This window comes from Pseudomonas viridiflava (genome assembly GCF_001642795.1).
Taxonomy (GTDB): domain Bacteria; phylum Pseudomonadota; class Gammaproteobacteria; order Pseudomonadales; family Pseudomonadaceae; genus Aquipseudomonas; species Aquipseudomonas viridiflava.
On sequence record NZ_LKEH01000027.1, the window covers coordinates 358076 to 473418 of the forward strand.

The 115343-nt window shown below is 59.4% G+C and carries 103 protein-coding genes and 1 pseudogene (2 of these 104 running past the window's edge); 40 read left to right on the forward strand and 64 right to left on the reverse strand.

Annotation, left to right across the window (positions count from 1 at the left end):
* The 3 genes from AO065_RS16925 to AO065_RS16935 all read right to left on the reverse strand — a co-directional run.
* Positions 1-592: the 5' portion of a PDR/VanB family oxidoreductase gene (locus AO065_RS16925; RefSeq protein ID WP_004882348.1), read on the reverse strand. It extends 359 nt beyond the left edge of the window; 592 of the gene's 951 nt are visible here — the first part of the coding sequence; the start codon lies at positions 590-592; its stop codon lies beyond the left edge, outside the window.
* Between the two features lie 14 nt (positions 593-606).
* Positions 607-1671, reverse strand: coding sequence for an aromatic ring-hydroxylating oxygenase subunit alpha (locus AO065_RS16930; protein ID WP_004882347.1), 1065 nt, complete (start codon positions 1669-1671; stop codon positions 607-609).
* Positions 1672-2193: 522 nt separating this feature from the next.
* Positions 2194-3033: a LysR family transcriptional regulator gene (locus AO065_RS16935; protein ID WP_004882346.1), complete on the reverse strand. Its 840-nt coding sequence runs from the start codon at positions 3031-3033 to the stop codon at positions 2194-2196.
* A gap of 170 nt (positions 3034-3203) precedes the next feature.
* On the opposite strand from AO065_RS16935, the gene AO065_RS16940 reads away from it, so the two are divergent.
* On the forward strand, positions 3204-3965 hold the full coding sequence (locus AO065_RS16940; RefSeq protein WP_004882345.1) for a gamma-glutamyl-gamma-aminobutyrate hydrolase family protein: 762 nt from the start codon (positions 3204-3206) through the stop codon (positions 3963-3965).
* Positions 3966-4068: 103 nt separating this feature from the next.
* The gene (locus AO065_RS16945) at positions 4069-4617 is read left to right on the forward strand and encodes a cupin domain-containing protein (protein WP_004882344.1); all 549 of its coding nucleotides are present in this window, start codon (positions 4069-4071) and stop codon (positions 4615-4617) included.
* A gap of 20 nt (positions 4618-4637) precedes the next feature.
* On the opposite strand, the gene AO065_RS16950 is transcribed toward AO065_RS16945, so the two are convergent.
* Complete coding sequence (locus tag AO065_RS16950; protein ID WP_004882343.1) at positions 4638-6788, reverse strand: TonB-dependent receptor family protein; 2151 nt, start codon at positions 6786-6788, stop codon at positions 4638-4640.
* Positions 6789-7031: 243 nt separating this feature from the next.
* On the opposite strand from AO065_RS16950, the gene AO065_RS16955 reads away from it, so the two are divergent.
* From AO065_RS16955 to AO065_RS16965, 3 genes are read left to right on the forward strand one after another with little or no spacing between them, the layout of a single operon-like run.
* A complete protein-coding gene (locus tag AO065_RS16955; RefSeq protein ID WP_025996152.1) occupies positions 7032-7256 on the forward strand; it encodes a metallothionein in 225 nt (74 codons plus the stop codon).
* Positions 7257-7295: 39 nt separating this feature from the next.
* Complete coding sequence (locus AO065_RS16960; RefSeq protein WP_004882341.1) at positions 7296-8138, forward strand: OBAP family protein; 843 nt, start codon at positions 7296-7298, stop codon at positions 8136-8138.
* A 45-nt stretch (positions 8139-8183) separates the two neighbouring features.
* A complete protein-coding gene (locus AO065_RS16965) occupies positions 8184-8750 on the forward strand; it encodes a cupin domain-containing protein (RefSeq protein ID WP_004882340.1) in 567 nt (188 codons plus the stop codon).
* Positions 8751-8777: 27 nt separating this feature from the next.
* Here the strand turns inward: AO065_RS16965 and AO065_RS16970 are convergent, their stop codons facing one another.
* From AO065_RS16970 to galE, 4 genes are all read right to left on the reverse strand, one after another.
* On the reverse strand, positions 8778-9947 hold the full coding sequence (locus AO065_RS16970; protein ID WP_004882339.1) for a zinc-dependent alcohol dehydrogenase: 1170 nt from the start codon (positions 9945-9947) through the stop codon (positions 8778-8780).
* Positions 9947-10801 (reverse strand): SRPBCC family protein, encoded by an 855-nt coding sequence (locus AO065_RS16975; RefSeq protein ID WP_004882338.1) that lies wholly within the window; start codon positions 10799-10801, stop codon positions 9947-9949. The genes AO065_RS16970 and AO065_RS16975 overlap by 1 nt, the downstream gene beginning before the upstream one ends.
* Positions 10802-10896: 95 nt before the next feature.
* Positions 10897-11412, reverse strand: coding sequence for a ferritin-like domain-containing protein (locus AO065_RS16980; RefSeq protein WP_004882337.1), 516 nt, complete (start codon positions 11410-11412; stop codon positions 10897-10899).
* A 103-nt stretch (positions 11413-11515) separates the two neighbouring features.
* Positions 11516-12544 (reverse strand): UDP-glucose 4-epimerase GalE, encoded by a 1029-nt coding sequence (gene galE, locus AO065_RS16985; protein WP_004882336.1) that lies wholly within the window; start codon positions 12542-12544, stop codon positions 11516-11518.
* A gap of 411 nt (positions 12545-12955) precedes the next feature.
* On the opposite strand from galE, the gene AO065_RS16990 reads away from it, so the two are divergent.
* From AO065_RS16990 to AO065_RS17010, 5 genes are all read left to right on the forward strand, one after another.
* Positions 12956-14113 carry a glycosyltransferase family 1 protein gene (locus AO065_RS16990; RefSeq protein WP_004882335.1) on the forward strand — a complete coding sequence of 386 codons (1158 nt, stop codon included), beginning with the start codon at positions 12956-12958 and terminating at the stop codon, positions 14111-14113.
* On the forward strand, positions 14101-15297 hold the full coding sequence (glf, locus tag AO065_RS16995; protein WP_004882334.1) for a UDP-galactopyranose mutase: 1197 nt from the start codon (positions 14101-14103) through the stop codon (positions 15295-15297). Before AO065_RS16990 ends, glf begins: the two co-directional genes overlap by 13 nt.
* Positions 15298-15299: 2 nt before the next feature.
* Complete coding sequence (locus AO065_RS17000) at positions 15300-16445, forward strand: family 1 glycosylhydrolase (RefSeq protein WP_004882333.1); 1146 nt, start codon at positions 15300-15302, stop codon at positions 16443-16445.
* A 3-nt stretch (positions 16446-16448) separates the two neighbouring features.
* Complete coding sequence (locus tag AO065_RS17005; RefSeq protein ID WP_004882332.1) at positions 16449-18203, forward strand: ABC transporter ATP-binding protein; 1755 nt, start codon at positions 16449-16451, stop codon at positions 18201-18203.
* A gap of 133 nt (positions 18204-18336) precedes the next feature.
* On the forward strand, positions 18337-19944 hold the full coding sequence (locus AO065_RS17010) for a hybrid sensor histidine kinase/response regulator (protein WP_032650977.1): 1608 nt from the start codon (positions 18337-18339) through the stop codon (positions 19942-19944).
* 97 nt (positions 19945-20041) lie between these two features.
* Here the strand turns inward: AO065_RS17010 and AO065_RS17015 are convergent, their stop codons facing one another.
* A complete protein-coding gene (locus AO065_RS17015; protein ID WP_004882330.1) occupies positions 20042-20647 on the reverse strand; it encodes a TetR/AcrR family transcriptional regulator in 606 nt (201 codons plus the stop codon).
* A gap of 119 nt (positions 20648-20766) precedes the next feature.
* On the opposite strand from AO065_RS17015, the gene AO065_RS17020 reads away from it, so the two are divergent.
* The 3 genes from AO065_RS17020 to AO065_RS17030 all read left to right on the forward strand — a co-directional run bounded on the left by AO065_RS17020 (position 20767) and on the right by AO065_RS17030 (position 26510).
* Positions 20767-21951, forward strand: coding sequence for an efflux RND transporter periplasmic adaptor subunit (locus tag AO065_RS17020; RefSeq protein ID WP_004882329.1), 1185 nt, complete (start codon positions 20767-20769; stop codon positions 21949-21951).
* Positions 21952-21967: 16 nt separating this feature from the next.
* Positions 21968-25063, forward strand: coding sequence for an efflux RND transporter permease subunit (locus AO065_RS17025; protein ID WP_004882328.1), 3096 nt, complete (start codon positions 21968-21970; stop codon positions 25061-25063).
* A gap of 427 nt (positions 25064-25490) precedes the next feature.
* Positions 25491-26510 (forward strand): hypothetical protein, encoded by a 1020-nt coding sequence (locus AO065_RS17030; protein WP_004882327.1) that lies wholly within the window; start codon positions 25491-25493, stop codon positions 26508-26510.
* 127 nt (positions 26511-26637) lie between these two features.
* Here AO065_RS17030 and AO065_RS17035 read toward each other — a convergent pair whose 3' ends face one another.
* Genes AO065_RS17035 through AO065_RS17045 form a run of 3 tightly spaced genes read right to left on the reverse strand, consistent with a single transcriptional unit; the run spans position 26638 to position 29719 of the window.
* Positions 26638-27555: a sugar phosphate isomerase/epimerase family protein gene (locus tag AO065_RS17035; RefSeq protein ID WP_004882326.1), complete on the reverse strand. Its 918-nt coding sequence runs from the start codon at positions 27553-27555 to the stop codon at positions 26638-26640.
* Positions 27556-27615: 60 nt separating this feature from the next.
* A complete protein-coding gene (locus AO065_RS17040; RefSeq protein WP_004882325.1) occupies positions 27616-28785 on the reverse strand; it encodes a Gfo/Idh/MocA family protein in 1170 nt (389 codons plus the stop codon).
* Between the two features lie 13 nt (positions 28786-28798).
* Positions 28799-29719, reverse strand: coding sequence for a TIM barrel protein (locus AO065_RS17045; protein ID WP_004882324.1), 921 nt, complete (start codon positions 29717-29719; stop codon positions 28799-28801).
* Between the two features lie 146 nt (positions 29720-29865).
* Between AO065_RS17045 and AO065_RS17050 the strand changes: the two genes are divergently transcribed.
* Positions 29866-30915: a LacI family DNA-binding transcriptional regulator gene (locus AO065_RS17050; RefSeq protein WP_004882323.1), complete on the forward strand. Its 1050-nt coding sequence runs from the start codon at positions 29866-29868 to the stop codon at positions 30913-30915.
* Between the two features lie 49 nt (positions 30916-30964).
* Here the strand turns inward: AO065_RS17050 and AO065_RS17055 are convergent, their stop codons facing one another.
* Positions 30965-31834 carry an NmrA/HSCARG family protein gene (locus AO065_RS17055; protein WP_004882322.1) on the reverse strand — a complete coding sequence of 290 codons (870 nt, stop codon included), beginning with the start codon at positions 31832-31834 and terminating at the stop codon, positions 30965-30967.
* A gap of 131 nt (positions 31835-31965) precedes the next feature.
* Between AO065_RS17055 and AO065_RS17060 the strand changes: the two genes are divergently transcribed.
* Positions 31966-32841: a LysR family transcriptional regulator gene (locus AO065_RS17060; RefSeq protein WP_004882321.1), complete on the forward strand. Its 876-nt coding sequence runs from the start codon at positions 31966-31968 to the stop codon at positions 32839-32841.
* Between the two features lie 224 nt (positions 32842-33065).
* A complete protein-coding gene (locus AO065_RS17065) occupies positions 33066-33470 on the forward strand; it encodes a DUF2251 domain-containing protein (RefSeq protein ID WP_004882320.1) in 405 nt (134 codons plus the stop codon).
* A 7-nt stretch (positions 33471-33477) separates the two neighbouring features.
* Here the strand turns inward: AO065_RS17065 and AO065_RS17070 are convergent, their stop codons facing one another.
* The 4 genes from AO065_RS17070 to AO065_RS17085 all read right to left on the reverse strand — a co-directional run bounded on the left by AO065_RS17070 (position 33478) and on the right by AO065_RS17085 (position 36483).
* Positions 33478-33783, reverse strand: a complete 306-nt coding sequence (locus AO065_RS17070; protein ID WP_004882319.1) for a hypothetical protein — start codon at positions 33781-33783, stop codon at positions 33478-33480.
* Positions 33784-34072: 289 nt separating this feature from the next.
* Complete coding sequence (locus AO065_RS17075) at positions 34073-34657, reverse strand: GNAT family N-acetyltransferase (protein ID WP_004882318.1); 585 nt, start codon at positions 34655-34657, stop codon at positions 34073-34075.
* A 53-nt stretch (positions 34658-34710) separates the two neighbouring features.
* Positions 34711-35412: an HAD family hydrolase gene (locus tag AO065_RS17080; protein WP_004882317.1), complete on the reverse strand. Its 702-nt coding sequence runs from the start codon at positions 35410-35412 to the stop codon at positions 34711-34713.
* A 111-nt stretch (positions 35413-35523) separates the two neighbouring features.
* Complete coding sequence (locus tag AO065_RS17085; RefSeq protein WP_004882316.1) at positions 35524-36483, reverse strand: aromatic alcohol reductase; 960 nt, start codon at positions 36481-36483, stop codon at positions 35524-35526.
* Between the two features lie 46 nt (positions 36484-36529).
* On the opposite strand from AO065_RS17085, the gene AO065_RS17090 reads away from it, so the two are divergent.
* The gene (locus AO065_RS17090; RefSeq protein ID WP_004882315.1) at positions 36530-36973 is read left to right on the forward strand and encodes a winged helix-turn-helix transcriptional regulator; all 444 of its coding nucleotides are present in this window, start codon (positions 36530-36532) and stop codon (positions 36971-36973) included.
* Positions 36974-37023: 50 nt separating this feature from the next.
* Here the strand turns inward: AO065_RS17090 and AO065_RS17095 are convergent, their stop codons facing one another.
* A complete protein-coding gene (locus AO065_RS17095; protein ID WP_004882314.1) occupies positions 37024-37944 on the reverse strand; it encodes a LysR family transcriptional regulator in 921 nt (306 codons plus the stop codon).
* Positions 37945-38028: 84 nt separating this feature from the next.
* On the opposite strand from AO065_RS17095, the gene AO065_RS17100 reads away from it, so the two are divergent.
* Both AO065_RS17100 and AO065_RS17105 read left to right on the forward strand, forming a co-directional pair.
* Positions 38029-38826, forward strand: a complete 798-nt coding sequence (locus AO065_RS17100) for an NAD(P)H-dependent oxidoreductase (RefSeq protein ID WP_004882313.1) — start codon at positions 38029-38031, stop codon at positions 38824-38826.
* A 79-nt stretch (positions 38827-38905) separates the two neighbouring features.
* The gene (locus AO065_RS17105; RefSeq protein ID WP_004882312.1) at positions 38906-40201 is read left to right on the forward strand and encodes an OprD family porin; all 1296 of its coding nucleotides are present in this window, start codon (positions 38906-38908) and stop codon (positions 40199-40201) included.
* A 71-nt stretch (positions 40202-40272) separates the two neighbouring features.
* Here the strand turns inward: AO065_RS17105 and AO065_RS17110 are convergent, their stop codons facing one another.
* Positions 40273-41598, reverse strand: coding sequence for an NAD(P)/FAD-dependent oxidoreductase (locus AO065_RS17110; protein WP_004882311.1), 1326 nt, complete (start codon positions 41596-41598; stop codon positions 40273-40275).
* A 310-nt stretch (positions 41599-41908) separates the two neighbouring features.
* On the opposite strand from AO065_RS17110, the gene AO065_RS17115 reads away from it, so the two are divergent.
* Positions 41909-42646: a PA3715 family protein gene (locus AO065_RS17115; protein WP_004882310.1), complete on the forward strand. Its 738-nt coding sequence runs from the start codon at positions 41909-41911 to the stop codon at positions 42644-42646.
* Between the two features lie 79 nt (positions 42647-42725).
* On the opposite strand, the gene AO065_RS17120 is transcribed toward AO065_RS17115, so the two are convergent.
* From AO065_RS17120 to AO065_RS17150, 7 genes are all read right to left on the reverse strand, one after another.
* Positions 42726-43457, reverse strand: coding sequence for a type II secretion system protein GspK (locus AO065_RS17120; protein ID WP_004882309.1), 732 nt, complete (start codon positions 43455-43457; stop codon positions 42726-42728).
* On the reverse strand, positions 43454-43843 hold the full coding sequence (locus AO065_RS17125; RefSeq protein ID WP_032650974.1) for a type II secretion system protein: 390 nt from the start codon (positions 43841-43843) through the stop codon (positions 43454-43456). Before AO065_RS17125 ends, AO065_RS17120 begins: the two co-directional genes overlap by 4 nt.
* Positions 43844-43868: 25 nt before the next feature.
* Positions 43869-46169 (reverse strand): TonB-dependent receptor, encoded by a 2301-nt coding sequence (locus AO065_RS17130; RefSeq protein WP_004882307.1) that lies wholly within the window; start codon positions 46167-46169, stop codon positions 43869-43871.
* 70 nt (positions 46170-46239) lie between these two features.
* The gene (locus AO065_RS17135; RefSeq protein WP_004882306.1) at positions 46240-46644 is read right to left on the reverse strand and encodes an ExbD/TolR family protein; all 405 of its coding nucleotides are present in this window, start codon (positions 46642-46644) and stop codon (positions 46240-46242) included.
* A 1-nt stretch (position 46645) separates the two neighbouring features.
* Positions 46646-47332 (reverse strand): MotA/TolQ/ExbB proton channel family protein, encoded by a 687-nt coding sequence (locus AO065_RS17140; protein ID WP_004882305.1) that lies wholly within the window; start codon positions 47330-47332, stop codon positions 46646-46648.
* A 9-nt stretch (positions 47333-47341) separates the two neighbouring features.
* Entirely contained in the window at positions 47342-48157 is an 816-nt protein-coding gene (locus tag AO065_RS17145; protein WP_032650972.1) for an energy transducer TonB, read from the reverse strand.
* Between the two features lie 551 nt (positions 48158-48708).
* Complete coding sequence (locus AO065_RS17150; protein WP_032650995.1) at positions 48709-49848, reverse strand: hypothetical protein; 1140 nt, start codon at positions 49846-49848, stop codon at positions 48709-48711.
* Positions 49849-50418: 570 nt separating this feature from the next.
* On the opposite strand from AO065_RS17150, the gene AO065_RS17155 reads away from it, so the two are divergent.
* Positions 50419-51060, forward strand: a complete 642-nt coding sequence (locus tag AO065_RS17155) for a DUF2238 domain-containing protein (RefSeq protein WP_004882302.1) — start codon at positions 50419-50421, stop codon at positions 51058-51060.
* Between the two features lie 13 nt (positions 51061-51073).
* On the opposite strand, the gene AO065_RS17160 is transcribed toward AO065_RS17155, so the two are convergent.
* Complete coding sequence (locus tag AO065_RS17160) at positions 51074-52030, reverse strand: LysR family transcriptional regulator (RefSeq protein ID WP_032650970.1); 957 nt, start codon at positions 52028-52030, stop codon at positions 51074-51076.
* A 113-nt stretch (positions 52031-52143) separates the two neighbouring features.
* On the opposite strand from AO065_RS17160, the gene AO065_RS17165 reads away from it, so the two are divergent.
* Entirely contained in the window at positions 52144-52899 is a 756-nt protein-coding gene (locus AO065_RS17165) for a class II aldolase/adducin family protein (RefSeq protein WP_004882300.1), read from the forward strand.
* 33 nt (positions 52900-52932) lie between these two features.
* Here the strand turns inward: AO065_RS17165 and AO065_RS17170 are convergent, their stop codons facing one another.
* From AO065_RS17170 to speB, 8 genes are all read right to left on the reverse strand, one after another.
* Positions 52933-54360, reverse strand: coding sequence for an aldehyde dehydrogenase family protein (locus AO065_RS17170; protein ID WP_004882299.1), 1428 nt, complete (start codon positions 54358-54360; stop codon positions 52933-52935).
* Between the two features lie 48 nt (positions 54361-54408).
* Positions 54409-56010: a 5-guanidino-2-oxopentanoate decarboxylase gene (locus AO065_RS17175; RefSeq protein WP_004882298.1), complete on the reverse strand. Its 1602-nt coding sequence runs from the start codon at positions 56008-56010 to the stop codon at positions 54409-54411.
* Positions 56007-57524, reverse strand: coding sequence for an amino acid ABC transporter permease/ATP-binding protein (locus AO065_RS27595; protein ID WP_004882297.1), 1518 nt, complete (start codon positions 57522-57524; stop codon positions 56007-56009). Before AO065_RS27595 ends, AO065_RS17175 begins: the two co-directional genes overlap by 4 nt.
* A 267-nt stretch (positions 57525-57791) precedes the next feature.
* Positions 57792-58586: an ABC transporter substrate-binding protein gene (locus AO065_RS17185; RefSeq protein ID WP_004882296.1), complete on the reverse strand. Its 795-nt coding sequence runs from the start codon at positions 58584-58586 to the stop codon at positions 57792-57794.
* Between the two features lie 32 nt (positions 58587-58618).
* A complete protein-coding gene (locus tag AO065_RS17190) occupies positions 58619-59656 on the reverse strand; it encodes an isopenicillin N synthase family dioxygenase (protein WP_004882295.1) in 1038 nt (345 codons plus the stop codon).
* The gene (locus tag AO065_RS17195; protein WP_004882294.1) at positions 59653-60513 is read right to left on the reverse strand and encodes a sugar phosphate isomerase/epimerase family protein; all 861 of its coding nucleotides are present in this window, start codon (positions 60511-60513) and stop codon (positions 59653-59655) included. Before AO065_RS17195 ends, AO065_RS17190 begins: the two co-directional genes overlap by 4 nt.
* A gap of 43 nt (positions 60514-60556) precedes the next feature.
* Positions 60557-62083: a purine-cytosine permease family protein gene (locus AO065_RS17200; protein WP_004882293.1), complete on the reverse strand. Its 1527-nt coding sequence runs from the start codon at positions 62081-62083 to the stop codon at positions 60557-60559.
* Positions 62084-62222: 139 nt separating this feature from the next.
* On the reverse strand, positions 62223-63182 hold the full coding sequence (gene speB / locus AO065_RS17205) for an agmatinase (protein ID WP_004882292.1): 960 nt from the start codon (positions 63180-63182) through the stop codon (positions 62223-62225).
* A gap of 214 nt (positions 63183-63396) precedes the next feature.
* Between speB and AO065_RS17210 the strand changes: the two genes are divergently transcribed.
* On the forward strand, positions 63397-64287 hold the full coding sequence (locus AO065_RS17210) for a LysR family transcriptional regulator (protein WP_004882291.1): 891 nt from the start codon (positions 63397-63399) through the stop codon (positions 64285-64287).
* A 6-nt stretch (positions 64288-64293) separates the two neighbouring features.
* On the opposite strand, the gene AO065_RS17215 is transcribed toward AO065_RS17210, so the two are convergent.
* Positions 64294-65589 (reverse strand): NTP/NDP exchange transporter, encoded by a 1296-nt coding sequence (locus AO065_RS17215; protein WP_004882290.1) that lies wholly within the window; start codon positions 65587-65589, stop codon positions 64294-64296.
* Between the two features lie 321 nt (positions 65590-65910).
* Here AO065_RS17215 and AO065_RS17220 point away from each other — a divergent pair, with 321 nt between their 5' ends.
* Complete coding sequence (locus tag AO065_RS17220; protein WP_029242643.1) at positions 65911-66135, forward strand: hypothetical protein; 225 nt, start codon at positions 65911-65913, stop codon at positions 66133-66135.
* A gap of 63 nt (positions 66136-66198) precedes the next feature.
* On the opposite strand, the gene AO065_RS17225 is transcribed toward AO065_RS17220, so the two are convergent.
* From AO065_RS17225 to AO065_RS17255, 7 genes are all read right to left on the reverse strand, one after another.
* Positions 66199-67110 carry an AraC family transcriptional regulator gene (locus AO065_RS17225; protein ID WP_004882288.1) on the reverse strand — a complete coding sequence of 304 codons (912 nt, stop codon included), beginning with the start codon at positions 67108-67110 and terminating at the stop codon, positions 66199-66201.
* Between the two features lie 25 nt (positions 67111-67135).
* Positions 67136-68104 (reverse strand): XdhC family protein, encoded by a 969-nt coding sequence (locus AO065_RS17230; protein WP_004882287.1) that lies wholly within the window; start codon positions 68102-68104, stop codon positions 67136-67138.
* A gap of 42 nt (positions 68105-68146) precedes the next feature.
* Positions 68147-70537 (reverse strand): xanthine dehydrogenase family protein molybdopterin-binding subunit, encoded by a 2391-nt coding sequence (locus AO065_RS17235; protein WP_004882286.1) that lies wholly within the window; start codon positions 70535-70537, stop codon positions 68147-68149.
* Positions 70534-71526 (reverse strand): FAD binding domain-containing protein, encoded by a 993-nt coding sequence (locus AO065_RS17240; RefSeq protein WP_004882285.1) that lies wholly within the window; start codon positions 71524-71526, stop codon positions 70534-70536. The genes AO065_RS17235 and AO065_RS17240 overlap by 4 nt, the downstream gene beginning before the upstream one ends.
* Positions 71523-72011, reverse strand: a complete 489-nt coding sequence (locus tag AO065_RS26725) for a (2Fe-2S)-binding protein (protein ID WP_004882284.1) — start codon at positions 72009-72011, stop codon at positions 71523-71525. Before AO065_RS26725 ends, AO065_RS17240 begins: the two co-directional genes overlap by 4 nt.
* 107 nt (positions 72012-72118) lie before the next feature.
* Positions 72119-72454: a hypothetical protein gene (locus AO065_RS17250; protein ID WP_004882283.1), complete on the reverse strand. Its 336-nt coding sequence runs from the start codon at positions 72452-72454 to the stop codon at positions 72119-72121.
* Between the two features lie 79 nt (positions 72455-72533).
* Positions 72534-73628: an NADH:flavin oxidoreductase/NADH oxidase gene (locus AO065_RS17255; protein WP_032650964.1), complete on the reverse strand. Its 1095-nt coding sequence runs from the start codon at positions 73626-73628 to the stop codon at positions 72534-72536.
* 331 nt (positions 73629-73959) lie between these two features.
* Here AO065_RS17255 and AO065_RS17260 point away from each other — a divergent pair, with 331 nt between their 5' ends.
* The 3 genes from AO065_RS17260 (at position 73960) to AO065_RS17270 (ending at position 77743) form a co-directional block, all read left to right on the forward strand.
* Positions 73960-75159 carry an MFS transporter gene (locus AO065_RS17260; RefSeq protein WP_004882281.1) on the forward strand — a complete coding sequence of 400 codons (1200 nt, stop codon included), beginning with the start codon at positions 73960-73962 and terminating at the stop codon, positions 75157-75159.
* A gap of 281 nt (positions 75160-75440) precedes the next feature.
* Positions 75441-76787: an LLM class flavin-dependent oxidoreductase gene (locus AO065_RS17265; RefSeq protein WP_004882280.1), complete on the forward strand. Its 1347-nt coding sequence runs from the start codon at positions 75441-75443 to the stop codon at positions 76785-76787.
* Positions 76784-77743, forward strand: a complete 960-nt coding sequence (locus tag AO065_RS17270; RefSeq protein ID WP_004882279.1) for a D-isomer specific 2-hydroxyacid dehydrogenase family protein — start codon at positions 76784-76786, stop codon at positions 77741-77743. Before AO065_RS17265 ends, AO065_RS17270 begins: the two co-directional genes overlap by 4 nt.
* A gap of 60 nt (positions 77744-77803) precedes the next feature.
* Here AO065_RS17270 and AO065_RS17275 read toward each other — a convergent pair whose 3' ends face one another.
* The 6 genes from AO065_RS17275 to AO065_RS17300 all read right to left on the reverse strand — a co-directional run bounded on the left by AO065_RS17275 (position 77804) and on the right by AO065_RS17300 (position 85105).
* Positions 77804-78238: a RidA family protein gene (locus tag AO065_RS17275; RefSeq protein ID WP_004882278.1), complete on the reverse strand. Its 435-nt coding sequence runs from the start codon at positions 78236-78238 to the stop codon at positions 77804-77806.
* A gap of 45 nt (positions 78239-78283) precedes the next feature.
* Positions 78284-79864, reverse strand: a complete 1581-nt coding sequence (locus AO065_RS17280; protein ID WP_032650962.1) for a flavin monoamine oxidase family protein — start codon at positions 79862-79864, stop codon at positions 78284-78286.
* 22 nt (positions 79865-79886) lie between these two features.
* The gene (locus tag AO065_RS17285; protein ID WP_004882276.1) at positions 79887-80831 is read right to left on the reverse strand and encodes an ABC transporter substrate-binding protein; all 945 of its coding nucleotides are present in this window, start codon (positions 80829-80831) and stop codon (positions 79887-79889) included.
* A gap of 32 nt (positions 80832-80863) precedes the next feature.
* Positions 80864-81658, reverse strand: a complete 795-nt coding sequence (locus AO065_RS17290) for an amino acid ABC transporter ATP-binding protein (RefSeq protein ID WP_004882275.1) — start codon at positions 81656-81658, stop codon at positions 80864-80866.
* Positions 81651-82637 carry an amino acid ABC transporter permease gene (locus tag AO065_RS17295; protein WP_032650960.1) on the reverse strand — a complete coding sequence of 329 codons (987 nt, stop codon included), beginning with the start codon at positions 82635-82637 and terminating at the stop codon, positions 81651-81653. Before AO065_RS17295 ends, AO065_RS17290 begins: the two co-directional genes overlap by 8 nt.
* A gap of 62 nt (positions 82638-82699) precedes the next feature.
* Complete coding sequence (locus AO065_RS17300) at positions 82700-85105, reverse strand: TonB-dependent receptor plug domain-containing protein (RefSeq protein WP_004882273.1); 2406 nt, start codon at positions 85103-85105, stop codon at positions 82700-82702.
* A 763-nt stretch (positions 85106-85868) separates the two neighbouring features.
* Here AO065_RS17300 and AO065_RS27880 point away from each other — a divergent pair.
* The 5 genes and pseudogenes from AO065_RS27880 to AO065_RS17320 form a co-directional block, all read left to right on the forward strand.
* Positions 85869-86903 (forward strand): annotated as a pseudogene (locus tag AO065_RS27880) (HAMP domain-containing protein); the annotation flags it as partial.
* A 90-nt stretch (positions 86904-86993) separates the two neighbouring features.
* Positions 86994-87758, forward strand: coding sequence for a methyl-accepting chemotaxis protein (locus AO065_RS27885; RefSeq protein ID WP_407072047.1), 765 nt, complete (start codon positions 86994-86996; stop codon positions 87756-87758).
* A 136-nt stretch (positions 87759-87894) separates the two neighbouring features.
* On the forward strand, positions 87895-89082 hold the full coding sequence (locus AO065_RS17310; RefSeq protein WP_004882270.1) for an MFS transporter: 1188 nt from the start codon (positions 87895-87897) through the stop codon (positions 89080-89082).
* A gap of 136 nt (positions 89083-89218) precedes the next feature.
* Complete coding sequence (locus tag AO065_RS17315; RefSeq protein WP_032650988.1) at positions 89219-90424, forward strand: pectate lyase family protein; 1206 nt, start codon at positions 89219-89221, stop codon at positions 90422-90424.
* Positions 90425-90454: 30 nt separating this feature from the next.
* Entirely contained in the window at positions 90455-92056 is a 1602-nt protein-coding gene (locus AO065_RS17320) for a rhamnogalacturonan lyase B N-terminal domain-containing protein (protein ID WP_004882267.1), read from the forward strand.
* Between the two features lie 32 nt (positions 92057-92088).
* On the opposite strand, the gene AO065_RS17325 is transcribed toward AO065_RS17320, so the two are convergent.
* The 6 genes from AO065_RS17325 to AO065_RS17350 all read right to left on the reverse strand — a co-directional run bounded on the left by AO065_RS17325 (position 92089) and on the right by AO065_RS17350 (position 97480).
* A complete protein-coding gene (locus AO065_RS17325; RefSeq protein WP_004882265.1) occupies positions 92089-92367 on the reverse strand; it encodes a hypothetical protein in 279 nt (92 codons plus the stop codon).
* A gap of 82 nt (positions 92368-92449) precedes the next feature.
* A complete protein-coding gene (locus AO065_RS17330) occupies positions 92450-93625 on the reverse strand; it encodes a baeRF3 domain-containing protein (protein WP_004882263.1) in 1176 nt (391 codons plus the stop codon).
* 9 nt (positions 93626-93634) lie between these two features.
* Positions 93635-94060: an HPF/RaiA family ribosome-associated protein gene (locus AO065_RS17335; protein ID WP_004882259.1), complete on the reverse strand. Its 426-nt coding sequence runs from the start codon at positions 94058-94060 to the stop codon at positions 93635-93637.
* Positions 94061-94162: 102 nt separating this feature from the next.
* Positions 94163-95638 carry an FGGY family carbohydrate kinase gene (locus AO065_RS17340; RefSeq protein ID WP_004882257.1) on the reverse strand — a complete coding sequence of 492 codons (1476 nt, stop codon included), beginning with the start codon at positions 95636-95638 and terminating at the stop codon, positions 94163-94165.
* A gap of 59 nt (positions 95639-95697) precedes the next feature.
* Positions 95698-96654: a transketolase family protein gene (locus tag AO065_RS17345; RefSeq protein ID WP_004882254.1), complete on the reverse strand. Its 957-nt coding sequence runs from the start codon at positions 96652-96654 to the stop codon at positions 95698-95700.
* Positions 96644-97480 (reverse strand): transketolase, encoded by an 837-nt coding sequence (locus AO065_RS17350; protein WP_004882252.1) that lies wholly within the window; start codon positions 97478-97480, stop codon positions 96644-96646. Before AO065_RS17350 ends, AO065_RS17345 begins: the two co-directional genes overlap by 11 nt.
* A 275-nt stretch (positions 97481-97755) precedes the next feature.
* On the opposite strand from AO065_RS17350, the gene AO065_RS17355 reads away from it, so the two are divergent.
* The 8 genes from AO065_RS17355 to AO065_RS17390 all read left to right on the forward strand — a co-directional run bounded on the left by AO065_RS17355 (position 97756) and on the right by AO065_RS17390 (position 106084).
* On the forward strand, positions 97756-98751 hold the full coding sequence (locus tag AO065_RS17355) for an ABC transporter permease (RefSeq protein ID WP_004882249.1): 996 nt from the start codon (positions 97756-97758) through the stop codon (positions 98749-98751).
* A 64-nt stretch (positions 98752-98815) separates the two neighbouring features.
* A complete protein-coding gene (locus AO065_RS17360) occupies positions 98816-99748 on the forward strand; it encodes a sugar ABC transporter substrate-binding protein (protein WP_004882246.1) in 933 nt (310 codons plus the stop codon).
* A 54-nt stretch (positions 99749-99802) separates the two neighbouring features.
* Entirely contained in the window at positions 99803-101314 is a 1512-nt protein-coding gene (locus AO065_RS17365; protein ID WP_004882245.1) for a sugar ABC transporter ATP-binding protein, read from the forward strand.
* A 10-nt stretch (positions 101315-101324) separates the two neighbouring features.
* Positions 101325-102089 (forward strand): SDR family oxidoreductase, encoded by a 765-nt coding sequence (locus tag AO065_RS17370; protein WP_004882243.1) that lies wholly within the window; start codon positions 101325-101327, stop codon positions 102087-102089.
* A gap of 57 nt (positions 102090-102146) precedes the next feature.
* Positions 102147-102950, forward strand: coding sequence for an SDR family oxidoreductase (locus tag AO065_RS17375; protein ID WP_004882242.1), 804 nt, complete (start codon positions 102147-102149; stop codon positions 102948-102950).
* A 74-nt stretch (positions 102951-103024) separates the two neighbouring features.
* On the forward strand, positions 103025-103972 hold the full coding sequence (locus AO065_RS17380; RefSeq protein ID WP_032650955.1) for a sugar-binding transcriptional regulator: 948 nt from the start codon (positions 103025-103027) through the stop codon (positions 103970-103972).
* Positions 103973-104272: 300 nt separating this feature from the next.
* Positions 104273-105520 (forward strand): pectate lyase family protein, encoded by a 1248-nt coding sequence (locus tag AO065_RS17385; protein WP_004882238.1) that lies wholly within the window; start codon positions 104273-104275, stop codon positions 105518-105520.
* 126 nt (positions 105521-105646) lie between these two features.
* The gene (locus AO065_RS17390; RefSeq protein ID WP_004882237.1) at positions 105647-106084 is read left to right on the forward strand and encodes a response regulator; all 438 of its coding nucleotides are present in this window, start codon (positions 105647-105649) and stop codon (positions 106082-106084) included.
* 74 nt (positions 106085-106158) lie between these two features.
* Here the strand turns inward: AO065_RS17390 and AO065_RS17395 are convergent, their stop codons facing one another.
* The 9 genes in view from AO065_RS17395 to AO065_RS17435 are tightly spaced (at most 10 nt apart) and all read right to left on the reverse strand, a layout consistent with a single transcriptional unit that may run on beyond the window.
* A complete protein-coding gene (locus AO065_RS17395) occupies positions 106159-106815 on the reverse strand; it encodes an RraA family protein (RefSeq protein WP_032650953.1) in 657 nt (218 codons plus the stop codon).
* Positions 106806-107582 carry an IucA/IucC family C-terminal-domain containing protein gene (locus tag AO065_RS17400; RefSeq protein ID WP_004882233.1) on the reverse strand — a complete coding sequence of 259 codons (777 nt, stop codon included), beginning with the start codon at positions 107580-107582 and terminating at the stop codon, positions 106806-106808. Before AO065_RS17400 ends, AO065_RS17395 begins: the two co-directional genes overlap by 10 nt.
* Complete coding sequence (locus AO065_RS17405) at positions 107579-108370, reverse strand: ABC transporter ATP-binding protein (protein WP_004882230.1); 792 nt, start codon at positions 108368-108370, stop codon at positions 107579-107581. Before AO065_RS17405 ends, AO065_RS17400 begins: the two co-directional genes overlap by 4 nt.
* A gap of 10 nt (positions 108371-108380) precedes the next feature.
* Positions 108381-109412 (reverse strand): FecCD family ABC transporter permease, encoded by a 1032-nt coding sequence (locus AO065_RS17410; protein WP_004882228.1) that lies wholly within the window; start codon positions 109410-109412, stop codon positions 108381-108383.
* A complete protein-coding gene (locus AO065_RS17415; RefSeq protein ID WP_004882226.1) occupies positions 109405-110394 on the reverse strand; it encodes a FecCD family ABC transporter permease in 990 nt (329 codons plus the stop codon). The genes AO065_RS17410 and AO065_RS17415 overlap by 8 nt, the downstream gene beginning before the upstream one ends.
* Entirely contained in the window at positions 110391-111311 is a 921-nt protein-coding gene (locus tag AO065_RS17420; RefSeq protein ID WP_004882224.1) for an ABC transporter substrate-binding protein, read from the reverse strand. The genes AO065_RS17415 and AO065_RS17420 overlap by 4 nt, the downstream gene beginning before the upstream one ends.
* Positions 111301-113169: an IucA/IucC family protein gene (locus AO065_RS17425; protein WP_004882223.1), complete on the reverse strand. Its 1869-nt coding sequence runs from the start codon at positions 113167-113169 to the stop codon at positions 111301-111303. Before AO065_RS17425 ends, AO065_RS17420 begins: the two co-directional genes overlap by 11 nt.
* 4 nt (positions 113170-113173) lie before the next feature.
* Positions 113174-113947 carry an HpcH/HpaI aldolase family protein gene (locus AO065_RS17430; RefSeq protein ID WP_004882221.1) on the reverse strand — a complete coding sequence of 258 codons (774 nt, stop codon included), beginning with the start codon at positions 113945-113947 and terminating at the stop codon, positions 113174-113176.
* Positions 113947-115343 carry the 3' portion of an IucA/IucC family protein gene (locus tag AO065_RS17435; RefSeq protein ID WP_004882220.1) on the reverse strand. It continues 481 nt past the right edge of the window, so only the last 1397 of its 1878 coding nucleotides appear in the window; its start codon lies off the right edge, out of view — the gene reads right to left on this strand; its stop codon occupies positions 113947-113949. Before AO065_RS17435 ends, AO065_RS17430 begins: the two co-directional genes overlap by 1 nt.

A 115343-nucleotide genomic window follows, 5' to 3' on the forward strand; every position in this document is an offset into this window, starting at 1 on the left:
GCTGCATGAATCCGCTGGGGCCGCAGACGTACACCTGCGCATCGGCATCGGGGTCGGCCAGCACTGTCAGCGCGTCCAGCCGGGTTTCCGGGCGATCATCGAAGTGCAGGCTGATCTGATCGGCGAATGCGGACTGTTTCAGGCGTTCCACGAATGCTGCGCGGTCTACCGAGCGGGCGCAGTAGTGCAATTCAAAGGGTTGGTCGTTTTGCGCCAGATGCTCGGCCATGCACAGGATTGGCGTGATCCCAATACCACCCCCAAACAGCAGGGTACGGCTCGCGCGCTCGGCGAGCGGAAACAGGTTTCGCGGTTCGCTGATGGTCAGGTGAGTGCCCGGATGAATCTGTTGGTGCAGGGCGCGCGAGCCGCCCCGTGAAGCCGGATCGTTGAGCACGCCGATCAGGTAGCGATGGCGCTCTGTGGGCGGGTTGCATAAAGAGTACTGGCGAATCAGGCCGTCTGGCAGGTGCACGTCGATGTGCGAACCGGCAGTGAAGGGCGGCAGCAGTCCGCCGTCGGTTCGCACCAGTTCATAGCTGCAGATGTCCAGCGCTTCGTCCGTGCGCGATAACACAGTCACGTCGATCATGTCGCACCTCGGGTTCAATTCAGGTTGGCCGCAGAAATCTGGTCGCCGCTGGCGGCCTGTTCGCTGGCGATCAGTCGCTCGATAATCTTGCGGGACTGCACGCCACCCGCGTCGATGTTGAGCTTGAGCAGCTTGCGGTGCGGATGCTGGAGCAGGTTCTGTTGCTGGCGTTCGAGCATTTCCAGGTCCTCGGTGAAGATCTTGCCCTGGCCTTCGCGAATGCTCGCCGTCAGGGCTTCGTCCTGCGGATTGAAGTTGCGCGCCATGCCCCAGAAGTACCAGATTGACGTGTCGGTTTCCGGGGTGATGAAGTCGACGACGATGCTTGATGCCTTGAATTCTCGAGGGGCGTTGTAGCCACCTTTTCCGGCATGGGCGACACCCACTTCGATATGGACGTGGCTGGGCGGTGTGAAACGGCAGATCTGCCAGCGGTCCACCGGCACGTCGTCGGCCAGGTTGTTGCCACGCAGCGCCATCTGCCAGAACGGCGGCGGCATGATGTTTTCCATGTGCCGGGCAGTGACCACTTCTTCGCCTTCGACGGTGGTCACCGGCGGCGCCTCGTCGATTTCCTTCTGGCCGATGCTGGAGGCATGGACGTAGGTTTCGTGAGTGAGGTCCATCAGGTTGTCGATCATCAGGCGGTAATCGCACTGAATGTGAAACAGCCCTCCGCCATACGCCCATTGATCACTCACAGCCCACTCCAGATGAGGAATCAGGGCGGCATCGGCCCTGTCCCGCTCCCCCGGCCAGACCCAGATGAATCCGTAACGCTCGATGGCGGCAAAGGTCTTGTTGCAGGGAAAGCCTCTGACGCGCTGACCAGGCATGGCAACCGTCTGGCCATCGCCACCCATCACCAGGCCGTGGTACCCGCAGACCAGTTGCCCGTTCTCGACAAAACCCAAAGAGAGCGGGGCACCGCGATGCGGACAGAAGTCCTCAAGGGCGACGATCTGCTGATCCTGATCGCGGTAGAACACCATCTTCTCATTGCAGATTTGCCTGCCGAGCGGCTTGTCAGTGACTTCATCCGCTGCACAGGCCACGTACCACGTATTTTTCGGATGCATGAGGATTCTCCACGGTTCGGTTTTGTTGTTATGGATCCATCAGGTTCGGCCAGAGGTGTGGCTTGAGCTATTAATGCCACAAGGAGAGGGAAAATAAAATGATTAAATTGTTTAACTATTATTTAGTGGATCCATTAGGGTTTTTGCGCGCAACGCGGAAAAGATTCGTCGATAGCGTCATGTGATCTGGCGCAGGCACAAAGTTTGTGTGATCAGACCCAATGGGACGCGGAGCGTCCCGGGAGGCATGCCCACGCGGAGCGATGGGCACGATCAGTGTTTGACAGACTTGTCTATAACGATGAGCGCGGAGCGTGGGCACGATCATCACGAGCAGACTTATGGTGATCGTTCACCCAGGCGCTTTACGTCAGCTCTCGAATGCAACGCGGTGCGTGGGTGTGATCAGTGCGCTTGAGATCCCTGATCGTTCCCATGCTCCAGCGTGGTAACGCCTCTCAGGACGCTCCGCGTCCGCTCTCGAATGCGACGCAGAGCGTGGATAAGATCATTGGATCTGAATCAGGGCTGCAAGGCATCGCGCAGCAGGGGCGCGAGTTCGTCCAGCAGGGTCTGGACGGAACGCAAGGCCCGGCAGTCGGGGCGGGTCAGGAGCCAGAGGTCGGTGCTGCAGCCTTCCAGTGGCGCGCTCAGTTTCTCGACGCCTGAAAGCCGGCGTGCGGTGAAGTCTGTCAGGGCCGCGACGCCGAGTCCGGCCGCGACCAGTTGCGACACGGCGGACATGCTGCTGCAGCGGTAACGCGGCACGACGTCCGGAAATGCCTGGTTGCGCCAGATCACTGAGGTGTGGTCCGGCATAGAGTCATCAGGGCTTATCCACGGCACAGACGATGGCGCTGTTGCCAGTGCATCACGAAAGCCGGGCACTCCGCAGATCACATATTCGGCCGTACCGATGCGTCGACCCACCAAGTGTTCCGGTGGGGTATTGGTCAGGCGCAACGCGATATCAGCGTCCCGACGGCTGAGGTTGGCGAAGGAATTGGAGGTTGCCAGTTCCAGTGTGAGCGCCGGATAGTTGGGCATGAAGCGGGCGAGGGCGGGCAGCAGCAGGTTGTGCAGCACAGCGTCGGTGCAGGTCAGGCGCACGGTGCCGCTCACCACGTTCTCGCCTTGCTGCAAGGCGATACGCGCTGCGTTCAACGCAAGCTCCGCGCGTTCTGCCTGCTCGGCCATGGCACTGGCGGTATCGGTGGGGATGTAACCGCGTCGGTTCTTTTCGAACAGGGCGATGCCCAGCGCAGCCTCAAGGCGTTTGATTGAACGGAATGCCGTGGAAATATCGACGTTCAACAGCTCTGCAGCACGGGCGAGGGTGCGGCCTCTGACCAGCGCAAGCACCAGAGAAAGATCCGAATGGCTGACTTCATATTACATCGCTGCACAGTTTCCTTGCCTGATTGCCCATGTAGATTGCGTAGCTGACTATCCTAGACTGGTTTCAATTGCACTGGATAGCGGCTTATTCATCTCAAACCCAGTGCGCAACCTTTCAAATCAGGACCTGAATCATGTCTCGACTCCGCTTGATCGGCGTCACCGCTTGTCGTCAGCAACTGGGCAAATACTCTTCGCACACAGCCGGCGACAAATATGTCGAAGCGGCGGGTTTTGCAGGTATCCCAGTGATCCTGCCAGCACTCAACGTACCGACCGAGCCAGCGCAGATACTCGAGCACCTGGACGGCCTGCTGTTCACCGGATCACCTTCCAATGTGGAGCCTCATCATTACAACGGCACGCCAAGTATCGAAGGCACCGCGCATGATGTGTTCCGTGATCGCAACACGCTGCCGCTGCTCAGGGCCGCCATAGCCCAGGGCGTTCCAGTGCTGTGCATCTGCCGTGGGTTTCAGGAACTGAACGTCGCGTTGGGCGGCAGCCTGCACCAGCGGGTTCAGGATTTACCCGGCTATCTGGATCATCGCGAGCCGCAGAGCGACGTGGTGGCCGAGCAATACGTGCCGCAACATGATGTCTCGGTGCAGCCGGGTGGCATCCTTGAGTCTCTGGGGCTGGCACCCGGCTTTGCAGTGAACAGCCTGCACAGTCAGGGTATTGATCGCCTTGCGTCCGACTTGCGCGCTGAAGCGCTTGCGCCCGACGGGTTGGTGGAAGCCGTTTCGCTGCCCGGCGCACCGGGTTTTGTGCTGGGCGTACAGTGGCATCCCGAATGGGCGCTGATGGAGAATCCGGTGTCACTGAAAATGTTCGAAGCGTTTCGCGATGCATGTCAGGTTTATGCCCGCGCACGGTCAGCGATCAACTACTGAGCCTTGCCGACAAACATGATTTAATATCCGGCCTCATGGCTCCAGGCGCACCGCCGCGTCGGAGCCGAGTTTCTTCACCGGATATTTTTCGCATAAGGCCATTATGGATACGGGAGCACGACTCAAGCTGGTGCGTGAAAGCTACAAGCTGTCGCAACGCGAACTCGCCAGACGCAGCGGTGTGACCAATGCCACGATTTCCCTGATCGAACAGAACCGCGTGAGCCCCTCCATCAGTTCGCTCAAGAAGCTGCTGGAAGGCATTCCGATGTCGCTGGCCGATTTCTTTACGTTCGACCAGCCGCCGGGGCAGGATCAATACGTGTTTCGAGGCGGCGATCAACCCGATCTGGGCCGCAACGGCGTGCGCCTGTTGCTGGTAGGCGCGACACTGCCGACCCGTCAGATGCGCTTTCTGCGCGAGCAGTACGCGCCGGGTGCCGATTCGGGTGAAGAGTCTATCGTGCACAGCGAAGGCGAGGAGTGCGGTATGGTCACCCGTGGCACGGTCGAGCTGACCATCAATGGCCAGATCAATATTCTTGGTCCCGGCGATGGCTACTACTTTCCGACAACCTTGCCGCATCGTTTCCGCAACATTGGCCAGGATGAGGCCGAAATCATCAGCGCCAACACCCCCGCCAACTTTTGATCATCCCCGCTGACTGCGTCTTAACGCAGACTCCAGGACACGCCCGCATAGACGCCCATACCGTCGCCGGGCGTCGAGCGCGCCACGTCACGCCCGCCATCGTCGTAGCCCGGCGTCACGGTATTGGCATAGCGTCGATTGGTCAGATTGCGCAGGTCCAGCCAGGTTTGCCAGTCGTCCTTGGGCGAGGCGTAGCCGAAGGTCGCGCCCAGCAAGGTGTACTGATCGGCGTAGAAGGAATTCGCGTAATCGACGGCGATCCTCGAGGCATGTTCGGTGTTCAATCCTGCGTAAAACCCGGTCGGATGGCTGTAACGCAATTCAGCCTGGTAATAATGCCGTGGAATGCCGGGAAGGGCGTTGTCGCCAAACCGGTCATCGTCCCGATAGTGAAAGTCGCTGAATGTGTATGCCTGACGCAGATCCAGCTTGCCAGCGGCACCGCCTTGCCACAGCGGGCTGTCGAGGCTCAGCTCGACGCCGGTGTGAACCGTCGGGCTGGCGTTGGATTCGGCAATCACCTGCGAAGAGGTCGCGCTGGCGGCCTGGGTTTCGACGCTCAATAGCTCGTGCCTGACCTGCGAGTAATACCACCCCGCTTGCCAGTCACCCATCCATCCCCGGCCGCGCCCTCCGAGTTCCAGAGTAGTCGCGGTCTGGTTTTCAAGTTTCACGCCAACGCGTTGCAGACCTGTCGCCGGGCCGCTTCCAGCAGGGAAGAACTGGTTCGAGCCCCAGATCATCGACCACGCGTGAGGCGGCTCGACCGAGCGGCTCAGGTTGCCGTAGACCTGCAATTGCGGGGTGAAGTCGTAGCGCAGGCCAAGGCGAGAAGCGTAGTCCCAGTCATGGGTACTGACCGCTTGCTGGGTAGCGGGGTAGGTGACCCCGGTTTCGCGGCGGGTGTAAATCGCAGCAACGCCTGTGGTCAGCCACAGGTCGGGGACCAATTCCAGATCATTGCTCAGTTGCAGAACGCTGTCCGAGCCCAGATAGCTGTAGTCACGGGTTCTGGTGCCTGGCGTGTAGCTCGCGGTGTTGCCAGCAGGGATGCGCACGAATTCTGAAGCGCCGTTGTTCGGCAAGCCCTTGGTGGTGCGCAGGCCCAGGGTCGTGTTGCTCTGGTGACCGAACACGGTGTCCTGTCGAATGTAATTCAGCGTACCGCTGATGTCGGTGTAAGCGACCTTCAGGCGATTGGTGCCTTCGCGCAGGTCCATTGGATAATCGTGATAGACCAGACCGGTCTCGATTCTGGAACTGTCATCCAGGTAGAGCGTGGTCTTGTTGCCCAGCCAGGTGCTGCCCGGCTGCAGGCGCTTGGAATCACGCGCTGCGTTGAGCGTATTGGCGACACGCGGATCGTGACGAATCTGATCGCGCGTCAGGCGACCCGGCGAGTCGTTGTCGGTCTCCCGGTAACGAAAGAAGAAGCGGGTTTCCAGATCAGGGCTGAAACGGTAGCCGACGTTTGCGGCGATGCCCTTGCTGCCGCCAGCGCTGTGATCCTGAAAACCGTCGTAGTTGGAATCGGTCAGGGCGACGTAGTAATCCAGATCGCCGAGCACATCACCGGAACTGATTTGCCGTTTGGTGTAACCGTGACTTCCGGCTTCATAGCGCACTTGCAGGCGTGGCGCATCGTAGCCGGTATGGGTGACGTAGTTGACTGCGCCGCCGAGTGCCAGCGATCCCAGTTCAAAACCGTTCGCGCCACGACGTACGTCGACATGGCTCAGCCACAAAGGCTCCTTGAGCTCATACGGTGTGCCGCCGGGGCCGGTGAGTGGCAACCCGTCGAGCATTTCAAACAGCCCCGAGGCGTGCGCGCCGGGTGCCCGATTCAGCCCTGAACCACGGATAGAAATCTTCGCACCTTCGTTGTTGGAGGCTTTTGCGTAGATGCCGGCCTGATAGCGGAACACGTCTTCGTTGGTGGCCACGCGCCCCTGATCAACTCGATTCAGGTCCACAACGTTGGTGCCGCCGGGCACGCTGCGCAAGGCGTCACGAGCTGCTTCTGCTGGGCTTTGCACGGCGTTGCCATCCACTTCGATGCTGGACAGGTTCACGGTCTGTTCCGCGCTAACCTGAGTGGCGCAGGCAAGCGCCGTGGTCACGGCAAGCAGTTTCAGCACCGCAGCGAGCGGGAAGGGTGGAGTCTGTTGCACGTAAAAAGGCCTGTTGGCTGGGGCCGCTACGCACTGCAGAAGGTGACGGCCATCGCAGAGCCGGTGGCCATGCGTGTTCTGGGGACAGAGGGTTCGATGCCGGATATCCCTGGCGCGTCACGTCTCAGGACGCATCAGCCACCGCTGGTCGGTGTCCGGGCAGATTCCGACAACTATCCAGGCTGGCCTGTTTCGAAAATGACAGGCGCTGAATCAGGCGCTTCTTTGAATCAGGAGAGCTTTATGACTGATAACACCTGTGCTTGTCCGCAATGTGAATGTGCAATCAACGCAGACACTGCAGTGGAACGCGACGGTCAGCAATTCTGCTGCGAGGCCTGCGCTAACCACCATGTGAATCACGAGAAATGCCAGTCACCGGGCTGTCATTGCGAAGAGGCGGCGGAAGACAAACTGGATGAGGCAATCGAGGAAACCTTCCCTGCCAGTGACCCGATTTCGCCCTGATACCGCTTTGTGCCAACACCATTTTCAAGGGACAGAATCGTGACTTTCTCAACTACCTACTGCCGCCTGCGTCATCTGAAGCACTCGCAGGTGAGCAAACGCATTGCGCTGTTGGCGACGCTGACAGCGCTCTCGGCCTGCAACGGGACGGATACACGCCCGCCGGTGTCGTCTCCAGGGGCTGACAAGCAGGCCTCGACTGCGGTGCTTGAGACCGGCGCCGCCATGCTTCAATCACACCCGCCGCTCGATGCGTTGAATACGTATCTGGATGGCTTTCATTTCTACAACGGCACGATCGAATCGCAGATGGAAGCGCACCATTACTGCTCGATTCTCAACGAAGAGGTCATTCAGTGCGTGATCTACGACGGCAATGTCAAGGATGCGCACTTGATGGGCGTCGAGTACATCATCAGCGCCAGGTTGTTCGAAGGCCTGCCAACTGAAGAAAAAGCCTATTGGCACAGTCATTCCCATGAAGTGACGTCGGGCCAGCTGGTTGCTCCCGGTATTCCAGAGCCTGCCGAACACGCGCTCATGGAAAAGCTGGTCAATACCTACGGCAAGACCTGGCATACGTGGCACACCGACAAGGACAAATCATTGCCCTTGGGTGTGCCTCAGTTGATGATGGGCTTTACCCGGGACGGACAGGCCGACCCGCAGATGGTCAAGGCGCGTGACGAACGCATGGGGCTGGACAGCGTCGCCGAACGCGAGGCGCGCAAGGACATCAAGCCTCAGCCCGTGTTGCCGGGTGCAAACGCCTGGATGGATGGCAAGGTCATCCAGTTGCCCGATCCGAGCGGTACGGCGTCCCATCACCCAGCCCCGAGGGCACAGGATAAAGGCACCAACAGCCGGTCTCCTGCACCTTGAGTGTGGGATACCCGCACAAGTGCGGTTCGACAAAGGAGTGATTGCATGAACAGCTTGAATGAGGCGTTTGCGCACCAGGAGCTTTCACTGCTGGTGCCGCATGTCCTGTTCTTCGAAGACGACGGCACCACGCCCAACAGCCGGTTTCCGGTGCTCGTTTATGAACTGGCGATTAACCCGGACATGGATATGGCGGCGGCTTTCGAGCGCTTGTTCGAAAGCAACGAATGGTCGCCACTCTGGCGGGACGGGGTATTCGACTACCACCATTACCACTCCACGGCCCATGAGGTGCTGGGCGTTGCCAGCGGGCACGCCACACTGCGGCTGGGTGGTGAACATGGCAGCGATCACAGGGTCAAGGCCGGCGATGTGCTGGTTCTTCCAGCCGGAACCGGTCATTGTCGCCTTGAACAGAGTGAAGACTTTCTGGTGGTCGGTGCCTATCCGCAAGGCCAGGAAGACTATGACATTCAGCGCGTCGATCCTGCGGTGCATGATCAGGCGGTGGCTCGCATCGCCAAGGTGCCGACGCCGCTTACCGATCCGGTCACAGGGCAGGGCGGAACGCTGATCGATACGTGGATCGATGACGAGCACGACGGGGGCTGACCCCGTCGTGGTTGATGCAGCTGGCGGTCAGGGTTCGAAGACTGCCCGCAGGCAGTGGTCGGTCTTTTCCTTGAACATCGCGTAGCCCTTCGGCGAATCCTCCAGACTCATGCGATGAGTCAACAGGAACGAAGGATCCAGCTCGCCATTGCGGATATGGTTGAACAGGGTCGGGGCATAGCGCTGGCCCGGCTGTTGGCCGGAACGCAAGGTCAGTGCCTTGTTGACTATGGCACCCATTGGAAACTTGTCCAGCAGCCCACCATAAACGCCGACCACCGACACCGTGCCGCCCTTGCGACAGGCGCGTATGGCCTGGCGCAGCACGGTGCCGCGTTCCGTGTGCAGGCGCAGCATCTGCTTGGCCTTGTCGTAGGCATAATCGATTTCCGTGCCATGGGCTTCCATGCCAACGCAGTCGATACAGCGATCAGGGCCACGTCCCCCGGTCAACTCCAGCAGTGCTTCGTGCACATTGGTGGTTTCGTAGTTGATCACGGTTGCGCCGACCTTTTGTTGCGCCAGACGTAATCGGTCTGGATACCGGTCAATGGCGATCACCTGTTCGGCGCCCAGCAGAAACGCGCTGCGTATCGCCATCAGACCGACACCACCGCAGCCCCAGACCGCGACGATATCGCCGGGCTCGATGTCGGCGTTATCCGCTGCGAAGTAGCCCGTGGGTGCAGCATCGGAAACGAACAGCGCCTGATCGTCGTTCACCCCGTCCGGCACCGTGAAGAGGTTCACGTCGGCAAAAGGTACGCGAATGTAAGTGGCGTGGCTGCCTGCGTATCCACCGAAGGCATGGCTGTAGCCGATGATGCCGCAGCAGGGCTGGCCGTAAGCAATGTCAGTGGTCGAGGGGTTGGGGTTCGAGTTGTCGCAGCACGAGAAGTCACTGCGTTTGCAGGGCTCACACTGCCCGCAACCGATAATTGAAATGGTGATGACCCTGTCGCCTTTCTTGACGGTTTTCACCGCCGAGCCGGTCTCGACCACTTCACCGAGAAACTCGTGGCCGATGATATCGCCCGGTTTCATTGCCGGAACGTAACCGCCCAGCAGGTGCAGGTCCGAACCGCAGACCGAGGACAGCGTTACACGAATGATCGCGTCACGCGGGTTGAGGATCGCAGGATCGGGAACCGTATCGACTTGCAGTTTGTTGGGGGCTTGCCAGGTCAGCGCGCGCATCAGGCATTCCCCCTTTCCAGCAGCGGTTGCGGACGCGGCAGGGCCGCCACCTCGGGCTGTTCATGCGCAGGCTCGGGCGTGTCGATTGCCTGGCCGTGCAGGAACAGGAAGTCACACACTTCGCTGGCCCGCATCTGATTGGTGCTCACTTCGCCGGTCTCCAGATGCTGCTTGATATTGCTCAACAGATTGAGCAGCGCTTTGTCGCTGAACGTACTGATGGCCTTGGCCAGTGCATGACCCAGGCTTCCTGCGCCGGGCTCGCAGACGGCAACGACCTTCAGCTCGGTGCCGCGGTTGCCTGGTGCGGGTTTGAGGTACGCCGAGATGTCGTGCTGCCATTTGCCTTCGGGCCGGGTACGCCAGTGAAGGCTGTCTTCGATGTTCGAAGGCTGTCGTTGTACGGTCCAGCTCAGCGTGCGACCCAGCGGGCCGCGCACGGTCCATCGACTGGTATCTGCGTCAACGCCTTCGATACTGTCGACCCATGGAATCAGCGGACCAATGTTCTGCGGTTGCTCCAGAAAATCGCGTACTTCGCTGAGGGGCTTGCCGATGGTGACACTGCGGGAAACGGCTTCACTGGCTTTCCAGCCGTGAGCGTTCTGGAATTGATGTTCGAACGGGGTTGGGGCCAGACTGCGCTTTATCGCGCAACGCCCGGTGGCGCCGCGAAACACGCAGTAAGCGCCAGCGGCCGCTCCCAGCAAGCCGACGACACCGCCGCGGCGCAGGGCAGTGAACAGCAGCAGGCTGCCGGCAGTGATGGACAGGGCACGTTCGGTTGTTTTCAGCTCGGGGTGGTTGACGCGCCAGATGGTGGACCTGGCTGCAACCAGTGGTAGTTGATTCATGAGTCACTCCTCGTCGAATCAATTACAGCGGGATCGTCGAGCGGCAACTGCAGTGATACGCGCCCGACCACTGTCTGGTCTTTAGGGTATCGTTATCAGCGCTTTGCCTCGACGTTCGGCGATTCCGAGCGATTCAGGAACGCTCTGGTGATTTCAGGCAAGTGCTCGCGCAGCCAGTCCGCCATGGCGACTTCCTGCTTCAGGATCTGCTCGCAATCCTTGCGGATCTGAGGTTCGCCCGCCGCCTCTGCGGCCTCGATAAGTACGGTGTACGTAGCGATTTCAATGTTCTCGAACACATAACCGCTCATCGCGCCTTTAACGACTTCGTCAGACATCAACATGCCGCCCAGTCCCTGACCGACTGCCATCAGCTTTCCGCCAATGTCCTTTATTGTCGAAGGGCTGCTGTCCAGACGCGTGAGGCATGCCTCGACTTTCTCCTGCTGGCCCCGCGTTTCCTCGATGTGCTGTTCAATCCTTTTTTTGAGTACCGGGTAGTGCTCCAGTCTTTCCGCCTGGGCCGTCAGCATTTTTTCCGCCTGTTGCTCCATGGCGTGTGCATCGCGCAGCCAATCGATAAGGTTGTCCTGTTTTGTCGTCGTGCTCATGGTGCGTACCTCTTCTGAGTGAGTGGTAAAAAGTAGAAAAATGCTGCGTTGAACCGGTTCCGAGGTTTGTCCGGCAGGGTGACGAATGGCCCTGAAACAGGCATTAGCCCACCAATACCTCGAGTTCCAGGCCCTGCGGGTTCATGCATTGCCAGCGCCAGGCGTCGGTCAGCATGGCTTCAAGGTCATGTCGGGCCTGCCAGTTCAGCTCAAGCAGCGCCTTGCCCGGATCCGACCAGCACTCCGCCACGTCGCCTGAGCGGCGAGGCTCGAAGACGAGGGGCACCTTGACGCCTGAGATTCGCTCAAAGGTCTTCACCACTTCGAGCACCGAATACCCTCGACCGGTGCCCAGATTCCAGATGGACACGCCGCGCTGGGTGCCTATGCGGGCCAATGCTTGCAAATGGCCCTCGGCCAGATCCATCACATGCAGGTAATCCCGTATGCCGGTGCCATCAGGTGTCGGGTAGTCACTGCCGAATACATGCAGGGCAGGGCGCTGCCGATTGGCAACCTGCAGCAGGAATGGCAGCAGGTTATTGGGTGTGTTGCGTGGTGATTCACCCAGCATTCCGGATGGATGCGCGCCAATTGGATTGAAGTAGCGCAACAGGCCAATGGCCCAGCGCGGGTCCGAACTGGCGGCGCTCTTCATCACGTGTTCGGCCATGAGTTTGGAATGGCCGTAGGGATTGGTCGGCAAGCCCAGCGCGCAGGTTTCGTCCAGCGGCATGCGGTCGGCTTCGCCATAGACCGTGGCTGATGAGCTGAACAGCAGGTTGAAGACGCCGGCCTCGGCCATCGCCTGGCACAGATTGACGCTGCCACTGACATTGGTCTCGAAATAGCGCAGTGGCTCACGCACGCTTTCGCCCACGGCCTTGAGGCCCGCACAGTGCACGACCGCTTCTATGGGGTATTCGGCGAACAGGGCATGCAGAGTGGCCTTGCTGCGAACGTCTCCAGGAATGAAGTCGAAATGTCTTCCGGTGATGTTTGCCACTCGATCAAGCGTTTCTCGCGAGCTGTTGCACAGGTTGTCCAGCACCAGCACCTCATTGCCGTGCTCAAGCAGCGCCAGCACGATATGAGCGCCAATGTATCCCGCACCACCGGTCACTAGGATCATGGTTGTCCTTCCTTTGGTTTTCGCGGCCTCGGGGAGAGGCAGGCTGACGACTCCGTCCCTCATGGATCAGGGCATACGGAGTGTTTGCGAGCGAAAATCAGGACCCATCGACCCAACAGACCAGTGACGTACTGCAGGTACCAAAAAAGCATTCGCTTATGACTAGGGAAATTTCCCTGCGCGTGAGTTCAACGAACTTTTCCCAGTGGTGTGTGCACTTCATCGGGAGAACTGAACGGGCGGGCCGGAACACTCTCAATACCCTCAGTAAGGGCGGGCATCAGCAGAGCCTGTAAGGGGTTCAACGCTCATGGCCGCCTTGAGTTCATTAATGAATGCAGTCGAAGTTCAGCCCTCAGAGGCGCCCTTCAGATTCGTCCGGGCACTTTTTTTCATAAGAAGGGAAACTTCATGAACCGTGCAGAAGCGATTCATTCAGACCTGTCGACCGCATCGCAAGCCAAGCCAGACACACGCCCCGTTCTGCTCTGCCTCTCTCACCTGAGGTGGGGTTTTGTCTACCAGCGTCCTCAGCACATCATGTCTCGGATGGCCCGCGACTATGACGTGCTTTTTTTCGAGGAGCCGGTCTTCGCCGATTCCCCCGATAGCCGCCTGGAAGCCTTGCTGCAGCCTTCAGGTGTAATCGTGCTGGTGCCTCATCTGCCTCGTGATCTGCCGCCTGATCAAGTGGTTCTCGCGCAACGTCAGTTGCTGGACCACTGGCTTGAACAGCATCCATCAAACGAACTGCTCCTGTGGTACTTCACGCCCATGAGCCTGGCGTTCACCGATCATCTCTGGCCGCATGCGATCATTTACGACTGCATGGACGAACTGTCTGCATTCAAGGGCGCGCCGCCTGAACTGATCGACATGGAACAGGATTTGCTGGAGCGTGCGGATGTGGTGTTCACGGGTGGCCACAGCCTCTGGGAGGCCAAGAAGGAACGGCACAGCAACGTCCATTCCATGCCCAGCAGCGTGGACATCGAGCACTTTGCGACGGCCAGACGGGGGTTGAGTGATCCGCCTGATCAACAGGACATTCCAGGTCCGCGCCTGGGGTTCTTCGGCGTCATCGACGAGCGATTCGACATCGAGCTGATTCGTCAGGTAGCCAGCGCCCGGCCTCACTGGCAAATCGTGTTGATTGGCCCTGTGGTCAAGATTGATCCGGACAGTTTGCCGCAGTCGTCGAACATTCATTATCTGGGCGGCAAATCCTATGACGACCTGCCAGCTTACCTGTCCGGCTGGGACGTGGCGTTGATGCCCTTTGCGATCAACGAGTCCACGCGCTTCATCAGCCCGACCAAAACTCCGGAATACCTGGCGGGCGGCTGCCCGGTGGTGTCGACACCGATCACCGATGTGGTCAGTACCTACGGAGACAGTGGTGTGGTGACCATCGCTGCTGACGCTGCGCAGTTTTGCGATGCCATTGAGCGTGCGCTAGGGAGGGGCAAGTCCAGCGAATTCTACGAGCTTGCTGACGCCGTGCTTGCGGACAAGTCCTGGGACAAGACCTGTGCAGCCATGAAGGAGCAGATCCAATGCCTGGAATAACGCTCGAGTCAGCCATCAACGCTTCACAGCCCTACGATTTTCTGATTGTCGGTGCCGGTTTTGCCGGCAGCGTGCTGGCTGAAAGACTGGCCGCAGGGCTCGGCAAACGCGTGCTGTTGATTGATCGTCGTTCCCATATTGCAGGCAACGCCTACGACCATCTCGACAGCGCGGGCGTGCTGGTGCATCGCTACGGGCCGCACATCTTTCATACCAACGCCGAACGCATTGTCCACTACCTGTCGCAGTTCACCGAATGGCACAGCTACGAGCACCGGGTTCTGGCGCGGGTCGACGGCAAACTGGTGCCGATTCCCATCAACCTGGATACGTTGAATACGCTGTATGGCCTGCAGATGGACGAGCAGCAGGCCGAGGTGTTCCTGGCCGAACGTGCAGAGCCTGTGGAGATGATCAGGACTTCCGAGGATGTGGTGATCAATCAGATCGGACGAGAGCTGTACGAGAAGTTTTTCAGAGGTTACACGCGCAAACAGTGGGGCCTGGACCCCTCGCAACTGGACAAGTCGGTGACGTCCAGGGTGCCGACCCGCACCACGACCGACAGCCGCTATTTCGGCGACAGCTTTCAGAAGATGCCACTGCACGGCTACACGAAAATGTTCGAGCGTATGCTGGATCACGAACGGATTGACATTGTGCTGGGCGTGGATTTTGCCAAGGTGCGTGAGACGTTGTCCTACCGGCATCTGGTGTATTGCGGCCCGATTGATGAGTATTTCGGCCATTGCTACGGACGGCTGCCCTATCGCTCATTGCGCTTCGAACACAAAACGGTTGATCAGACTCAATTCCAGCCTGTCGCGGTGGTCAATTACCCGGATGAAGAAGTCCCGTACACCCGTATCACTGAGTACAAGCACCTGACAGGGCAGCAGCATCCGAAAACCAGCGTGACCTATGAATTTCCAACTGCCGAGGGCGATCCGTACTACCCGATACCCCGCCAGGAGAACAACGAGCTGTACAAGCGCTACAAGGCCCTGGCCGACCAGTCCGACGATGTCACCTTTCTCGGGCGCTTGGGCACGTACAAGTACTACAACATGGATCAGGTGGTAGGTCAGGCGCTGGCCTTGTATCAGCGTCTTGCCGAAGTACATGCACCTGCTGCATCAGAGCTGAAACCGCCGGTGTTCAACGAACAGCCAGCGGGGAATTGAGCATGCCAGGTCTGTTCAAGAGTTTTTTCGTAGGCGGATTCGAGTGTTCGACTCACCGGCGACGCGATGGCAAACGCCTGGACCTGCTGCATTCCACAGGCCACGCCCGCTGGCCAGCCGAGGACTTCGCGGCAATGGCGAACTGCGCCATGCGCACGGTGCGCAGCGGGCTGCGCTGGCACCTGATCGAAACGCGCCCCGGTGTCTATGACTGGAGCAGTTTCCTGCCCATGCTGCGGGCGGCTCGTGCTCAAGGCACCCAAGTGATCTGGGACCTTTGCCATTACGGTTACCCGGATGATATGGACATCTGGCGTCCACAGTTCGTGGAGCGTTTCGCGCGCTTTGCGGCTGCTGCGGCGCAGGTGATCAAGGATGAGGGCGAAGTTGTGCCGTTCTATTCGCCGATCAACGAGATTTCGTTCTGGAGCTGGGCGGGAGGCGATGTCGGCTATTTCAATCCCGGCGTGGAACGCCGTGGCATGGAGCTCAAACATCAGTTGATCAGGGCCAGTATCGCTGCGATCGAGGCGGTGCGTGAAGTCGAGCCACGGGCGCGTTTCGTGCAGGCTGACCCGTTGATTCATGTCATACCCTCAAGCCGGCGCAACGATGACATCGAGGCCGCCGAAAACTACCGCCAGGCCCAGTTCGAGGCTTTGGACCTGTTGAGTGGACGCCAATGGCCTGGATTGGGAGGGCGCCCTGAGTACCTGGACGTGCTGGGTGCCAATTTCTATCCGCATAACCAGTGGATATTCAACGGTCGCCGCGTGATGCGCGGCGAACCGGAGTACCGGCCGTTCAGCGGCATGCTTCGTGAGCTGCACGCACGCTACGGCAGGCCCATTCTGGTGTCGGAAACAGGTGCCGAGGACGAGCAGCGTGTGCCCTGGTTTCGTTATGTGACCGATCAGGTCAGTAAAGCCTTGCAGGCAGGTGTCCCGGTTGAGGGTATCTGCTGGTATCCGATCCTGGATTACCCCGGCTGGGATGACGGACGGTATTGCCCGGCGGGTCTGCTGGGCTACGCCGATGGTCAGGGTCAACGTGCTGCGTTTCATCCGCTGCAACTGGCGATTCGTGAAGCGGATGAGGCGTTCGAAGCCCTGCATTCATCGGCGCTGAACGCTGAAAGAGGCCCATGAAGTATGCGAGCGAGCACTGCGACACCGCTGCCGGAACGTGCCGTCCCTTTTTTGATTCGCTACGTGTCTTTGCGGCCCTGGCATTTCGGCGCCATGTTCTTTCTGATCGTAGGCGCGGCCAGTTGCGCGGTGGCTGTGCAGTACGGCATGAAGATGCTGGTCGATGTCATGACCCTGGGCGACCGCAGAAGCGAGCACGTCTGGTTTCCGTTTTTCCTGTTCCTCGGGCTGATTGTGGTCGAAAACCTGTTCTGGCGGCTGGGTGGCTGGCTGGGTTGTCGCACCGTAGTAGCCAGTTGCGCCGACCTGCGGGTGGACCTGTTCAATCACCTTACCGGTCACCCGATGCGCTACTTCGCCCAGCACTTTTCGGGATCACTGGCCAATCGCATCTCATCGGCCGGCGCTGCGGCCGGCTCGATCTACGGTGGCCTGGCCTGGAAGATCATTCCACCCTGCGTCGACTTTCTGGGGGCCGTAGTGGTGCTGTACACGGTCAAGGTGGCGATGGCGAACGTGCTGATTCTGTGTGTGCTGCTGGTCGCTGTGTTGATCACCGTGGTTGGTGTGCGCGGTCGCTCGAAACACATCGACTTTGCCGCGCATTCGGCCAGAGTGGGTGGCGAGATGGTGGATCTGGTCTCCAACATCTGGACCATCAAGGCGTTCTCTGCCCGCGAGCGCGAACGCCAGCGGCTGGAAGCCTCGATCGGCGTTGAAGCACGCGCGCAGCGGCGCAGCTGGATCTACCTGGAAAAGGCCCGGGTGCTGCACGACATCTGTCTGTCAGTCATGGCAGGCGGAATGCTGGGGTGGGCCATTCTGTTGTGGCGCGCCGATGCCGTGACCGCCGGTGACGTGGTGCTGGTCAGCGCGTTGACCTTCCGTATCCTGCACGGTTCTCGAGACCTGGCACTGGCGCTGGTCGACACCTCGCAGCAACTGGGTGTTATCGCCGATACGCTGCGCATCATTATCCAGCCCTATACGTTGAGCGATGCCAAGGCCGAGTTGAAACCGAGTCGAGGGGCGATCCGGGTTATTGATGTGGCTTACCACTATCCGGAAGGACGTCGAATATTCGAGCACTTGAATCTGGATATACCCGCCGGACAGCGTGTGGGTATCGTCGGCTCCTCGGGCGCTGGAAAGTCCACCTTATTGAGCCTGTTACAACGTCTTGACGATGTCAGCAGTGGCGTGATTCTGATTGATGATCGCGATATCAGAGCCGTCAGCCAGGACAGTCTCAGGAAACAGATTGCCGTCGTTCCGCAGGAACCCACGCTGTTCAACCGCAGCATTTACGAAAACATCGCCTACGGGTTACCCGATGCGCGTTACGAAGACGTTATTCAAGCTTCTAGACAGGCTTACTGCGACGAGTTCATTCGCGCGCTACCTGAAGGTTATGACACGTTAGTGGGTGAGCGGGGCGTGAAACTGTCAGGCGGTCAGCGACAGCGACTGGGATTGGCCCGGGTCTTTCTCAAGAATGCGCCGATCCTGATTCTTGACGAAGCGACTTCCGCCCTGGACTCGCATTCCGAAGCGGTGATTCAGGCAGCGCTCGCCAAGCTGATGCACGGCAGAACCGTGCTGGTGGTGGCGCACAGGCTGTCTACGGTGGCCAATTTCGACCGGGTCATTGTCCTGCACGACGGGCAGATCATTGAAGATGGACCGCCTATGCAACTGCGCAGACAAGGCGGTGTCTATGAGTCGCTTTGGGACGCTCAGACACTCGTCGGCGAATGAATCAGTTTCTCCCGGCCCATCCATATGCATATAATTCTATTTTTTTATTGCTGCATAGAACCCTTTCGAGGGTATTGAAGTCGTAAGCGGTGAGTGCGTGCAGTCACGCTGATATTATTCTGGGAGTTGTGGCGTGTCGGAAAACAAGACCCGTGTTGACAATACGGCGAGTGGTGACATCTCCCATAAGGGAAAGGATATCTTTTTCGCAGCGGTAGAAACGACACGCATGCCGATGATCGTGACTGACCCCAACAGTGAAGATAACCCGATCATCTTTGCCAACAAGGCGTTTCTGGAAATGACCGGATACGCCTCCGAAGAAATCATTGGTTCCAACTGCCGGTTCCTGCAAGGTCCGGAAACCGACCGGGCAGTGGTGCAGACCATTCGCGATGCGATTCATGAGCGCAACGATATCTCCACTGAGATCCTCAACTATCGCAAGGACGGTTCGTCGTTCTGGAACGCTTTGTTCATCTCTCCGGTGTACAACGACGCGGGCGATCTGATCTATTTCTTTGCGTCACAGCTGGACATCAGTCGTCGCCGCGATGCCGAGGAAGCGCTTCGTCAGGCGCAGAAAATGGAAGCGCTCGGTCAACTGACTGGCGGCATCGCCCATGACTTCAACAATCTGCTGCAGGTCATGGGCGGATACATCGATCTGATTGGCACGGCGGCTGAAAAGCCGAGCATCGACATTCCGCGCGTTCAGCGCAGCGTGCACCACGCCAAATCTGCTGTGGAAAGAGCGAGCACGCTCACCAAGCAATTACTGGCGTTCGCCCGGAAACAGAAACTGCACGGCCGGGTGCTCAATCTCAATGGTTTGATATCCAGTACTGAACCGCTGATCGAACGCACCTTCGGTTCGGAAGTGACCATCGAGACCGACCTTGATCCCGCACTGAAGAACTGCCGGATCGACCCGACTCAGGCAGAAGTCGCGCTGCTGAATATCTTCATCAATTCCAGAGATGCGTTGATTGGCAGGCCAAACCCCAAGGTCTTCATCGAGACGCGTAACCTGGTGGTCGATGAACTGGCCAACATGTCTTATGACGGCCTTTTGCCGGGACGCTACGTCAGCATCGCTGTGACGGATAACGGCATCGGCATGCCGTCGAGTATTCGGGACCGGGTGATGGACCCGTTCTTTACCACCAAGGAGGAGGGCAAGGGTTCGGGTCTGGGCCTGTCCATGGTGTACGGCTTCGCCAAACAGTCGGGCGGTGCAGCACGTATTTACACCGAGGAAGGCGTGGGCACCACCTTGCGCCTTTACTTCCCGGTTGACGAAGCGACCATTGCCAGTGAGTCGCCTCAGGCGCTTGAGCAGCGGCAGCGACTGGGCAGCAGTGAGCGAATTCTGATCGTGGAAGACCGACCGGATGTTGCCGAACTGGCCAAGATGGTGCTGGATGATTATGGCTACGCTTCAGATATCGTGCTCAACGCACGGGAAGCCTTGAAGAAATTCGAGTCCGGCAGCACGTACGATCTGCTGTTCACCGACCTGATCATGCCGGGCGGTATGAATGGGGTCATGCTCGCTCGTGAGGTCAAGCGTCGTTATCCCAAGATCAAAGTGCTGCTCACCACCGGCTACGCCGAGAGCTCGATAGAGCGCACCGATATCGGCGGCTCTGAGTTTGATGTGGTGTCCAAGCCCTGCATGCCTCACGATCTGGCCAGAAAAGTCAGGCAGGTGCTGGACGGGCCGAATGGTATTGCCTGACCGATGAGTGTCCAGTGACTTGAGAAGCCTGATTTCGATCAGGCTTCTCTTTGTCCGGGTCATTGCGCTGAAGCCTCTCGGTGTTCAGGCACGTTTATCAGACGCTGTAACCTCGCACGAAGGTTTCGACCGCTCGCTCTACCGCGCTTTCGATTTCATCGGCGGTCAATGCCTCACGAATGCCCATCAGCCGCGGGAACACGGTTTCCGAGTCAAACAGGGCAATAAGGTGGCGAGTGGCAATGTCTGGATCCGCACGGCGCATGCTGCCCGCATCCATGCGCACGCTGAAGAAATCGGCCAGCAGTTTGAATGCGATCCTGGGCCCTGCCTCGTGAAACAGCATGCCAATGTCGCTGCGCCCCGACTCGCTGATTACCGTGCGCAACGTCTTGATCATGGCCTCGCTGGCCACGACGGACAGCGTTGCTTTTCCAAAGGCGGTGAGCACTGTCGACAGGTCTTTGTCCTCGGTAGCAAGCAGCTTCTCCAGGCTGGGCAGCAACTGGCTTTTTGCGGCCTTGCTGCTGACGGCTACGAATAGCGCTTCCTTGGAATTGTAGTATCGGTAAAGCGTGGATTTGGAGCCACCCACCCGAGCCGCTATCGCAGCCATCGAAGCGGCTTCGAATCCATCTTCCTGAAACACCTGCGCCGCAGCGTCAATAATCGCGTCCCGCTTGGCATCTGTAAGCACTCGCACAATCAATTCTCCTATTACGATACCGGACTGTATCATTATCACTTGACGGAACACGACCGCCAAAATATAACAGTACCGATTGGTATCGTTATGTCGAGTCGTTGTCCGGAGCTTCCCCTATGTGTTCTGTCTTTCTCTGTCGCCGTCATGTCATGACCGCTTTTCTGTCGATCAGTATTCTGACGGGATGCGGCAAGCCGCCGGGCGGACCTCCACCGTCCCCCGGCACACCTGAAGTGGGTGTGCTTTCGGTGCAGGCGCAAAGAGTGGTTTTCAGCACGGAGCTTCCGGGGCGCACCGCACCGTTCATGATTGCCGAGATACGGCCTCAGGTCAGCGGGATCGTTCAGAAGCGCAGCTTCACTGAGGGCAGCACGGTCAAGGCGGGGCAAGTGCTCTACCTGATCGACCCTGCCACCTACCGCGCTACGTACAACAGTGACCTGGCGGCGCTGGCCAAGGCGGAAGCATCATTGACATCGGTTCGTCTCAAGAACGAGCGCTACAAAGAGCTGGCCGCCCTTGATGCGGTCAGTCGGCAGGACTACGACGATGCCGTGTCTTCATTGGGTGAGAGCCGGGCGGATGTTGCCTCGGCCAAAGCCAATGTCGAAAGCAGCCGCATCAATCTGGCGTATACCCAGGTCAACGCTCCGATTACAGGTCGAATCGGTAAATCCGGTATCACCCCGGGCGCACTGGTCACTGCGAACCAGACCTCGACCATGGCGACCATTCAGCAACTTGACCCGATATACGTCGATGTCACGCAGCCGAGTGCGGCGTTGCTGCGCCTGAAAAAATCGCTGAGCAACGGCGAAATCCAGAAAAGTGGCGCCACTGCCGCCAAAGTGAGGTTGAAGCTTGAGGACGGCAGTCTCTATCCGCTGGAGGGCACCCTTGAGTTCTCCGACGTGACAGTGGATCAGGACACGGGCGCGATTACCCTGCGTGCCGTGTTCCCCAACCCGAATGCCGATCTGCTGCCTGGCATGTATGTGCGTGCGGTGCTTGAGGAAGGCTTCAAGGAACAGGGGTTACTGGTTCCGCAGCAGGCGGTTTCCCGAGACAGCACGGGTAAACCCATGGCGTACGTGGTGGGTAAGGACAACACGCTGGAGCGCCGTGAGCTGACGACTGACCGTGCGATCGGTGATCAATGGCTGATCAGCAGCGGGTTGAATGTCGGTGACCAGCTGGTTGTCGACGGTCAGCAGCGCGCCTCGGCCGGTGTGAAGGTCAAGACCGTGCCATGGAAGCCGCAATCTGTAGCGGCGGTTGCCACGCCGTCCGACCTTCAATAAATTCCGGGTAGATAACATGTCGCGCTTTTTCATAGATCGCCCCATTTTCGCCTGGGTTCTGGCCATCATCGTCATGCTCGCAGGCATCATGGCGATTCTGACGCTGCCCATTGCCCAGTACCCGACGATTGCGCCTCCCGCGATTGCGATCACTGCCAACTATCCGGGCGCGTCGGCCAAGACGCTTGAGGACACCGTCACTCAGGTGATCGAGCAGAAGATGAAGGGCCTGGATCGGCTCAGTTATATCGCTTCGACCAGTGAGTCCAGTGGTTCGGTGACCATTACGCTGACCTTCGAAAACGGTACGGATGCCGATACCGCGCAGGTGCAGGTGCAGAACAAGCTCACTCTGGCGACGCCGCTGCTGCCCTCCGAGGTTCAACAGCAGGGCGTGCAGGTCGTCAAATCATCGACCAACTTCCTCAATATTCTGGCGTTCACCTCCGAAGACGGGCGAATGAACGGCGCGGATCTCTCGGATTACGTCTCCGCAAATATCCAGGAGGCGATTGGCAGGGTCGACGGCGTCGGAGATACAACGCTGTTTGGCGCGCAGTATGCGATGCGCATCTGGATCGATCCCGACAAGCTGGCCAGTTACAAGATGACGCCCATAGACGTCAGGAACGCCATTCAGGCGCAGAACGTTCAGGTGTCGTCGGGACAATTGGGTGCGTTGCCTGCGGCGGGCAACCAGCAACTCAATGCAACCATCACCTCTCAGACGCGCTTACAAACCGCCGAGCAGTTCGAAGACATCCTGTTGCGCACCGAAACAGACGGTTCCCAGGTCCGGCTGCGTGACGTTGCCAAGGTCGAACTCGGCAGCGAAAGCTACAGCAATACCAGTCGATTCAATGGCAAACCGGCGGCAGGTCTGGCGATCAAGCTTGCCACGGGCGCCAATGCGCTGGACACCGTCAAGGCCATTGACGCGCGAATCGAGGAACTGAAGCCTTACTGGCCGGAAGGTGTGCGGGTTCAAAAGCCTTACGACATTACACCGTTCGTGCGTATTTCCATCGAAGAGGTGGTGCGCACGCTGGTAGAAGCCGTCGTGCTGGTTTTCCTGGTGATGTACCTGTTTCTGCAGAATTTTCGGGCCACGCTGATACCGACCATTGCGGTGCCTGTCGTGCTGCTTGGTACGTTCGGTGTGTTGGCGGTATTTGGCTACAGCATCAATACCCTGACAATGTTTGCGATGGTTCTGGCTATCGGTCTGCTGGTGGATGACGCCATCGTCGTGGTGGAAAACGTTGAACGAGTGATGAGTGAAGAGGGGCTTGAGCCAAAGGCGGCTGCTCGACAATCCATGGAACAGATCAGTGGCGCACTGGTGGGTATCGCTCTTGTTCTGGCCGCAGTGTTCATCCCGATGGCGTTCTTCAGCGGCTCGTCAGGCGTTATTTACCGGCAGTTCTCGATCACCATAGTGTCGGCCATGACGCTCTCGGTGCTGGTTGCGATGATCCTGACGCCTGCGCTCTGCGCCACATTGCTCAAGCCGCTCGGCGTCAATCACGGACAGGAACGTCGCGGGTTCTTCGGCTGGTTCAACAGGGTCTTTGATCGCGGTAGCAACCGGTATCAGGGGGTCGTCGGCCACATGCTTGTCCGACCCTGGCGTTACATGATCGGCTATGGGGTTATCGTCGTGCTGGTTATGCTCGGTTTCAGCAAACTGCCGGTCGGCTTTCTGCCCGACGAAGATCAGGGGACCCTGTTTGCGCTGATCCAGCTTCCGCCAGGTGCTACGGAAAAACGAACCGACGAAGTGCTTCGTCAGGTCGAGCAGCATTTTATGGTGGACGAGAAAGATGCGGTTTCGGGTGTTTTCACTGTGTCCGGTTTCAGCTTTGCGGGCAGCGGCCAGAACATCGGCTTGGCATTCGTCAAGCTGCGACCCTGGAACGAGCGAAGTGATGAATCCCTCACGGTTACCCAGGTAACTGCGCGTGCCTGGCAGGCTTTTTCTGGAATCAGGGACGCTCTGATCGTGCCCTTCGCGCCGCCTGCGGTGTCGGAGCTGGGCAATGCCACCGGATTCGACCTGATGCTTCAGGATCGCGGCAATCTGGGGCATGACGCGTTGATGAAAGCGCGCAATCAGTTGCTGGAAAAGCTGAGCAAGGATCCACGCCTGGTCGCGGTGCGTGCCAATGGCCAGGAGAATGCACCGGAGTTTCGTCTGCAGATTGACGCACACAAGGCCGGAACGCTCGGGCTGTCGATGTCGGATATCAACGATACGTTTTCCATGGCCTGGGGGAGCAATTACGTAAACGATTTTCTCGATCAGGGAAGGGTCAAGAAGGTGATGCTTCAGGCAGAAGCGCCGTTTCGTATGCTGCCTCAGGACATTGGCCGTTGGTACGTACGAAACAGCGCCGGAACCATGGTGTCTTTTGCGGCATTTGCCAAGGCTGAGTGGACTTCCGGTTCACCACGGCTTGAACGTTACAACGGCGTGTCGTCCATCGAGATCCTTGGCATGGCCTTGCCTGGTCAGGCGTCAAGCGGAGAGGCGCTGGCTATCGTTGAAGCGGCGGTCGCCGAACTGCCGCCGGGCTTCGGCTTTGAGTGGACAGGGCTGTCGCGCCAGGAGAAAGCCTCAACCGGACAGACGACGCTGCTGTACTCGCTCTCGATCCTGTTCGTGTTCCTGTGTCTGGCGGCTCTTTATGAGAGCTGGAGCGTGCCGTTATCGGTGATCATGGTCATCCCGCTCGGCGTCTTCGGTGTGCTGCTGGGCGCAGTTCTCACCTGGAAGATGAACGATGTGTACTTTCAGGTAGGACTGCTGACCACCATCGGGCTCGCGGCCAAGAACGCGATTCTCATTGTGGAATTTGCCAAGGACCTCCATGACCGCGGCACAGGAATCATCGAGGCAACATTACAGGCAACCCGAATGCGCTTGCGCCCGATTTTGATGACATCCTTTGCGTTCATTCTTGGCGTATTGCCGCTGGTGCTGAGCAGCGGTGCCGGCGCGGGTGCGCAGAACGCGCTTGGCGTCGCTGTAACCGGTGGCATGCTGTCGGGGACGATTCTGGCTCTGTTTTTCGTTCCGCTGTTTTTCATACTGGTCTATAGAAAACGTTGATCAATTATCGTCCGCTGCGGCTTGTAACAGCGCAGCGGTCGCCTGTGTTCGTGGAAAGATTCATTTTCATGTGAGACTGTTCAATGAAAACGCTGCTGCCTTATCGCTCTGGTTCCGTTAACGGCGCTACTTATATCAAATGCAGTGTTTGGCAGACTCGATAGTCAACAGCGCAATAGTAAACAACAGACAACTGATGACATCGCGCATAACTGTATTGATTTATTATCGGATCTGCATGAAAAACGAGCGAGTTGGAACATGGGTGAGCCGTTCCGTTCCGTTGGGTTTTGAATAATATTCATAGAGTATTTGCTCTTCAAAAAAAGTTGTCGAAATCATTAAACTTATTCAAAGGGCCTTGGGTCATTGGAGTGTACGCCAAATAACTTAGCGTGTTCTGCCACTGACTCGAAGGATTACCACTATGATTCGCGATGACCGTATCGCCCCAGGCGCACCTGTCTATCAGGACACCCACGCCATGGCACCTTTGCTCAAACGTATTTCCTGGAGCGCGATTCTGGCCGGTGTGGTACTGGCCATGGTTGTTTCCTTATTGCTGAATCTACTGGGTACTGCCATTGGCACCGCCAGCATTGATCCCATGCAGGAAGCCAATCCGATGTCCGGTATCGGTACTGGCGCCGGCATATGGGTCGTTGTCAGTTCGGTCATCTCGCTGTTTGTCGGTGGCTGGGCAGCGGGTCGTCTGGCTCAGCGCGAAGGCGCGTTCCATGGCCTGCTGGTATGGGCGAGCGTATCGCTGATTACTGTCTATCTGGTCACCAGCGCTGTAACAGGCGTGGTACGTGGCGGTCTGAATCTGGCAGGCAGCGGCATGTCGGCACTGGGCAGCGGTATCGCTCAGGTTGCTCCGGCCGTGGGCAGCAAGATTCAGGACCAACTGCGTGAGCAGGGCATCGAATTCAACCTGGACGATATTCAGGGTGAAATCGAAACCGCCATGCGTCAGACCGGCAAGGCCGAACTGAACCCCGATGCCATCAAGCAGGAAGCTCAGGCGACCCAACAGGATGCGCAGAACACTGCAGAGCGCAGCGCGCAGAATCCACAGCAGGCTGACGAGCAGTTGGGCGGCCTGATGGATCGCATCAAGGCCAAGGGCGACCAGGCGTGGGACGCCGCTGACCGTCAGGCACTGGTCAATCTGATCAAGGCGCGTGGCAACAAGACTGATGCAGAGGCCAACCAGATCGTTGATCAGGCTCAGGCCAGCTATCGTCAGGCTTATGCCAAGTATCAGGAACTGAAAGCTCAGGCCGAACAGAAAGCACGTGAAGCGGCTGAAGTGACTGCCAAGCGCGTATCGCAAGGCGCATGGATTCTGCTGATCACCCTGGTGATCTCGGGTCTGGTCGCGGCCGGTGCAGGTGTACTGGGTCGTCGTACTCAGCCACCGGCCAAGGTTGTCGCTGCGGTCTGATACACGTGTTGAGTTGAGCGAATAAAGAAGGGGACGATAATCGTCCCCTTTTTTATCGCTTTTATAAGCCTGACTGTTCAACTGAGTCAGGACGGCTTTACAGGTTGCGCGTCTAATACTGTCAGCTTCAATTGACAGATTTGTCTGGCCAATACTTGTTCACGTAACTCTGAATCTCTTGCCTCATGAAAGTCCCTGACTGATCGGCGCGTTCTTCCCAGCCGAATACGCACGCTGTGACAATCCCGTCGAAACCGACTTTGGCCAGCGAAGAGAAGAAGACGTCCCAGTCGATCTCGCCCTGATACATGTCCATATGTTGATGCACTGTCACTTTGGCGCCGGGGGGATTAACGATATAGCGCAGCCCTGAAGACGCTTTGTGATTCCATGTGTCGGCAACATGCACATGCGCAATCATCGGGCCGGCTTCGGCAATCATCTTCGCCATGTCATCGCCAAAGAAGAAAGTATGCGGCGCGCAGTACAGAAACCTGACGTTACTGGAACCGATGTTCTTCAGCATGTCGAGCGCAGGTTGCAATGTTTCGCACCAGTCTTCGGGGTGCGGCTCAATGTTCAGGTTGACTCCCTGTCTTTCAAGTTCAGGCACCAGTTCCTCCATGGATCGCCACCACGCGGCTTCGCTGGATTCGTGGCTATGACTGCCGCCGCAGCAGTTGCTTTTATGCCCTCGCTCGGGTGAAGGGCCGCGACCGAACTCGGAGTTCATGGTGTCGCAATCCAGCTCCACGGCAACCTGAATGGCCTGCTTCCAGTAGTCGACTGCCGTTGTTCGTTCATCTTCGTGAGGGCTGGCCCAGCGGTACATGGGCAGCAGCGAAGCAACCTTCAGGTCATGGTCTTTCAGGGCCTTCTTGAACTCGGCAATGCGCTCCTTGTGCGCACGGGGTCTGACCCACCAGGGCAGAAAGTCCTCGCGAGGCGACAGTTCCAGGTATTCGTATCCCATCTCAGCAGCCTTGCGACATACCTCGGTCAGGCTGAGGTGGCGGTGCATGTAGGGATCCAGGGCTATTTTCATTGTCATTCTCCAGTGGATGAACCTTAAGCAAAATCTGTCCGGCCTTGCGGGATCTGGAACTCAGTAATCAATCCATATCCCACCCTGAACGGCCGACTCCACGCAGCGTTGCACCCAGCGCACGCCTTCGACACCTGCGTCGATGTCGGGATAGCGCAATGACTGCAGCGTCGCCGCATCGCCACGTGTGGTGGCGTTCATGGCCAGAGCAAAGCGGTAGTAAAGGTTGGACCAGGCTTCGAACAGGCCTTCCGGATGCCCGCCACCAATACGGTCGTCGAGCAGGGCGTCCGGATGCAGATACCCCATGCCGCGTTCCAGTATCTGGGCGGGCTGGCCTTGCACTTCGAAGCTGAGCTGGTTGGGACGCTCATCCCACCACTCGAGGCTGGCCCTTGAGCCGATCACCCGAACCTTCTGGCCGTGCATCGACCCGGCGTTGACGGCACTGGACCAGACCCAGCCCATGGCACCGCCTTCGTACTCCATCAGTGTGTAGGCATTGTCTTCGAGCGGTGCCCGGCTTTTCACGAAGCTCTGTCGGTTGCATTGCAGCCGTTTGATTTTCAGCTCAGGCAACATGACTTCGGCGATGTACAACGGATGGGTGCCCACATCGCCCAATACATAGCTTGGCCCCGCAGTGCGTGGATCCACGCGCCACTGAGTGGCCTGGTTTTGCGTTTCGACCGGAGCGCTGTGAAAGCCATGGGCGAACTGCATGTGCACCATGCGAATCTCGCCAAGCTCGCTTGCCGCAATCATCTGTCTGGCCTGCTCGATCAATTGGTGGCCCGCGTAGCCATAAGTCACGCCGACGATGCGCTGGTTGGCTCGGGATATTTCCCTGAGGGTCTCGGCTTCTTCGAGCGTGAAACACAGCGGTTTCTCACACACCACATGCAAACCGGCTTCAAGTGCTGCTTTGGTGATGCTGAAGTGAGTGCCGTTGGGTGTGGCGACGGAGATGGCTTCGATACCGTCCGGACGCCGGCCTTCCTGTTCAATAAGCTGCAGGTAGTCTGGGTAACAGCGTTCGGGGTCGACACCCAATTGTTCGCCAAAAGCACGGCCGCGCTCAGGGTCGATATCGAACGCGCCTGCAATTAACGCGAAGTTCTGGTCACGCAGTGCTGCCGAGCGGTGGATGTAGCCGATCTGGCTGTTCGCGCCGCCACCCACCATCGCCCATCGAACAGGGCGGGAAATACGCTTGCTACCGTTGATCATGGTCTTTTCCTTGTCAGAAACCGCAGCGGGTCAGGTAGGTACGGCTCTCGGTAACGTCTGCCAGGCTGCCGCCGACATGGCGCGGGTCGCGTTCCTGCTCGACCGTGATATAGCCCTGGTAATCCAGTTCGCGAATGAGCGTGCGTAACGTGGGGTAGTCAATGATTCCGCGCCCGAGCGGGCACATCACGCCTTTGGCACAAGCGGCGAAGAAAGTGATGCGTTCGCCGAGTACCTGATCGAACACCAGCGGATCGATGTCCTTGAAGTGCAGGTAATCGAGGCGTGACGCGTACTGGCGCAAGGTCGCTGCCGGGTCCATGCCTGCGTAGTAAAGATGTCCGGTGTCCAGGCACAGCCCGGCAACGTCCGGGTGAATGTCCTGCACCAGTTGCGCCAGCTCGTCGGCGAACTCGATGTAGCCTCCGGCGTGGGGATGAATCACGGCCCGCACGCCGTAGCGATGCGCGACGTCTGCGATTTTGCGGATGTGCGCCATCATGTCGGACCATTCGGCAGTATTCAGACGAGGCGCCTTATCAGAATGCCCGGCTGCGTAATCACGCACCTCATGTCCCCAGTCGATGATGACCAGATAGGGGGCGGGATGGTGTGGCTCCAGCTGTTGCCCGGCAGGCCGCAACGCCTTGAGCAGCGCACAGATATCGTGGGCCTGTTTCAGCAGCGATGGCAGGTTTTTCGGATCTACCAGATTGTCGAAGATCGTGCCCGCAATCAGGTGCAGACCGTTTTCAGCCAGCGCACCGCCAAGCTCGTCGACATTCAGTGGAAGGTAGCCATAAGGGCCCAGTTCGATGCCCCGATAACCAGCCTGCGCTGCTTCGCTGAGCACCTGACGCCACGGCGGCAGATAGGGATTGTTGACGTCGTCTACGCCCCAGCAGCAGGGGGCAGTGGATAAATGGATGGCCATTGGCTCACTCCGGCTGTTGTTATTGTTGTATCAGGGGAGGGGTGATTGGTTGCATCAGGATGCTAGGTCGGTCTGCGCGGCACTGCTATAGTCCTGCCTGTAAAACTGTCAAAACCTCTCATGGATCGGTCAGAGACTTTCATTTCATGTCAGAGCACGATTCCGACTCACGCCGGCCCACGATGGCTGATGTCGCCCAGGAAGCCGGGGTCAGCCTGTCAACGGTTGATCGAGTACTCAACCTGCGCGCCACAGTCCGGGTCGATACGGCGCAGCGCATTTCTGCTGCCGCGCAGCGTCTCGGTTTTCACGCTCGTAACGTCATCGAGCAGCGGCTGCAGCACAGCCGACCCACCGTGAAGTTGGGGTTTCTGTTGCAGAAGAGCGGGGTGGCGTTCTATCAGGGGCTGGCACAGGCCCTGGCAGATGCGGCAGCCGTTAGCCCCCATGCTCGGGTCCGGGTGATGATTGGCTATCTGGATGACCTGAACCCGCGCGTGGTCGCCCAGCGCATTCTGGCGCTGGGCAAAGACGTCGACGCCTTGGGCGTCGTGGCCGCTGACCACAAAGAGGTGCAGGACGCCGTCTGCGAACTTCGCCTCAGCGGGACTCCTGTGGTGGCCATGATTTCGGAGCTGGGAAGCCATGCCGGCGCAGGTTTCGTCGGAGTGGACAGCCGCCGCATGGGGCGCGTTGCCGGCTGGTTCGTCGATCGACTGGCAGAACGTCCCGGTCCTGTCGCCGTGATGGTCGGCAGTCAACGGTTCCAGTGCCAGGAGCTGTGTGAACTGAGTTTTCAGAGCTACATGGCTGAATCTTCCGGCGACTGGGAGTTACTGGCTTCGCGCCTGACACTTGAGGATGAGGAGTTCGCACGCGGCAACACGCTGGATCTGCTCACCGCATGCCCGGATCTGGCTGGTCTTTATGTGGCGGGAGGCGGTATAGAAGGGGTGGTCAGTGCACTGGAGGAGATGCGCAGTCGCCGGGCACGCTTGCCGACTGTGGTATGTCACGATTTGACGGACCTTACCCGCAGCGCTCTGCAAAGCGGACTGGTGCAGGCCGTGCTGTCCCATCCCGTGGAAACGCTCGCCAGGCGCTCCATGGAAATGTTGATCGATGCTGTCGTTGGCACAGATAAGCCCGGCCGGGTCTCGTTGTCGTTACAGACGGACGTCATTGAAAGCGTTTGAACGCAGGGAAGGGGGCAGGCACCGTTTGCCCCCTTTTTATCTGTCGGGATCAGATGCTGTCCGTGGCCTCACGAACGAAATCTTCGTAAGTACGCAGCGGACGCCCGATGATGGTTTGCAAACGATCAACCGTTCCGTCGGCCGCCTGCATGCCGAACTTCTGGATACCCGACATCATCAGGCGAAGGTCGTAAGCCAGCCAGGCAGGGATGTACGAAGCCATCTGCGCTTCAAAGGCTGCGACATCGTCACCCCCATAAGCCACCTCACGACCCAGCGCGGCACTCCAGATTTTTGCCACTGATGGACCCGTGAGGACCTGCGGGCCGACCAGCTCCAACGTCAGGCGCTCCAGCGCAACGGGTGCCCGATCACGTCGCAGCAATTCCGCGACTGCAATATCGGCGATGTCGCGTGCGTCGATCATCGAAACGCCTGCATCACCTATCGGCATCGGATACACCGAATAGCCCTGAATCGTTTGCTGAACCATGCCTTCGTTCTGCATGAAGTAAGCCGGACGCAGAACGGTGGCGGGAATGTCGAGGCTCTCGATCATGCGCTCGACCGAATGCTTGCCGGTGAAGTGCGGCACGTTGGTAAACCTGTCCGCGTGAATGACCGACAGGTAAACGATGCGTTCAATGCCGGCCTCTTGCGCGAGATTGAGCGTGATGAGCGCTTGCGTGACCTCATCCGGCGTAACGGCATTGAGCAGAAACAGGGTTCGCACCGACGTTAACGCGGCGCGCATCGAAGGCACATCGGTCAAGTCCGCGACGACCTCGGTGACGCCAGCCGGGAAGCTTGCCTTGCCAGGCTGACGGACGAGCGCTTTGACTTCAGCGTCTGCCGCAGCCAGACGTTGGACGATGAGTGAGCCGACAGTGCCTGTGGCTCCGATGACAAGAATGCTCATGGTGAATCTCCTGCAATGAATACGTGATGAAGTCAGCGAGCAATCTCGCTGCGTTGCGATCAAGGTATCTCGTTGCAGGAATAAAACGCAGACGCCAATATGTAGATACACCGTCTCAAAAGTGGAACGCCATGAACCTCAACGCCTTGATTGATTTCACACTCGTTGCTGCCAATGGAGGGCTTGGAAAAGCCAGTCGCGCAAGCGGTCGATCAAAGGCCACGTTATCGCGCCGAATCGCCGAGCTTGAAGAGCAACTAGGCGTCAGACTGATCGAGCGCAGTGCCCGAGGACTAAGGCTGACCGAGGCCGGGCAGATGCTGTTGGACAGAGCGGAAGGACCGTTGGGCGAGGTGACGGAAGCCATGACAGCGGCGAAGGAGGGCGTGTCGATACCCCGCGGGCGATTACGCATCGCGGCCCCGATCCTGTTCTCGCAACTCGCGATGGGACGCATAGGTGCCGATTTTTGTGCCGCCTATCCCGAGATTGAGCTTGAAGTGGTCGCCGAGGATCGCGTGGTCGATCCTGTCGAAGAGCAGTTCGACGCGTGCATTCGGGTAAACCCACGTCCGGACAGCAATCTGGTAGGGCGGTGCTTTGCCAAAGACCGGTTGATCGTTGTCGCTGCGCCTGAAATACCAAAGCCGACATCTGATGCAATCAACCCGGTATCCGCAATCGTGGCCTTTAATTTTCAGCCAACCATCTGGGCTGTGGACGGCGGGGCGCTGAAACTGGAACCTGTCCCAAGACTCAAGTTCTCTTCGTTTCTCATGATCCGCGACGCAGCCATAGCCGGTGGCGGTGTGGCTCTGATCCCGCAATCCATCGTGTGGAATAACCTGGCCAAAGGAGAGCTGGTTCAATGGGGCGTAGTGTCGGACGTGGAGGCTGAGCTTTGGATATTGCATACATCAAGACGACTGGCCGCTCCCAAGGTCCGCGCATTCGTCGACTTCATGTGCGCCAGATATCCGGATGTTTCGTTGGTATTGGAGGGTTAGGGCTGATCGACTCTGAGCTCCGCATTACATAACTAAACTAAATGACTCTTTAGTTGAGTTATCAGATATCTGCATATTATAGATTTGGAAGGATAGCGTGAAACAGCCCGTTTCTGAAGGGCTGATCGGCGCATGGAGCTTAGGAGCATTGAGGTTGATCTGCATGCAAAGGCAGAATATCGAAGTCACTATCAAGTAAGTCCAAACACCTGAGGATTACATAGATGCCTGTTTATCTGGCTGCTGAGCACGAATTGAATGTTGGACAGGCCTTGGTGATCGAAGCCCCAGCGCAGGAAGGCACCTTCGTCATGGTATTCGAAGATGACGGGGACACCGGCTATTGCTATGCACTCGACACCGGCTCACAGGACAATCCCATCCAGGACGCACTGCACATTTATAACGTGGCAGACGTTACTGACGGAGCAAAGCCCTCGAATATCAAGATTGGCTGGTCTCTGGATCACGGCAAAGCAGTCCTGCTGATCAACGATTATCCCCATGCAATCGTCGATTTCCAGGCGAAACAAGGCTATTGCCGCACCGGATTCCCGCCACCAGCGGATAACGGTTGGTCAGTTGCTGGACATGAATGGGACGACGCCGCGCTGCAGCTGTTTGCGTGATTACGGGTTAAAGACCCTTCATGCATGCGCGCACATTCTCATCGATCAGGTTGTCAGGCTTCATGCATTCGCGCAGGGTTTTTCTGTCTGCGGTTTTATCGAGGTCGCTGGAGTTCGTGAGCGCCGGATTATTTCCGTTGCGGCACTGAGGTGACTTTCTTGCGTAAGCCATTCCGGCAGTGACTTCACAGGCGAATGCATGGCTGAGGGCTTGGATGTGCTTGCTGAGTGGCGTGGCCTCGAAGGCATTCGGACTGGCTGACCAGGCAGGCAGACCGATGCAGGCGAGAACGAACGTCAGAGTGCGGTTCATGATTCATCCTTGAAATGGTGCGGGTTAAGAGCGTGCGGGATTGTCGAGGGATTTGTCGCTGATGTCGATTGGGGGGCATTTGATGATTTCGGTGGGTGTGGCTTTTGAAATGGCGTGTACCGGTGCCGTTATGGATAATGCCTAGGACCGCATAATGTATATTATGTTAAATTATATCTATTTGTGACTGGCTTGCCATTATTGTCCTCCTTGCCATTCTGACAAGCTGCTATCTGCCGTTGATACGATTCGATGGTTGGACCAACGCAGTTCGTTTGTACCTGAACGTCTAGGTGCGATCCCTCTCGACCAAGTCCAGATATTGAGAAACGGTTGCTCCGGATAGCGCTTTAATCATTGTGCTAATCGTATTTTTCTTCAGCCCCATCGTCACTCCTTCACGCTCGCACACTGTGGCGAATCCTTGGGTTTCCCAGAAACGTTTGGCCCTTGGATTATCTGTGACCACTCCGATGCGAAGCCAGCGTGCTCCGCGAGTCACTGCCCAGTGCTCGGTTGCAGCATAGATTAATTGGGCATCACCTTTTCCATGGCGGCTGCCCTTCAGAATCAGAAGTCCGATATGCCAAACCCCTTCAATAAACAAATCCTGAATGACGTGCTCCACGGCGATCAAACCAACGCCTTGTTCACGAAAACCGATAAACCACTGCCTAGTACAAGCCATTCCCTCCGGCAGTTTTAGCTCCAGCTCGTTCACAGCTTCATCAGTCCGTGCAGGTTCTCCGTGGCAGATCAAAAAGTATTCAGAGTTATGGTCAAAGAAACTTTGCAACTCGGCAGCATTTTCTGAGTGCAATTCATCAACGTGAATGGCCGGGTTCCGGACCATGGGTAACGGTGAGGTTTGCATTTATTTTTCCCGTCAGCGGATAAGGCGGCGCATTCTTCAATGTGCCGCGCGTTCTACTCTGTTATTTCATTTAGCAACCCGACCACCTCATGCAGTGAGGAAATCGAGACTGGTGCGCCGCCCATCTCCTGCGGCCATTCATGAAATCCCCGTAACCACACTGCGCGCATTCCTGCTGAGCAAGCGCCCAGGTAGTCGTTAACAGGATGATCGCCCACAAACCAGCATTCTTCGGGCCTTACTTGCAAATGCTCTGCCGCTGCCAGAAAAATCGCGGATGCCGGCTTGGTGGTCCCAACCTTTTCAGAGCTAAAAATCGCATCGATATGCGAAGCAAATGGCAAGCAGGCAACAGTACTCTGGCGGGAGGACTCCGCGCCGTTGGAGACAATGGCAATCCTGATGTCTCGACGTGATAGCTCCTCAACCAAAAGCTCGCTGCCTGACATCGCCACTGCTGAACGTGGAAAGTGAATCTGCCAGTGATCGCTTAAAGTCTGCGGTGTCTGCGCCACGCTCCACGCCAGCTCATGAGCCAAAACGTGCCCAACTGCCTGGCGGATAGAGGAAAATGCCGAACCCGCTTTTAAATAGCCTTCATTATCTACTTGGCTGATCAACCGGACGATAGCCTGACTGTCAGCGTGGACGACGAGGCCAAAGTCTTTCAAAAAGCACTTCACATACCGTTCAATACTGAGCGCCCGGTTAGTCAGAGTGTTATCAAGATCGAATAAAACCGCTTTAGGAAGCATTTGCTCTCCACTATGGCTCAAGTCGCAATTCCCTCTGTCGCAAGCGCAAAACACTCGTACAACTCAGCCGATCGGAACGCGTCGGACTATAGAAGTCTGACGCCCGCCAGGCTACTCAACGTGCGTGTGCCCTTCTCTACCACGACCAAGATTTGATCGCGCCCAACGCTCCGCACTCATCACAGACAACCCATGCACCGCATTAAACGTCCCCGCCACATCCCAAGCCACACCCCGTCCCATGGCAAACACCGCCCGGTATTTCCGTAAATTATCATCAGGTTCTTCTGCAAGATCGGCCATCAACTGCTGCACGCCAAGCTCTCGGCGCTCGACTTTCCGTCCGATGACTCGTTCAACCAGGTCAGCCAAAGCGCCGTAGCTGAGTGTATCGCCGGCGGTATATACAACCTGATTTATAAAGCGCGGGCTTTGCAGCACGATGGCGGCGGTGAGCGTGCCTATGTCTTCGGGTGTCGTTACGGTCACCATGGTTTCCAGACTGCCCAGTGCATTGACCTTTCCGGCGGCCAGGTCAACGACTCCGAACGTTGGATCGAACAGGAAGCTGGTGAACATCCCCGTGGAAATAATCACCCACTCGGTCCGGGATTGAGCACGCAACAGGTCGCGAACATCCAGTTGCTCGTCAAACAGATCCTGAGGGCTGCCGCGGCCAATCACGTCGTAGTCGACGCCGAATTGCCACGGAATATAGCGTTTCACTCCCGACATGAGTGCGGCTTCGGTCAGTTTGCGCTGGGTCCCACGACCCGCTGCAAATCCTACGCAGCTGATCACCGTGTCGAAGCGTCCGAGCACTGCAGCAAGCTCTTCCACAGAGGCAACTTTGATATCGGCTATCTCGATGGCGATGCCTAGCGTCCTGATGGTGTCGATTTCCTGTTGTTTTGCCTTGCTCGAACTCTCCACCGTGGCCTGACGCAGCAGCACGCTGATGCTCATCGATTCGGTTGAGCGGGCGGCCAGTCCTTGCAGTACGGCAAGTCCCAGTTCGCCAGCCCCTAGTACCAGAATGCGTTGTTTGACGTTTGAAATAGCAGCCTGCATGGTAACCCTCTTTTGTCGTACTTAACGTGAGGCCAGGGATCTTGTCATGGACTTTGAAGCGCAAAAAGTAGGTACATCCGTGATACCGAGTGGTCTTGATGCTCAGGACATCGTGCGGCTTTCGCAGGATGCGTGTCGCGCGCTTTCCGATGATGAGGATGGTCTCAAGCGCGATATTCTGGGTCATTCCGGTAACCGATGGTCACTCGGCGTGGTGCATGCGCTGGGCGTCACCAGCCCGTTGCGCCATGCGGAGCTGCGTCGCCGATTGCATGGCGTCACCCAACGTATGCTCACTCACACGCTGCGTCAGCTGGAACGCGACGGGCTTATCTCTCGTCATGACTTTGGCGAGAAGCCCCTGCGCGTCGAGTACGCTTTGACTGAGCTGGGAATGGGCTTATTGGTGCAGATGATTCCGCTGTGGACGTGGGTGATCGCACAGTCGGATGGGTTCACCGAGGCGCGCAAACGTTATGACAATCAGTGACGCATCTTGAGGTGAAGATTAGGCAGGGGAATTTTCGAGTCCCCTACCCTCTAGTCAACCTCTGGGTTGGCGGCTGTTTGCGTCGACGCGATAAGGTCGCGTAGCCATATATGAGCGGGATCCCGGTGCAGGCGTTCGGGCCATAACATGAGCATTTCAAACCCTGGAATGGCGAGTGGAGGCTCTTGAACGATAAGTGCGGGCGCATCTCGCACCAGCCTTTCTGGCACCACCGCAACCAGATCGCTGTGGGCCAATGCCGAGACAAGCGAGTTGAAGTTGGGCACGGACAAGACGACTCGTCGCTCCAGACCTTTGGCGGCCAGCGCCTGATCAGTGCTCCCGACGAACCCGGCGCCATTGGGTGACATCACGGCATGTTCCAGGCCGCAGAACGCTTTGAGCGACAGCCTGGTTGCCAAGGCCGGATGATCTCGCCGCCCTGCCAGCACATAGCGTTCGTGAAACAAAGACCGCTGACGCAGTTTTGGCGACGCTTCATCGCGGGTGTGCAGCGCCAGGTCAAGCTGGCCATTTTCAAGATCGTTGGCGAGGCTGACGGGATGTTTGTTCAACAGTGCCAAGCGGGTATTGGGGGCCAGACGCCTGAGCGACGCCAGCGATGGCCAGATCAAAGCCGTCGTTGCGTAATCACTGGCAGCAACCCTCCACGTCTGGCTGGACAGTGCGGGATCGAACGGTGCGCCAGGACTCAGCGCCCCTTCCAACGCTACCAGCGCTTCGCGTAGCGGCCCGCGCAATTCACGGGCGCGCTCGGTCGGTGACATGCCTCGGGGGCCGGGCAGCAATAACGGATCGTCCAGAATTTCCCGCAGCCGACCCAGCTGCAGGCTCACGGTCGGCTGGGCGAGATTGAGCAGTCGTGCCGCGCGTGTGACGTTTTGCTCGGACAGCAGCGCATCCAGCGTGACCAATAAATTGAGATCCAGACGACGCAAGGTATTGTGCATGTAAATACCATATGTTTCGGAAATTCATTTCTATCATACCGGGTTCGTCGTTACCGTGAGGCATACATCCACTCGGAGCCTCTTATGAAGCTGCTACTGATTTACGCCCACCCGGAACCTCGTTCACTCAATGGCTCGCTCAGGGATTTCGCAATCGCTCACCTGAAAACCGCGGGCCACGAGGTCAAGGTTTCGGATCTGTACGAGATGCGTTGGAAAGCGCCTATTGATAAGGACGACGCCCCAGGCTACGACCACGAAAAACCGTTCAACCCTGCGATGGAATCGCAACGTGTATTCGGCGCTGGCACCCAGCCGACAGATATCGAGGAGGAGCAGGCCAAACTGCTATGGGCGGACGCCGTCATCTTTCAATTCCCCCTGTGGTGGTTCTCGATGCCAGCGATCCTCAAGGGCTGGGTCGAACGCGTTTACGCCTACGGATTTGCCTACGGTGTGGGCGAACACAGCGAGAGCCACTGGGGCGACCGCTACGGCGAAGGCAGCATGGCTGGAAAGCGGGCGATGTTGGTGGTCAGCATGGGTGGATGGGAGTCTCATTACAGCGGTCGCGGGGTGAACGGAGCACTGAATGATCTGCTGTTCCCTATCCAGCATGGGGTGCTGTTCTATCCGGGGTTCACTGTAATGCCACCCTTTCCCATCTATAAAACCGGGAAAATGGACGCCGCCCGTTTTGAACAGTTGTGCACGGACTATGCTGCTCGGCTGGATAACCTGTTCGATGATGAGCCTCTGGAATTTCGTCGCCAGAATGCCGGGGACTATGAAATTCCGGCGTTGACACTCAAGCCGCATATCGCACCCGGACGTCACGATCTTGGAATCCATACCTATGAGGGCAGTACGCCTGAAGGTTAGAGGTCAGCACATCCACTCAATCCACCGTTATTGTTTTCAGGGACCATCCACGCATTCCCGCTATCCCTGGTTCCCGAAAATGCAGTTCTCCAAATACCCTTACATCGCACTCGGCCTGCTTTTCTGGGCGATAGCCGAATCCGCTTCCGCCACCGGCTTCCTCGACGATTCGACCACCACCCTGCTCGCCCGCAATTACTTTCTGAGCAACGACTACCGCTCGCCTTCTCCCTCCGGAAAAAACTACAAACAGGAATGGGCGCAGGGATTCATTGGCACGTTCACCTCAGGCTTCACTGACGGCACGATTGGAGTGGGTCTTGATGCTCATGCTTTTTACGGGCTGAAACTGGATGGCGGCAAAGGGCATTCGGGCACGGGATTGCTGCCGGTGGACAGTGACGGTCGTAGCGAGCGGGACTACTCCAGTGCGGGTGGCGCGCTCAAGCTGAAAGCCTCCCGAACCACCCTCGCCTTTGGCGAAATGACAGTGGAGACGCCGGTATTCGATACGTCGGACAAACGTCTGCAGCCGGAGTACGCCACCGGGGTTCTGCTCAACAGTCGCGAGATCGACAATGTGAACCTGGTAGCAGGCCATTTCACGGCGTTCAAGAATCAGGACAGTTCATCCGGCAAGGACGATTTTCAAGGCTATGGTGCCAGCACCGACGCTGGCGGGATCAGTTTTGTCGGGGCTGATCTGTTCAGCGACAGCCCGCTGGGTGGCGCGCTGTATGCTTCTGACCTCAGTGAAACCTGGCATCAGTACTACGCCAATTTGCACTGGAAACAGTCCGGCGTGTTGCTCGATGCCAACGTCTACCACACCCGCGATACCGGTCAGGCGCTGGCCGGAGAGATTGATAACACGGCGTTCAGCCTTTCGGGCAAATACACCTTGGGTGCCCACGCGGTGATGCTAGGCTGGCAGAGGATCGACGGCGATACGCCCTTCGATTTCGTCGGCGGCGACTCGATCTATCTGGCCAACTCGATCAAATACGCCGACTTCAACGGCGCCAACGAACGCTCGTGGCAAGCCCGTTATGATCTGGATTTTGGTGCGTTCGGCATTCCGGGGCTGAGCTTCATGACCCGCTACGTGTCCGGCAGTCATATCGACGGCACGCATGCGCCCAAGGGCGGCGGCTACAACCCGTTCGACGCGGACAGCGGCGAGTACCAGCCTCAGCAAGGTGATGGCGGCCGTCACTGGGAACGGGATGTTGACCTGCACTACGTCGTCCAGTCCGGTGCGGCCAAGGACCTTTCAGTGCAACTGTCCCAGGTCACGCACCGGGCCAACAGCGCTCAGGCGGGTGATGATATTGACCGGATCTATGTGGTGGTTCAGTACCCGTTAGGGTTCTAAACCCGGCCGTTACCCAAAGGAAACTGGCGCGACGGCAATGAGAGGCGCAGATGTCGATTTCGAATCACTCCTCAAAAATCCGCCACCTTCCCCCACGCCGATCCTTTGAACCGATCCGGATGATAAGGCTTGGGGTCAACAATCGGCGTAGCGCCACTCACAATATCGGCAATCAAATGCCCTGCCCCCGGCCCTATTCCAAAACCGTGACCGCTGAATCCGGCCGCCAGTACCAGGCCCGGCAGGCTGGCCATTTCTCCGATACCGGGAACGCCGTCCGGTGTGCTGTCCACATACCCGGCCCAGGCGGCGTTTATCGATGAGTCTCGCAGCGCGGGGACCAGTTCCTGTGCGCGTTGGTAGGTCAGTGCGACTGCCGAAGCGTCGGCTGTGGGGTCGAGGATTCGCATCTTTTCCATGGGTGTCGGCTGGTCGAGGCTCCAGCGTTTCCAGCTTTCGTGGCCTGAGCGAATGCCTTCCAGCCCGCCCGGCGCGAGGTTGCGCCATCGGCGCATGAACATCGGCAGGAATTGCGTGCCATAGCCGAGGAGTTGGGGTGTTGGGTCGACGCGCCCTCTTCCGCTGATTGCCAGTGTGTAGCTGCCATCGAAACGGCGAGTCATCGATACGCCGGCGGTGTGCAGTGCGCCGGGTATTTCTTCGCTTGGCGCGGTGACCGAGAGTACGGTCTGGCGAATGGTCGCCTGAGGGAAGCGAATGCCGTATTGACGGCAGAACGACGACGCCCAGGCACCTGCCGCGAGCACTGCGATCGGGGTGCGGATGACGCCTTTTTCGGTCACGACGGCAGACAACCGGCCCGCCTCGGTCTCGATGCCGCGCACGGCGCAGCCCTGATGCACGGTGCTGCCGAGGGCCTTGATGGCGCGCGCGACTGCCGGTGCCGCGCGGGAAGGATCCGCTGTGCCGTCAGAGGAGGCGAAGACCCCGCCTTTCCACTGTTTGCCCGTCGCCTTGCCGTGTTCGGCAGCTTGCTGCGAGGTGAGCATGCGCGTGTCGACATTGACTGTGCGAGCAAACTCGCCCCAGCGCGCCCAGCCGGCGATTTCCTGTTCGTTGTTGCTGAGGTACAGCAGGCCACAGCGCGAGAAGCCGGTCTGCTCGCCGGTTTCTGCGCCGAATTGCTCCCACAGCTCCAAGGCTTTGGTGGCCATCGGTAGCTCACGCGCATCGCGGTTCTGCTGACGGCACCAGCCCCAGTTGCGGCTTGATTGCTCTGCACCTATACGACCTTTTTCGATCAGCGCGACTTTCATGCCGCGTCTTGCAAGGTAATAGGCGGTAAACGCCCCGATGATGCCGCCGCCGATCACGACCACGTCGGCCTGCGTCGGTAATTCAGGGGAGGATTCTATGGCGGTCAAAGGTGCGGGCATGGTCAGAGGGTCCGTTCAAGGCTTCAGTGCGTGGGCGTGTTACTGATGTATTACACCACCACAGCGCCATGCATAGATGCTTGAAAGTAACCAGCCGCTGGCATGAATCACCGTTTGGCAGGGTTGCCTCGGCAGACTTTGCCGATGAGGCTCGCTGAGTCGTATTGCGGACACCAGGCTGCCATACATGAATTTGCAAATGTGCTTCCATTGCTGTCGTCTTCGTTTCTCTTATCGAAGATACTGCTGCGCGATAGCGATGTACTTGAAGAAGCATCTCTCTGACCCTTGAACGGAATCGAACACTGCAATGCTCAAACTCGCCGCTGTACCGCTGCTTATCCTTCCCTTGTTCGCCTTTGCCGACTGCACGGACCACCTGGAAAACTGGGGCAAAGCCCTGCGGCCCGATCTCAAGCTCGACAAGGCGCATGCAGTCTGCAAGGTCAACCCGGCCAACGCCAGCCAGACACTGGCAGCCCTGCCGTTTGCGGAGAATGTCGACGAAGATGAGCAAGGCGATTACGGACTCGCCGTCATAGTGGCCGAGACCTCAAGCAACAAGATCGTTGCCCAGCACTATCAGGCTGCAGCGATCAGTTCCGATGCCATCCGTTTTGAGGGGTTGACGCTGGACACCGCTCGCTACCAGCTTGCACCCAAATTACGGGCCTTTGGCGTGAGGGTGAACCACATCGGCTCATCCAGAGTGAACCCGTTCAGCAGCACGGCTCTGAATCTCTATGTACTTGAGGGTTCGACGCTGCGCCCCGTAATGAATGCGCTGGAAGTCAGCAGCTCCAATGGTGAGTGGGACGGTATGTGCGTCGGCGAATTCAGTCAGACCGAACGCACCTTGTCCATCACAGACAAGACCAGTAAGGGTTTTGCCAGCCTTCAGGTCGATGAACAGACTGTTGGCACCCAAGACCGGCTCAACGGTGAGGACTGCGAAAGTACCGACAGCAAACCCGTTACGTCCAGGACGATTCTGAAATACGATCAGGGTCAATACGCAGTGCCGAGCACAATGTCTCCAGTTCAGTAAGGATCGCAAAGCCGGGCGCGACGCAGGGACGTCGGCCCGCAGTGACTTTCGGGGATCAATGCAAACCCATACACATTTCTCACTTCCCCCACCGCAACACCTCATAAGCCTTCTCCACACCCCGCTCAGGACTCAGCAACACCGTAACCTGCAAACGCGCGGTAGAACCGCCCGGCATTTGCGCCGTGCTGTCGATCACCAGTACGTCCCCAACCGTCATGTCGACTGCGCTTTGTACCGGCAAATTCAGGGCCTTGCGCATCAACGGGCTGGCGAATGCAGGGGCGGGACGGTCGTAGCCGCTCCACAGTGTGATTTCCGGCAGTAATCGGGTGTAGAGCGCCTGGGTCATGCCAGGGAGCTGGCTGAGTTCTTCCAGCAGTTTGAAAGGTGTCTGGCCGTCGTTACGTTTGGCCACGAGTTCGGTGCCGAGCTGGCTGGCCTGAGCCTGTGTCGCACCGCAGGCCAGCGCCAGGCGGGAAAAATCTTCAGGGTCGGCGTTGTTCAGGTACAGCTTTCCGCTTTCGCTGTGCAAGCGGATGAAAAGCCTGGCATCGTCGAACATCAGGGGAATTTCTCGTCCATCGGCGATCCATTTCCCGCGTTGTGCAGGATCATGCAGACCCTGAACCGCCAACTCGACACCCGCCTGCGCTGCCATCAACGCCTGGGCGTGCTGATGAAGCTGCAAGGCCTGACGACTTTCCAGTTGCACCCAACCTGCCAGCGAGCCCAGCAGCAGGCTCAGGATGGCCAGCACCCACAGCACCAACAGCAATGCCACGCCGTGCTGACGTGAAAAGCCTTTCACAGGTGTGCCTTGTCGGTGGCAGGTTCCAGTTTCAGCGTACTGAAGTGAGCTGCGCGTTGTGCCTGGGTAACGACCAGATCGAGACGGAACATGCGCGGCTGGCCCGCATGGGTCGGTTGTCGGGCGACGTTCAGTTGCCATTCGATCCCATCACCCACGCTGCCCTGTTGATGCCTTTGAGTCAGCGGTGCCGAGGTTTGCTCATCCATCACGCTCATGGCCACATGGGTCAGCCGGTCGCTTTGCGCGACCATCGACAGGGAATGCGCGCTCTGGCCGAACGCGACCAGCACTACGGTGCTGCACAGGGCCATGAGTGTCAGCGCCGCGAGCATTTCCAGCATCGTGAAGCCGCTTTCGCGGCTTGCGTGTCCTGCCCGTTCCATGGTGGCCTGTCGCGGCACGGCAAAGCTACAGACGAACCGCCATGGTCACGAACGCACTGCGCGGGTTGCCCACTTGAAGAATCTGCAGGTCGCCCGTCGGATCGCTCGCGGCACTGGCGTCGGTGTTCAGGGTGGAGATGTAGCGCTTGTCGAACAGGTTCACCACGTTCAGCGACACGGTGGTGTCCTTGACAGCACCCAGCTTGCCGAAGTCATAGCCCAGGGTCGTGTTGGCCAGCCAGTAGCCCGCGACGCTCGAATCGTTGGTATAGGTGTAATAACGCTTGCTCATGTAGCTGCCTTGCAGGCCCGCGTTCCATTGCTGCCAGTGCCAGTCCAGGCTGCTGGAATACATCAGCTTGGGCGTATCAACGACCGTTTTGCCTTTGACATGCACCTGGCTGGTGCCGCTTTGGTAATCGTCATCGTAAGTGCTTCGGTTGTAGGACGCCGAGTTGGACCAGCGCCAGTTTTCGTTCGGCGTCAGGGCAAAGGTCAATTCAAGGCCCCGACTGGTGACCGAGCCAACGTTGGCAATGCTGTTTTGACAGATCACGATGCCGGTGCAGTTGGCAATTGCTACCAGGCGATTGTCGAATTTGGTGTTGTAGACCGCAGCCGAGGTCGAGTACAGCAGATTGCTGCGGCGTATACCGACCTCAACGGTCTTTGAGGTTTCCGGTTTGAGGTTTTTGAACCCGCCTGCCGCGTCGGCAATGACCTGCGTAGTGAAGAACGGACTGTAACCACTGCTGGGGAACGCGGCGACGTTCTCGGAATACGAGGTGAAGACCTCATCCTGATCATTGAGTTTGTACGTCGCGCCCAGCTGCGGCAGGAAGCGGTCACGTGCTTCCAGCGAGCCACTGGCGTAACCGCCGCCCTTGCCTTCTGCTGTCGAGGTGGTGACCGTGTTCTTTGCACCGAACTCCAGCTTCAGGCGGTCATCCAGCAAGGTGTAGCTGTCACGCAGGTAGAACTGCCGTGTCAGGTCGTTGTAATCCTGGGCAAGAACGGTCGCGACCTGCGGCAGCCCCTTGGTTTTCACGATGTTGTTCTGCGGCGCGGTCCCGGTCGGGTCGAACAGGTAGCGGCCGATGTCGCTCTTGTTCGACTGAATCCAGAAACCGCCCTGAATCTCGTGCTGGCCGAGGAAATACGTCAGCGACGTCTGAAAGCCTGATCGGTTGATGCCATAGACGGTGCTGCGAATGGAGTTGGTGGGCACCGTGGTAGTGCCGTCGGTGAATACGAACGGGTAATAGGAGTTGCCTCGGCCCGAGTCATGGTGGTGATAGACCGCAGCGTCCAGCAGCACATCGTCGCTGAGCGAGAAGTTGCCACTCAAAATGTCCAGTTCATCGTCTCGCAGGCTGCTGCCGTTGTAGGTCGCATCCCCTGCACGAGTGACACCGCCGGTAAAGATGCCGTTGGCCGCATTCACGGCGCGGGTCCAGTCCGGCGTGTAATAGCTCCAGTTGTAACCCAGACGCCGGATCATGCTGCTCGACAGGGACGGCAGGCTGGCCTCGTTGTGGGTCGAGGTGCTGTGAAAGAAGCTCAGGTGGTTGCTGCCGAAATCGTAAGTGACCTTGGCGTTCACAGCATCCGATTCCTGCGGGTTGTCGTGGCCTTTCCAGGCGTCGGCGTCGTACGTTTCTCCGGAAATATAAGCGGCCAGACCGTTGTATTCGCCGGTGTCGAACCGCGCAAACGTCCGTTTGGTTTTGTAGTCGCCAAAGGTCTGGGACAGGCGCGCGCCAAGCTCCTTGTCGGGGTTGGAACTGGTGAAGGCAACCGTACCGCCCAGATTGCTGTTGGAGGCCGTGCCCAGCGCGCCGATACCGGCGGCCACTTCACTGCTGGCGATGTTTTCCGCAATGATCGCCCGGGTAATGCTCAGGCCGTTGAAGTTGGCAAAGCTCATGTTGCCCAGCGTGACGCCGTCCAGCGTGTAGCCCAGGTGGTGCATGTCGAATCCGCGCAGACTGATGCGCTGACTGCTCTCCTCCCGCCCCAACGGGTCTCCGGACTGAAAGCTGACCCCTGCCAGACGCTGCAGGACCTTCATCGGGTTGGTGGCGGCCGAATACGCCTTGATGTCCTTGTCACTCACCCGCTGCACCTGGCGCGTTTCGCCTTGGCCTATGACGGAAACCGTGCCCAGCGTGGTGTCTGTCGTTGCGGAGACCGGCTCCTCGGTCGAAGTGGCCGGCGTCGTGGCGTCCTGCGCATACGCCGCCAGACTTAACGTGTGCAACCCGATCAATAGCACCAGGCGTCGGACGGGGAAACGTGACGCTTGCGTGGTCGATAACGTGATCATGAAAGGATTTCCAGGACGTAATGAGTCGACAGGTTCTGGCCAGCGTCAAGGCTGGCCGGAATGATTCGGTTCAAGGGCTTTCGGTAATCACCGCCAGCCGTGTGATACCGGAGCGCTGCACATCCGCCAGTACGCGGGCGACTCGTCCGTAGTCGGTTGCCGTATCGGCACGCAGGGTCAGCGCGACCTCCGGGTCTCGCGTATGCAGGTTCTGCAGGGCATCTGGCAGTTGTTCCTCGACCAGAGGCTCGCCATCGACGAACAGACTGCCGGTCGCGTCGATACTGATCGCAACCGGCTTGGCGTCATCCAGCGGCGCTGTGGATACGGTTTGTGGCAGATTCAGCGGGATGGCGTTGGTCAACAAGGGCGCGGTGACGATGAACACCACCAGCAGCACCAGCATGACGTCGACCATTGGCGTGATGTTGATATCGCTGATCGCGTCGTCGTCATTGCTCGATGAAAAGGCCATGTCATGCAACCCCGCTGAGGTTTCGGACGCCGTCACGCTCACCTTTCAATCTGAAAGCATGGCGCTGGGCGCGATTGAGCAGATCAACCGCGAACGCATCCAGATCGGCAACCATGAGCTTCACGCGACGACCCAGGAAGTTGTAGGCCAGCACTGCAGGCACAGCGACGGCGATGCCGACACCGGTGGCGATCAGGGCTTCGCCAATAGGCCCGGCCACGATCGCAATGCTGGCTGACTTGGCGGTACTGATGGCTTGCAGCGCATGAATAATGCCGAACACGGTGCCGAACAGGCCAATGAACGGTGCCGTACTGCCGATGGACGCGAGCACGATCATGCCGCTTTCGAGGCTGCGTCGTTCACCGTGAATCTGCTGATGCAGGCTGCGCTCGAGCAGTTCCTGACGACTCCAGCTGTCGGTCGGTTCGTGGCCGTCCTGACCATTGGAGAGCGCTCGGGTCGTTACCTGCGCAAGGCGCGCCAACTGGCTTTTCTCCGGGCCGCTGCGCAATGCCGCATCAAAATCCTGTGCTGCCCAGAACGCCTGGGTGTAGTGCTTGTTCTGGCTTTTCGCCCTTCCCTGCTGCCAGGCCTTGAGCAACAGCACGGCCCAGGTCGCCAGTGAAAACAGCAACAGAATGCCCATGGAGCTTTGCTGGATCAGGGTTGAATAGTCGATTGTCATAGTGAAGCCTCAAGGAGCGAGAGTGAAGGCAAGCGGAACGTTGACCCAGCCATCGACCGGAGTGTCGCCACGCTTGGCAGGAGTGAATGACCATTGCCGCACCGCCGCTTTTGCCGCGTCGTCGAGTGCCGGAAAACCGCTGGTCTGCGCCACTTCAACCTGATCCGGATGGCCGCTGGCCAGGACATGCACACGTAACAGGGTCGTGCCCTGCTGATGGCGTTTCGCGGCGGCGGGCGGATACACCGGCGGCGGGTTGTTCAGGTAACCGGCGCGGCCAATGGGCGCAGTGGTTCGTGGCTCCGGGCTCGGTGCTGGCGCCGGGGCTGCCTTTGCAACGGTCTGGGGCGCCGGAGGGGTTGGAGGCGCGACTGGCTTTTCGGCCACTTGCGGCTTGGCCTGTGGCTTGGCAGGCACCGGTCGTGTCGCTGGCTTGGGCGTGGGGGCCACAGGTTTGGGTGGCTCTACCGGCGCAGGTGGCGGCGGCGGAGGTGGCGTCGGTTGTGCAACAGGCGGCGCGGGCTCCGCAGGTGCCGAAGGCACGGGCGGTTTGGGCGCAGAGACCATCTGCATGGCGATCGGCATCGGTTGAGTGATCCGCGGCAACGGCTGCGCAGGCAGGTTGTGCAACAAGAGAAATCCACCCACATGCGCGCCCAGCGCGATGACGCAGACCAGCGCAATGTGACGTTTGCCGAGCGGTGGCACCGCCACTTCCGGCAACGGCGCGGCGGGCCTGTCGAATGAGGGTGCTGCAAGGTTCGGTGCCGACGTGTGTTCGCGAAATTGTTGCGGCGGACGTCTGGAGGAAAGTAACGCAGGCATAACATCACCAGTTCAGTGCGGAATACCGAAAAGCGGGCCGCTTTTTAAAAGTTGGGCGATGCTACTATGGGTTTTATGTAGTTAATGTGACGGTGCGGAAACTTGCTATTAAGTTTCATCTTGGGTGCATGGTGGCCTGTTAGTATTATTTTTTATGCTGCGCGTCATCTGTTGCCAAGCACAAAAAATGTCTATGTGTGATGGTTTTATTTTGGTTTTATGACGGATGACGAATGTGCGCCAAGCACGTTTACCTTGTTGATTTGCACGTGAAAAGCTGTGTCTACGGCCACGTATTTTGTTCGGGCCTGGCCGACCTGTTGAATTACCAAAGTAAAGGGTACTTTAGTGGTCAGTTTGAAAACAGCGTGGTGTTTCGGCACCCACTATCTTTTAGCGAATTCATGGTGGCTGCTGGTTCGTCGCTTATAATATCCCGGGATGCGTCATGTGCGTCATTTGTAATCCATTTAAAGAACAGCACTTGCACAGGCTAGAACCCAGATCGGCATACGTAACATAAGCTTGACCTCCTTCAAGTGAGTATCACATCAGTCGGGCAGTGCCGATGGCAGGTTCTGGCCTGTCATCGCTTCCACATACACGGAGGGTGGTGCGGGAGGTGGTTGCGTGGGTGACGTTAAAGCGCCGGTATCCGGGTCGTAGGAAAATATCTCCTCGACATCGTCGATACTCACCTTGAGTCGCCCTTGCTGCAGGTCATCATCGACCCTGAGAACGTGTCTGAACCCGCCGGAGCAGGTGATGCTGGCTCCGTTCGCGAATCCTGATCCTTTGGGTTCCAGGGGTTCGATCGTGCACGTTGCACCGTCGGGACGACTGATCTGCAGCCAGCCCTCCGGCGTGATTCGATGGGTGTAGACCGGCTGACCATCCGGGCCCAGGGTAGTGAACGCTACTCCTCGCTCGAAGCGCCTCTCAGGGGCATCGCTGCCCTTCACGCCCACGATGTTGTGCGTCAGCAGACCGTCAGTGCTGATGTAGTAATGCGCGATTTGCGTTCCGGTATTGCCCGGCCAGCGCAAATGCATGTGGACGTGAGGCGGTGCGTCTTCATGACCGTGCGGCGCATTGGTATCGAAGCCCATGATCTGGATCTGACCCAGTCCGTGCTGCTGCACGTAACGGCCCAGATCCAGATCGCGCAGGACTTCTCGCTGCGCGAACTGCAATACGTTGGCCGCAGCACGCTGAAGGGAAGGAAACTCGCCCTGGGCGTAAGCTCCGGCGCGGCGTGCAGGATCGGCGTGCTCGAGGCGCAATACCATGCCGGGCTCGACGATATGGGTCGATACCTGCGCGGCAGTGATTGCGTCTGCCGCCAGTGGTGGAAGTGCAACGATCAGATGCTCGCCGTCGAGCCGGAACCCGATGTCGCCCGCCTCCAGAATGACACGGGATATATTCGCAACCGCTCCGTCAAACGCCAGTTCCAGCGTGCGTGATCGAGGCACTTTGAGTGCAATGATGGTTTCGCGCGGATTGTCGGCATTCCACCAGTCATCAGTGACCGGCTGGCAGGCGACGCAACTGGCCGGCACAAACTGTATACCGGGTTCGTCTGCACGCTTGACGAATTTCAGGACCACGATAACGCTGGGGTTTTTAATGGGTAAAAACGCAGCCATTGCCATGCCTGAACCCAGCATTGCACTGGTTGCAAGGGCCATCGTCCAGGACGCCGTCATAAGTGTGACTTCCGTAAAAGTCTCAAAATCATTAGGTGACGTACGTTCATAAGTAAAAATTTCCGCGCGTTTCGGTTGATGAGTGCAGGTCGGCTGCACACTCCTGCGGCATGACGATGATCAGAAAGTCATTTAAAGGAGCGCTCTAAATGCCGCTGGTTATCTAAGTTATCAGGAGCGGAGAATCCGCCCTGCTCGCTCGACTTTAAGTAAGTTGAGGGCGCAGTGACCTGCTCGCTGCATCTATTTTTACGGTACGTAGACGATATGACAGATTGAGGACGTCATTGCCCGAGCTTTATTGATGTTGCGCTCGGCATAGAGGAAGCGATCATCATTCTATGGCGGCTTGTAAATCCGTTCAGAGTCGCTGACGGATGCAATATTTTATTCACGTCTTTTCCGTCAACGCGTGATGTGACATGCCTTACAGCCTGAGTACACCTGTCTGCCGACGCTGAATTCAATCGAATTTACCGGGTTCACCCATGACTAAAACCTGTGAGTTCTTTTCCGGGAAAGAATGCCAATTACAGGCAGGAGGATGCGTAAGTGAGCAAACATGAAATAAACGTCATCCGGGCATTGCAGGCAGCTTTTCTGATTGTTGTTGTACTGCTGGGCTGGGCACCGCTGGATCGAAAGACATGGTTGATGGAAAACAGCGTGGTAGCCCTGTGCGCTGCAGCGCTTTGGTTCTGTCGTCACAGGTTTTATTGGACAACAAGGTCCTGGGCACTGGTGCTGGCTTTCGTAGGCCTGCATGAAGTCGGCACGCACTTCACCTATCCGCAGGTGCCCTATGACCCTGCGATCCATAAGATGACGGGTGTCAGCATCGATCAATTATTCGGCTGGCAACGCAATCAATATGACCGCTTTGTGCATCTGGCCTACGGGTTACTTGGCGCCCTGCCCTTGCGCGAAATCGTGACGGTCAAATGCAGGCTTCAGGGTGCCGGGGCGTCACTGATTGCCTGGTCGCTGGTGCTGTCCACTTCAATGCTTTACGAGCTGATGGAATGGATCGGCGGCGCATCGTTCGGTCAGGGTGGATCAGCATTCGTGGGGGCGCAGGATGATTTCTGGGATGCACAGAAGGACATGGCCGCCGCTGCAGCGGGGTCGCTTCTGGTGCTGATCTGCAGAGGTCACGCGATACGCGAGAAAACCGGGATCACCAAGCCTGCGTGACAGTTGTCTGGTGTCAGTCAGATGCCAAAGCCGCCTGCATCCTGCCAAGAAAGATCTCTTCGGCCGGGTTGCGGACCTGATGGGCGCTCCACATCAACATGACCGACACCTCGCATACGCGTGATTCAGGCACCAGTCTTCGCAGCAAACCCTGCGCCTCGTACTCCCGGCACAGGTGCTCGGAAAGAGCGCCAATGCCTATGCCTGCCAGCACCATGCGCAGCACTTCTCCGGTGTTCGAGGATGACGCAGCTATTTGCTGACGGATGTACGGGTTGCCGTAATGTGCTGACAAAGGAGACACCATGCCACCCAGCGACTCGCCGGAAAAGCTGACGAATCGTGCGGACTTCAGGTGTTCGATCGTCACCGTTTCCTCATGAAACAGCGGATGAGCATGACTGCAGTAGAAAAACACCTGCTCACGGCTCATCAGGCACTGTTTGATATCAACCTCCCCGGGCTGGTTGATGCCTATGCCGAACGAGGCTGTATTTCGGTGAAGTGCACTGACGATTTCCTGCGTCATAGCGACTTCGATATTGAAGCTAATGCCGGGATACATGGTGTGCATGTCCCTCAGAACCCTATCGTACTCCGGACTTTCGACACCGCTGACAGTCAGCAGGCGAATGACGCCTTTGACGGCCCCCGCTTCACTGCCGACAACTTCATCGATTTCCCGAATGCTTTGCCTGGCTGCCAGTGCGATTTTCAATACCGACACGCCGGCTTCGGTCAATTCAAATCGATGGCTGTCCCGCTCGATCAAGGTGCTTTCCAGCTGCTCTTCAAGACGCTTGATGGCCTGGCTGACAGCAGGCTGAGACAAGTTGAGCCGCGATGCCCCCTTGCTGATGCTTTTCTCGATGGCGACGGCACTGAATGTCTTGAGCAGGTTCCAGTCCATACGCTCACTGACAGAGCGAGGCTCGCTTGAACTCACCCGATTGTTCGGTCTGAAACCCATGGGCTATGGCTCATATTGGTTGATGCAATACACAACATAACAAAATGTGAATAGGCAGCCTGATCGTCTTTTCATAGGGTGCGGGCAGCAACCACCATCACGAGCCTGACGCAATGAAAACGTTTGAAAGTATGTCTCCACAGGAATGGTCGACCCGATGTGATCTGGCAGCACTTTTTCGACTGCTGGCGTATTACCGCATGACAGACCTGGTCGACTCCCATGCCTCGGCCTGCATCCCCGGCCAGCCCGATGTATTTCTCATCAACCGATACGGCGTACCGTTCGAGAAAATGCGTGCCAGTGATCTGGTCAAGGTCGGTTTTGACGGTGAACCAGTGCCATCGGCCGACCGCTCGGAGACGCTCAATGTTGCCGGTGCCGTGATCCACTCCTCGGTTCATGCAGCCCGGCCTGACATGAACTGCGTGATCCACACCCATACCGCAGCAGGCATCGCCGTCTCGACACTCGAGGAAGGCCTGCCGCCCCTGTCCCAGCACGCCATGAAGTTTTACGGTCGTCTCGCCTATCACACCTACGGCTCTTTTATAGATACGCAACAGGAACAGCAGAACATGCTTGATAGCCTGGGGGATTCCAGCGCCATGCTTTTGCGCAATCATGGGATCATCGTCGGCGGACGTACCATCGGTGAAGCCTTCCACAGTGTTTACATGCTGGAACGGGCCTGTCAGATCCACGTCACCATCAGAAGCATGAATCAGAACATCGTCACGCCTGATCCTGATACCTGCAGAAAGACCAGCGATACCTTTGCCGACGACTACGACAGTGGAATCGTCGCGCTGGCATGGCAAGGTGGATTGCAGATCATCGCCTCTCAGAAAGACCAGTACTGCTGCTGATTCATCTGCCGTGGTTCTCTTGAAACAGACGACTTATCCGCACCGCGTCACATGCTTGACCGATTGATACGCCCCAAGTCCCCAAGGCCCGAGTTCACGCCCGATGCCACTGCCCTTGGTGCCGCCCCAGGACGTTTCGACGAACACGGCCTGGATCGAATTGATCCAGACGTGGCCGACCTCCAGCGCATCGGCCACTCGCTCGGCGCGCTGGATGTCTGCGCTGGCCACCGTGGCGACCAGACCGAAACGGCTGTCGTTGGCAAGCGCAATGGCTTCATCTTCAGTGTTGAAACGCCGAGTGCAGAGCACCGGGCCGAAGATCTCTTCGGTCCACAACCGGCTGCTGTCCGGCACTTCGGTGTACAGCGTAGGGCTGACAAACCAGCCCTGCCCTTGCTGGTTTGCTTTCCCGCCTGCCAGACACGTCAGTCCCTCTTGTTCGGCGATTGCAAAATATTCGTGGACCTTTCGCCACTGCGCCTGACTGGTCAGCGGACCCATGTCCACTTCGTCGACCAGAGGATTACCCACACGCATGTTCTGAAAAGCAACCTGCAGACGCGGAATCAGCGCCTCGGCGATCCCCTCCTGGATCAGCAACCGTGAGGTGGCCGAGCACATTTGTCCGGCGTTCCAGCAGATACCGGCAACGATCCACTCCACAGCCTGATCCGGGTCACAATCGTCGAACACGATGAACGCCGATTTGCCGCCCAGCTCCAGCGTCACTGGCCGACAGTACGCTGCCGAGTTGCGCATCACCTGAACGCCCACGGCGTTGCTGCCGGTGAACGACAACTTGTCCAGACCCGCGTGTTCGCTCAGCGCCGCGCCGGTATCTGCCTTGCCGTTGACGATGTTCAGCACGCCAGTGGGCAAACCCACGTGTTCGGCGATTTGCGCATACGCGAGCTCGACCAGTGGGGTTATCTCCGAGGGCTTGAGGATCACAGTGCAACCCGCTGCCAGGGCTGGGGCCAGCTTCCAGGCGCTGGTCACCAGCGGAAAATTCCACGGCACGATCAGGCCGACCACGCCCACCGCTTCAAGACGCGTGCGAGAGGTGAAACCAGGCACCGGTAGTTGCACGTCGCGATGTGAGGCCTGGATTTCAATCAAGTTGGCGTAGTAATTGAACGTCGCCACCGCATCGTCCAGATCCACCTCGGCCTCATGGCGAGGTTTACCGTTGTTGCGCATCTGCAATTCGATCAATGCTTCGCGACGCTCGGCAAGCTGATCGGCAAAACCGCGCAGTATAGAGGCCCGATGGGTGATGGTCGTTGCCTTCCAGGCGGGTAACGCAGCCCGCGCAGCTGTCACGGCCTGATCAACCTGCGCAGGGCTCGCCGACACCAGCTCTGCGAATGGCTCGCCAAGGGAAGGATCGTAGACCGTGAGAACATTGTTGCCCTCGCCTGCCTGCCACTGACCATTGATGTAATGCGGGGTATTCATCGGGCACTGCTCCTTGAAACGGGATTGCAAAGGTCCGGCTTTCGGGGTTCAGGGGGCAAACGGCGGCGCTTCGTTGACCTCGATGATCAACGGCCGATCGCCTGGAGCCTGGCGCAACAGCGTTTGCAGGTGCGCGTGGTCGAGGGCGCGTTCGGCCAGGCAGCCAAAGCCTCGGGCGATGGTCACAAAATCCGGGGTATAGATGTCCACGCCCAGCGGGGTGATGTCGCGCCGTTCCATGTAGCGCTTGATCTCGCCGTAGCCCTGGTTATTCCACAGCAGCACGATAATCCCGACTCGCGCTTCCACGGCGCTGGCCAGTTCCGGCAGCGTGAACTGAATGCCGCCGTCACCCATCAGGCTGATCACAGGCACTGTCGGGTCAGCCAGCTTTGCGCCGATGGCGGCTGGCAGGCCATAACCCAGCGTGCCGTAGCCGGTCGATGCGTTGAACCAGCGCCGTGGGCTGTCGAGGTCGACCAGATGATTGCCGCTGTAGACGGTCTGGGTCGAATCACCGACAAAGCGTGCGTCAGGCAGCACTTCAAGGATGCAGTCGAACAATCGCCGGTAATGCGCCCAGCCGCTGAAGTCCTCGACCAGTTGTTTTCGAACCTGCGTCGCCTGTTGTGCGCCTGGGCTGTCGATACGGGGAATCCGGGACGGCAAGGCGTCCAGCAGCGCCTTCATGGCCAGTCGCGCGTCACTGACAATCGAAAGGTTCGGCGGATGGTTGCGGGTCAGTTGCGTGGGGTCGATATCGATGCGAATCAGCTCGCCGCCAATCCGGAAGTTGCCGTCGAACACCATGTCATAGTCGGTTTCGCCCAGTTCCGTGCCGATGGCCAGCACCACATCGGCGCCCAGCGCCAATTGCCGTACCGGAATCAGTGACTGGTTGCTGCCGATCAACAATAGATGGTCGCTCGCCAGCAATCCCTTGGCATTGATGGTCAGCGCCGTCGGGGCGTCAAGACGTATGGCCAGTTCGCTTGCCTCGATTGCCGCGTCCACACAGCCGCCCCCCAGCAACAGCAGCGGCTTTTGGGCCTTCTGAAGACGTTCGGCAACTTCATGAATCGCTACCGGGTCCGGCGCTGGGCGAGCGACCACTTTGCGCGGGCGCACCTGCAAGTGATCGGCAGTTGCGGTAATGATGTCCAGCGGCAATTCGATGTGCACCGGTCGCGGCCGCTGGCTGTCGAACACCGCAAAGGCCCTGTCCAGTACGTCAGGCAGTTCATCGACGTCCATCAGCCTATGGCTGAACGCGCTGACACCCGCGACCATGGCGCGCTGATCCGGCAGTTCGTGCAGGTAGCCGTTGCCCATTCCCAAACGGGAGCGCTCGTTGACGCTGGAGATCACCAGCATCGGAATCGAATCGGCGTAGGCCTGGCCCATCGCGGTCAGGATGTTGGTCATGCCCGGCCCGGTGATGATGAAACAGACGCCGGGCTTGCCATTGACCCGCGCATAACCGTCGGCCATGAACCCTGCGCCCTGTTCATGACGCGGGGTGATGTGGCGAATGCTGCTGGCGGGCAGTCCGCGATACAGCTCGACGGTGTGCACGCCGGGAATGCCGAATACGGTATCGACGTCCCAGGCTTGAAGCTGTTTGACTAGAAACTCGCCACAGGTGGTCATGCTATCGCCTCCTGTTCCAGGCCAATGAAGCGGCGTACCCGTTCGTGGCCTTCGCTGCGGATCTCGGCGGGTGAGGCGTCGGCGGCCACATGACCGTTTTCCATGAACACGATGCGGTCGGAAATCGACAGCGCGAAATCCATCTCGTGAGTCACGATCAGCATGGTCATGCCCTCTTCCGCCAGGTCACGAATGACATTGAGCACATCGCCCACCAGCTCTGGGTCGAGTGCCGAGGTTGGTTCGTCGAACAGCATGATGTCCGGCTCCATCGCCAGTGCGCGGGCAATGGCGACCCGCTGTTGCTGACCGCCCGACAATTGATGCGGGTACTTGTCAGCGTGGGCCAGCAAGCCTACCCGGTCGAGCAACGCATGGCCTTTGCGGCGCAGTTCACTGGAGCTGGCGAGCCCGTGGTAACGCGGGGCCAGAATCACGTTGTCGAGGATGGTGCGGTGCGGAAACAGGTTGAAGTTCTGGAACACCATGCCGATGCGCCGAATGCCCTGACGGATTACCGGGGAGTCGGGGTGCTTGCCAGCGGCGATGAAGTCATTGCCGAACAGCACGATTTCGCCCTTGTCGATGCTTTCCAGATTGTTGACCGTACGAATCAGTGAAGTCTTGCCGGAGCCTGACGGCCCGATGATGGAAATCACTTCACCGGGGCGTACGGTCAGATCAATGCCTTTGAGCACTTCATGATTGCCGTAGCGCTTGTGAATGCTGCGCAGCAACAGCGCATCCGGTTGTCCGGGTATCTTCTGAACTGGAGGCTTGCCCTTCGCCGCCGGTTGACGAAGCGCGGCCGACTGACTGTCGTCCAGCGTCTGGGCGTTCTTGCGAGACAGATCAAGGTGCCGCTCGGCCCACTGCAACAGCCAGCCGAACACGGTGACGATCAGCACGTAATACACGGCCACTGCGGCGAGGGTCTCCAGCACCAGGAAGTTCTGCGCGTAAAGACGCTGGCCCACCAGCAGCAACTCGTTCAACGAAATGACCGACACCAGCGAGGTGAGTTTGACGATGGTGACGTATTCGTTGGTCAGTGTCGGCAGTGCAATGCGGATGGCCTGCGGAATGATCACCAGCCGCTGGGCGCCAAGCCCGCGAATACCCAGAGCCTTGGCCGCTTCACGCTGGCCCTTGAGCACCGACAGCAGTCCGCCGCGATGGATCTCGGCCATGTACGCGGTTTCGGTCAGCACCAGTGCGATAAGCCCTGAGTAGAAAGGCTGGGACAAGACGCTGCCGGTCGATGGGAACAGCTGCGGCAGGTTGTAGACGAACACCAGCAGCACCAGTAAAGGGATGCTGCGAAACAGCCACACATAAAAGTTGGCGGGTATGCGCAGCCATGCGTGGCTGGACAGCTTGGCGCTGGCCAGCACAAAGCCCAGCGCAAGCCCGAGCGTCCATGCCAGGGTGCTCAACTGAACCACCGTGACGCAGGCTTTCCAGAAAGCGGAAAACGAAAACAGCGAGAAAAAATAAGCCCAATCGAATGCCATGTTGACCTCGGTGCAGCGGGTGAAGGTGATGGCCGGTGTAGCTGTGGCGTTGGAGAGCGAATGTCGCGTCGAGCGCAAGATTGCTGCTCAGCTGACAATGCGTAATTCATGGAACAAACGCATCTCCTGTGGGAGGCGGCTTGCCGGCGATGGCGTCAGTCCAGTCACTGCAGAGTTGTCTTCAACATCGCATCGCCGGCAAGCCGCCTCCCACAGTTGCGTATTTGCTGTGCGACCCGGTGGTTTCAGGAGCACAGCACCCTCGGCTCACGCAGGCTCAAGGTTGTACTTCTTGAGAATCTCGCTGTACTCGCTGCTTTTCTTCCACGCGTCCACCGCACTGCGCATCTTCTCCGCCAGTTCGGTATTACCCTTCTTCACGTAGATGCCCAGTGTCATTGGGTACAGCGCTTTCTGCGAGCTGATCACAATACGGCCGCGGGCCTTGTCGATGATCATCTGGGCTGCGGCGGAGATTTCCAGGTGCGCCTGAATGTTGCCGGACATCAGTGCCTGGGACGCCTCGGCAGTGGTCGGAAATTCACTGATGGCGATCTCGCCCTTGTTCTGTTTGGCGCAGTAATCGGCGGACACGGCCTTGAGCTGGTTGATCCAGTTGGTGCCCTGTTGCAGGCCGACTTTCATGCCGCACAGGTCTTCAGGTTGCTGCGGCTTGGTCGTGTTGTCGCTGCGGACCATGATCGCGGCACCGACCTGCGCGTAAGGAATCGCTTCGGCCTGTTTGGTGCGCTCGTCAGTGATGTACATGCCCGAAATGATGGTGTCGAAGCGGTTGGCGTTCAGGCCCAGGATCAGGTTCGGAAAGCGCGTGTCGACGAACTCCACTTTCAGGCCGCCCAGCTGTTTGGCCAGCGCAGCGGAGACATCCGGGTCAAAACCGACCACCTTGTCGCCGTCGTAGGACTCGAACGGCGGGTAAGAAATCTCCATGCCGACCTTGAGCGTGCCGGGTGTTGCCGTAGGCGCTGCATGAGCGGCACCGGCAAACAGGGTCAGACCCAGAATCGAAGCGGCAAAGCGCGAAAGCGTGGTGTTTTGCATAGTAGTCATTCCAGATTGAGGGAAACGGCAGATCACGAAGTCACGCTCTGGTTTTTCAGGTGCCCGAAGCTTGATGGCTTTCTGGCGCGTTCCGGCAGGGCAATTTGCCCGCTGGCCACGCGCTGGCGAAGGTATTGATAGGTTTGCAAAGCCTGGGCCCACATGTGCTCGCCGATGGCGATTTCCTCGTAGCCCTGCCCGGCTGCTGCGAATTGCGGCAAGGGTTTGATCAGCGTGTGGTAATCGCAGGCATAGAACAGCGGAAAGGAATAACGCTCTTGTTTGACCTTGCGCACCCGGTGCGCGGTGGCCACGAAGGCCCCGCTGGTCATGACCTCAAGCATGTCGCCGATGTTGACCACAAACGCATCCGGCAGCGGCGGTGCATCGATCCACTCGCCCTTTTCGTTCATGACTTCGAGTCCCGGCTGATCAGCCATAAGAATGGTGAAGCACTCGTAGTCGGTGTGGGCGCCGATGCCCGGTGCGTCTTCGGCGGTGGCGTCGAACGGGTAATGGATCAGGCGAAGTTTGGATGGCGGGAAACAGGCCATCTCATCGAAGTAATGCTCATCCAGCCCCAGCGCCAGGGCAAAGCCGCGAAACAGCTGACGCCCCAGGGCGAAGACAGCCTGGTAATAAGCCTGCACGGCGGTCTGAAATCCGGGCAACGTCGGCCAGTCATTCGGACCCAGCAATGGCGTACCGGCGATCACGAGTGGGTTGTCGGCGGGCACTTCAAACCCGACATCGAACGCTTCCTTGTGGTCCGGCCTGCCCGTGCCGTACACCTCTTCACCTTCAGGCACGAAGCCCTTGTGAGTCTGCGAGGCACCGATGTAATGACGCATCTTGGCGTCGATCGACTGGGCGAAATACTGCTCGGCGGCGCGGTGCAGGTTGTTGATCTGCGCAGGCTCGATACCGTGCCCGGTGATGTAAAGAAAGCCCACCTGACGGGCAGCCTCCCCCAGATGCTGAGCGACTGCCTGACGATCCTCCAGACGCTCGCTGAACAGCCCTTGGATATCGACCACAGGAATGTGCGTGAAAGCAGGACGTTCACTCATGACAGCGGCCTCGCGGATGGATTGAAGAAGGTATTGAAGTGCTCGCGCTCGGTACGGCCCATCCAGGCGTTGAGGCTCCACAGATCGGCGACTGGTACATCGGTAAACGGCAGGTGATGCAGATAGCCGTCGGGGCCGAACTCCGGGGTCATGGTCGTGCCGCTGTAGCCTCGCGCCTGTTGCGATGTCCAGATGTCGGCCCAGTGCTGCTGATGAAACGCCAGCGCCTCGGCATATTCCGGCGCTGCCGGATGCGGCACCTGCGGACCCTGGTCATAACCGACCCGCGCCTGAATGTGGTGCACACGCTCAACGAAAGCGCGCAGATCGTCAGCCGGATCGTTCAACAGACGTTCGCACGTCACCACCCAGTGGCTGATGTCGCTGGTGAAACGCAGGCCCGGTACTTGTTCGATCAATTGCAGGGTCAGCCAGGGATTGAACAGCGAGCGCGCCCGATGAGTTTCGAAGCTGCACACCAGGCCGCTGCGAGCGGCAATCTCCAGCGCCTCCCCGAAAAAGTCCACTTGCTGCGCCAATGGCCAGCGGTCGTTACCGGCCAGCACGTTGACGAAGCGCGGCTCTAGCTCTGCTGCCAGCTGCAACTTATGGGCGAAGTCGTCCAGATGCTCGGCGGGCGTGGCGGACTGAGATGGCAGCACGGGCGTCGAGGTGAACAGAATGGCGATGTAAGGCACTTGGTTGTCGCGCAGAAAGGCCCCGAATGCAGCGCGCTCTGCGCCTTCTTCAGGGATGCGGGCTTCAAGTCCATCGAAACCTGCGGCTCGCGCTTCATCCAGCGCCTGCTGCCAAGTGCCTCGGTAGCCCCATAGCGTACGAAAGAGTTCCAGTTTCATGAGCATGCCTCATCGTCTGCGCCCGCTTGGGGAGCAGCACCGATCACGAGTGGACGGAAGCCGGTTGTACCGCGTTGCTCATCGCCTTGCGGCCGAGCACCGGGTGCGCGCCTTTTGGGCCGTAGACCCCGGCGGGCTCGGGAAAGGTGCGTAGCAGGGTCAGGTACAACAGCGTCGCCAGGCCAAGTGTGATCGGCAGGCTGATGTCGATACCGCCAGCGAGCTCACCCAATGGCCCCACAAATTGCCCCGGCAGGTTGACGAAGCACAGGCCGGTCGCCGCACTGGGAATCCAGGCACCCAACCCGCGCCAGTTCCAGCCATGGTGAAACCAGTAATGCCCGCCCCGTTGACCGCGGGTGAACACTTGCAGATCGTCGGGGTGATAGAAGCCACGACGAGTGATCAGGCCCAGAATCATGATCACCATCCATGGGCTGGTGCAGGTAATGATCAGCACCGCGAAGGTCGACACGCTTTGCACCAGATTGAAGGTGAAACGGCCGATGAAGATAAAGGCAATGGCCGCAATGCCGATCAGCAAGGTGGCACCGGCACGGCTCAGCAGGCGTGGGAAGATGCTCGACATGTCGAGCCCGGTGCCGTACAGCGCGGTGGTGCCGGTGGACAATCCGCCGATGACTGCAATGAGGCACACCGGCAGGAAGAACCACCCCGGCGAAATCGCCAGCAAGCCGCCGACATAGTTATTGGCTTCGATGTAGTGCGGTGCCTGACTGGCCACCAGGGTCGCCGTGCACAGGCCGAACAGAAAGGGAATCAAGGTACCGGCCTGCGCGGCCAGCACCGCGAGCATGATTCGTGCCTTTGACGTCTCACGCGGAATGTAGCGCGACCAGTCGCCCAGAAACGCGCCGAACGACACCGGGTTGCTCATCGCCAACAGCGCAGCGCCGACAAATGCCGCCCAGAAACCCGGCTGTTGAAAACTGACGCTACCGGCGTAACCCGCATCGAACGGGCCGGCGAACGCGAAGATGCCCAGCAGAAACAGCAGGCTCGACGCCCAGACCGCGATCTTGTTGACCCACAACATGAAGCGGAAACCAAAGATGCACACCACCAGCACCAGGATGGCAAACAAGCCATAGGCCAGTCCCAGGCTCAGGTCATTTTCCGGCAGACCGATCAAGCGCTGTGCGCCGCCCACCAGCGCGTCACCCGAGCTCCAGACCGACAGGGAAAAGAATGCCACGGCGGTCAACAGCGACAGGAACGAGCCGATGATGCGTCCATGCACGCCGAAATGCGCGCCGGAAGAGACCGCGTTGTTGGTGCCGTTGAGCGCGCCGAACAGCCCCATGGGTGCGAGGATCAGCGCTCCAACCATCACGCCAAGCACAATCGACCAGAACCCGGCCTGAAACGACAACCCGAACAGCACTGGAAAGCTGCCCAGCACTGCCGTGGAGAAGGTGTTGGCACCGCCGAAGATCAGACGAAACAGATCCAGCGGGTGTGCATGACGTTGGCCGTCGGGGATCTGCTCGACGCCCCAGGTTTCGATTCGGGTTTTGTCGGGTTTTTCGGCACGCGTCGAATGGCTCATGTGTCGCTCCAGCACCTGTCACGGTTGTTGTAAGGCCAGCGCAGGCACGCTGACCCTTTATGGCCGCCCGTTAACCCCGGCCGGAGGGTCGATCTGATTATTCTTCTGTCACACGTAATCGGTGTTCATGCCCAGAGGGTCAACGGCGCACCACGCCCGGCAGCACGCACAGCATTTCGTACAGCAGATTGGCACCCAGTAGCGAGGTGTTGCCGGTGGTGTCATAAGGCGGCGACACTTCCACCAGATCGCAACCGATCAGGTCCAGCCCTTGGCAACCGCGAATGATCTCCAGTGCCTGAATGGTCGTCAGGCCGCCCACTTCAGGTGTGCCGGTGCCCGGTGCCCATGCGGGATCGATGCCATCGATGTCGAACGACAGATACACCGGCCCGCCACCGACTTTCTCGCGCACTTCAGCCATCAAGGGCGCCAGTGACTGGTGCCAGCATTCCTCGGCCTGCACCACCCGGAAGCCCTGCTTGCGGCTCCAGTTGAAGTCCTCGGCGGTATAACCCTGGGCGCGCAGCCCGATCTGTACCACACGTTCGCTGTCCAGCAGGCCTTCTTCCTGGGCGCGGCGGAAGGTGGTGCCATGGGCGATTTTCTCGCCGAACATGTGATCGTTGACGTCGGCGTGGGCATCGATGTGCACCAGCCCGACCTTGCCGTGTTTCTTGTGAATGGCGCGCAGGATCGGCAGGGTCAGGGTGTGATCGCCACCCAGCGTCAGCGGAATGATGCCGTGGCCGAGAATGCGGTCGTACGCCTCTTCGATGATGCGCACGCTGTCCAGCAGGTTGAAGGTGTTGATCGCCACGTCGCCGATATCGGCCACGTTCAACGAATCGAAGGGTGCGGCGCCGGTGGCCATGTTGTACGGGCGAATCATCACCGATTCGGCGCGAATACCGCGTGGCCCGAAGCGGGTGCCGGGGCGCAGCGATGTGCCAACGTCCAGCGGAATGCCGACAAAGGCAGCGTCCAGACGGTCCAGTTCTTCAGGGGCTTGCACATGGGGCAGGCGCAGCATGGTGGCGATACCGCCGAAACGCGGCATCTCATTACCGCCCAGTGGCTGGTGGAAAGTCTTGTCCACGAAGGGCCTCGCGTTGTTCCGATAAATGTGCGGCCATTCTGGTGATGGCGTGGGAGCAGAAGAATCGCTGCCAGCAAATACTCAGTTCAGAGATTTCTAAACTATCGCCGATTGTCGTCGGCGGCGTTTGGCAGGCATCATGTGCGACGCACAAGGCTGCTGATGTGAGTGACAGGCATCAGCCGCCGAACCAAAGACTGCCCACGGAGCGCCCATGTCCTCTGCCCTGCCCGACCTGAAACTGCTGCGCATCTTCGCCAGTGTGGTACGCCATCAAGGGTTCGCGGCAGCGCAGCAGGAGCTCAATCTTTCCACGTCGGCGATCAGCACTTACATGAGCCAGCTCGAAACCCATGTGGGGCTGGTGCTCTGCCATCGGGGGCGCGGCGGGTTCAATCTGACCAGCAAGGGTGAGCTGTTCCATCAGGAAACCCTGCGGCTGCTGGCAGAGCTCGAAGGTTTCGAACGCTACAGCGCGGCGCTCAAGGGCGAACTGCGCGGCACCTTGAACCTCGGTGTACTGGACTCGACAGTCAGTGACCCGGCATTGCCGCTGGCGGATGTCATCGGGGCCTACAGCAAGGAACACCCGGCGGTCCATTTGCACCTCTCGGTGCTCAGCCCCGCGCAACTGCAACTGGGTGTGCTGGAAAACCGTGTGGACCTGGCCATTGGTTCGTTCTCTACGCGCATGAATGGTTTGATGTATCAGGCGCTGTACCGCGAACAGCACTGGTTGTACTGCAGTGACCGGCACGAGTTGTTCGAGCAGCGCCGTATCCCGGCAGAAGTCATCACCCAGCAACGCATGGTCGGGCGTGGTTACTGGAGCCAGGCCGAACTGGCCCGTCACGGCTTCAAGGACAGCGCCGCGACGGTCGAGTCCATGGAAGCGCAGCTGATTCTGGTGCTGTCAGGCGCTTACATCGGCTATCTGCCGGAGCACTATGCACAGTTCTGGGTGGATCAGAAGCGCCTGAAGGTCTTGCTGCCCACCACATTCGGGCATCAGGCCCCCTTTTCGCTGGCTCTGCGCCGCGGCCGTGTCAAAGAGCCTTTGATTCAGAGTTTCAGAGACCGGTTGAAAACCTGGTTCAAGGGATAGCGCCTGCTACTGCTTATACCGATCCGCTGCGCGCAAATCCTCAGCCGCATTCGCCTTGTGGTTCTGCCGTTTCGCGAGCCACAGGCACAACCCGGCCCAACCTCCGGCGACCGGCAGGATCAGCATGGCAACGATGCCAAATCCGGCGCCCATCGAAGAAAGCCCCACCGACAGCCATCCGCTCATCGCGTCGCCACCCCGATACACCAGCGTTTCGATGACATTCTTGGCCTTGTACTTTTCTTCGCGACTGACCACGGTCCAGAGCACTTCCCGCGCCGGGCGCACTACGGAAAATTCAATGGCGCGGCGCAGCCCCTGCGCCAGCGCGACGGTGGTCGGCACCGGTGCCAGCGCCATGGCGGTAAATGCGACAACGGTTGCCAGCGGTAACGTGATCAGCGCACCGCCGACGCCGATCATGCGGATCAAAGGACCTGTCAGCAAAAGCTGGAACGTCAGGGTCAGCGCCGACACGATCAGATCGACGACCGCAAAGAACTGTGTCCTGCTGGCCACGTCCGAATAGCTGTCCGCGACGATACGGCCTTGCTCGAAGTAGAGAAAGGTCGCGGCGGTGGTGTGCAGGAGCATGAACAGCACCAGCCCCAGCAGGTAAGGTGAACGTGAGATCAGCGTAATGCCGGCGAGCATGCTGCCGCCCATACGGCGATCCACTCGCGAGGAATCAGCGGATTGCGCCTCGGTGCGAGCCAGAAGCGCGCGGTGGCAGCGCACTGCCAGTTCCAGTAGCACGGCAGCGGCCAGGGTCAATGCAATAGGCCCAAGGCGCGACGCCATGGTCGCAGCCAGCAACGGCCCGATGAAGGTGCCCAATGTGCCGCCCGCGGCGACAAAGCCGAACAATCGTTGCCCCTGCTCACTGGAAAACCGGTCAACCAGCACGCTCCAGAAGATCGACACGATGAACAGGTTGTATACGCTGATCCAGACGAAGAACACGTTGCCGACCTGAACCGGCGCAACCCGGTTCGCGATCAGAACGCCGAACAGGATCATCGTCAGCGCGATGCATCGATAGATCAGCGGCACGAAGCGTCGGGTCGGCAATCTGGACACCAGCGAGCCAAACAGCGGGACCATCAGCAGCATCACCAGAAAGGTCGCGGTAAAAAGCCACTGGAGTTTATCGGCACCGCCTTCCAGGCCAAGCGCATCGCGCAAGGGGCGCACCAGGTAATAGCTGGCCAGCACGCAGAAATGGAAAGCGAAACCGAGCAATAAAGCAGCTCGCTCGCCCGGTCGCACATTGGTCCACTTCAGCGCTGCTGCGCGAATCATGATCGGGTACTTTGAAGGGAAGTCGTCGGCAAGGATCTGGCTCCGTTCGGTTTATGCATCGACATTGCTGTTTTTTCAGGCTGTCTGCAAAAAGTGTCGTTCGAGGTGTTGGACCAAAACGGTTCGTCTTCGGTCGTGCAAGCGTCTCTCCGTTGATCAGAACGCTGGCTGCATCAGCTCGGATCGGGCAATAAATCCACTGGATCGGTGTATTGAGGCCATTTCCTTCCTGTGAATATGGCCCGCGTATCCGCAGCCGATCAATCCTTCGGCTTGTGCAGGTACACCTCATCAATGCAGTGGACTTCAATCAGGTGTTCCATGCCCGACAACCCAAAGCAGGCCGATGCGCTCAGGAGGCAGCGCATCTACAGGGAGCGTCAACGTGCACAAGGATTCAAGCAGAACACCTTATGGATTCATATCGAGTGCGAAATGGAGGGCAGGATGGCTGCCAGGGAAGGAAAGCCTTTCCTGCCGTTTCTGTCGCGCGACCCGTTGAGCTGGTCGATTGGCTGGATGAATGAAACGCTGAGGTCTCGCTGATTCAAAAATAGGCCATGGATTGGCCAACTTGTCGTAGCCGAGTGCGCAATTTCCCCTTCACCCTCACTGCAACCGCATGCGCTTGATGTCGCGTTGCGGCGGTTCGCCGAACAATCGACTGTACTCGCGACTGAATTGTGACGAGCTTTCATAGCCGACCATACCGCCCGCGCTGCTGGCATCCACGTTCTGACTCAGCATCATCTGCCGGGCTGCCTGCAGTCTGAGCTGCTTCTGATACTGCAACGGACTCATACCGGTGACGGCACGGAAGTGCTGGCGAAACGTTGACGGACTCATGTACGCGGACGCAGCCAGGTCATCGACCTTGAGCGACTGCCGGAAGTTGACCTTTAGCCACGACACCGCTCTGGCAATCTGCTGGCTGGGCGACCCCGCACTCACGATGTGCAGTAACTGCAGGCTGTGTGCGCCACTCAGCAGGCGAATCACGATTTCTTCGATAATCAGCGGCGCTACGCTCTTGATCAGGCAGGGTTCATCCATCAGGCCTGCCAGGCGTTCAAGCGCATGCAGGATATTCACGTCCAGTTCATGGACAGTAATTGGACGGAATTCTTCGTCTTTCATCCGTTGGGACAATTTCAGTCGTTCCGCGACACCTACTACCATGGAGCTGTCGAAGGTCAGGATCATGCCTAGAAAGGGATGGGCAGCGCTGGCCTTGGTGACGTTCGCGATGACAGGTATATCGATGCTGGTGACCATTGATTGGCCAGGTCCATAGGACAGCACGTCCTCGCCGACCATGACCTGTTTGCCGCCCTGCAGAGTCAGACCCAGGCCCAGCCCGTAGATACAGTGCAACGGCACAGTGGCCGCGCTGCGGCGATGGAAACTGAGACCGGGTATGTCACTGAAATGGTCACCGTCGCTGCGCAGCAGTCGCGCCGCTCGTTCAGCCAGCGGGCTTGTGTCGTTGCCAACAGGAAAATGTACAGACGCTGAGTTCATTAGCTTTCTTCCGGATTCAACACGACTAAAGTGCGCTCATGGCGATGCCGTTACGTACCCGAACGATATCGGACATGACCGCCAGCGCGATTTCTGCAGGCGTTTTGCTACCTAGGTTTAGCCCAATGGGCGCATGAATGCGATGTGCCTGCTCGTCATTCAGCCCGCCAATACGTCTGATCCGCTCCATGCGTTTTTCACTGGTTCGTTTTGAGCCCATCGCGCCGATGTAAAACGCTTTGGTCCTGACCGCTTCCAGCAGCGTCAGGTCGTCCAGCCGAGGGTCGTGGGTCAGGGCCACAACGGCTGTTGCTTCGTGACAACCCTGTTGAGCGATATAGGCTGCCGGAAGCGTATCGACCAGCGTCGCGCCAGGCAGATTGAATGTCGAGGTCACCTCAGGGCGTGGATCGCAAACGATCACTTCATACCCCAGTGCCACCGCAAAGCTGGCGCAGAACTCAGCGACCGGAGACAGGCCCGCGATCAACAGCCGCTGCGCCGCCCCCATGCGCAGGTAGACGGTCTCAGCTTCTACCCTGACAGGTGCACAGCCTTCACCTGCCGGGATGATGGTCGTCCGGGAAGTGCCCAAAGTCACCTGACGCACAATCAACACATGGCCCTGAAGTGCGCTCAAAAGCCTGCTGAAATGTTCGAGACCTGCGCATTCAGGTTCAAAATATTCAATCAGCACGTCGAGCACGCCGCCACAGGGCAGCGCAAGGTTCGGCGCAAAGCCGCCCTCGCCGTAGCGAACGATCTGACTACGTCTCACGAATTCGCTGCGCCCGAGTCGCTCAAGAAAGTCTTCCTCGACGCAGCCGCCTGACAGCGAACCGACGGATTGTCCTCGCTCTAGCGCAACCAGCATGGCGCCGGGACCACGGGGCGCGGAGCCGAATGTTGACAGAACCGTGCACAGCCACACGCCCTGCCCCTGTGTGAGCCAGTCCGAAGCCTGCTGAACGACCTGAATGTCCAGGTTATTCATGGCGCGCTGCCGTCGAGGTCGTTTGCCGAGCACATGGGCAGATCATGTCAGCAGCTTGTCCATGGTGAACGGCAGATCACGAATACGTTTTCCGGTCGCGTGGTACACGGCATTGCCGATGGCTGCCGCAACGCCGACGATTCCCAGTTCGCCCACCGCCTTGCCGCCCAGAGCGCTGGCTTGCAGATCAGGCACTCCCACATCAAGGGTAATGATCTCTGGAACGTCCGCGTTTACCGGCAGGACATAATCGGCCAGGTTGGCATTGACGACTCTGCCGTCACGCTGATCGATATGACCCTCTTCAAACAAGGCCTGTCCGATACCCATGATCATGCCGCCCATCCACTGGCTTTCAGCGAGCCTGGGGTTGTAGACCCGGCCGCTGTCGAAGGCTGCAACCATGCGCTTGATCCTGACGGTGCCGAAGTCTTCGTCCACTCGCACCTCAACGAAATGCACACCCCAGCTATGGGCAGAGACACCACCGGTTGTGGGCAACAGCAGTTGGCTGAACCCGTGCGCTGCCGCATCCCGATCCGCTTCCGTGGCACCCGCCTTGAAGGTATCGGTCGAAATGTCGAAACGTTCCTTGCCAATCGCTTTCAATAGATCACCCACCGATACGCCATCACCGGGTCGCTGTGAAGGTTTGATCCTGCCGTTCTTGAGTACAAGATTGGCCACATCCATGCCATGCAACGGAGACTTCGGGTGGGTGGACGCCACTCTGAACAGTTCGTTACGGGCCACTTTCGCCGCTTTGTAGACGGCACCGGTCAGGTTGTTGGCGAGCTGTGATCCACCGGCAACCGGCGCTCTGGGCAGATCGGTGTCACCCAACCTGACTTTGACTGAGCTGGTGGGTACGTCGAGCACCTCTGCTGCGGTTTGCGCAAGAATCGTATAAGTACCTGTGCCCAGGTCCGTGCCGCCACTGAGCACTTCAATCAAGCCATCCCGATGGATAATGATGCGGGCTTCGCCGGGCGTGCGCCATACCGGATAGGTACCTGCGGCCATACCCCAACCGATCAGTTCACGACCTTCACGCATGGAGCGCGGCTTCGGATTGCGCCTGGCCCAGCCGAATGCGTTTGCTCCGGCCACATACCCCTCGCGCAGCCGACGGGTCGTCCAAGGAATATTGGCTTTCGGGTCAACGGCCGCCCAGTTCCTTAGCCTCAGATCTATGGGGTCGATCTCGAGTTTGCAGGCCAGTTCGTCCATGGCTGTTTCGAGCGCATAGGTGCTGATGTTTTCGCCAGGCGCGCGCATCCAGCCAGGGTTGACCGTGTTCACCGGGACGATGCTGTGACGCGCAAGCATGTTGGGCGTTGCGTACATCAGAGCCGTGACCGAAGTGGTCGGTTCAAGATGAGTGTCGTCTATGGCAGTCTCATTCCAGCCCTCGTGCAGCACCGAGACCAGCATGCCCTGCGCAGTCGCGCCCAGTGCCAGTTTCTGGCTGGTCCGCGGCCGTCCGCCGAATCCGGTAAACGTCTGGGGCCGCGTCAGTGACACTTTCAGCGGACGACCCAGCGCCCTGGCGGCCGCACAGGTCATGGCAACGTGCGGATGCGGCGCAACCCTGCAGCCGAAGCCACCGCCAATAAAGGGCGACACGACTCTAACCCTGGCGATATCGAGGTCCATCCACTGTGCGATGACAGCGCGCGCACCACCCACCCACTGGCTTGACTCGTAAACGGTGAGCGTGTCTTGCTGCCATTGTGCGATGCACGCGTGGGGCTCCATTGGCGTGTTGTATTCACGCGGGGTGGTGTAGACGCCTTCGACCTTGACCGCTGCCCAAGCCATGGCCGCTTGGGCGTCGCCCCACTTGGCTTGAAGATCATCGATCGGCTGGGGTTTCGCGCCAGCATCATCAGGGTTAATGATTGCCTGAGTCGGTTGGTAGCTGACCTTGATCAGACTCGCGGCTTCTGTTGCCTGCTCAAACGTTTGCGCCACGACGAGTGCAATGTGCTGACCATTCCAGCGAACCAGATCATCCTGCAACGGCGTGAAGTTCTCGGTGGCCGCGCCGCCCTTGATAAAAGGCGTGGCGGGCTGAATGGCAAGCGGGTTGAGATGGGTATAGATGGCAACGACACCGGGTGAGGTGTCGGCCTGGCGTGTATCGATCGCGGTGATCCGTCCGGCAGCAATCGTCGACTGGACCGCAACGCCGTAAAGCATGCCTTCGATGACCTGTTCGATCGCGTAACGGGCTTCGCCTCTGACCTTGAGACCGCCATCCTGCCTGGGCGCGCGCTCTCCAATCGAGCCGTTGGGTTGTCGGGCAACGAGTGGTTCCGCGTATCCCGTCAACGGGTTCAACGCCAGGCCCGATACTGCGACAGCGGTGCCTGCTGCTGCGGTCTTGAGCAACGTGCGCCGATGAATGTCGGGATTGAAAATATCGTTCATGCCAAACCTCCCACTGTCATCAGCGCCCTGGCAACCACACGCGGCGCCAAGACAATCTTGAAACCATTGTGCTCACGCGCCCGTGCGCCTTCGATCGCATGAAGTGCGGCCTCACGAACCCGCTTTTCGGACAGGGGCTGGCCAATCAACGCTTGCTCGACTCCTCGCGCCCGCCACGGCTTGGTGCCTACACCGCCCAGCGCGATGCGGACATCCTTGAGGGTGCGACCATCGTCTTCGAACTCGATACCGACCGCTGCGCTGGCCGCTGCGAACTCATAGGACGCGCGATCACGCACTTTGAGGTAATGGGAGCGTCGCAAGGCCGGCACCACGGGCACTTCCACCGCGACGATCAGCTCGCCGTCCTGCAGGTCGTGCTCGATGTCCGGACGTGTGCCGGGCAGCCGATAGAAGTCGTCGGCGATCACTTGGCGATCGGTCGCGCCGCGAATCGAAATTCTGGCATCGAATGCCACCAGCGCCACCGCCAGGTCGCCGGGATAGATTGCTATGCAGGCGTCGCTCACCCCCAGCACTGCATGGTTTCGATTGAACCCGTCCAGCGCTGCGCAACCCGAACCGGGATTGCGCTTGTTGCACGCTGGATAAGCCGCTGGGTCCCGAAAATAGGTACATCGCGTGCGTTGCAAGAGGTTGCCGCCAATCGAAGCCATATTGCGCAATTGAGGAGAGGCTGCGCGCCACAATGCTTCGCTCAGCACGGGTGCCTCGGTCTGAATCCGGTTGTTGGCAGCGACCTGGCTCATCTTCGCTGATGCGCCGATGTAGACCTTCCGGTCATCGACGGTGATCTGATCAAGCGCTTGCAGGTGGCTGATGCCGACCAGGCGGGCCGGACGTTCCACACCACACTTCATCAAGTCCAGCAATGTGGTGCCGCCCGCCAGAAAACGGGTTTCGGGCACGCCGCCAGCCTGGCGCGCACTGTCGATATCAGAAGCGCGGATGTAATCGAACGCTCTCATGCCTTCGCCCCTTGCAGCCGCGCTGCTGCGGTCCTTACAGCCGTGACGATATGAGGGTAGGCACCGCAGCGGCACAGATTGCCGCTCATGTACTCACGGATCTCGTCGTCAGAACCTGTATGGCCTTCACGAATGCAGGCAACGGCCGACATGATCTGGCCTGGTGTGCAAAAGCCGCATTGGAAAGCATCGAATTCGACGAAGGCAGCCTGAACCGCATGCAACGCGCCATCCGACTGGGCCAGCCCTTCAATGGTCGTGACTTCATGGCCATCGACCTGAGCCGCAAGGGTCAGGCAGCTCAGGACCCGCTCACCGTTCACGTGCACTGTGCAGGCGCCACACTGACCGTGGTCGCAGCCTTTTTTGGTGCCAGGCAGAAAGGCATGCTCGCGAAGCGCGTCAAGCAATGTAGTGCGCGACTCGAGTTCAAAAACCTTTGGCTGCCCATTCACGGTGAGCTGAAGTCTGTTGCGGTCTGCCATGAGGGCGTCTCCATTAAGGTCTGGCGCAAGTATGCGCGGCCGATCAGGGCCGGAATTGCCTGATCAGCGGTGTTTATTGCCCAATCTGACGAGGGTGTGGCTGCCCGCTACCGGGCGGCCGGCGCGTCGAAACAAGGGTCGCTGGTCATGAAGGCGATCTTGCGAACCTGAAACTCACAGACAAACCGGATAAGGTCGGTTTCTCCGTCCATGGGATAACTGAGGGCATACTCGCCGTGCTCTTGGGTCAACCAGAAAAGATGCAGATGAACCTCGTCCTCGTTCTCACCGGCTTGCACTCGCGAACCGACAAATCCCGCATGCCTGCTGGTGAAGCGATCAACTCGCGCCGTCAATGCCTCGACCAGCCGCGCTGAAGACTGCGTACGTGTGAGTATTTCCACAGACTGACTGAACCCGCTTCCATGTATTGACGTATTCATGGATCACTCCTCCAGAAAGCTCAGCAACAACAGTCGACAAGACGCACGTTTCGGTCGGACGCAGCAGCGTCAGGGGTACTCAGCCCGCCCAGTTCTGCAACCAATGGGCGTAAGGCGTAGGCAAGACCGAGGCGGGATCAGTGACCTCCAGTTCGCGTGCCGCCTGAAACGGCCAGTGAGGATTGGCCAGAAGCGTGCGCGCGAAGCAGACCAGGTCTAGCGCGCCGCTACGGACAAACTCGTCGGCTTCACGTGCTTGCGTAATCATCCAGCTGGCACTGACCGGCAATCCCGTTTCGGCCCGCACACGTGATGCGAAAGGCACCAGGAAGTTCGGGCCCCATGGTACGGGTTCGCTGGGCACTGCCAGATTCAGCGAGCAGTCGATGAAGTCCACCCCGTCGTCTTTCAGCCAGCGAAGCACCTGAAAGGTTTCTGCCATTGACGCTTCAACGTCATCGGCGAAATCGACAACACCAAACCTCACCGTCAGCGGCAGATTCGTCGGCCAGACGCGCCTTACGGCGGCCACTGTTTCACGCAGGAAACGTGCGCGATTGGCCAGCGAACCACCGTAGTGATCGGAACGCTGATTGGCTTTGGGCGATAGAAAACCCTGGCCGAGAAATCCGTGGGCAAAATGCAGTTCCAGCCATTCGTACCGGGCAGTGAGTGCACGCACGGCGGTGTCTGCGAAGTCATTCTGGACGGCGACGATCTGATCCAATGTCATCTCGTCGGGGATGTAGGAAGAGTCAGGCATGTAGGGCAGCGCGCTGGCTCCAACCGGTTGCCAGCCTTCTGCACCGGACTCGCCAAGCGGAGCACCACCCTGCCAGGGCGGCGTGCACCCGGCTTTGCGGCCCGCATGACCTATCTGAATGCCTGGAACGGCACCTGCGCCCTTGATGAACGACGCGACATCGGCGAAACCGGCAATCTGCGAATCGCGCCACAGTCCCGCGTCACCCAGGGTAATTCTCCCTTCCGGATTGACGGCGGTCGCTTCGACCATCACCAGACCTGCGCCACCTTTTGCGAGCGTTTCATAGTGGGTCTTGTGCCAGCTGTTCAGGGCTCCATCGACCGCCTGATACTGGCACATCGGCGAAGCCACTATGCGGTTGCGCAGTGTTACGCCCTTGAGTGTGTATGGTGAGAATAGCGAGGTCATGAGGCTCATCCGCTTTGTGATTTGAATGAGCAAATTATGCTGCTGACAGTTGCCTGTTTTTTGCCGGATCAGATCGAGACGTTGCACAAAATGATGAGCTTTCAAGAACGACACCAGAGTTGATACACCGCATGTGCCGATTTTGCTGCCAGTTCCTGGCAGATCGCCGGCAAGCCGCCTCCCACGGTCCGGTGTTCGCTGCGAGTCAGCGCTGTTTCACCTGCACGGCTTCACTATGACGTCGAGTGAATAACGATATGCCTGACGTCGATTTGACCAGCCGGTCAACATTCCCTACCGTGACCGACCTTTTTCCCGGCCCGAGACACTAATGACTACCCGCTCCAAACTGCCCTCAACCGTCTACCTGCTGGGTCTGACGATCTTTTCCCTGGTGACAGCCGAATTCATGGTTGCCGGGATGATGCCTGCGCTCGCCGAGGCGTTTTCCGTCAGTCTGGCGCAGGTCGGTAATCTGATTGCCTATTACGCACTGGGCATGGCGCTGGGCGGTCCGCCGGTCACGGTGTTGTTGCTCTCCCGAGGCATCAGCAACAAGCGGGCATTGGTCTGGCTGCTGACGTGTTACGTGATCGCAGGCGCTGTTGCAGCGGCGGCCCCGAGTTATGGGGTGCTTGCCTTTGCGCGCATCATCATGGGTATTTCGAGTGCCGTTTGCATCGGCCTGTGCATGACGATATGCGCAGGTCTGGTGGCGCCTGAAGGTCGCGGGCGCGCGGTTTCGGTGGTGTTGGCCGGGTTGATGTTGTCTCCGGTGATAGGTGTGCCCATGACCACCTGGGTCGAACAGCATGTCGGCTGGCGTGCCAGTTCCTGGGCCGTGGTCGCGTTGGCGATGCTGTGTACGGTCCTGGCGACACGCCGCCTGCCAGCCATTCAGAAAGGCGGCGAGCCGCCCCTCAGTCAGCAATGGGCGGGCTTGAAAAACCCCAGGCTCTGGGGCGCCTACATCACCAGCGGCCTGATCATCGGCGGCACCTTCGCTGCGTTCAGTTATTGCACGCCGATCCTGATTCATGAGGTCGGCATTGCACCGACGCTGGTCGCTCCTGTTCTCGCCATCTATGGCGTTGCCAACCTGATGGGCAACATGATCGTCGGTCGTTTCGCGGACCGCCACACCTTCCCTGCCCTGGCCTGGGGCCTTGCGCTGATGGTGCTGGCGTTGGGTGGTTTTGCCCTGGCGGGCGATCATCTGTGGTTGAACCTGGGCTGCTTCTTCGCGCTTGGGCTCACAGGTGTCGCCTTGAACCCGGCGATGGTTGCGCGGGTGATGAAGGCGGCCGAACCTGCGGCCATGGTCAACATTCTGCACACCTCGGTGATCACTGCGGGCCTGGCATTTGGCAGTTGGGCGGGTGGTGCCGTGATCGATGCCGGGTATGGTTTGCGTTCGCCGCTATGGGTCGGTGCCGCAATGGCGCTGGTGGGCTTGCTGAGTCTGCTGCCTGCGATGAAGTCGATGAAACGTGAACAAACGGCGCCAGAATCTGCTGAATGCGTTTCGTAAAATGCATTACTTAAATAATGTGATCATTAAGATATAACCAGAAAGACTTTTACAGCGCATTTCTACACGGTTAGGTTTACTTCAGACCGACCCCTTCCTCCAGGCGGAGGCACACGATCAACGATACCCGCCGCCTGGAGCCTGCCTTTAATGCCCCCCTCTGTCTCTTACCCGCAAGGCTGCTGTCCCCGCCTGAACCCTGGGCGGTGGCTCGTCGACCCTTGGGCGGTCGCTTCCGGCTGCCGTTCTGAAAATGATGCGACCCCTACAGGAGTACACCCATGAGCAAGCAACGCCAACTGAAACTCGGTGCAATGGTTCATGGCGTCGGCCACGGCTGGGGCGAATGGCGCCATCCGCAGGCCCTGGCCAATGCCAGCGTCAATTTCGACTTCTATAAGCAGCAGGCGCAATTGGCGGAAGCCGCGAAATTCGATTTCGTGTTTATCGCCGACAGCCTGCACATTCATGAAAAATCCAGCCCGCATTACCTCAATCGTTTCGAACCGCTGACCATTCTTTCTGCGCTGGCGGCCACCACGCATCACATCGGTCTGGTGGCGACCGTCACGGTCAGTTACACCGAACCCTTCCAGGTCGCCCGCCAGTTCGCCTCGCTGGATCACATCAGCGGCGGCCGGGCTGGCTGGAACGTGGTGACGTCCTGGCTAAGTGGCACGGCCGACAACTTCGGCAAGGCCGAGCATCCGCCGCATGCGGTGCGTTATCGCATTGCCAAGGAGCACGTTGCAGTGGTCAAGGGCTTGTGGGACTCCTGGGAAGACGATGCTTTCGCCTACAACAAGCAGAGCGGCGAGTTTTTCACCCCCGGCAAGCTGCATGCGCTGGACCACAAAGGTGAGTTCTTTGCGGTCAAAGGTCCGCTCAACATCGCTCGCTCGAAGCAGGGCCAGCCGGTGATTTTTCAGGCGGGCACTTCCGAGGATGGGCGTAATTTCGCCGCGCAGAATTCCGATGCGATATTCGTCCACGCCGAATCGTTCGAAGAAGCCCGCGCCTACTATCAGGATTTGAAGCAGCGTGCCACCGGGTTCGGCCGCAATGCCGATACGTTGTCGATTCTTCCGGGTATCCGTCCAATTGTGGGTCGTGATGAAGCCGAGGTGGAAAGCCGTTATCGGCAGGCTGTGAAGCTGGTGACCATCGAAGACGCGATCGTCGCGCTCGGCCGACCGTTCAACGATCATGATTTCAGCCAGTACCCGCTCGACGCACCGTTTCCCGAACTGGGCGATCTGGGTTCCAACAGCCAGAAAGGCGGGTCGGACCGCATCAAGCAATTGGCCCGTGACGAAGGCCTCACCCTGCGCGAAGTCGCCCTACGTTTTTCCAGACCGCGACGCGACTTCGTCGGAACACCTGAACAGGTCGCAGACGCCATACAAAACTGGTTCGAACAAAGCGCTGCCGACGGTTTCATCATCAACTCGCTGCTGCCCGACGGCCTGGCGTACTTCACCGAGCTGGTCGTGCCGGTGCTGCAACAGCGCGGGCTGTTTCGTGATGAGTACAGCGGCGATACGCTGCGCGATCATCTTGCTCTGGACGTGCCGCCCAATCGTTATGCCGGCGTCGCACAGGAAGAACACAGCGAGGCACTGGCATGAGTCAGCTCGTTATCGCCAGTCAGTTGGATGAACATTTCAATGAGGTCATCCGCCAACGCCTGGAAGCTGTCTTGCCGGACGCTCGGATCATCAGTGTGCCCACCGGGGTGCCCAGTGATCTACCGCCAGAAGTCAGCGTACTGCTGGCGCGACCGATAAACGTGCGGGGTTATCAGGCACCTGATACCGCGCCTCCCGGCTGGCCCTATGGCTTGAAGTGGATTCAGGTGGTGTCGTCGGGCATCGACTTCTACCCTTCATGGTTTTTCGACGGCCCGCCAGTGAGTACCTCACGCGGCAGCGCGGCAGATAATATCGCCGAATTTGCCCTTGCGGCGATCTTCGCAGCGGCCAAGCATCTGCCGGACATCTGGGTAAAGGATTCGCAGTGGAATTTCACCGCACTGACGCCCCTCAAGGGCAGCACCCTGGGGATCCTGGGGTTTGGCGCGATTGGCCGCAGCCTGGCGACCAAGGCCCATGCGCTGGGCATCAAGGTGATTGCGCTGCGTGAAAGCCAGACGCCGTTCGAGGTGGCGGGTGTAGAAGCGGCACGGGACGTTCATGATTTGTTCGCCCGCTCCGACCATCTGGTACTGGCAGCGCCGCTGACCGCTTCGACCCGGCACCTCGTCGACCGCGCCGTGCTGGAGAGTGCCAAACCGGATCTGCACCTGATCAACATCGCCCGGGGCGGTCTGCTGGACCATGAGGCGTTGCTGGAAGCGCTGGACACGGGTCGCGTCGGCCTAGCGTCGCTGGATGTCACCGAACCCGAACCCTTGCCGGACGGCCACCCGCTTTACGCTCACCCCAGGGTTCGGCTTTCACCTCATACCTCGGCGATTTCCAGCAACAGTCACCATGAGATTGCCAACAGTTTCCTGGCCAATCTGGAGCGCTACCTGAAGGGCTCGGCATTGGAAAATCAGGCGAACGTGAAACGCGGGTACTGACCCGAAACGTAAAAGGGCTTCGACGCCTTCACGTCGAAGCCCTGTGTTCGTAAAGACTTTCTAGGCGGTCCTCGCCGCTATCGCTTCGACTTCCACCAACGCCCCGGGCAACGGCAGAGCCACAACCTGTAAGGCAGTACGCGCGGGTTTGTTCGGCTGCTCAGGCGTTCCGAAAAATTGCGTGTAGCCGGCCTGCAGGCCCGCGAAGTCGAGCCTGCCGCCGGTTTCTTCGGCGCCCACCAGAAAAATCCGCAGTTGCACGATGTCGCCCAGGTCCAGGTCCTGCTGCCTGAGGATGGCGCGCAGCTTGTTGAATACCGAAACCGCCTGCACTTCGGTATTGCCGTAGGCCGCAGGTGTTCCGGGCTGAGCATGAGGGTTGGCAAGGTCGGGCAAGGTGCCGCTGATGAACACCAGACTGGCGGAGGCTGGAACGGTCACGGTTTGCGAGATGGGGAAATCGCCGACGCTGGTGCGTTGAATGCTGTCGCTCATGGATGTTGCTCCTTGGAGGATGGATTTTCGGGAATGGGTACAGCGTCACACCGCAATCGCTGCGGTGTGACGCTGCTGAACTACCTGTTCAGCCAGTTGCGCAACCACATGACGTGCCGAATTGGCGGCTGATTCCTGCCAGATGCCGACGCCGCTCTGCACCAGACCATCGCCGGCGAAATACACCCGGCCGTGGCCGGCTTCAAGCAACGCGCTGGCGTCGGCCGGGAAATGCTCGCGTTGCAGCCATGGGCCTTCGCTGAACGGGATCTGCTCCCAGGACACTGCCAGCGGATGGCGCAGGTGCCTTGAATAACCTGGATGCAAAAGCTCAACGGCCTCGCGTGAGGTGGCGTGCTGCGCCTCCAGAGGCAGCTTGCCGAAGGCTGCGGCGCCCTCGCCTGTCACGTAACCGGCAACCAGCAGGCCTTCGGCGGTATTCAGGTCGTTGCTCGGGTACCAGAGCAGGCGCGCCGGGTGTTCTACCCAGGACAGTCCGCCGTAGGTGCGGTAATCGGTTTCCCAGAACCGTGGCGATTGCCAGGCCACTTTGGTCGCCTGATCGTTGCGCGTACTCAGCAGCGCTGTCTTGATAGGGTCGCTGAAGTCGGTGTCCAGCTCGGCCAGCAACGGCAATGGCAGCGTGGAGACCAGATAGTCGGCATGAGACACCTGTTCGCGGCCACTGCGTTGATCGTGCCAGGTAACGGTCACACCCTCCGGGTGCTGACGAATGCTGTTTACCCTGGCGCCGAGCTGCACCTGCCCGGTCAGGCGCTGGTAGAAGGCATCGGTAATGCGGTCCATGCCGCCGACCGGTTGGAACATCGTGGCCGAAAACTCGGGAAATTCGGTGTGCAGCAACGCGCCCCAGAGCTCGGGATGCAGCAGCCGCTCCAGCGTCAGCGGAGCGACGCTGCCCGGCAGCGCCCCCGGATGGCTGGCCGATTCAAGATGCCCGGCACGGAGGCTGCCTTCGTACGTCAACTCCTGGGACAAATCGCCATACACCTGCAGAAAAGCCAGCAGGCGGCTTCGTTCTTCGGCGCTCAGCAGATCGTCCAGCGCATCGCGCTGCACAGCTTTAGCCAGCAACCCTGAGACGTGGCCACGGGCGTCGTTGATCGCCTGCCCGGCAGAGAACGCCGGTCGATTCAGGTCCGGACGCACTTGCGCGCCGTGGCTGCTGTTGACCAGCACCTCCAGCGGCACGCCCAGTTCGCTGCAGTAATCGAGCAGGGTCCGATGCTGACTCGGAATTCGGCCAGGTCCTGCGTTGAAATAAACGCCTTGATCGAATGCCACCGTCTGCGAGCGACCGTCCTTGTAGTCCACACGGTCGCCATTGCGCAGGGTCCAGGTTCGGCCACCCACCCGGTCGCGGGCTTCGAGCACCTGCACGTCGAACCCGGCCCGTTTCAGCTCCAGCGCTGTCACCAGCCCGGCAATCCCGGCGCCAAGCACAAGTACGCGGGTGCCCTGCCCCAGGTCCTTTTGCAGTTTCAAGGGCTGGGGTCTCCGGTGGGACGATGGCCCCAGCCCCAATACGGCGAGCGCATCCTTGACCGCCTTTTCGCCGCCCACGGCAGCGAGGCTTGAAAGCGCTTCACGTCGAGTCAATCCCATCTTTATTGCTCCCTGATAGATGTCAGTCCGGAAGACCGGGCGGGTTGATCAGCGACGTGTCGATGCGCTCCACATCCAGGCCCCAGCGCTTGAGGACCTGATCGTATTGGCCTCCGGCAATCGCGCCCTCCAATGCTGTATTGATCGGTCGAACCAGCCCGTTGTCCTTGCGGGTGGTCACGGCGATGTCGGCTTTCAGCGGCCAGCCGCCATTGACCACGCCGACGCGCTTGATGCCGCCGGTGATCGCCGCTGAGTAGGCATAGATCGAGTTGGGACCGAACAGCGCATCGCTGCGTCGGGACTGTACGGCCAATTGCGCGGCGGCCTTATCGTCGAAGTACTGCAGGATCGCGGGCGCAATACCGGCCTTTTCGTTGGCTTCGTTCCAGGCCAGCAGGACCTTTTCCTGATTGGTGCCCGAACCGACGATGATCTTCAGGCCGGCTATGTCTTTGGCCTCCTTGATCTCGGTGATCGGGCTGGTGCTTTTGACGTAAAAGCCCAGCACGTCCTGACGATACGTCGCGAAGTCAAAGCGCTTCTTGCGCGCTTCGGTCACGGTGACGTTGCTGATGACCGCATCGTATTTGCCTGAGCTGACACCCAGCGGCCAGTCCTCCCAACTGGTCTGTACCACATTCAACTGCAGGCCCAGGCTGTCGGCCACCAGTTGCGCGGTGTCGGCTTCACTGCCGATGGTGGTCTTGTCATCATTGGCCAGCAGTGCCAACGGCGGCCCCGCAGTGCCCGAGACGGCCACCGTGAACTTGCCGGGCTGGGCGAACTTGAAACCTTGCGGGATCTGCGCAATGGCCGCTTCGTTGCGCGGTGCGTGGATGCGCGGCTGGTCAGGGCTCAGGTCGAACTTCGGGGCGCCGGAAGCATCCTCCTGCGCTGCAAATGCGGGCAAACCCGCGCTGACGGCGAGTGCCAGCGCGGCCACTCGGACGGTATTCACTAACATGGGCTATCACTCCTTCGATCAGGCAAACGGGTTCACAGCACCTTGCCCAGAAAGGCAGCGGTACGTGGATGGCGGGGACGCAGAAAAACCTGTTCCGGGGGGCCCTGTTCGATCAACTGACCGTCGCAGAGAAACACCACGTGATCGGCCACTTCTCTGGCGAAACCGATTTCGTGGGTCACGATCACCAGCGTGACGCCCAGGCGGGTCAGGCCCTTGATCACGTCCAGCACCTCGCCGACCAGCTCGGGATCAAGCGCCGAGGTGGGTTCATCGAACAGCAGCACCTTGGGGTCGAGGGCCAGCGCACGGGCAATCGCAACCCGTTGCTGCTGCCCTCCGGAAAGCTGGCGTGGATAGGCATCGAGCTTGTCGGCCAGCCCGACTTTTTTCAGCAACGCCAAGGCGTTGGTTTTGGCCTCGGCCTTGTTCCAGCGCTGATGGGCCAGCGGTGCCTCGGCGATGTTTTCCCAGACCGTGAGGTGCGCAAACAGGTTGAAGTTCTGAAACACGAAACCGACGTCAATGCGGCGCTTGAGAATCTCACGCTCCTTGAGTTCGTACAGCAGATCGCCCTTGCGCCGGTAGCCAACGTACTCACCGTCGATGGTGATATGGCCGCTGTCGACTTTCTCCAGATGGTTGATGGTGCGCAGCAGCGTTGACTTCCCGGAGCCTGACGGTCCGAGAATCACCGTGACCTGACCCGGTTCGATGCTCAGGTCGATGTCCTTGAGCACCTGCTGACTGCCAAAGCGCTTGCCGACGCCTTGAATCTCGATGCGTCCGGCCCGCAGGTTCGGAGTGACGCTCACGGCTTCAGTCATGGGCGCTCTCCTTGAACCAGCGACGCACTCGTTGCAGCGGCGTGGGCGGTAAAACGCGAGCCGTGCCCCGGGCGAAATAGCGCTCGACGTAATACTGCGCGCTGGTGAGGACGGTGGTAATGATCAGGTACCAGACTGTGGCGACGATCAGCAGCGGAATCACCGCCTGGGTGCGGTTGTAGATCACCTGCACGGTGTAGAACAGTTCCGGCAGCGCCAGTACGTAGACAATGGAGGTACCTTTGACCAGCCCGATGATCTCGTTGAAACCGGACGGCAGAATCGAGCGCAGCGCCTGAGGCAGAATGATGCGCAGGACCCTGCGGGACGCGGGCAGCCCCAATGCCGCTGCCGCTTCATGCTGGCCGGCATCGACGCCGATCAGGCCGCCGCGAATGATTTCAGCCGTGTAGGCCGCCTGCATCAGGCTCAGCCCCAGCACCGCAACAGTGAACTGGCTGAGCACGTCGACCGTCGACCACTGGGCGATCACCAGATCAGTGAGCGGCACGCCTATCACGATGTGGTCGTACAGGTAGGCGAAGTTGTAGAGGATGATCAACACCAGCAGCGCAGGCATGGAGCGAAAGAACCAGATGTAGCCCCACGCCAGCGCGGCCAGCAACGGGGAGCCGGAGAGACGCGCCAGCGCGAGCCCCGTCCCGAGCAGAATGCTGAAAACCGTACTTAAGAGGGTCAATAAAAGCGTCTGTGCCAGGCCGCGCAATACCGACGGCGAGAAGAACCACTGACCGAAAACGCCCCACTCCCAGCGCGGGTTGCTCGCCAGCGAATGACCGATGGCCAGCAGCACCATGGCCGCAAATATCGACCCGGCCCATCGCCAGGGATGACGGGACGGGACCACCCTCAGGGCCTTTATGGTTTCAGGTCTGGCTGCCGGTCTGGCCTGGCGCTTTGGTATCGGGTAATGACCCGCGTCATCGATGAGGTCAAAGGGTTTGGCGACTATAGGCATGGACGGTTCCTCGCACGCATGTACATCTCAGGCTGTTGTTTGGGGTGTGGGTCTGGGGCGATTCAGAACGCATAGCTCAGGCGGGTGTAGTAGTAACCACCCGTGAAGCCGAAGGGCGAATAGGTGCCGTAACTGCTGACCATGGTGCTGCTGGGCACACCCTGCTTTTTGGGATAGATGTCGAAAAGGTTCTTGGCACCAATGGCCACGTTCAGGGTTTTGGTGAGGTCGTAGCCCAGGTCCAGGTCGGTGATCCATTTGGCGGCGTAGACACGGTCCAGCGAGCGGTCGCTGGAGGCGTTGACCTCTTTGTAGGCGCCATAGCGTGTCAGGGCCAGATTCAGGTTGAAGCGTTCGATGCGCCAGTCGCCGCCCAGAATCAGCTTGGTCTTGGGCTGAACGCCCGTGATCAGGTTGCGCGCCTCACGGTCCATCAACTCGTAGGAGGTGGCCAGGATCGACGTGGACTCCTTGTAGTTGAGGATCTGCGTCTGATTCCAGTTGAAGGCAGCCGTCCACTTCAAAGAGCCGTACCGGCCGAGGTCCTGACGGTAGTTGCCGACCAGATCCACGCCTTTGGTGCGGGTGTCGGCGCCGTTGATGAAATACTGGCCGCCGGAGGTTGAGTTGATGCCGTTGTTGAGCAGCACCTGGGTCACTTCATCACCCAGCAAGGTTCCGGTCAGGGTGATGCGATCACGCAGGTTGATCACGTAGGCATCGGCCGTCAGGCTCAGGCGCTCCGTCGGCGTCAGGGTGAAACCCAGGCTGAAGTTGGTGGACCGCTCTGGCTTGAGGTCCTGTGCGCCGAGGGCTTTTGCCGCGCCCGATCCGACCGGCAGAACGCCGTAGTTGATCGACTGGTAAGTGCCGTCGACGATGCCGTAAGTGGTCGAGCGAGCGCTGAACAGGCTGTTGGCCAGCGACGGCGCACGAAATCCGTTGCTTACCGTGGCGCGCACGGCAAATTGCGGGGTGAAATCATAGCGGGTGGTGAGCTTGCCGCTGCGTGTACCACCGACGCCCTGGTTGTAATGCTCGTACCGCAGCGCCGTGCCCAGATACCACTCAGGCAACGGATTGAATCCCGCGTCGACATAACCGGCGACGCTATTGCGCGAGGTGCTGCTGGCTTCGTCAGGGGAAATGCCATTGGTGACCTGCGCCCCCGACGACGCGCAATTGCCTGGCGCAACGCAATAACCGCCGTCGGCGTAGGAAGCCCAGTCGCCCTCTTGCACCTCATAAGTCTCGCGCCGATGCTCGAAGCCGTAGGACAGGTCCAGCGGTTTCTGCAGGCCGATGTCGAAACCGCGCTTGAAATCCAGATTGGTGGTCAGCTCGCTGGCAATCCAGGTGCCTGAGGTGAAGCTGTTGGGCGTCGCCTCGCCCAATGAGGGATTCTGGTTGTGCCAAGTGCCCTGCTCCGCCTCGTTACGGCCATAAGTGCTGGACAGGTCCCAGTCCCACTCACCCAGGGTTCCCTTGCCGCCAAATGCCGCCTGAATATCGTCCTCTTCGATGTACCAGGTCGGTGCATAGCCGGCGGGATAACCGTTCGGGCTGGTCGTAATGGTATTGGTGATGGTCGGCAGACGAAAATTCTGACCCTGTTCGCCCTTGCGGTGCGAATAGGTGGTGAAGGAATACAGGCTCAGGCTGTCATCGACTGGCAGTTCGGCGTTGTAGCCCAGGGTCAGCAGGTTGGTCTTGGGTGTGCCATAGCCGCCGTAGGTGCTCTTGCCCGCCTGGCCAAGTGCCTGCTGTTCGGTGTAACCGTTGGCGGACGCCTTGTTGTCATCGTTCTGGCTGCGGGCGTCCAGTGCCAGTTGCACGATGCCACCGTCGCCGATCTCGAAGCCCTTGTTCAGGCTCTGCTGAACGGTCTGTTTTTTACCGTCATAGCCGATACCGGCGTTGGTTACCGACGTTGCGCTGGTGTCGGCCTTTAAAATCACATTGATCACACCGGCGATCGCGTCCGAGCCGTATTGGGCCGCAGCGCCATCGCGCAGCACTTCGACATGGTCGATGGCGCTGATCGGAATGAAGTCCAGATCGGCAGGCGCAGCGCCGGTATTGATCCCGTTGATGTTCAGGGTGGCGCTGGTGTGGCGGCGCTTGCCGTTGACAAGAACCAGCACTTCAGCGGCACTCAACCCGCGCAGGTTCGGCGCGCGGGCAATGCCACTGGCGTCCCAGCCGGTTTTCTCCGGCAGGGTCAGCGACGGAATCACCGCGCTCAAGGCTTCCATCAATCCGGGCTTGCCGGTGCTCTGCAATTGCCGGGCACTGACCACATCTATGGGCACCGCGCTGCTGGTCACCGTGCGTTGCCCGGCGCCGCGATTGCCGGTCACGACGACCGCCGACAGCGTGCTGTTTTCGCTGGCGGGCGCACCTTGGGCCTGACTACCGTCTGACAGCAGTGCGCCGCCGATGGCGACGGCCAAGGGGCTGAAGCCCATGAGCGAGACCCGGCTTCGGGCGTGTTGTATGACTCGTTTCATGTCCACTCCAGAATGGCCGTCATCATCGGCCATGCTTCCAGCTCGCGCGGTCGGGTACTTGCGCCGTCACCTGAACAGCGCTCTCTATAAAGTTGCTTGGTGGAGGACGTCCTTTGCCGCGTACACGCGCAACGCGCACGACAGCCTGAGGTGCTCAGCCGTCGAAGCTATGCAGGAGGCGGAGCGCCGGAAAACAGCAAGATGGGTGCAGGACGCACAGGACTGGTAGCGCTGAACATGAACAGCGAATGACGAGGGTGGAAAAGCAACATACGTCGAACTCCCTTCCAACGACTCTGCTACAGGGATCAGCGGTGATCACCCTGTCATGCCGCGCAGTTTTTGGCGGTTGGCCGTGGCTGCGTTCTGCGGCATGGTGCGCAGATTCTTGATCGCGATTGGTACCATCCGGGGTAAGGGGTAGGCCGTAGAACTGCAACATAACGGAATGAATACTGAAAATATAATTCTATTTATGTATAAGCTAATATTATTAATATTCATCATGTATGCATATTAATATTATATTTTCTGCATTTGTCTTGGGTATCGGAAGGCGGTTACAACGGCCGATCGCGAGTAACAGATGTGCGTCATGTGTCGGTTCCGGGACAGCTATATGACGAGCGGCATTTATTAATCAGGGTAGCCGCCGATAAGCGCCGAAGTGACTCAGCAACATAAAACCATCGCGCTAGACACTTCAAAGGCTCGTATTCGCATGACCAGAACCCTGAAATTCAGCCACAAGATTCTGTTGGCTGCCTCCCTCGTCGTCATCGCGGCGTTCACATCGTTCACGTTTTACAACGACTACCTGCAACGCAATGCTCTGCGCGCGCAATTGAAAGAAAACCTGAACCAGACAGGTGACAGCACGGCGGGCAACATCCGCAACTGGCTTTCAGGGCGGATCCTGCTGGTGGAAAATCTCGCGGAGAACGCAGCCGTTCCTCAATCGAGCGAGGCGCAGAATATTGCCCTTGGCCAGCCGACTCTGCTTTCTACATTCATGAGCATTTACGTGGGCAAGAAAGACGGTTCTTTCAGCACCCAGCCTCCTGACGATATGCCGGGTGACTATGATCCCAGAACCCGGCCCTGGTACACCGGCGCCATCGCAGCGGGCAAGACGACGCTCACCGAGCCCTATCTCGATGCGGTCACCAAGGGCCTGATCGTCACCATTGCAACACCTGTCAAATCCGCGTCGGGAGTGTCAGGCGTCGTCGGTGGAGATTTGAGCCTGGAAACTCTGGTAAAAATGATCAGTTCGCTGCGCCTGCACAACGATGGCTACGCATTTCTGGTCGATGCCAATGGTCGCATTCTGGTCCACCCTGACGCTTCACTGGCCATGAAAACGCTGGCTGAAGTCTATCCGGTCAGCACACCCGGACTGTCTCAGGAACTCAGTGAAAGCGAATTCGCCGGCAAGAACCAGATTCTGACGTTTGCTCACGTGAACGGGCTGCCCTCGGTCGACTGGTATGTCGGCGTGGCGATGGACAAAAGCAAAGCGTATGCTGCGCTGAGCGAGTTCCGAAACTCGGCAATCGTGGCCACGGTCATCGCTGTGGTGCTGATCATCGGTCTTCTCGGGATGCTGCTGAGTGTGCTGATGCGCCCGCTGAACCTGATGGGCCGTGCCATGCATGACATCGCCGCAGGCGAAGGCGACCTGACCAAGCGTCTGGTCATTCAGAGCCAGGACGAGTTCGGCTACCTTGGCAATGGTTTCAATCTGTTTGTGGAGCGTATTCACGACTCCATGCGTGAGGTCGCGTCTTCCACAACCCAGCTCAACGAAGTCGCACTGAGGGTCGTGAGCGCATCGAACTCCTCCATGCTCAACTCCGATCAGCAAGCCAATCGCACCAGCAGCGTGGCGGCGGCCATTAACGAACTGGGCGCGGCCGCCCAAGAGATCGCACAGAATGCCGCACGGGCCTCGGGCCATTCGAGCGATGCCCGTACCCTCGCCTCCAATGGACAGGAAGTGGTGGGCAAGAACATCGCTGCAATGAACCGCCTGTCGTCGCGGATCAGTGGCGCCAGTGACGAGATAGAAGCACTCAACACGAAAACGGCCAACATCGGTCAGATTCTGGAAGTGATCACCGGCATCTCTCAACAGACCAATCTGCTGGCCCTGAATGCCGCAATTGAAGCCGCGCGCGCCGGCGAGGCAGGACGAGGCTTTGCCGTGGTCGCAGATGAAGTGCGCAGCCTAGCCCATCGCACCCAGGAGTCTGCCAGTCAGGTGCAGGAAATGATCGAGCAATTGCAGTCCGGCGCTCGGGAAGCGGTTGCAATCATGACCGACAGCCAGCGTGAAAGCATCGAGACGGTCGGCATCGCCAATCAGGCCGTTGCCAGTCTTGAGAGCGTCAGTGTGCGCATCGGTGAAATCGACGGCATGAACCAATCGGTGGCCACAGCGACCGAAGAACAGACCTCAGTGGTGGAAGCCATCAACGTTGACATCACCCAGATCAATACCCTGAACCAGGAAGGCGTGGAAAACCTCAACGCAACGCTGCGCGCCTGTACTGATCTGGAACGACAGTCGGCCCGTCTGACACAACTTGTGGGAAGCTTCCGCATCTGACATCGAACCGCGCCTTTCGCAATGCGCCGCTGACTTGGCCGGAACTCTCTCGGCAATCGCTGTTCTAGAACCCTTCGCCGATGCGCGCATGCCATCGGCGTTTTTGGTTTGGTAATCCTTAAAAACGGAGCGACGCATGTCGATTCAGCAAAAAAACGGGCACGTTCTGCCCGCGCGCGCCGCTGGCAAAATGGAAGCGGCCATGGCCGTGGGCAGCTTCGCCATCGGTACGGGCGAGTTCGCAATCATGGGCCTGATGCCTGACATCGCCAATAATCTGCACCTGAGCGAACCTCAGGTCGGGCATGCCATCAGCGCCTACGCCCTTGGTGTGATGGTAGGCGCCCCGCTGCTGACGATCCTCGGCGCCAAACTGTTGCGCAAACACATGCTGTTGTTGCTGATGGCGCTCTACGCGATTGGCAACGTGGCCACGGCCTTCACGCCGACCTTTGGCAGTCTGGTGGCCTTCCGTTTCATCAGCGGCCTGCCTCACGGAGCCTACTTCGGTATCGCTGCGGTGGTGGCGTCCAGCATGGTGCCGGACAACCAACGGGCTGGCGCGGTGGCGCGGGTGATGATGGGCCTGACGCTGGCGATGTTGTTGGGTAACCCGATTGCGACCTTTCTTGGTCAGTTCTTCGGCTGGCGTTCGGCGTTCGCGCTGGTGGGCCTGATTGCCCTCTGCACCATCGCACTGGTTTGGCAATTCGTACCGGACCGTCATGACGAGCCGCGCAGCGATCCGCGCAAGGAACTGGGTGCTTTCACCAAGCCGCAGGTGTGGATGGCGCTGGCCATCGGTGCCGTAGGCTTTGCCGGGATGTTCTGCGTGTTCAGCTATCTGGCACCGACCATGCTCGAAGTGACGCGCGTCTCACCACAGTGGATTCCTTTCGGGCTGGCGGCCTTCGGTGTGGGCGGCATCATCGGCAACGTCGCAGGTGGCAAGCTGTTCGACCGCATGCAGTTCAAGGCTGTTGGCGTGCTGCTGATCTGGTCGATGGCGGTCCTGCTGTTCTTCCCGTTCGCCGCCGGTTCGCTGTGGGGCGTACTGCTCGGCATCGCGCTGGTCGGCACCATGGTCGCGCTGGCCGCACCGCTGCAGATTCGTCTGATGGACATCGCCCACGAAGCGCCGAGTCTGGCTGCGGCCTCCAACCATGCTGCGTTCAACCTGGCCAATGCATTGGGTCCTTGGTTCGGCGGCATGGCGATCACCGCGGGTCTGGGCTGGACCAGCACGGGTTATATCGGCGCAGGCTGTGCGCTGGCCGGTCTGGGTATTTACCTGATGGCGCGACGCATGAAGGGTGGTGAATAGACACGGGCGGCTGAACAGCAGCTTAAGAAGCGTCGATCTACACGCCAGCGAATCGTTAAATGTCGGATGATCGGCCTTCAACGATTCGTTTGCTGCCTGTGAGGACATTCTTTTGCGTCGATCGCTGCTGCAGGGTATGGCCTTGTGTTGCGCCGTTCTCGTCACACCTTCGCTGTTGCAGGCTGCCGAGCATCCCGACGGTTTTGCAAAAGATGTCACAGGTGGCGGCAGTGCTGCCGCTGTGCATCCTGCGACGCTTGATGAACTCAAGCAGGCGTTGTGCAGCACGTACGATCATCGTGGTCATTGCACAGACGCCACACCACGCGTAGTAGTGCTGGACCGCACTTTCGATTTTCGTGGCAGCGTTGTGGCAAACGGCAGTGCTACCACCACGGAGACCGGCTGCATGGTCAACGCCTGTCCCAAGGGTGGAGCGCAACTGGCGCTCAACGGGGCAAACAACTTCTGCCAGTCCAGGCCGCCTGCCTCCGTGACCTATGACAACGCCGGGTTGCAGCGCTTGAAGATCGGTTCAAACAAGACGTTGGAAGGCGTGGGAAAACAGGCAGGCATTCAGGGGATGGGCCTGTTCATCGGTAGCGGTGTCCACAACGTCATCGTTCGCAACCTCACCTTGTCCGACATCAATGCGCAGGTAGTCTGGGGCGGCGATGCGCTGACCATCGACGACGCAGACGGCGTCTGGATCAACCACAACACCTTCGCGCGCATCGGCAGGCAGATGATCGTGACCGGTTTCGGCGCGGCGTCCCATGTGACAATTTCCGATAACGAATTCGACGGGCGTACGCCATGGTCCTCGACCTGCGACGGCCATCATTACTGGGTGTGGCTGTTCCTCGGCAGCCATGACACGTTGACGCTGGCCCGCAATTACGTGCATGACACCTCAGGTCGCGCGCCACATGCGGGGGGCATGCACGATGCTGCGGTCATCGCTCAGTTGGTCAACAACGTGTTTGCTCGCATGACCTATCAGGGCGCAATCATGTCGCGCACGCCCTCCTCGCAATTGCTGGTCGAAGCGAACGGCTTCGAAAGCGTGACACACCCTATGTTCAACGATACCCAGCAGCCGGGCACCGGGTTCGCCCTGTTCTCGACCGCTGCCGCTGCATCTGTCGATGACGAATGCCAGCGCACCCTAGGCAGAGCGTGCGCCGCCAACCTGCAACAACTGAGCGGCGACGATTATCGCCCGCAAGACGACGCAGTGCTTGAAGCGTTCGCGCCCTACCGTCAATACCTCGTGACGCCCTTGTCTGCCGAAAAAGCATTGGCGCAAGTGCCCCTGCACGCCGGTGCGGGCAGGGACTGATTTCGATTCCAAATGCCGAGAGTACGCCTGATGCCTCGTTTGATCTGGATGCTGTGCTGCGCTTTTTGTTGTCTGGTCGGTCTTGCCGGCGAGGCACAAAGCGCATCCTTCGGGTTCGTTCGAACCCCGCCGCGGATTGTCGTGGACACCGGTAGTCAGTTGGTCTTCAGCGTGGACGAGCGCAACGGCGATCTGGTTTCCATGCGCTACCGGGGTCAGGAATTACAGACCCGCGAGCCCAAAGCGTCGCAGATTGCATCAGGCCTGGGCGCGGCGCAGGTGGATGTCAGGACCGTCGGAGATGTGATCGTGATCAGCGCCCACGCGGGCGATCTCACGCAGTACTACATGGCGGTGAAAGGCCGCGATGCAATTTACATGGCGACGTACGCACCCACCTTGCTGCCGGTTGGCGAGTTGCGATTCGTTGCGCGCCTCGATGTCGGCACGCTGCCCAAGGCCGATCACGGAACCGATTCCAACGTCGGCACAGCGATTGAAGGCAAGGATGTGTTTTTGCTGCCGGACGGACGCACCAGTTCAAAGTTCTATTCGGCACAGCCCATGATTGATGACCCCCTTCACGGCGTGAAAGGACCGGGCGTGGCTGTTTATATGCTCATGGGCAATCGCGAGCTCAGTTCGGGAGGTCCGTTTTTCAAGGACATCGCCACGCAGAAAACCGTAAAGACTCACGAGTTGTACAACTACATGTTTTCCAACCATACCCAGACCGAAGCTTACCGGGGCGGTCTGCACGGTGCGTATGGTCTGCTGTTTACCCAGGGAGAAGCACCGTCGGCCGTGCTGACCAACCTGGATTTTCTGAATGGCACGCTGGGGCTTAAAGGGTTTCTGAGCAGCGCTGAGCGAGGTTCGGTGTCAGGCCATGCCTCGGGAGCTGTCCAAGGCACGTCGGTTGTGGTTGGCCTGAGTAATGACACGGCAGAGTATTGGGCTCGAACCTCCACAACAGGTGATTTCTGTTTGGCCGATGTTCGTCCGGGCCGCTATCGATCGACGCTTTACCAGAACGAACTGGACATCGCTCACAGCACGCTAGACGTGTCGGCTGGTCGCGTCACACAAACCAGTTTGCACGCCGAGCCGCCTTCGGGCCGAGTGAAATGGCAAATCGGCCTGCCCGATGGAACGCCCGCAGGCTTTCGTAACGCAAGACTTCTGCCCTCGGCTCATCCGTCCGACGCGCGGATGGCACCCTGGACCACTGGGAAGTACACGGTCGGAACAAGCACCCTTGCCGACTTCCCGGCCGCACAATGGCGCGACATCAACAGTCCGGCCCGGATCGACTTTGTGCTGGGCGCCAACGAAGTGCACGACTACCGGCTGCGCGTGCTCCTATCACTGGCTCAGGCTGGCGGACGTCCGCAATTGAGTGTCAACGGCAGCTGGCATGCACCGGTGCCTGCTGCGTCGGTGCAGCCCGACAGCCGTGGGATCACCCGTGGAACCTGGCGTGGCAACAACGTGCCGTTCGAATTCGACATTCCGGCGTCTGCGCTGCACGCGGGCACCAATACTCTCGAGATCGGCGTTGCCTCCGGCAAGTCAGGCACGGGCTTTCTCAGTCCGGGCTTTGTCTATGACAGCGTGCAACTGGTTGAATAAAACCAGTAACCGCACGCATCTGCCTTGATCGTTCATGGCTTCTCCGATGAGATACACAGATCAATCGAAACGGTGTCCAGACGATCACGTTGCAGGGTCGATAGACTCTGTAGTGTTTTTTCATAAACGGCATCGGCAGTGTCTTTCAAGCGCTGCCACTCCTGCAGGGTGATCACCTCGCGCAGCACCAGCTCGTCCGCCCGACGGATGAGGGTCTGATAAAAGTCGTCGGGAAGATCCAGGCGATAGGTATCGTCTTCCAGTAACAGGTGCCATGCCTTGAGTTCCATCTGCTTGTCGTTTCTGGTCATGGTTGCGCCTCCTGAGCCTGTTTTTATCGGCCGGGAAGTGAAAATAGGGACCACGGGCCACGAACCCGCGGTCCGTTGGAGGTCAGTAGCGATAAACAGCCGCAGCGCCCGTCTCACTGGGCATCGAGCGCTCAGGCGGGAGGACGATGACCTCCCCGCCATGCTGCATGACGGCCAGAATCATCTCGTCCAGCACGTCATCCGCACTGGGATCGTCGCCGCTCCGAATCGCAAGATCGCCACTCATCCCGTCCATAACGCCATTCACTGTGCGTTCGGCTTCGACCAGCAGCAGGGCCACCCTGCCCTCGGTGGCGGCCCGGGCGATGTCCGGCAATTCGTTTGCGTTCAGCCGCTGTCCCACGGCTCTTTCGTAACGCCCCAAGGCCTCGTTGAGCCTGTCATCGTGTCGCACGCCGATGAGTTCTCCACAAGCCGCCGTCAACTGCGCCGCTGTAAGGGTTGCGGGATCCTGCTCGACGCCCTCGGGAAGCAAAAATGGATTGCGACTTTGCGTCCTGAATACCGCCTGGTTTTCAGGCAGTGCCACCAAAACAAGCGGCAGTTTCGAGACACGCGAACAGTGTTCGGTGATCTTGCGGTCGACGATGCGGAAAAACCGTTCCCGGTCGAGGTTGATTTCCTCCTGCTTACCGCTGCCCCCCGACTCATGCATCATCGGATCACCGCGTTCGCCGCCGCCGCTGAAGCCGTCCGGATGACCTCGCTGATCACGAGGGGTCAGGTCTTCGCCCAACGCCTCGTTCTGATTCGTCGGTACCGCCTCCGGCAGACTGATTTCCTGCAGGCTCTGCATCGATCCTTCGTAGACACGCACACTGTCGCGCGACAGACAAAGGGCCTGATAGCGGTCGGTCATCGGCGCTAGGCGCAACAGGGGTTTCAGGTAGGGATGGCTGTTGACCACGGCGGTTTCAGCCACCGCCTTGTGCAGGCCCACCACCATGAAATGTTCAAGCCCGCCAAAAATTGCGATGCCTTCAGGGCAGGTATTCCAGAAAACCTGATCGTCGATCAGCGCCTGGAACGGGGTGATCAATGCCTGCTTGGCTATCTGCGGGTAGTGGCGCTCCAGCAGGGTTTCCAGCTCCTTGATCAGATTTTTCAGTCGAATCGGATCCTGAGTACGCTGCGGAAAGGTTCGATGCGTTGGCATGTACACACTGAGATTGGGACGTCCCGCCAATTCCAGAAGCGTGTCCAGGGTCTGCCGGGTAAAGGGTTGAATCTGAACCATGACGACCTCCTAGTCTTTGGCAAGACGAGACTGTTTCGCGAGGAACTCGTCTTCCAGCATGGCATCGATCTCGGCGGCCGAGTCCTCATGCACAACCGGAGCGGTCAGATGCCCGGTTGACTCGACTTTCGTAGACAGCTTGCCCACAAGGTGTTCCAGCGCATGGCTCATTTTGCGTGCAGCGCCGGCAACAGCCAGATCCAGACTGTCCGCCTTGTGGGTGACGGAAAGCGGCGTATGCCCCTTGGGTCGCGCTTCTATCTGGCAGCGCTTGTCCTGGGCTCCGGCTTTCTGTGCGTTGACGTCGCCTACGTGAATCTCGATCCGGGTCAGCAGATCGCTATAGCGCTCCAGTTCGTCAACGACTGTGCTGCCGACCCACTCCTGCAGCTCTGCGCTGCCTTCGATGTGATTACTGTCCACCTGAACTTGCATGTGATTATCCTCCGACACCGGCGCCCCACTGCGCCTGTGCCAGTAGAAATATCAGGCAGCCGATCGGTTCCTGAAAAAGGATAACCGGTCAGTCGGCAGTGCTCAGGACATGACGGTGCGCTTCAACGCCTGATGCCAGTGTTCATAGAGTTCAGGCACTGCATTGCGCCTGGGCTCGTAGCGCTGACGAGGTCTTTCAAGGCTTGCCAGCGCGTCTTCATCCGGCCACCAGCGAAGCGCGAAACCTGCGAGATGCGCTGCGCCGATGGCGGAGACCTCAGGAGACAGGCTGCGGATAACCGGACGTTGCAACAGGTCCGCCTGAAACTGCATCAGCCACTCGTTGCGCGTGGCGCCGCCATCGACCCACAGTTCGCCCAGCGGGTCGGGACTGTCCTGTTCCATCGCGTCGAACACATCGCGAATCTGGTAGGCAATGGCTTCCAGCGTCGCGCGCAGGATGTGCGCCCGGCTGGAGGCTTCAGTCAGTCCGCAGATCAGCCCGCGAGCCTGGGAATTCCAGTGAGGCGCACCCAGGCCGCCGAGTGCCGGAACGAAATACACACCGCCGTTATCCGGCAACGCTGCCGCCTCGGCCGCCAGTGCGTCAATGTCGTCCGCCGCACCCAGCAAGCGTGCAGCCCAGCTCACTGCGCCGCCGGTATGCACGATATTGCCTTCCAGCGCATACGTTGGCGCTTCGATTTGCCAGGCAACGGTTGTGGCCAGTCCTGCACTTGAGCCCACCTGTCGGGCCATGGGCGTCATGAGCGAAGAACCCGTGCCCAGCGTGGCTTTCACCAGGCCCGGCGTAAATCCGCCCTGACCGAAGAGCGCCGCATGGGAGTCCCCGATCATCGACATGATCGGTATACCCGCAGGCAACGATCCATGCGCCGCCGTCTCGCCGAACAGGCCCGCGCTCGGGCGGATGTCAGGCAATGCCGCCAGCGGAATATTGAAAACATCCGTCAACGCAGCGCTCCACTGACAGGTCCGCAGGTCCATCAATTGCGTACGCGCTGCATTGGAAGCGTCCGTGGCGAAGACCTTGCCACCGGTCAACTGCCAGAGCAGCCAACTGTCCACGGTGCCCAGGCATACCTCACCGTTCGCCGCCCTCGCCTGCCCATCCGGCAATTGATCGAGAATCCAGCGCATCTTTCCTGCTGAGAACATCGGGTCCAGAGCCAGCCCGCTGGTTGAGCGGATCAGTTCGGCATGACCTTGCCGGGCCAGTTGCTCGCAGAAGTCATCGGAGCGGCGACATTGCCAGCTCACAAGCGGCGAAACGGGGTGGCCGGTTTTTCTGTCCCAGGCCAGAACCGACTCGCGCTGGTTGCTGATGGCGATGGCGGCAAGCGGCGCCGTGGTCTGGGCGATGCAGTGTTCGATGGCCGCGAGCATGGCGTGCCAGATCCCGGTCGGATCCTGCTCCGCATAGCCGGGCCGGGGATGGGAAACGCTCAGTGGCTGCGACGAGCGAGCAACCACTTTGCCGCTGCGATCGACAAGGATCGCCTTGGCATTGGTGGTGCCTTCGTCCAGCGCCAGAATCAGGGGGTCGAGGGAGGCCATCGCGTGCTTCCTGTTGTTATTGTTGTTGTGTGTCTTGATGAACGGACAAGCCGTTCAGCTTATTGCAACAGCGCCGTCGCCGCCGCAACAATCCCGGCCGCATCGATCTGATGCCTGGCACGTGTCGGCGAACGGCCGCCGGCCGAGGCGTATTCGCCGTCCTGAATGCCCAGCCGAACCAGCGCAATGCCCAGTCCCGCTTCAGCCAGTACTTCTGCCACGATGCTGCCGGCACCGCCATTGACGTTGTGCTCTTCCACCGAGACCACGGCGCGAGTGGCGCACAAGGCCTGGAGCAAGGCATCACGCTGTAGCGGGCGGATGGACGACAGGTTGATGACCTGCGCGCTGATCCCCAGTTCTTCGAGGCGAATCGCTGCGTCAACGGCCTCATGAACGACCGAACCCAGCGCGACAATGCTGACGTCGTGTCCCGTTTTCAAGATATCGACCTGGCCAGGCACGAATCGGTAATCGGCCTTATGCAGGGCGGGCAGCGCCTTGCCGTCCAACCGGATGTAAACCGGGCCGTCATAGGCAATGGCGTAATCGACGATCTGCCTGCATTCCTCGCCGTCCGCCGGCGCAAAAATCTGCACGTTACCGAAGCCGCGCATGACCGAGATGTCGTCAATGCTGTGGTGCGTGCTCGCCAGCGGGCCGTAGCTGGTGCCTGCGTTGAGGCCGAACATCTTGACGTTCGAGCGGTTGTAGCAGACGTCCACCTTCACCTGTTCATTGGCCCGGGAGATCAGAAACGGCGCGGCGTTGCAGGTGACGGCAACCTTTCCTGACAGCCCCAGACCTGCGGCAACACCCACCAGTGTCTGCTCGGCAATGCCTACGTTTACCAGGCGATCAGGAAAGCGCTTCATGAACGGACCGATCTTGGCCGTCGATGTCGAATCGCTGACCACCGGGATCAGGTCGACACCGTTATCCACGGCATTGATGAACGCCTCGACCATGACCGAAGCCAGATGCGCTTCTGGCGCTACAGTGTGTTCAGTGGACATGATCAAGCTCCTTCAATGCGGCTTCGATTTCGTCACCCTTGGGTACGCGGTGATGCCATTCGGGCTTGTCCTCGATGAACGAAACGCCTTTGCCTTTCACCGTGTTTGCAATCAGGACCTTGGGGCCTCCGGACTGCTGCAGCATGGCTTCCAGCGTCTGCACCAACTGGGCGACGTCATTGCCATCGCACTCGCTGACCTGAAAACCGAAGGCACGCCATTTGTCCGGCAAAGGCTCCAGGGGAAGAATCTCTGCAGTTCGACCGGCGAGCTGCAACTGGTTGTGGTCGACGATCACGATCAGGTTATCCAGTTGGTATTTGGCAGCCGTCAACGCCGCCTCCCAGTTGGAGCCTTCACCCAGCTCGCCATCGCCAGTCAGTACGAAGACATGCTTGCGGCTGCCGGACTTCTTGGCGGCAATGGCAATGCCGCAGGCCACAGGCAAACCGTGCCCCAGAGCGCCGGTGTTCAATTCGATGCCTGGGGTTTTCTGGCGCACCGGATGCCCCGGCAGGTGTGAGTCGAAGTGCTGGTAGGTGTCCAGCCACTCGGCAGGGAAATACCCCGCTTCTGCCAGGCAGCAGTAAAGACCGCCGACACCGTGCCCCTTGCTCTGGATATAGATATCGCGGTCCGGATCGCCGAGCGTTGCGGGCGACACGTTGAGCAACCGGAAATACAGCGTCGCAAGGATATCGGTCTCGGACAGGTCGGCCCCGGTGTGTCCCCCGGCTGGCGACTCGGCGTTCAGCTTGATGATCCTGCGCCGGATCGCCTGGGCAGTTGCGCGAATTTGCAGTACTTCATAGCGGAATGGATTCATCTCGATCCCCTGGTTGTGACCTGGACGCAAACCGGAAAATCGAGGCTGCGCCATTCTCGAATAATTATTCATCTATGAGAATATATTTGTATTTAGAGCCTAATCCGTTCCGTCGTCAATCCCTTCTGTCGACCTTTGGGTCGACCTGCCGCACATCCTCAAAGCGAAGAAAGCACTTGACATCCAAGAGCCACAGCGGGAGTCTGATTTAAAAATCACGTACGAATAATTATTCCGGCGTGCCAAATAACAACAACAAAACCCAGGAGAAGCCCGTGGACGCAAAAGCCCCGATTGGCTCGATCCCACCCAAACCCCTCACCCGCCTGGCACTGCGCCTGCCTCAGAACGTAGGCGGTCCGCTGATCGGGCTTGCGCTTTTGATCCTGGCGTTTTCGTTCACTTCCGAATATTTCTTCTCGGTCCGCAACGCCCTCAACATCCTCGACCAAGTCACTGTGCTGGGCATTCTTGCCATCGGCATGACGGCGGTGATTGTCATCGGCGGGATAGACCTGTCGGTCGGATCGGTGCTGGCGTTTTCCATGATGTTGCTGGGCTGGCTTTATCAGGATGTGGGCGTACCGATGGGCTTTGCCATACCGCTGGCCATCCTGGGCGGCATGGTCTGTGGCCTGATCTCCGGAACGCTGATCGCCAAGGCCCGGCTGCCCGCCTTCATTGCGACGCTGACCATGATGTCGGTCGCGCGCGGGATGGCGAATATCCTCACTGACGGACGCCAGATCGTCGGTTTTCCCGACTGGTTCACCAGCCTCGCCACTCAGCGTCACTTTGGTTTTCTGTCTGCAACCGTCGCGCTGTTTCTGGTGATGCTGGCCGTGGCCTGGGTCTACCTGCGCTTTCGGGCGGGTGGTCGCAGTCTGTATGCGATTGGCGGCAGCGCTGAAGTCGCGCGCCTTTCAGGCATCAAGGTCAAGAAAATCACCCTGTGGATTTATGCGTTGAGCGGTGCACTGGCCGGTCTTGCAGCCGTGGCCATGGCCGCGCGGCTTGATTCGTCGCAACCGAGCGCCGGGCTGACACTGGAGCTCGATGCCATCGCAGCCGTGGTCATTGGCGGCGCCAGTCTCAGTGGCGGTGTCGGCAGCATCGGCGGCACGCTGGTCGGTGTGCTGATTATCGGTGTGCTGCGCAACGGCTTGAACCTGCTGGGCGTCTCGCCGTTCGTGCAACAGGTGGTGATAGGCGTGGTGATCGCCCTGGCGGTGACGCTGGACACGCTGCGCCGCCGCGCCAACCAACGTTGATTTGAATGCTTTGCGATTTCTGTTCCCTGACCGCATTACACAACAAAAACAATGGAGAACCGCTATGTTCGCGCCAAAAAAGCTGTTGCTGGGCAGTCTGTTCGCGGCTGTCACCCTTGCCACAACGGGCCAGGCCTGGGCTGAAAACCTCACCGTCGGCCTGGCTGTCGCCAACCTGCAGGCCGACTTTTTCAATCAGATCAAACAGTCGGTCGAGGCCGCTGGCAAGGAGAAAGGCATCAAGGTCATTACGGTCGATGCTCAAGGCAACTCGGCCACGCAGGTGAGCCAGGTTCAGGACCTGATCACGCGCAAGATCGACGCCCTCATCTATATTCCGGCAGGCGCCACCGCCGCCGGGGTTCCGGTCAAGGCGGCCAAGGCAGCAGGTATTCCGGTCATCGCGGTGGATCGCAACGCGCCTGACGCGCCGGGTGACACCTTCATTGCCAGCGACAGCGTCGCAGCCGCCCGTACGCTGGCCGAATACGTCGGCAAGGTAACCGGCGGCAAAGGCCGGGTTGCCATTCTTCAGGGGCAGATCGGCACCTCACCTGAAAACGATCGCGCCAAAGGCTTTTCCGAAGGCCTCAAGAAATTCCCCGACCTGAAAGTCGTCGCCGAGCAACCCGCCGAATGGGCGCAGGACCGTGGCTTCGCCGTCGCTCAGGACATGCTCCAGCGCGATCCGAACATCACCGTGTTCTTCGGCAGAGCCGACGCTATGGCACTGGGCGCTGCCCAGGCAGTGAAGGTCGCTAACCTGGAGCAGCCGGTGACCATCGTGGGCTTCGACGGTGATGTTGCGGGCCTCAAGGCGGTTGCCAATGGCACGCTGTCGGCCACCATGACCCAGCAGGCGCAGAAGATGGGCCGTCTGGCGCTGGACTCGGCCATCGCGCTGAAGGAAGGCAAGACCGTGCCCAAGGAACAGTTGCAGGAAGCGATTCTGACGACCAAGGAAAACGTGGCGCCTTTCATCGCCAACCATCCTTGATTGGCGAGCACCTCTCAAGGTGTCGATCAATCCAGTCACTGCCGGGGAGAGCCCATGTCTGCCACCGCAATAGATCAATCGCAGCCTGCACCCAGGCTCAGCCTGCGCAACATCGGCAAGAAGTACGCGGCCATCGAGGTGCTTGCTGACATCGACGTCGATATCTACCCGGGCGAAGTGCTTGCCTTGCTCGGCGAGAACGGTGCGGGCAAATCCACGCTGTCTTCGATCATCGCCGGTCTCGTTCCGCCCGAGGCTGGCGGTTCGATGACCTGGCAAGGCGAAGCCTATGGGCCCGCCTCTCCCGGTGCTGCGCTGGATTCAGGTATCGGGCTCATCCATCAGGAGATACGTCTGTTGCCGGAACTGTCGATTGCCGAAAACATGTTCGTGGGGCGTCTGCCGACTCGCTTCGGGCGTGTCGACAGAGCCTTCATGGAAGCCGAAGCGCAAAAGCAGCTGGATCGTCTGGGGCTGAAGGTTTCGGCGACCCGCAAGGTTGCAGGTTTGAGCGTGGCGGCACAGCAACTGGTCGAGATCGCCAAGGCGCTGACCCTCAAGGCCAGCCTGCTGATTCTCGACGAGCCTACCGCGGCACTGGGCGGTGAGGAAACCGAAAAGCTCTTCGCCCAGGTCGACCGGCTGAAAGCCGAAGGTGTGTCGTTCATCTATATCAGCCACCGAATGGAAGAAATTGCCAGAGTGGCAGACCGGATACTGGTGTTGCGCGATGGTCGGCAGGTCGCCGTCCATGCCACCGCGCAGGTGCCGGTCCGGCAACTGGTCGCGGAAATGGTCGGCCGCAGTGTCGACCGGATCTTCCCGGTGATGAAACCGGCCCAGTCAGAGGTCGTGCTGACGGTCAAAGACCTCAAGTGCCGGGAAATGGAATTTCACGATATAGACTTCTCGGTCTACAAAGGTGAGGTGTTCGGTATCGCAGGCGTCGTCGGGGCTGGCAGGACCGAACTGGTCCGGGCCATCGCGGGCGCGGCCGAGCACATCACCGGCACGCTGATCCTCGACAATCATCCTCAAAACTTCGAGTCACCGCACGAAGCAATCCAGGCCGGGATCGTTCTGGTGCCGGAAGATCGCAAGCAGCAAGGCGTGGTGGTGGATCACGCCATCGAAGAAAACCTGATCTATGGCAATACCGACCTGCTCCCGGGCCAGGGATGGATTTCTCCGTCCGGCTTGAGGGAGTTCGCGCAGAGGGCCGTCTCGCGGATGGGCGTCAAAGGCCTGCCGGAACAGACGATTTCCTGCCTGTCCGGCGGCAATCAGCAGAAAGTGATCATCGCCAAGTGGCTCGCCCGTAACCCCAAGGTGTTCATTCTCGATGAGCCGACCCGAGGCATCGACGTCGGTGCCCGTGCGGCAATCTATGAGGTGATCGCCGAACTGGCCGCTAACGGCATGGCCGTGATTGTGGTGAGTTCCGACCTGGATGAGGTGCTGGGTCTGGCCAGCCGGGTCATGGTCATGAGCCGGGGCCGCCAGATGGGCATTCTGGACAAAGAGAACGCCACGCCTGTGGCAGTGATGGAACTGGCGACAGCCTAGGAGCCGATTTATGCGTCTGTTTGATTTGAGTGGACAAACCGCCTTCGTCACCGGTGCCGGAAGCGGCATCGGTCAGGCCATCGCGATCGGGCTGGCTGAAGCCGGCGCCAATGTCGCGTGCTTCGACCTCCCCGGCAGTCGGGACATGTCCAGCACTATAGAAGGCATTCAGCGTCATGGCCGCAAGGCGTTGGCACTGGAAGGCTCGGTGACCTCGCCCGAGGAGCTGGACGCGGCAGTTGCCCGCACCGAACAGGACCTGGGTGCGCTCAGCCTGGCGGTCAACGCCGCCGGGATTGCCAATGCCCAGCCCGCAGAAACACTGGAGTTGAGTCGCTGGCAGCAGATGCTCGACGTCAACCTGACCGGCATCATGCTCAGCTGTCAGGCGCAGGCCCGTGTGATGCTGCCGCGTCAGCGCGGATCGATCATCAACATTGCCTCGATGTCCGGGATCATCGTCAATCGTGGCCTGTTGCAGGCCCACTACAACACGTCCAAAGCGGGGGTTATCCACCTGTCCAAAAGCCTGGCGATGGAATGGGCGCAGCGCGGCGTGCGAGTCAACAGCATCAGCCCCGGCTATACCGCCACGCCCATGAATACCCGGCCGGAAGTCGCCGATCAGGTGAAGATTTTCGAAGAGACAACGCCGCTGGGCCGCATGGCCACGGTCGATGAAATGGTCGGGCCTGCCATCTTTCTCTCCAGTCAGGCGGCGTCTTTCTGCACCGGCATCGATCTGGTCGTGGACGGTGGTTTCGTCTGCTGGTGAGCCGCAGTGCCTTAAACATGCATCCCGAACCGAATCCACCCGCAAAGGAGCACAACCTTGAACAATAAACGCTTCCACGCAGCCACCGTGGTCATTACCGGCGCATGCCGGGGCATCGGTGAGGGCATTGCAGAACGCTTCGCCCGAGAAGGCGCCAATCTGGTGATGGTGTCCAATGCTGACCGAATCAATGAAACGGCCCGGCGAATCGTCGAGCTGACCGGCGCTCAGGTACTTCCGGTGGTGGCCGATGTCACCAGTGAACAGGAGGTGATCGACCTGTACGCCCAGGCACAGGCTCGCTTCGGCCGGGTCGACGTCTCGGTGCAGAACGCCGGGATCATCACTATCGACCATTTCGACCGCATGCCCCGTGCCGATTTCGACCGAGTGCTGCAGGTCAACACCACCGGCGTCTGGCTGTGTTGCCGCGAAGCCGCCAAACACATGATCAATAGCGGGCGCGGTGGTCGGCTGATCAACACCAGCTCCGGGCAGGGTCGTCAGGGCTTCATCTACACGCCCCACTACGCTGCCAGCAAAATGGGCGTGATCGGCATCACTCACAGTCTGGCCCATGAGCTGGCGCCTCACGGCATCACGGTGAATGCCTTTTGCCCCGGTATCATCGAGAGCGAAATGTGGGAATACAATGACCGGGTCTGGGGGCAGATTCTGTCCACCCCCGAAAAAACCTACGGCACGGGCGAACTGATGGCCGAATGGGTCGCCGGTATCCCGATGAAACGCGCCGGAACCGCCCGTGACGTTGCCGGACTGGTCACCTTTCTGGCCTCTGCGGATGCCGCCTACATTACCGGCCAGTCAATCAATGTTGACGGCGGCCTGATCATGTCCTGATCAAGCAAAGGGTTGCTTTTGCTTTGAGGCGAATTGCACCATAGTGCCTGCAAACTGGCTAAGTTGGATCCCGGATGAGAATGCTTGAGGAGCAGCGCCTCCTGACTAAGATTGCTTCGCTTTATTACGAAGACGGACTGAAGCAGTCCCAGATTTCACAGCAACTGGATCTGTCCCAATCGTTCGTGAGTCGGGCGCTCAATCGCGCGCTGAAAGAGGGAATCGTCAAGATTTCCGTGCAGCGTCCGCTGAATTTCCATCTCGATCTGGAACGTGAGCTGCAACAGCGCTACGGCGTCAGGCAGGTAATCGTCGTCGAGCCGACCAGCGAGGATGAAGACGCCCTCAAGCAGGCCATCGGCTCGGCGGCTGCGCATTACATCGAAACCACCGTTACCGAGAAAGACCGGATCGGCATCAGTTCATGGAGCTCGACCATTCGCGCGATGGTCGGCTACATGCACAGTTCCAAACAGAGTGCGGCCACTGAAGTGGTTCAGCTGCTGGGCGGTGTCGGTAACAAGGGTGCCTTCGAGGCTACATTGCTGACTCAGCAACTGGCGACGCTGCTGGGGTGCCCTTCGTATTTGCTTCCATCGCAGAGTATCGAGCAGTCGGTCGACAGCCGTCACCGTATTCTGCAATTGGATGAGGTCAGGGAAGTCGTTGAACGCTTCTCCAATCTGACCGTTGCAATTGTCGGCATCGGCGAGCTTGAGCCGTCCAAACTGCTGCGAAATAGCGGAAACTATCACGGCGAGCCCATGCTCAAGCTGCTGGCCGAACGCGGCGCGGTGGGTGATATCTGTCTGCGCTATTACGATGCGGACGGCAAGCCGGTGCTGCAGGATAGCGAGGAAGTGGTGGTTTCGGTGGACTTGGAACAGCTCCTGAACATAGAGCGCGTCATCGGTCTGGCCGGTGGCGAGCGCAAGGTCAACGCGATTCGCGGCGCCCTGCACGGCGGCTATCTGGATGTATTGATCACCGATCTTGCGACGGCCCGTTCACTCATCAGTTGAAGCGGTTCTCGCCCTCAGGAAGAACACCGGCTCTTTTGCCCCTTACCGCACAAGCGTCAGGACGTGCGGTTAAATAATTAGTCATTTGATCTTTTACCGTCTTTCGGTGGAACCTCGGGCGCCTGTCTGACCAACAGGCCAACCCCCCATAAATGCTCATCGCTGCGATTCATGCAGCCGATGAGTGACGTTCGCCTGTCCAAAACCGTGGAATCGCACCGAATGAGATCGCCTGCCTCTTGGAAAACATCGCGGGTTATCCCCGCACACGGCCTGTTTGGCTTGCTGGTTTTTGGACTGATGACATTCAGCGGGCTACTGATGCCTGAGCTGTCCCACGCGGCAGACCTTCCGGACGGATTTGCCAAAAACGTTACAGGTGGTGGCGACGTAGCGCCTGTTCGCCCGACGACAATCGGCGAGCTTCGAAAAGCGCTGTGCGGCTCATACGATAACCATGGCCATTGTTCCGACGACACGCCTCGCGTCATCGAAATCGATCATGCCTTCGACTTTCGTGGCAGCGTGATGATCAACGGCAGCCCCACAACCACCGAGATGGGGTGCGAGGTAAATCCGTGTCCTGCTGGTGGCGGACAGCTTGCAATCAACGGTTTCAATGGTTTCTGTCAAGACAGGAAGAAGGCCAGCGTGACCTATGACAACGCCGGTATGACACGCCTCAATGTGGGATCGAACAAAACACTGATCGGCGTCGGCAGTCAGGCTGCCATCCAGGGCATCGCGGTGCACATCGGCGGAGGTGTCCACAACGTTATCGTTCGCAATCTGACGCTGTCCGATGTCAACCCTCAGACTGTATGGGCTGGCGATGCGCTCATCATCGAAAATACCGACGGCGTGTGGATCAGCAACAATACGTTCGCGCGCATCGGCAGACAGATGATCGCCACCGGCTGGATGTCTGCGTCTCATATCACCATTTCAGACAACGAGTTCGACGGTCGCACGCCCTACTCCGCGTCTTGCGACGGCCATCACTATTGGGTGTGGCTATTCCTGGGCGACCCGGACACCGTGACCGTGGCCAGGAACCTCATCCACGACACGTCCGGTCGGGGACCGCACGCGGGCGGCATGGCTAATGCCGACGTTACCGTGCAACTGGTCAATAACGTCTACTCCAACCTGAGTTACCAGGGCGCGATCATGCCGCGAACCTCTTACTCGCATCTGCTGGTGGAGGGCAATTATTTCGATCATGTCACGCATCCCTTCTACCTCGATGCCAAACAGCCCGGTACGGCATTCGCGCTATTCGCACCAGGCACCGAAGCCGAAAACGCCGCATGTCAGGCCGCGATTGGCAGACCTTGCGTACCTAATCAACAGGAGTTCAGTGGCAACGACTACCGTCCCGAAGACCTCAATGCGCTTCAGGCGTTCAGCCAACACCTCGACTATCTGATTACGCCGTTGCCCGCAGACGTCGCGTTCAAACAGGTGCCCCAGACCGCAGGTGCAGGCAAGATCAGTGTGGCCGGCACCCAGGCTCAGCCGCTGCCCACTGGCCCTGCCAAGCAATGAGATGAGCTGATTTTCAGAAAAATATGAATTTTTCCGCCCCTGTTTTGCTCATATCAGCATGAGCAACGGTTCGATCCGCCGTTGCAGTGTTTTTGAATGTGATATGCAAGGCTGAGGGAACGAAAAATGGCTCAATCAGAGCAGTATGGGAAGCCTGCACAAGGGGAAGGTCTGGTGCTGGTCGTTGAAGACGAACAGACGATCCGTGACTTCGTCTGTGAAATCCTCGAGACGGACGTCGGACTGCGCACCAAGGCGGTGGAAAACGCCGACGAAGCAATGAAATACCTCCAGCAGAACATCAACAAGGTGGCCCTGCTGCTGACCGATGTCCGTATGCCAGGCAGTATGGACGGTATCGCTCTGGCCAACGTGGTGGGTTCGCAGTGGTCGCATATTCCGGTCGTGGTCATGTCCGGCCACGGTACGCCGGGCAGCGATCAGTTGAAGGACGACGTGCTGTTCATTGCCAAGCCCTGGACCATCACGCAACTGGTCAACGGCATCATGGACAGCCTGGGCGCAGAAGGTATCGCTCAGGTTTCCATGGACGATCCCAACTGAGTCCTTCTGCCGCTATTGCGCGCAATGAAACCGGATTGCATTGCGCGCAACTTTAGCGGTTTGGCTGACTGGCACTACACCACGAAGCGTTTCGATACATTCATCCGCTTCTCGACCAACCGTCCCAGCAATTCGTCACGGCGTGTCCGGTCTGCCTGCTCTTTCGCCAGCAACTCAGGCAATAGTTCGCCTGCCTGCTGCGCGCTCAGAATGAACACGCCGTCGTCGTCGCCAATGGCCAGATCTCCAGGCTGTACCGTGACCTCGCAGATCCTGACCGGATGATTGAGCGCCCCGCTCTGCCCAAGGCTTCGCGTGGTAACGGCGCTGATCCCGCGGCTGAATACCGGCAGTCCATGCGCACGTAACGCCGCAACATCCGTGACGGAGCCCGACACCACCACACCTGCCAGTCCTTTGATCAGCCCCGCCAGTGTCCGCAGCTCTCCCCAGCAGGCGCAATGGGCATCACCCGTGCATTCGACGACCAGTACGTCGCCGGGCTCGCTGTTGATCAAGGCGTCACGCAGGATACTGCCATCGGGCAAATCCACTTTGACAGTGACCACATTGCCGACCATGCGCGCGCCTTCGAACATGGGGCGGATGCCGGGCAGATAGCCGGCCTCGGTCAAGTGACCGATGGTGGATGCTGAAATGTCCCGGTACTGATCAAGCACGTCCTGGCTGATGTGCTGCTGTCGCGGTGCGATTCGCTCATTCATCGGCATTTCTTTGGCCTCAATAACGGACAGGTCGAGCAGTACTCGACGGGATTGCTTGCGTCGTAATAAAAACAGCAGGTGCGTCGGAAACGGATGCTTTGACCGGAAGGCAATGTCGTTGGTGGTCGTCTGAAATGCTTCAGCGGGTTGTAGTCCAGACCGAACAACGAAGGATCGGCGTGGTTCAACAGCCAGTCGAAATCGGCTTCGTAACGCGCACGAATGACGGGATCGTCGACCTTGGCCATGCGCTTCTCGTAGAGCGAGTACACCCGCACGGCAGTGTTTTCCCACAGGATGCGTCGGGAAATACCGCTCACCCGGTTGAAGGTTTCCCAGAGCGGTTTCAACAATCCGGCGAACAGGGTCTGGACGATCGATTCACGCCAGATGTCCCGGTCTCCAGTTGCGTAGCCAAAAGGAACAACATTCAGCAGTGGCATGGATGACGTCCACAGGCCGTCATCGTGGGCGTACTCGATCACGCTATTGTCCAGCGACAGGCTGAGGCCCTTGTCGAACACCGACATGGAATAAAGGCAGGCACCCGTGCCGAGAAAGGAAAACCGCTTGGCCAGCAGGGATGCTGTGATCGCCCGCGTCGGAGAACCAATGACTGGGCCCAGTGCATCCAGCAGATCGCTGCACACGGCCTCGTCCAGCAGGTCCTGTGCGGGCAAGGATCTTGAGTCGCGAGCATCTGCCGTTCTGAGCTGGAGCGGCCCGCAGAGCAAAGCCCATTCGGCGTCGCTGAAGGCTTGCCCAGCCGTCATTGCGGCAGTTCCCGGCCGAAGGGAATGCACAGCGGCGTGCCGAAAAACGGGTCGGGAATGATCCGGCAGTTCAGGTCGAACACCTGCTTGACCAGTGTTTCGCTGAGAATGTCGGCAGGACGCCCCTGGGCAAATGCTGTGCGTTGGTGCACGGCAATCATGTGATCGGCGTAGCGGCAGGCCAGATTCAGATCGTGCAGAACCATGACGATGGTCTTGCCTTCCTGTCGGTTGAGGTCGCGCAACAGGTCAAGCACTTCGATCTGATGAGCCAGGTCGAGAAAGGTGGTCGGCTCGTCCAGCAGCACCAGGTCGGTGTCCTGTGCCAGGGTCATGGCGATCCACGCACGCTGACGCTGACCGCCCGACAAGGCGTCCACCGGGCGCTCGGCCAATGCGTGCATGCCGGTCTGCATCAGGGCCTTTTCGACCATGGCCTCATCCTGCGCGGACCATTGCTGCATCCAGTTCTGATACGGATAACGGCCCAGCGCGACCAATTGACGGACGCTGATGCCTTCAGGCGCGCTGGGCATCTGCGGCAGGATCGCCAGTTCACGTGCCACGGTGGCCGTGGACTTGTGATGAATGTCAGCCCCATTGAGCACCACACTGCCTGCCTGAGGTTTCAGCAGCCGGGCCAGAGATTTGAGCAACGTGCTTTTGCCGCAACCGTTGCTGCCGATCAGCACCGTCACCTGCCCCGGAGGAAGCTGCAGGTCGAGGCTGTCGATGATGACCTGGCCCTGATAGCTCAAGGTCAGGTCATTGGTTGCAATGGACGCCATCCGAAATTCCTTAATGCCGCTGGTTGATCAAGAGATACAGAAAAAACGGCGTGCCTAGCACCGCGACGAAAATTCCTGCGGGCAGGTCCAGCGGCAGGAACAGCGTACGTCCGGCCAGATCGGCCAGCATCACCAGATTGGCGCCCATCAGCGCAGACATCAGCGCCTGCCCGGCAAACCCCGGCGGCACCAGACGTTTGGCGATGTGCGGCGCGATCAGGCCGACAAAGGCAATCGCCCCGCCCCAGGCCACGGCCAGACCGGCCAGCGCCACGCTGACCAGCAACAGGCCGGCGCGCAACCACTGCACACGCACACCGATACCCTGAGCCAGATCATCATCCAGCTGTTGCACCCGCACCTGTCGAGCGAGTAGCACCAGCAATGGCAGGACCACCACCAGCCAGCTTGCGAGCGCACGCGGTTCGGGCCAACTGGCACCATACACGCTGCCGGTCAGCCAGACGTAGGCCGACAAGGTTGTGGTCAACGGGCTGAACACCAGAATGAAGGTGGTGACGGCAGCCAATAACGCCGACACCCCAACGCCGATCAGCACCAGTCGCAGCGGAGAAGCGCCCTGATTCCAGGCCAACAGATAGATGGCCAGCGCCGCCAGACCGGCACCGCTGATGGCGGCAAGGGGCAGAAACTGCGCACCCAGCGCTGCAGAGAAGAACGACAGGTAGATCACCGCTGCCGCGCTGGCACCGCTGGTGATGCCCAGCAGGTCAGGCGACGCCAGCGGATTGCGGATGATGCTCTGCAGGATCAGGCCGGACACGGCAAGCGCTGCGCCCACAAGCGCGGCCAGCGCCAGCCTTGGCATGCGCAGTTGCTCGACGATGAACACCAGACTCTGGTCTGCCTGCCCGGACAGCACGTCAAACAGCGTTGCAGGCGACAGGTTGACCTTGCCCAGCGCCAGTGAGCCCAGCATGACCAGTAAGGTGAAGGCCAGCGCCGCCAGCAATCGTGTCAGGCCAGCCAGACTGAAACGTCTGGAAAATCCGCGATAACGGAGCGTCAGGTGCTTATCCATAACGCGCTCCCCGACGCGCCAGCGCTATGAAAAATGGCGCACCAAACAGCGCCGTCATCACACCGACCGGCACTTCCTGCGGCACGATCACTACCCGCGCCAGCGTATCGGCGAGCAGCAATAGCGTCGCACCCAGCAGCGCACAGCCCGGCAGCAGCCAGCGATGGTCGATGGACAGTGTCTTGCGCACCATGTGCGGGACCAGCAGGCCGATGAAGCCGATACTGCCTGCCAACGCCACTGCACTGCCCGCCAGGGCAATGATCACGATGCTCATCAGCAGGCGGATCAGCCCGGTACGCTGGCCCAGAGCGGTGGCAATGGCTTCGCCGGTATTGAGCACATTGACCTGCCCTGCCAGCAGCAGCGCGGCGAGCAGGGCCAGCACCACACAGACCAGCATCGGCGCCGCGGCGCTCAGGTCGCGCTCCGACAGCGAACCCGCAAGCCAGAACAGCACCGTGTCCAGACCGTCCTGATTGACCACCAGCAACGCCTGACTGAACGCGGTGAACAGCGCCGTGATAGCAGCTCCCGCCAGCACGATACGCAGCGGATTGAGGCTGCCCTGCCCCCGATTGCCGATCACCCAGACCAGACACCCCGCCACCGCCGCGCCGATGAAAGCGCACCACAGCCACTGACTCATCGAGGTCAGGGTCAGCAACGACGAACAGGCAATGATCGAAAACGTCGCCCCGGCATTGATGCCGAACAGACCCGGAGACGCCAGCGGGTTGCGTGTCAGGGCCTGCATCAGGGCGCCGGCCACGGCCAGACTCGCGCCCACGGCAATCGCCATCAGCGTACGGGTAAAGCGGCTGTCGAGCAGGACATGCTGGGTCGCACTCAGGGCATCAGGCTGCCAGAGGCTGTTGACGATCGCCGCAGGCGAAATCCAGCTGGCCCCTGACGCAAGGCTCAACCCCATGCACACCATGAGCACCAGCGCGCCGATGCCCAGTCTCGTTCCTTGCTTCATGAAGAGCGGGTCCCGAGCGCAACCTTTGATATTTCGTCGAGCATCAGGTTGGCGCCCAGAATTCCGCCGGACAGGCTCCAGGCCACCGCATCGACGCGCCAGACCTGACCGTCCTGCGGTGCTCGCAACTGTTTCCAGAACGGATGCTGCACCAGCTTTTCGTACGTGTTCTGCGCGGCCTTGCTGTCGCCACGCTGAAAGATAAAGAACAGGTCGGCATCGACCACAGGCAGGCTCTCTTTACTGCTGAGTTTGAGGGAAACGCCCTGCGCTTCGCGGGCGGCGGGTGTCCAGTCGAAGTCCAGCTCGCTGAGCACGGAGCCGGCAAAACTGGCAGGAAGGTAACTACGGATATGGTCCTCGCGGACATCGAGCACCGATACAGTGATGGGCCAGCGTCCGGCAAACCTCGCCTTCAGCTGTTCACGCAGCGTTGCCACGCGTTGCTGCCATTGCCCGAGCAGCGCCATGGCCTGCTGCTGGCGATTCAGGGCCGCGCCCATCATCGCCAGGGTGCGCTTGAATTCGAACACCTCTTCCAGCATCACCAGAGGTGCAATCTGTTCAAGCAACGGCGCAATGCGTTGATGACGAAAACGCGAGGCCACGATCAGGTCCGGCTTGAGCAGCACAATGTCTTCCAGGCTCGGCTGGGTTTCCAGGCCCACATGGGGCACCGCCGCCAGCGCCGGGCGCAGGTAGCGGTACATGGGCTTTTCACTCCAGGAATCCACCACGCCACAGGGCGTGACGCCCAGCGCCACCGCTGTGTCGGAGGCGCCCTGAAACAGCGTGACCACCCGCAACGGCGCTGCCCGGGCAATGCCGGGCAGCGTCAATCCGGGTAACACCAACAGTCCCAGCGACAGGCGCAGTACCTTGCGCCGCGATGGCTGATCAGGCTCGTCAGACCTCACGTCGCAACCTGTGGAACGGGTTGACCACCTGGCCCTTGCCGAACGGCATGCTGCCCGGCCCGCCAGCACGCGCGATCATCGGCGTGAGCAGCAGTTTCTGTGGCCAGTTCGGTACTTCGAACAGTTGGTGCCGGAGCATGTTGCGGGCCTCCTCGTCGAATTCAATGGTGGTGATCAGGTTGTCCAGCACATCGCGCAATACGGTCCACAGCGCGGTGACCGGAATGTCGTAGACCTGCGCCAGGGTGTCCATGATTGCCCGGACATTGACCTGAATACCCAGGGTCTGCAGCCAGAACAGCAGATCTTCGGGGCGCTCATGGTACAGGGTATTGGCATGACCTTTCTTCATGCGATACACCGGATCCTGCATGCCGTTGCGCTCAAGCCACGGCACGAAGATGCGCAGCGAGTCATGATCACGCAGCAACAGGCCCTGCGCCTGCCCCGCTTTCCAGACCAGTACCGCATTCTGACCGTGCACTTCGCCGAGCATGCCCAGGCGCAGCATGCGCAGGTTAATGTCGAAGAAGCTGTGGCTCAACTCCCGGAACAGCGTCAGCACCGAGGCCTGATTGCGTGGCAGCTCGCGATACGCCATCCACTCATCGAAGAAGTGCCGATTGCTGCCCGGCAACGGCGTGCCCAGCGCGGCCATCGGCAGCAGGCGGCATTCGGGATCGTCCAGCAGTGCTGCCGGATAACGGCGCAGCATCGCCGAAAGATGACGCGGGCCTTCGTCGAACAGGCTGGCGCCAGTCGGCATGAAGGCCCACCACGTACGCTCGTCACACAGGTGCAGCGAGCGACCCAGTGTCTCGTCCTTCTCGACCACCTGACGCAACAAGGCTTCGCTCAGATTGCCATTGATCATCTTTACCGCAGGCAAGTAGCGCGATGCACCGAGGGAGTAGATCGCCATCGGCAGCTTCAGGTAATCGGCGCTGTCGAAGCACGGCGTCATCGAACGCAACGACGAGGTGGCAAATACCGACGCTTCCTGAAAGTCCAGGCGCAGGCAGTCGCCCTTGGCCAGCGCGTCACCCACTTGCGCCTCCAGCACGTGATCGAACTGCCAGGGATGAACCGGCAGCGCGACGTGACTGTGGGCAATGCCGCGGGCCTGCATTTCCTGATCGAGCCGGGCCTGCAGGTCAGTGGGCAGCAGGTAACGGGCCGGGAAAGACGCCTGCAGGTCCGCGACGCCCTCGCCACATTGCAGCAGGGTCTTTTCCACCGCCACCCAGTTCAGCACCACCGGTTTGGCAAACTCGGCCTGATAGGCGCGGTACTGCTGCTCATCCAGGCCCTGCTTGGCTTTGGCCAGCGGATGGTAAGGACGGTCACGCAACGAGGCCCATTGCTCCATGGTACGGAAGAAGGTGTGACCGTCCTGGCCCATCAGGTTCTGGTCGTCCACGTTGTGATCCAGCGACAGTGCGGTCTGCCAGACGCTGATGCGCAGCACATCCAGGAACAGCGACAGACCTTTTTCGTTGTCGGCAAAGCGCGTCGCCATGCCGGCGAACACCCACTTCATGAAGTCTTCGGGAGACAACTGCGTCCAACGCTCGCCCTGACGGCCCAGCACCGGCGTGCCGGGTACCTTCTCCCATTGCTGGGTGATGCCGGGGCGCAGCGCGATGCTGATGAAGCGTTGCTCGGCGGCATCGCAGTTCCAGTCCCAGACCTGTTGGCCGGCGCTTTTCCCGGACAGCGCCGGAGCCTGCGGGTGGCTCAGTTGCCATTGGGCGGTGTCCTGCAATGCCAGGTTTTCCTGGCCGAAAAAGTCTTCGGCCAGCAGGCAGTCGACCAGATCCTGCATCACCAGGTCTGCGGCATGTGAAGTGAAATTCATCGGATCAGTTTCCTTCTACAGAATGTTGAGTCAGGCGGGCCTGAAGCGCACGAAAGGCAATGCCGCGCTCATCCCCCAGGACAAAAGCGTTGACCCCGCGAGCCTGCCAGCGAGCAGCGTCGCCCGGCTGGCGGGGAATGGTGCAATAGGCAACGTCGGCGGCTTTGGCTGCCTGCCAGGTGTCGAGCAGTGCCTGCTGTACGACGGGGGTATCGATCTGCCAGGGCATGCCGAGCGACTGGGACAAATCCGCCGCGCCTTCGAGAATCATGTCCAGCCCCGGCACCGCAGCGATGTCGGCTGCGCGGCGCACGCCTTCGGCGCTCTCGATCATCGCCACCAGCATGATTTGCTCGTTCGCGGCTTCGACGTACTGCGCCAGGCTGTGCTTGCCGAACGAGCCAGGACGCCCGGCATTCAGGCTGCGGCGGCCCAGCGGGTGGTACTTGCAGGCCGCAATCGCTTCGGCCAGTTGTTCGGGGCTTTCGATCATGGGCAGCACGATGCCCTGCGCGCCGCCATCAAGCAGCCGCAGCAGGGTTTTCGGGTTCAGATCGGCGACCCGCACCAAGGGCGTAAGGTCGTAGCTTTCGGCCACGCGGATCATGTTCTCCACGGTTTCCGGGTTGATCAGCACGTGTTCCATGTCGATGATCACGAAGTCGAAACCGGCTTCGGCGATCAGTTCGATGGCGGCAGGCGCCGGGATCGAGCTGATCAGTCCGTACACCGGCTGGCCTCTGCCGAGCTTCTGCTTGAGCGTATTGGTCCTCAGCATCATTGCGGCCTGTAGGCATGCAGAGGGTTGGGCACAGACCTGAAGCGGCGTTCGCCGTCGCCGAGAAGGCGACGTTTGGTGAGTTCTTCCACTTCGTAGGTCGGTGCAAATACATCGAAAAACCCGAAACGGTCACGGTGCTGCGGATGAGCCTTTTGATACCCGAGGATCACATCGGCGGTCATCTGCCAGAACAGCGCTTCGTCCAGTTGGTACTGCTGGCGCAGGAAAATGGCCATTTCCGCGAGGCAGATAAAGAAGAAGCAATCACAGGAGAAGTCGCGCACAGCATTGACATCGTCAGTGACGATGAACGAGTTGCGGTTGAGCTTCGCGTGGCTGGCAGGCAGCGGCACCAGTTCCGGGCACAGTTCGGGGCGGCCCAGATGTGCCGGCGAATAGCGCACGCCGTCATGGAAGTCCTTGAGCGCAATGCGCTGCGGCCAGCCGTCTTTGGTGATCAGTACGATGTTCTGGCCGTGGGACTCCATGCCGATGCCCTCGGCATAGAGCATGTGAATGATCGGCGGCACAGTGACCTGCAACAATTGCCGGGTCCAGTTTTCCAGGCCGTACTGGCGCACCCATGCGTCGATGAAAGGCGACTGCTCTCCATCACCGTAACGATTTTCCACATGGCTCAGCCCGTTGAACGGCACGGCCTGCTCATCATCCTTGAGGTACTGATGCAGGCTTTCGCGCCAGATTGCACCCAGCGTGCCGTAGGTCTGCGCCGAACGCGATTCCGGCAGATGGCGATAATCGAAACTGACCCCGGCCACTTCGCCCAGAATCACGAAACCCAGCTCCCGAGCCGTGCTGTCGGTGCTGATCAAGTGTTGCAGCCAGTCGGCAATGATCGGCCCGTTCAACACTGTATGACGCGCCAGAATGCGGGTGCTGGACGTGTTGGTCATGCTCATCGCCAGTTTGACGTACGGCTTCTTCGGATCGCTGGCATTGGCCAGTGTACGAATTGACTGCTGGGCCTTGTACTGGTCGCTGGAGGTGCCCAGGCAGATCAGTTCGCCGCTCGCCAGTTCCGGGAAGAAAGTCGATACGGTCACGTTGTCCCACTGCCACGGATGCACCGGCATGAGCTGATAGTCGTCGATGGACTTGCCCTGCGCGGCCAGCGTCTGGGCAAACGCTTGCCAGCGCTGTGTGCCGAGTTCGTCACGAACAAACTGTTGAAGGTCCATCGCACGGACATGACCGACAGAGGCGCTGGTTTTCGCAACCGCAATCCAGACCACTTCAATCGGCGTGGCGAACTCCGGTCCGTACTTGACGTTATCGGCCAGCGAAAAGCCGATGCGCGACTTGTAGCACGGGTGGTAGCTGTGGGCGTCCATGAAATGCTGTTCCAGAGCATCCACATCCAGTTGATGAGCGG

Excerpts from the sequence above, each read along its gene's own strand:
- AO065_RS17020 (WP_004882329.1), top strand. The coding sequence starts at position 20,767 with ATGTGTTCTGTCTTTCTCTGTCGCCGTCATGTCATGACCGCTTTTCTG.
- AO065_RS17415 (WP_004882226.1), bottom strand. The coding sequence starts at position 110,394 with ATGAAGCAAGGAACGAGACTGGGCATCGGCGCGCTGGTGCTCATGGTG.
- AO065_RS17395 (WP_032650953.1), bottom strand. The coding sequence starts at position 106,815 with ATGCCGATGAATGAGCGAATCGCACCGCGACAGCAGCACATCAGCCAG.
- AO065_RS17335 (WP_004882259.1), bottom strand. The coding sequence starts at position 94,060 with ATGCAAGTTCAGGTGGACAGTAATCACATCGAAGGCAGCGCAGAGCTG.
- AO065_RS17160 (WP_032650970.1), bottom strand. The coding sequence starts at position 52,030 with ATGGGTTTCAGACCGAACAATCGGGTGAGTTCAAGCGAGCCTCGCTCT.
- AO065_RS17285 (WP_004882276.1), bottom strand. The coding sequence starts at position 80,831 with ATGTTAGTGAATACCGTCCGAGTGGCCGCGCTGGCACTCGCCGTCAGC.
- AO065_RS17000 (WP_004882333.1), top strand. The coding sequence starts at position 15,300 with ATGCCAGGTCTGTTCAAGAGTTTTTTCGTAGGCGGATTCGAGTGTTCG.
- AO065_RS17295 (WP_032650960.1), bottom strand. The coding sequence starts at position 82,637 with ATGCCTATAGTCGCCAAACCCTTTGACCTCATCGATGACGCGGGTCAT.
- AO065_RS17430 (WP_004882221.1), bottom strand. The coding sequence starts at position 113,947 with ATGCTGAGGACCAATACGCTCAAGCAGAAGCTCGGCAGAGGCCAGCCG.
- glf (WP_004882334.1), top strand. The coding sequence starts at position 14,101 with ATGCCTGGAATAACGCTCGAGTCAGCCATCAACGCTTCACAGCCCTAC.
- AO065_RS17360 (WP_004882246.1), top strand. The coding sequence starts at position 98,816 with ATGTTCGCGCCAAAAAAGCTGTTGCTGGGCAGTCTGTTCGCGGCTGTC.
- AO065_RS17190 (WP_004882295.1), bottom strand. The coding sequence starts at position 59,656 with ATGAGTGAACGTCCTGCTTTCACGCACATTCCTGTGGTCGATATCCAA.
- AO065_RS17370 (WP_004882243.1), top strand. The coding sequence starts at position 101,325 with ATGCGTCTGTTTGATTTGAGTGGACAAACCGCCTTCGTCACCGGTGCC.
- AO065_RS17310 (WP_004882270.1), top strand. The coding sequence starts at position 87,895 with ATGTCGATTCAGCAAAAAAACGGGCACGTTCTGCCCGCGCGCGCCGCT.
- AO065_RS17300 (WP_004882273.1), bottom strand. The coding sequence starts at position 85,105 with ATGGGCTTCAGCCCCTTGGCCGTCGCCATCGGCGGCGCACTGCTGTCA.
- AO065_RS17110 (WP_004882311.1), bottom strand. The coding sequence starts at position 41,598 with ATGCCCGCACCTTTGACCGCCATAGAATCCTCCCCTGAATTACCGACG.
- AO065_RS17230 (WP_004882287.1), bottom strand. The coding sequence starts at position 68,104 with ATGAATAACCTGGACATTCAGGTCGTTCAGCAGGCTTCGGACTGGCTC.
- AO065_RS17075 (WP_004882318.1), bottom strand. The coding sequence starts at position 34,657 with ATGCAAACCTCACCGTTACCCATGGTCCGGAACCCGGCCATTCACGTT.
- AO065_RS17140 (WP_004882305.1), bottom strand. The coding sequence starts at position 47,332 with ATGACAATCGACTATTCAACCCTGATCCAGCAAAGCTCCATGGGCATT.
- AO065_RS17255 (WP_032650964.1), bottom strand. The coding sequence starts at position 73,628 with ATGACCTCGCTATTCTCACCATACACACTCAAGGGCGTAACACTGCGC.
- AO065_RS17365 (WP_004882245.1), top strand. The coding sequence starts at position 99,803 with ATGTCTGCCACCGCAATAGATCAATCGCAGCCTGCACCCAGGCTCAGC.
- AO065_RS17105 (WP_004882312.1), top strand. The coding sequence starts at position 38,906 with ATGCAGTTCTCCAAATACCCTTACATCGCACTCGGCCTGCTTTTCTGG.
- AO065_RS17040 (WP_004882325.1), bottom strand. The coding sequence starts at position 28,785 with ATGATCAACGGTAGCAAGCGTATTTCCCGCCCTGTTCGATGGGCGATG.
- AO065_RS17030 (WP_004882327.1), top strand. The coding sequence starts at position 25,491 with ATGATTCGCGATGACCGTATCGCCCCAGGCGCACCTGTCTATCAGGAC.
- AO065_RS17380 (WP_032650955.1), top strand. The coding sequence starts at position 103,025 with ATGAGAATGCTTGAGGAGCAGCGCCTCCTGACTAAGATTGCTTCGCTT.
- AO065_RS17315 (WP_032650988.1), top strand. The coding sequence starts at position 89,219 with ATGGCCTTGTGTTGCGCCGTTCTCGTCACACCTTCGCTGTTGCAGGCT.
- AO065_RS17115 (WP_004882310.1), top strand. The coding sequence starts at position 41,909 with ATGCTCAAACTCGCCGCTGTACCGCTGCTTATCCTTCCCTTGTTCGCC.
- AO065_RS17225 (WP_004882288.1), bottom strand. The coding sequence starts at position 67,110 with ATGAACTCAGCGTCTGTACATTTTCCTGTTGGCAACGACACAAGCCCG.
- AO065_RS17340 (WP_004882257.1), bottom strand. The coding sequence starts at position 95,638 with ATGGCCTCCCTCGACCCCCTGATTCTGGCGCTGGACGAAGGCACCACC.
- AO065_RS17150 (WP_032650995.1), bottom strand. The coding sequence starts at position 49,848 with ATGGCCCTTGCAACCAGTGCAATGCTGGGTTCAGGCATGGCAATGGCT.
- AO065_RS27885 (WP_407072047.1), top strand. The coding sequence starts at position 86,994 with ATGCTCAACTCCGATCAGCAAGCCAATCGCACCAGCAGCGTGGCGGCG.
- AO065_RS16945 (WP_004882344.1), top strand. The coding sequence starts at position 4,069 with ATGGATACGGGAGCACGACTCAAGCTGGTGCGTGAAAGCTACAAGCTG.
- AO065_RS16975 (WP_004882338.1), bottom strand. The coding sequence starts at position 10,801 with ATGAATCAACTACCACTGGTTGCAGCCAGGTCCACCATCTGGCGCGTC.
- AO065_RS17055 (WP_004882322.1), bottom strand. The coding sequence starts at position 31,834 with ATGAGCATTCTTGTCATCGGAGCCACAGGCACTGTCGGCTCACTCATC.
- AO065_RS17325 (WP_004882265.1), bottom strand. The coding sequence starts at position 92,367 with ATGACCAGAAACGACAAGCAGATGGAACTCAAGGCATGGCACCTGTTA.
- AO065_RS17390 (WP_004882237.1), top strand. The coding sequence starts at position 105,647 with ATGGCTCAATCAGAGCAGTATGGGAAGCCTGCACAAGGGGAAGGTCTG.
- AO065_RS17085 (WP_004882316.1), bottom strand. The coding sequence starts at position 36,483 with ATGCAGGCTGCTATTTCAAACGTCAAACAACGCATTCTGGTACTAGGG.
- AO065_RS17130 (WP_004882307.1), bottom strand. The coding sequence starts at position 46,169 with ATGATCACGTTATCGACCACGCAAGCGTCACGTTTCCCCGTCCGACGC.
- AO065_RS16965 (WP_004882340.1), top strand. The coding sequence starts at position 8,184 with ATGAACAGCTTGAATGAGGCGTTTGCGCACCAGGAGCTTTCACTGCTG.
- AO065_RS17400 (WP_004882233.1), bottom strand. The coding sequence starts at position 107,582 with ATGACGGCTGGGCAAGCCTTCAGCGACGCCGAATGGGCTTTGCTCTGC.
- AO065_RS16980 (WP_004882337.1), bottom strand. The coding sequence starts at position 11,412 with ATGAGCACGACGACAAAACAGGACAACCTTATCGATTGGCTGCGCGAT.
- AO065_RS16955 (WP_025996152.1), top strand. The coding sequence starts at position 7,032 with ATGACTGATAACACCTGTGCTTGTCCGCAATGTGAATGTGCAATCAAC.
- AO065_RS17035 (WP_004882326.1), bottom strand. The coding sequence starts at position 27,555 with ATGAAAATAGCCCTGGATCCCTACATGCACCGCCACCTCAGCCTGACC.
- AO065_RS17135 (WP_004882306.1), bottom strand. The coding sequence starts at position 46,644 with ATGGCCTTTTCATCGAGCAATGACGACGACGCGATCAGCGATATCAAC.
- AO065_RS17260 (WP_004882281.1), top strand. The coding sequence starts at position 73,960 with ATGACTACCCGCTCCAAACTGCCCTCAACCGTCTACCTGCTGGGTCTG.
- AO065_RS17095 (WP_004882314.1), bottom strand. The coding sequence starts at position 37,944 with ATGCACAATACCTTGCGTCGTCTGGATCTCAATTTATTGGTCACGCTG.
- AO065_RS17050 (WP_004882323.1), top strand. The coding sequence starts at position 29,866 with ATGTCAGAGCACGATTCCGACTCACGCCGGCCCACGATGGCTGATGTC.
- AO065_RS17320 (WP_004882267.1), top strand. The coding sequence starts at position 90,455 with ATGCCTCGTTTGATCTGGATGCTGTGCTGCGCTTTTTGTTGTCTGGTC.
- AO065_RS17025 (WP_004882328.1), top strand. The coding sequence starts at position 21,968 with ATGTCGCGCTTTTTCATAGATCGCCCCATTTTCGCCTGGGTTCTGGCC.
- AO065_RS17170 (WP_004882299.1), bottom strand. The coding sequence starts at position 54,360 with ATGAATACCCCGCATTACATCAATGGTCAGTGGCAGGCAGGCGAGGGC.
- AO065_RS17215 (WP_004882290.1), bottom strand. The coding sequence starts at position 65,589 with ATGATTCGCGCAGCAGCGCTGAAGTGGACCAATGTGCGACCGGGCGAG.
- AO065_RS17185 (WP_004882296.1), bottom strand. The coding sequence starts at position 58,586 with ATGCAAAACACCACGCTTTCGCGCTTTGCCGCTTCGATTCTGGGTCTG.
- AO065_RS17090 (WP_004882315.1), top strand. The coding sequence starts at position 36,530 with ATGGACTTTGAAGCGCAAAAAGTAGGTACATCCGTGATACCGAGTGGT.
- AO065_RS17275 (WP_004882278.1), bottom strand. The coding sequence starts at position 78,238 with ATGAGCGACAGCATTCAACGCACCAGCGTCGGCGATTTCCCCATCTCG.
- AO065_RS17005 (WP_004882332.1), top strand. The coding sequence starts at position 16,449 with ATGCGAGCGAGCACTGCGACACCGCTGCCGGAACGTGCCGTCCCTTTT.
- AO065_RS16990 (WP_004882335.1), top strand. The coding sequence starts at position 12,956 with ATGAACCGTGCAGAAGCGATTCATTCAGACCTGTCGACCGCATCGCAA.
- AO065_RS17240 (WP_004882285.1), bottom strand. The coding sequence starts at position 71,526 with ATGAGAGCGTTCGATTACATCCGCGCTTCTGATATCGACAGTGCGCGC.
- AO065_RS26725 (WP_004882284.1), bottom strand. The coding sequence starts at position 72,011 with ATGGCAGACCGCAACAGACTTCAGCTCACCGTGAATGGGCAGCCAAAG.
- AO065_RS17080 (WP_004882317.1), bottom strand. The coding sequence starts at position 35,412 with ATGCTTCCTAAAGCGGTTTTATTCGATCTTGATAACACTCTGACTAAC.
- AO065_RS17065 (WP_004882320.1), top strand. The coding sequence starts at position 33,066 with ATGCCTGTTTATCTGGCTGCTGAGCACGAATTGAATGTTGGACAGGCC.
- AO065_RS16940 (WP_004882345.1), top strand. The coding sequence starts at position 3,204 with ATGTCTCGACTCCGCTTGATCGGCGTCACCGCTTGTCGTCAGCAACTG.
- AO065_RS17070 (WP_004882319.1), bottom strand. The coding sequence starts at position 33,783 with ATGAACCGCACTCTGACGTTCGTTCTCGCCTGCATCGGTCTGCCTGCC.
- AO065_RS17330 (WP_004882263.1), bottom strand. The coding sequence starts at position 93,625 with ATGGTTCAGATTCAACCCTTTACCCGGCAGACCCTGGACACGCTTCTG.
- AO065_RS17175 (WP_004882298.1), bottom strand. The coding sequence starts at position 56,010 with ATGACCACCTGTGGCGAGTTTCTAGTCAAACAGCTTCAAGCCTGGGAC.
- AO065_RS17235 (WP_004882286.1), bottom strand. The coding sequence starts at position 70,537 with ATGAACGATATTTTCAATCCCGACATTCATCGGCGCACGTTGCTCAAG.
- AO065_RS17270 (WP_004882279.1), top strand. The coding sequence starts at position 76,784 with ATGAGTCAGCTCGTTATCGCCAGTCAGTTGGATGAACATTTCAATGAG.
- AO065_RS17385 (WP_004882238.1), top strand. The coding sequence starts at position 104,273 with ATGACATTCAGCGGGCTACTGATGCCTGAGCTGTCCCACGCGGCAGAC.
- AO065_RS17045 (WP_004882324.1), bottom strand. The coding sequence starts at position 29,719 with ATGGCCATCCATTTATCCACTGCCCCCTGCTGCTGGGGCGTAGACGAC.
- AO065_RS17210 (WP_004882291.1), top strand. The coding sequence starts at position 63,397 with ATGTCCTCTGCCCTGCCCGACCTGAAACTGCTGCGCATCTTCGCCAGT.
- AO065_RS17250 (WP_004882283.1), bottom strand. The coding sequence starts at position 72,454 with ATGAATACGTCAATACATGGAAGCGGGTTCAGTCAGTCTGTGGAAATA.
- AO065_RS16930 (WP_004882347.1), bottom strand. The coding sequence starts at position 1,671 with ATGCATCCGAAAAATACGTGGTACGTGGCCTGTGCAGCGGATGAAGTC.
- AO065_RS17410 (WP_004882228.1), bottom strand. The coding sequence starts at position 109,412 with ATGGATAAGCACCTGACGCTCCGTTATCGCGGATTTTCCAGACGTTTC.
- AO065_RS17125 (WP_032650974.1), bottom strand. The coding sequence starts at position 43,843 with ATGGAACGGGCAGGACACGCAAGCCGCGAAAGCGGCTTCACGATGCTG.
- AO065_RS17350 (WP_004882252.1), bottom strand. The coding sequence starts at position 97,480 with ATGAATCCATTCCGCTATGAAGTACTGCAAATTCGCGCAACTGCCCAG.
- AO065_RS17060 (WP_004882321.1), top strand. The coding sequence starts at position 31,966 with ATGAACCTCAACGCCTTGATTGATTTCACACTCGTTGCTGCCAATGGA.
- AO065_RS27595 (WP_004882297.1), bottom strand. The coding sequence starts at position 57,524 with ATGGCATTCGATTGGGCTTATTTTTTCTCGCTGTTTTCGTTTTCCGCT.
- AO065_RS17405 (WP_004882230.1), bottom strand. The coding sequence starts at position 108,370 with ATGGCGTCCATTGCAACCAATGACCTGACCTTGAGCTATCAGGGCCAG.
- AO065_RS17195 (WP_004882294.1), bottom strand. The coding sequence starts at position 60,513 with ATGAAACTGGAACTCTTTCGTACGCTATGGGGCTACCGAGGCACTTGG.
- AO065_RS17220 (WP_029242643.1), top strand. The coding sequence starts at position 65,911 with ATGCCCGACAACCCAAAGCAGGCCGATGCGCTCAGGAGGCAGCGCATC.
- AO065_RS17425 (WP_004882223.1), bottom strand. The coding sequence starts at position 113,169 with ATGAATTTCACTTCACATGCCGCAGACCTGGTGATGCAGGATCTGGTC.
- AO065_RS17165 (WP_004882300.1), top strand. The coding sequence starts at position 52,144 with ATGAAAACGTTTGAAAGTATGTCTCCACAGGAATGGTCGACCCGATGT.
- AO065_RS17100 (WP_004882313.1), top strand. The coding sequence starts at position 38,029 with ATGAAGCTGCTACTGATTTACGCCCACCCGGAACCTCGTTCACTCAAT.
- galE (WP_004882336.1), bottom strand. The coding sequence starts at position 12,544 with ATGATCCTAGTGACCGGTGGTGCGGGATACATTGGCGCTCATATCGTG.
- AO065_RS17200 (WP_004882293.1), bottom strand. The coding sequence starts at position 62,083 with ATGAGCCATTCGACGCGTGCCGAAAAACCCGACAAAACCCGAATCGAA.
- AO065_RS17280 (WP_032650962.1), bottom strand. The coding sequence starts at position 79,864 with ATGGGATTGACTCGACGTGAAGCGCTTTCAAGCCTCGCTGCCGTGGGC.
- AO065_RS17345 (WP_004882254.1), bottom strand. The coding sequence starts at position 96,654 with ATGTCCACTGAACACACTGTAGCGCCAGAAGCGCATCTGGCTTCGGTC.
- AO065_RS16970 (WP_004882339.1), bottom strand. The coding sequence starts at position 9,947 with ATGCGCGCGCTGACCTGGCAAGCCCCCAACAAACTGCAAGTCGATACG.
- AO065_RS17145 (WP_032650972.1), bottom strand. The coding sequence starts at position 48,157 with ATGCCTGCGTTACTTTCCTCCAGACGTCCGCCGCAACAATTTCGCGAA.
- AO065_RS17290 (WP_004882275.1), bottom strand. The coding sequence starts at position 81,658 with ATGACTGAAGCCGTGAGCGTCACTCCGAACCTGCGGGCCGGACGCATC.
- AO065_RS17265 (WP_004882280.1), top strand. The coding sequence starts at position 75,441 with ATGAGCAAGCAACGCCAACTGAAACTCGGTGCAATGGTTCATGGCGTC.